This is a genomic window from Marinobacterium sp. xm-d-530 (assembly GCF_013283365.1).
Classification (GTDB): domain Bacteria; phylum Pseudomonadota; class Gammaproteobacteria; order Pseudomonadales; family Balneatricaceae; genus Marinobacterium_E.
Genome location: NZ_WBYM01000001.1, coordinates 1 through 113,330, shown reverse-complemented (window position 1 = coordinate 113,330; position 113,330 = coordinate 1). Strand labels below are relative to the sequence as shown.

Sequence of the window (113,330 nt, the reverse complement as noted above, 5' to 3'; positions counted from 1 at the left end):
TTATTTTGCGTTGCAATTATTTTTGCGTTGCAGCTAGTGCACTGCACAAACTAAGCCTTCTGCAGTGCAAAATCCATAGCTTTTATGGAGTTTTTTTAAAATTGAAAAGAATTGTTAGTAGAGTGGAGGTTTAAGCCCGTTTTTGTGCATTTAAGTCATTGAATTTATTGTTTATTCAAGTTGGTTATACCCGCCATCTAAGGTATTAGACATAGGTAAAAGATCACTGCACAAAAGTGATATTGCGCTGCGAAATCTCGGTTGTAGCCCATATGTAAATAATTGCCTGAATGTAAATTTAAGTTAAACCACCTGTTGTTCTCTTTAGATTTCTTTTAAGCCTTGATAGCCTTGGTTAAAACAGAGCGAGAACAGCATGCCAATACTCTTTATTATCTTTATCGTAATCCCCGTTATTGAAATCACTATCCTTATAAAGGTCGGTCAAGCGATTGGTGGCTGGTATACCGTTGGCCTGGTTCTTCTGTCAGCGTTTATCGGGGTTAATATGCTGCGTTATCAGGGTGTGACGACTCTGCTAAAAGCTCGCAGTCGTATTGAGAGTGGTGAGATTCCGCTATCAGAAATGCGAGATGGGATATTGATAGCGATAGGCGGAGCCCTTTTGGTTACTCCTGGGTTTGTGACTGACGTGATTGGTTTCTCCTGCCTGTTGCCATTCACTCGTGGCTTGTTTTTTAATCTTTTCGGACAACGCATAAGTGATGCGTTTACCAAGAGTGGTGGGCAAGCACACTTTTACTCATCGACCCAGAGCTCCCAGGATACCTTCTATGAAAATAGAAGTGACATCATTGATGGTGATTTTGTTGAGGTGAATGACCCATCAAGCAATAACGACGACAAACGATTGCACTAATTTACACTGGGTTGTCTATTTATAAGTCCTGCACTTTTGTCATGTGGCTTGCTTAGACCTAAGTTGAAAATTTAAATTTTTTTCAACTTGGGTGTTGAAATCTTTTCCCCCCTCCCCAATTAAATATTTCACCTAAGAATTGTCGGTGAATTATTGGTTCACTGGCTTTAAACAAAAAACCAACATCGTATTGGATCCTAGATTCAGGAGAAGAACCAGATGAAAATTCGTCCACTTCATGACCGTGTAGTAGTTCGTCGTAGCGAAGAAGAAGCTACTTCGGCTGGCGGTATCGTATTGCCAGGTGCAGCTGCAGAGAAACCAAACCAAGGTGAGGTTGTCGCAGTAGGCGCTGGTCGTGTCACTAATGATGGCCAGGTTGTTGAGCTATCTGTCAAAGTCGGTGACAAAGTGATCTTTGGTCAGTACGCGGGCACTAACACTATCAAAGTAGATGGTGAAGAGCTGCTGATCATGCAAGAGAGCGAAATTTACGGCGTATTAGAAGCCTAATTCGTTTTACTGGTAAAGAATTGAATAAATTAAAAGGATTCTAAGAAATGTCTGCTAAAGAAGTACTCTTTGGAAATGATGCTCGTCAGGGCATGCTTGCTGGCGTAAACGTTCTAGCAAATGCGGTTAAAACAACTCTAGGCCCTAAAGGTCGTAACGTTGTACTAGAAAAATCATTTGGTGCACCAACAGTGACTAAAGATGGTGTCTCAGTCGCTAAAGAGATCGAACTTAAAGATAAGTTCGAAAACATGGGCGCACAGATGGTTAAAGAAGTAGCCTCAAAAGCTAACGACGTTGCTGGTGACGGTACTACAACTGCAACTGTTCTAGCTCAAGCGATTGTTAATGAAGGTCTTAAGTCTGTTGCAGCGGGTATGAACCCAATGGATCTTAAGCGCGGTATCGATAAAGCGGCTGCTGCTGTAGTTGCTCAGCTTGCTGAGATGGCTGTGCCATGTGCTGACTCTAAAGCGATTGCTCAGGTTGGTACTATCTCTGCAAACTCTGACGCTGAAGTGGGTAACATCATTGCAGAAGCGATGGAGCGTGTAAGCCAAGACGGCGTTATCACCGTTGAAGAAGGTTCTGGTTTCGAAAACGAACTAGACGTCGTTGAAGGTATGCAGTTCGATCGCGGTTACCTATCTCCTTACTTCGTAACTAACCAAGACTCTATGGTTGCTGAACTAGAAGATCCATTCATTCTTCTAGTTGATAAGAAGATCTCTAACATTCGTGAGCTGCTTCCAGCACTTGAAGGTGTTGCTAAATCATCACGTCCACTTCTTATCGTAGCGGAAGACGTTGAAGGTGAAGCGCTAGCGACTCTAGTAGTTAATACCATGCGTGGCATCGTTAAAGTCTGTGCTGTTAAAGCACCAGGTTTTGGTGATCGTCGTAAAGCTATGCTTGAAGACATCGCTATCCTAACAGGTGGTCAGGTGATCTCTGAAGAGGTTGGTCTGAGCCTAGATGCGGTTGAACTTGAGCAGCTTGGTCAAGCTAAGCGCGTAGAGATCAGCAAAGAGAATACAACGATTGTTGATGGTGCTGGCGCTAAAGCTAACATCGACGCTCGTGTTCAAGCGATTCGCGTACAGATGGAAGATACTACGTCTGAGTACGACAAAGAGAAGATGCAAGAGCGCGTTGCTAAGCTAGCAGGCGGTGTTGCAGTTATCAAAGTCGGTGCAGCAACTGAAGTTGAGATGAAAGAGAAGAAAGCTCGTGTAGACGATGCACTTCACGCAACTCGTGCGGCTGTAGAAGAGGGTATCGTTCCTGGCGGTGGCGTTGCTCTGATTCGTTCGCTTCAGGCTGTCGAGAGCCTTGAAGGTGATAACCATGATCAGACAATCGGTATCCAGCTCGCACTTCGTGCAATGGAAGCACCACTTCGTCAAATCGTATCAAACGCGGGTGGCGAGCCATCAGTGGTTGTTAACGAAGTACGTAATGGTAAGGGTAACTTCGGTTATAACGCAGGCACTGAAGTCTACGGCGATATGCTTGAGATGGGTATCATCGACCCTGTTAAAGTAACTCGTTCGTCGCTTCAAGCAGCCGCATCAATTGCCGGTCTAATGATCACAACTGAAGCGATGGTTGCTGAGATTCTAGAAGATAAGCCAGCTATGGGCGCTCCTGATATGGGTGGCATGGGTGGTATGGGCGGCATGATGTAAGCATCCCCCAACAATTTAAAGCCCCGATCGGTTAGCCGCTCGGGGTTTTTTATGTCTACAATTCAGTAGTTGAAGAGGTTCTTTATACCGCTAAGTTTTTGTATTTACTTTAATATTTTTATTTTGGTTATAGGTTGGTTTGAGATTTCATATCTTGAAAGAGTTTTCCTAGTACATTGGTCTAAATCAACCTTTAGTAGGGTAGTCACTCAGTGTTGACTCTAGTACTTTGCAGTTTCCGATTGTAATAAAAATAAACCCAACAACGGAGTTACAAAGTAATGACTGATAAGACTCAAGGCGTTTCACGCCGTACGGTACTTAAAGGCACTGCAGCTTCTGCAGCGGCTATCGCAGTACCAAGCTTCTACATCCCAACTGCATCTGCTGCTGGTTCGTTCCGTAACGACCCTAAAGCTTCAGGTAAGTGTGTCCTAGGTTTTAACGTACCTCAATCAGGCGCATACGCAGATGAGGGTGCAGACGAACTACGCGCATTCAAACTTGCTGTTAAACACCTTAACGGCGAAGGCGATGGCGGCATGATGAACACCATGAAACCAATGAACCTTAAAGGTAACGGTATTCTTGGTATGAAAGTTGAGTACGTAACTGGTGATACTCAGACTAAGTCTGACGCAGCACGTGCATCGGCTAAACGTATGATCGAGAAAGATGGCGTTATCATGTTCTCTGGTGGTTCATCATCAGGTGTAGCTATCGCAGTTCAGGCCCTAGCTGAAGAGATGGGTACCATCTTCATGGCAGGTCTAACGCACTCTAACGATACAACTGGTAAAGACCGTCGTCGTCACGGTTTCCGCCACATGTTCAACTGTCACCAGTCTGCACTGGCGTTGCGTCCTGTACTGGACAATGCATACGGTAAAGACCGTCAAGTTTATCACCTGACAGCTGACTATTCATGGGGCTGGTCACAGCAGGACTCTATCGAGAAGGGTATGGCTGCTGAGTCAAATTGGCAGACAGTTGCCAACGTCAAGACACCAGTAGGTGCAGGTGACTTCTCTCAGTACATCACACCAATCCTAAACTCTGGTGCAGATACTCTTGTATTGAACCACTACGGCGGTGACATGGTTAACTCTTTGACTCAGGCGATTCAGTTCGGTCTGAAAGATAAGCAAGTTAACGGTAAGGACTTCCAGATCATCGTTCCTCTATTCTCTCGTCTAATGGCGAAAGGTGCGGGCGACAACATGAAGGGCATCCTAGGTTCTACTAACTGGAACTGGAAGCTAACTGACGAAGGTTCTAAAGCATTCGTTAAGTCGTTCGGTCAGGAATACGGTTTCCCACCATCACAGGCAGCTCACACTTGTTACGTACAGACTATGCTTTACGCAGATGCTGTTGAGCGTGCAGGTACTTTCGATCCACAAGCAGTTATTGCTGCTCTTGAAGATCACGAGTTCGATGGCATGGGTAACGGTGCTTCTCTATACCGTAAAGCGGACCACCAGGTAATGAAGAATGGCCTAGTTGTACGCGGTAACATGAACCCAACATCTGACTTCGACCGTCTTGAAGTATTGGATGTGGTTTCACGTGAGAAGCTTACTTACGATCCAAACGAAGGCCCATTCGCCGGCGGCGCTCAGTGGTCTTAATCCAAGTGTAATTTTAATTACACCTTGGCACGCGAAGGGGTCCAAGGGACCCCTTCGTTTTTTATTAGCTTTTTTGGAGATTCATAGCTGTGGATGCAATAATCCTCCAGATCTTGAACGGTCTAGATAAGGGTGGTGCTTATGCACTGATTGCCCTAGGTCTAACGTTGATTTTCGGTACCTTAGGTGTCGTGAACTTTGCTCACGGTGCTCTTTTCATGTTGGGTGCTTTCGTCGCAGTTTCAGTTCGCGAAGTACTTACTATTTCAACAAAAGTTAAAGATGAGTCGGTTACCTTCTTTGAAGCATTCAAAGAGATCCCATACTTAGAGCTCTGGCTCGGTGATACGGGTAGAGCCATTATCGACTGGTCTGTTCCAATATCGATTTTAATCGCTATACCTATCATGCTTGTGATTGGCTTGGTGATGGAGCGTGGTCTAATTCGCCACTTCTACCGTCGCGCACACGCTGATCAGATCCTTGTAACTTTCGGTCTTGCGATCGTTATTCAAGAGATCATCAAAGCTATTTACGGTGCAAACCCGATTCCACAGCCAGCACCAGAAATGTTTGAGGGTACAGCGAACATCGGCGCACTCCTCGGCTTAGGTGACAATATTGTCTACCCGAAATGGCGTCTTGTTTATTTAGGCTTTGCTGCGATTATTATTGCTGCAGTCTTTGCCTTCTTGCAGTTTACTACCTTTGGTATGGTGGTTCGTGCCGGTATGGCGGATCGTCAAACGGTTCAGCTGTTGGGTATCAACATCACCAAACGTTTCAGTATTGTCTTCGGTCTAGCTGCGGTCGTCGCAGGTTTGGCAGGTTTGATGTACACACCAATACTCTCTCCTAACTACCACATGGGTATGGACTTCCTAGTTCTATCGTTCGTGGTTGTAGTAGTGGGTGGTATGGGTTCACTACCGGGTGCGGTAGCGGCAGGTTTCCTACTCGGTATCCTCCAATCGTTCGCATCGATGAACGAAATCAAACAAATCATCCCAGGTATCGACCAGGTAATTATTTACCTAGTTGCAATGATCGTACTGCTCGTTCGTCCACGTGGTCTAATGGGTCGCAAGGGTGTAATGGAGGACTAAGATGCATATTGATAAATTTACACCTAAATCAGACATGATGATGCTGCTTGGCTTTGCAGCAGCCGTCTTGCTAATGCCACTTTGGCTTCAGCCATTTGGCGCAGCCTACCCAGACTTGATGCAGCGTTTCGCTATTTTCGGTCTGTTCGCAATTGGCTTTAACATTCTATTCGGTCAGACAGGTTACCTGTCGTTTGGTCACGCAGCGTTCATCGGTGTGGGGTCTTACACAACGGTTTGGATCTTCAAACTGTTTACACTGAACATCCTACCAGCGATGGTTGCCGGTGTTGTGGTGTCAGGTATCTTCGCCCTGATCATTGGTTTCATCTGTCTTCGTCGTACAGGTATCTACTTCTCGATCCTGACACTGGCTTTAGCTCAGATGAGTTACAATCTTGCTTACTCTGTACTAACACCTATTACGATGGGTGAGACAGGTCTGCAGGTTGAAGCGGCTGACCCACGTGCTTGGGATGCGCCTCTAGCTGAAGGTGCTGTACCTCGTACCAACCTATTCGGCATTGAGATGACAGACTTTGGTGGCCTAGCAGGCTTCTATATCTGTGCAGCATTCTTGATTGTTGGTTTTTACGTTGCTCTACGTATCACTCGTTCACCTTTCGGTTCGATGCTACGTGGCCTTAAAACTAACCAAAACCGTATGTCATACACAGGTTTGAACACTCGCCCATATGCACTGGCAGCGTTTGTAATCTCAGGTATGTATGCGGGTCTTGCTGGTAGCTTAATGGCAGCGATGGACCCTCTTGCGGGTGCGGAACGTATGCAGTGGACTGCATCAGGTGAGGTTGTTCTTATGACAATTCTCGGTGGTGTCGGCACATTGGTTGGCCCGTTCCTTGGTGCGGTAGCTATCAAGTACTTCGAGAACATCTTCTCTGCTATCGATGGTGCAGTTCTGACTAGTGCTCTAGATTTCCTACCAGACTTCTTGGTTTCTGGCCTTGTTCCAGTACTGTCTCTGTTCGTAGGTAAAGGTTGGCACCTAACGCTAGGTCTAATCTTCATGCTGGTCGTTATCTTCCTGCCTGGTGGCATCATGGAAGGTTACCGTCGAATCAAAGCTCGCTTCTCGAAGCAGGGCGAAGAGTAACTCAAGCTAACAGGATATTTATATGTCAGTACTAGAAATCTCTGGCGTAAACAAAACATTCGGTGGCTTGAGAGCACTGGATGACGTCAACTTAAAAATTGAAGAGAAAACCGTTCATGCGGTCATCGGTCCGAACGGTGCCGGTAAATCAACACTGCTGAACGCAGTCATTGGTAAGTTGATCCCAGATAACGGCACGATTTCGTTCTCTGGTAACAGCATGATTGGCCTTAAGCCACATAAGATTAACCAGTTGGGTATTTCGCGCGTATTCCAGACTCCTGAGATCTTTGCTGATCTTACGATCATGGAAAACATGATGATCCCACTGTTGGCTCACCGTGATGGCGAATTCAAACTAAATGCTTGGAAACGTTCTGATCAGGATGCAGACTTACAAGAGAAGGCTGCTAAATACCTAGAGTATGTCAACATGCTAGGTAAATCTGATACTCACGCGGGCAGCATGAGCCGTGGTGATAAGCGTCGTCTTGAGTTGGCAATGTGTCTCTCTCAAGAGCCAAAACTACTACTTCTTGATGAACCAACCGCGGGTATGGCGCGTGCCGATACCAACAACACCATCGATCTATTGAAGAAGATCAAAGCGGATGGAATGACCATGGTCATCATCGAGCACGATATGCATGTAGTCTTCTCACTCGCTGATAAAGTGAGTGTTATGGCGGCAGGTCACGTGATCGTTGAAGGTTCTCCAGATGAAATTAAAGTGAACCCTAAAGTTCGTGAAGCATACTTGGGAGGAGCGGAAGTATGACCAATACAGTCGCAACTGAAGCCGTTAGAACTCAAAACTTGGGTACACCGGTTACCTACTGTTCTATCCACGATATTCATGGTTACTACGGTGAGTCGTACATCGTTCAGGGTGTGAGTTTCAATATCCATGAGGGTGAGATTCTTGCTCTACTTGGCCGTAACGGTGCCGGTAAAACATCGACGTTGCGTACCATCGCACGTTGTGATGACCCAGTATTGAAAAGCGGTGAGATCTGGTTGGATCACCAAAATATTCACGAAATGACAGCGTATGAAGCGTCACAAGCGGGTATTGCGCTGGTTCCTGAAGATCGCTGCATCATTCCTGGTTTGACGGTTGAAGAGAACCTACAGCTGGCTCAAATTGCGCCTCCTAAAGGTTGGAATATCGAACGCATCTACGAGCTATTCCCTCGTTTGGGCGAGCGTCGTAACCAAGAGGGCGTCACGCTTTCAGGTGGTGAGCAGCAGATGCTTGCAATCGGTCGAGCGCTCTGTCGAGACATCAAAGTTCTTCTTCTTGATGAACCTTATGAAGGTCTGGCTCCGGTTATCGTTCAAGAGATTGAGCGTACCCTGCGTGAGATCAAAGAGCTGGGTATTACTACCGTGATTGTCGAGCAGAACGCAATTGCTGCACTGAAGCTTGCAGATCGCGCAGTGATCCTTGATACCGGTAACGTTGTATTCGACGGAACCGCTCAAGAAGTTCTTGATAACGAAGCACTTCGTAACGAGTACCTAGCGATTTAATCGCGCTCTTATCAGTACTCCACCTGTGCCCAGCTTTGCTGGGCACTCTTTTTTGGGGGGGATAAAACTGGTACTGTATCCCTTTCTAATTGAGTAAGAACCATCTTCAATGTCTGAACGTCGCGAACCAGGATTCAATTTAGATCAACTGGCCGAGCCAGTGCCCACTCTTGAACCTGAAAAGCAAAAACCTCAAGTGCCTAACAACCCCACTAATGCCGCTGTTAAGTCCTCCCCTAAAAGTAGTGCCTTAGCAACGGGTGTCGCTGTTATTGCGCTGCTAGTGGCTGTAGCTATGGCTGTATGGAATTTCCAACTGACTCAAAAGATGGATCAACAATCCGTTCTTTTGGAACAGATGAACTTATGGCTTGAGAGTACCGATGCAACGCTGACGAAGACAACCACTTCGGCTTCCCAGTCAGGTGAAACCCTCTCTTCTCGATTAGAACAGCTTAATGGTCGTGTTGAAGATCGTATTAAACATTTTGACTCTGAGATCGCTAAGCTTTGGACCGTTTCGTATCAGCGCAATAAGCCTCAGCTAGAGAAGCAGGGCAAGACGATTGAAGCACAAGCTAAACTGATTAAATCTCAGGCTGAATCGATTAAAAGCATTCAGTCAGGTGTGGATCAAGTTCAAGCACAAGCTAAAAAGAGCGAAGGGTCAGTTAATAAACTGTCCCAATCAGTATCAGAATTTGATAGCAGTTTGCAAAAACGTGACCAGCAGCTATCCAAACTTAATGACCTAGTAGCCAGTAAAGATAAGCAGATCGCTCAATTGAGTGAACGGGTAGCTCAACTCAACAGTGATCTCGAGTTTCAGCTCTCTATTGAGCGGGACGAGAGAGCAAGGCTTTCAGAGCAGCTTGAACAAGTTAAGGCAGGTTCCAATTCCAGTGATCTTGATGGCCGTTTAGCGACCATTGAAGATCGCCTCCGCTCCATTGATTCAAGCCGCCAGTCGGTCAATGCAGAACTACTGAACATCAAACAACAGCTCAATACGCTGCTGCTTGAGGGAGCTATTCGTTAGTTGAATTATTCGCAACTGATCAATACTTGTCCAAATCCTTGCCAATGGGCACAATACGCGCCACATGAAATGGGGCTGAGTTAAGACGTGAAGCTAAGATCCTTTTTTGCTTTACGCATTCCTGATAGAACGGCTCGAGAGCTAGCTAATCTTTCTGATGAGCTGTGTCAGTTTGATCTAGGGCTGGACGCAACCTGGTTTGATTCTTCTGGCTATCACCTGACGCTCTGCTTTTTGGGAGATGTCAGTCTGGAACAGATAGAACAGCTTGAGAAACGCGCTACTGAAATAGATTTTGGCAGTCGTTTTAAGGTTCAGCTTGATCAGGTCAGTTACTATGCTGTCAACCCAAGACTCTCCCTGATCGCGGCGATGACCGCGCAGAATAGTCAGCTAACGAAGCTCCATGAGCAGTTAGTGGCGTTAGCCGAAGAGGTTGGCATTGCTCGTAAAGATCAGAACTTTATGCCTCATGTCACCTTGGCACGCTTGCCAGCGGACAATCGATTTGCTGTCGACAGAGAGTTACCACCTATCGATCATAGCCTGCCGGCTGACTCGATTGTGCTGCTTCAGAGCATTGAGGGTGATCATGGCAGTGTCTATAAGCCGCTTTTCGAAGTGCCACTTACACGCTAAACCGTTTAACCAATTTTGAGAACATGATGCGAAAACCCGAGCTTTTGTCCCCTGCAGGGACCTTGCGAAATATGAAGTATGCCTTTGCCTATGGTGCTGATGCGGTCTATGCCGGTCAACCGCGCTACAGCCTTCGCGTACGTAATAACGACTTTACTCTTCAGAACCTTGAAGAGGGGATCAATATTGCGCATCAACTGGGTAAAAAGTTCTTTGTCGCCAGTAACATTCTGCCGCATAACTCAAAGTTGGGTACCTACATGAAGGATATCGATCCTGTTGTAGCGATGAATCCTGATGCTATGATCATGTCCGATCCTGGCTTGATTATGATGGTCAAAGATAAGTATCCAGATCTTCCGATTCACCTCTCTGTTCAGTCGAATACGATGAACTGGGCTGCAGTGAAGTTCTGGGAGCGAGCGGGTATTGAGCGAATCATTCTGTCTCGTGAACTCTCGCTAGATGAAGTGGCTGAAATACGTCAACAGTGTCCGGATATTGAGCTTGAGGTCTTTGTTCATGGCTCACTCTGTATCGCCTACTCAGGTCGCTGTCTGCTATCGGGTTACATCAACCACCGAGATCCAAACCAGGGTACTTGCACAAATGCTTGTCGCTGGAAATACGATGCTCATGAAGCTCAGGAAGATGAGTCTGGTGATGTGGTTCCCGTTCAGAGCTTTGATCCAAGCGAAGAGAAGCAGCCTGCCCTAGGTGAAGGTAAGCCATCAGATCAGATCTACCTGCTCCAAGAGGAGACTCGCCCTGGCGAGTATATGCCGGCCTTTGAAGATGAGCACGGTACCTACATCATGAACTCAAAAGATCTGCGCGCCATTCAGCACGTGCATCGTTTAACGGAAATGGGAGTCGACTCTCTGAAAATTGAGGGACGCACTAAGTCGCACTACTACGTTGCCAGAACCGCGCAAGCTTACCGTCAAACCATTGACGATGCAGCGGCTGGTCGCCCATTCGACAAGGGCCTAATGGATGTCCTTGAGAATCTTGCGAACCGCGGATACACCGAAGGTTTCTACCGTCGTCATGTTCACGATGAATACCAGAACTATGAAACGGGTAACTCTGTGGGTGTGCATCAGCAATTTGTCGGTGAAGTGGTTGAGCGTGACGCGGACTCTGGCAAGCTTGTTATCGATGTGAAGAACAAATTTGAGGTGGGTGACACACTTGAGTTGATGACCCCTCAGGGTAATCGTCGCTTCAAGCTCGATGAGCTGTATGACAAGAAAGGTGCTCGAGTCCACGTTGCCCCAGGTTCTGGACACCGTGTAACGCTGCCACTCGACTTTGATACCGATATGGAATACGCGCTACTGATGCGTGATCTTCCAAACGCTCCAGAGAGGGCGTAAATGTTAGCCGGCTAGCAAGCCGGCTTTTTTGTCTCTACAGGTTCTGCTTAGCCGTTAGACAAAGTGTGGTCATCCTAACTCGATTGGATGATGTATAATCTGGTAGCACTGCAGGGGTGGAGCCCCCTGGTTATCACTATAAATGGAGTTTTCCAATGAGCGTTATTCGTCAAGACGACCTTATTGATAGCGTTGCTGATGCGCTACAGTTCATCTCTTACTACCACCCAATCGACTTTATTGAAGGTGTGCACGAAGCCTACCTGAAAGAGGAGAACCCAGCCGCTAAAGATGCGATGGCGCAGATCCTAATCAACTCACGTATGTGTGCCGAAGGGAAGCGTCCTATCTGTCAGGACACCGGTATCGTTACGGTATTCCTTAAAGTGGGTATGAACGTTCAGTGGGATGCTTCAATGAGCGTCACTGATATGGTCAATGAAGGTGTTCGTCGTGCCTACATGCACCCAGACAACGTTCTACGCGCCTCGATTCTTGCTGACCCTGCCGGCAAACGTCAGAACACCAAAGACAATACTCCTGCTGTTATCCATTACGAAATTGTAGAGGGCGATGAGGTAGAAGTTCATGTGGCTGCTAAAGGTGGTGGTTCAGAGAATAAATCGAAAATGGTGATGTTGAACCCATCTGACAGCATCGTGGATTGGGTGGTTAAAACAGTACCGACTATGGGTGCTGGTTGGTGTCCACCAGGTATGTTGGGTATTGGTATTGGTGGTACTGCCGAGAAGGCAGCAGTCATGGCTAAAGAGTCTTTGATGGACCCAATCGATATTCATGAGCTACGTGAGCGTGGTCCACAGAACCGAGTCGAAGAGCTACGTCTAGAGATCATGGATGCGGTCAATGAGCTGGGTATTGGTGCACAGGGTCTTGGTGGTCTGACAACGATTCTAGACGTTAAGATCATGGACTACCCAACGCACGCGGCATCTCTGCCAATCTGTATGATCCCAAACTGTGCTGCGACTCGCCATACACACTTTACTCTGAAAGGTGATGGGCCGGCTGTGCTAACGCCGCCAAGCTTGGATCAGTGGCCAGAAGTGACCTTTGAAGTCGGTGCTAATACACGCCGCGTCAATCTAGATGAGATCACACCTGAGTCGGTAAAAGAGTGGAAGGTTGGTGAAACTATTCTGCTTAACGGTAAGATGTTAACCGGTCGTGATGCTGCCCATAAGCGCATGGTTGAGATGCTCAATAACGGTGAAGAGTTACCAGTTGATCTGAAAGGGCGATTCATCTACTACGTGGGTCCTGTCGACCCTGTCCGTGATGAGGTTGTAGGCCCTGCTGGCCCAACAACGTCAACACGTATGGATAAGTTCACACGTCAGATTCTAGAGTCAACGGGCCTATTGGGGATGATTGGTAAATCAGAACGTGGTCCAATCGCTATTGATGCGATCAAAGATAACCAAGCTGTTTACTTAATGGCTGTAGGTGGTGCAGCGTACCTTGTATCTAAAGCGATCACTGACTCAAAAGTGCTAGCCTTCCCAGAGATGGGCATGGAAGCGATCTATGAGTTTGAAGTCAAAGATATGCCGGTGACTGTGGCTGTAGATGTGAATGGTGAGTCTGTTCATACATCTGGTCCAGCTAAATGGCACGACATAATCGTTAAAGCGAAAGGCTAAACGAAAACTCACATTAAGGGCCGCGTTTATCGCGGCTTTTTTGTTTGTGGAATATAGAAGGCTTGCCGTGTGTCACTATTCTCGCTAAAGTCCCTTGATTACATGACTGTTTGGTTAAGTTTTAATGTCTCAAGATTCACAACCCGCTACTGCGCTTCGCATGATCGATATTCATAAATCCTACGGATCCCTGAACGTTATCAAAGGGGTCTCACTGGAGGCGAAAGATGGCGATGTGATTTCTATTCTCGGTTCGAGTGGCTCGGGTAAGAGTACGCTACTGCGCTGTATTAACCTGCTTGAAAATCCAAGCAAGGGTGAGATCTATCTTGGGGATGAGAAACTTGAGTTGGTGCCATCTAAGAGTGGCGAGTTGCAGGCTAAAAGTCGAAAGCAGCTTGAAAATATGCGTTCGCGTATCGGTTTTGTATTCCAGAACTTTAATCTCTGGCCGCACCGTACTGTGTTAGAGAATATTACAGAAGCTCCCATTCAAGTTTTAAAACAGTCTAAAGATGAGGCGGTGGGGCAGGCAAAACTGATCCTAGAGCAGGTCGGTCTCGTAGATAAGATCGATGCCTATCCTAGTCATCTTTCAGGTGGCCAGCAGCAGCGTATTGCGATAGCACGTGCTTTAGCGATGGATCCACAGCTGTTATTGTTCGATGAGCCAACTTCAGCGCTTGATCCTGAGTTGGTCAATGAAGTGCTGGCGGTCATGCGGGATCTGGCCTCACAGGGACGCACTATGCTGATAGTAACCCATGAAATGCGCTTCGCACGTGATGTTTCGAGCCAGGTTGTCTTTCTTCATGAAGGACATATCGAAGAGCAGGGAACACCAGAGAAACTATTCGAAAATCCTTCATCTGCAAGGGTGAAGGCCTTTATGTCGAGTCATCAATAGGACAGTAGATCCTAATAGGAGAAAATAATGAAATTAAAAAACCTCGTCGTTGGTCTTACTTTGAGTGCTGTTGCAGCCTCTTCAGCTTTCGCAGGCGATAAAATCCGTATCGCTACTGAAGGTGCATACGCGCCTTTCAATATGGTCGATGACAAAGGTCAGCTTCAGGGCTTTGACGTAGATATCGCTAATGCACTTTGTGCTGAAATGAAAGCAGACTGTACGCTAGTGGCACAGGATTGGGACGGTATTATTCCTGGTCTTATGAGCCGTAAGTACGATGCAATCATCGCATCAATGTCGATCACAGAAGAGCGTCTAAAAGTTGTCGACTTCACTAACCCATACTACTCAAACGTTCTCGCTTACGTGGGTCCTAAAGGTCAGTCTATGGGTGACATGAAGGGTAAAACGCTTGGTGCGCAGCGTGCGACTATCGCTGGCCAGTACCTTGAAGACAACATGTCAGGAAGCGCGAGCGTAAAACTGTACGATACTCAAGATAACGCATACTTAGACCTTGCTGCCGGCCGTCTTGATGGCATGCTGTCAGATAAGTTCCCAGCATACGACTGGCTACGAACTGATGACGGCAAAGGCTTTGAGTTCAAAGGCCAGGATATCGACATCGACGATAAGATCGGTATCGCAATTCGTAAAAACGATGCTCTAAAAGAGAAGTTCAACAAAGCACTTCAAGCGATTGTTGATAACGGTACTTACGCGAAAATCAACGCTAAGTACTTCCCATTCTCGATCTACTAATCGGGACAGGCTGTGCCTAAATGGCGCAGCCAATATCTTACTCTATGTTTGATCTTCACGGCTTCGGTCACCTTCTTTGGGAGGGTGCCTGGATAACTATTCAGCTTGCGCTCGCTAGCCTATTTTTTGGCCTTATTATTGGGCTTGCTGGTGCCTCTGCGAAACTATCCTCGATTGCGCCACTTCGCTGGTTAGCAACCGGATACACAACGCTGATTCGTGGAATACCGGAACTGCTTTTAGTGCTCACCATCTACTTTGGTGGCTCGATGCTGTTGATGGCTATCGCAGAGCGTTTTGGTTATACAGATTACATAGAGGTGAGTGCTTTTGCAGCGGGTGTCACGGCGCTCTCTATTGCATTTGGTGCCTACGCTACTGAAGTTTTTCGAGCGGCTATTCAAGCGCTCCCGAAGGGCCAGTGGGAGTCAGCCTATGCTTTGGGCTTGCCTCGCCTGACGACCTTCTATCGAATTATTCTGCCCCAGGTTTGGCGTCTTGCGCTGCCAGGTCTTGGCAACCTTTTCCAAGTACTTCTAAAAGATACCGCACTCGTCTCTGTTGTTGGTTTGAACGACATTATGCGACAGGCCTACGTTGCGACGGGGTCTACAAAAGAGCCGTTCACTTTCTACATGGCAGCCGCACTGATCTATCTTGGTCTCACGGCAATATCTACTTTGATAACTACTTATCTTGAGCGCGCATCAAATCCTGCTGAGAAGAGGGTTGCAGCATGAACTGGTCATGGGATGTGATCTGGGAATATTTTCCACGCCTCTTTGATGGCGTTTGGTTAACACTAGAATTGGTTCTCTATTCAGCCTTAACGGGGCTAGCGATTGCAGTGCCTCTTGCGCTGATGCGTGCCTCTAAAAATCGCTTAGTTTCTGCGCTTCCTTGGGCATACATCTATTTCTTCCGTGGCACGCCGTTATTGGTCCAAATATTTTTGATCTACTATGGCTCAGCTCAGTTTGATCTCATTCGAAATACATCCCTTTGGGAAATTTTCAGTGAACCCTTCTGGTGTGCACTGATAGCGTTAACGCTGAACACTGCAGCGTACAGTGCTGAGCTTGTTCGTGGTGCAATCCAGTCTATTCCAAAGGGGGAGATTGAAGCTGCAGAGGCTTTTGGTATGTCGAAACTGGTTCAGATACGACGTATCGTCCTGCCTCGTGCTTTCGGTATTGTGCTTCCTGCTTACGGGAATGAGTTAATTCTGATGTTGAAGGGTAGTGCGCTCGCCTCAACCATTACTCTGTTGGATCTTACGGGTATGGCGAGAACCATTATTGCTCGTACTTATACCCCGCTGGAGATCTTTTTTGCGGCAGGTATGTTGTATCTTGCTATCGCTGCGCTATTTATTTTGGCGTTCCGGTTTATTGAGCGCTGGCTAAATCGCTATCAATACCCGCGATAACTTTTATCGATTCTGAGCAGATCTTCTAACTGCTCTCACGTATAATTTCACCATACTCATTAGATCTCTGGATTGATCATGCAAGCCACTCCAACAATCACCTCGATTGCTCAGCGTAACGATGCTCCGCACGCACCGTTTTTGCCGCTGTCTAAAGCTGAGATGAAGAAGTTGGGTTGGGACCAGTGTGACATCATTATAGTGACCGGTGATGCCTATGTTGATCATCCATCGTTTGGTATGGCCATCATTGGCCGTCTGCTGGAGTCGCAGGGTTTCAAGGTAGGTATTATTGCTCAGCCAGATTGGCAGAGTGCTGAGGCCTTTAAAGTATTGGGTAAGCCTCGCTTATTCTTTGGTGTTGCGGCGGGTAACATGGATTCTATGATCAACCGTTATACGGCCGATCGTAAAATTCGTTCTGATGATGCCTATACGCCGGGTGGTAAAGCCGGTAGCCGACCTGATCGTGCCAGCATTGTCTACAGCCAGCGCTGTCGAGAAGCTTATAAAGAGGTTCCCATTGTATTGGGAGGTATCGAAGCGTCACTGCGTCGTATTGCTCATTATGACTACTGGCAAGACAAAGTTCGTCGCTCAATACTGCTCGACTCCAGGGCGGATATATTGCTCTACGGTAATGCTGAACGTGCCATTGTTGAAGTGGCTCAGCGAATGTCAGCCGGCGAATCGGTTGGCGACTTGACCGATGTCCGAGGCACCGCTTTTATTCGCACGGATACGCCCGAGGGCTGGATGGAGATAGACTCCACTCGTATCGATAGACCGGGCAAAATTGATCGAATGATCAACCCCTATGTTAACACCCGAGACCTTGAACAGTGTGCGTTGGAAAAGGGTTCCAAAGAGGAGCCTGAGGCTGATGAAGTTCAGGTTCTGCATATTGAACCTAAGGTGCACCTTGATCGCAGTAAAACAGTCATTCGCATTCCCCCATTTGAAAAAGTCTCTAAAGATCCTGTTCTCTACGCTCATGCGAGCAGAGTACTCCACTTAGAGACAAATCCCGGTAATGCTCGCGCGTTAGTCCAACAGCATGGTGATCAAGAGGTGTGGTTGAATCCACCTCCGATTCCATTGACCACTGAAGAGATGGATTTCGTTTTCGGGCTTAACTACGCACGTGTTCCACACCCGATCTATAAAGGGCAAGAGATCCCTGCCTACAAGATGATTCGGTTTTCGGTGAACATCATGCGCGGCTGTTTTGGCGGTTGTACTTTCTGCTCCATTACAGAACACGAAGGGCGCATTATTCAGAATCGCTCTCACGAATCGATTTTAAATGAGATTGAAGAGATCAGAGATAAAGTCCCAGGCTTTACAGGGGTTATCTCAGATTTAGGCGGGCCAACGGCCAATATGTATCGAATTGCCTGTAAGTCACCGGAGATCGAAAAGTCCTGTCGTAAGCTCTCTTGTGTCTACCCGGAGATATGCCACAACTTAAATACTGATCACTCCTCATTGACGGAGCTTTATCGCAAAGCACGCAAAACAAAAGGGGTGAAGAAGGTGATGATTGCGTCAGGTCTTCGCTACGATTTGGCTGTGGAAGACCCTGAATACGTGAAAGAGCTGGTGACCCATCATGTTGGTGGTTATCTAAAGATCGCGCCTGAACATACTGAACGAGGTCCGCTCGATCATATGATGAAGCCGGGCATTGGTACTTACGATGCGTTTAAGAAGATGTTTGAACGCTTCTCTAAAGAGGCAGGGAAGGATCAGTATCTGATTCCTTACTTCATCGCTGCGCACCCCGGTACCACTGACGAAGATATGATGAATCTCGCTGTCTGGTTAAAGCGCAATGACTTTAAAGCGGATCAGGTGCAGGCGTTTTACCCTTCACCGATGGCGACCGCTACCGCCATGTACCATACCGGTCGTAACCCTCTGAAACGTCAAAGCTACAAAAAGTCTTCAGAGCGGGTTGAGACGGTCAAAGGTGAAAAACAGCGTCGTTTACACAAAGCATTCCTACGCTACCACGACCCTGAAAATTGGCCGCTGTTGCGTGAGGCTCTGAAGTCGATGGGACGTGCTGACTTGATAGGCGATGGCCCTAATCATTTGATTCCTTCAAACAATTCAGAGGGTGATCAATATAAGAGTCCGCGCCGTAAGAACGTTAATAAGCAAAGTAAGAGTGTTAAAAAAGGTAGATTATTGACTCAGCATACAGGCTTGCCACCTCGTGGTAAGGCTAAAAAAGGGTCATCTAGCGTTAAAAAGCGGCAAAAAGCGTAACATTGATAAAAAATAGTTGTATTCGGCACTAACTGGATTAAACTTAACTCAGTTGTTTACGTTGTGGCGTTTGAAACGTCCAGAGAAACAAGTTGCACTAGAGCTTAACCCTAGGGTTGGCTGGAACACCGAAAGTAAAACTTCGCATCTGATCTTCTGCTCCTTTTCCACTCTGAACTAAGCACTAATTTTGTTAGTTTTGAGTGTTGTGTCATCGTTTTGTCACTTCATCCTGCTAATAAATAACTGGGTTACAAGATAGGCTTGTAATTTAGTTCGCGGCACAGGTCGCACTCAGGCCAAGTCATTGACTTGGTAGATAACTCCCCTCGGGGATGCACTAAAGTTCCTAAATGGGACAGGATTAAGAGGCAAGAAATGTCAGAGCAGCTAACTGGTACAGTTAAATGGTTTAACGACGAGAAAGGTTTTGGTTTCATTCAGCAGGAGAACGGTCCAGACGTATTCGTTCACTTCCGTGCTATCAACGGTACTGGTCGTCGTACACTAGCTGAAAACCAGCAGGTAACTTTCGAGGTTACTCAGGGCCAGAAAGGTCCTCAAGCTGACAACGTAACTGTTGTAGCATAAGAGTAAGATTCTTAGAAAAAAGCGCCATATGGCGCTTTTTTTGTGCCTGTCAGATTAATTACAGACTTTAACCCGACTATAATCTAACGGTCTTTTTCTGGAGCCTGATATGGATCTCGATCCTCAAGTCGATCAACTGATTGAGTGTTTTAATACTCTCTTTTTGGAATCCCTTAATACCGAACTGGTTCGCGGTGATGGGGAGCCTATCTACTTGCCTGCCGATTCCGATTATCCTCATCATCGAATTATCTTTGCACATGGCTTCTTTGCAAGCGCATTGCACGAGATTGCTCACTGGTGTGTGGCGGGTCCAAAAAGACGACTGCTTGAAGATTTCGGTTACTGGTACAAGCCAGATGGCCGTACAGAAGAAGAGCAAGCCGAGTTTGAGCGAGTGGAGGTATCCCCTCAAGCTTATGAGTGGATTCTAACGGTATCGGCGGGTCGAAAATTTCATTTCAGTGCCGATAACCTCTCTCAAGGGTTAGGAGCTTCAGATAGCTTTAAAGAGGCTGTTCTTAACAGGGTGCATCAACTGCTCGACAATGGAATGAACCCACGCTTGAAAGCGCTCAGCGAAGCTCTGAGAACACTCTATGCTGTGGAGCCTCTGAGTGTCGATCAGTTCCAATTAGAGAGTTATTCGTGCGCCAGTTAAGCATCACTGCAACCGATTGGCTTTTACAGGCCAAAGGCGATGACTGGTCTCTCTTTGCTAGCGTTACTAATCGCTTTAACTATCTAAGATTGACGCTGCCGACAAAAGAGTATCTTTACGCTGAAGGTGAGCAGGAACTGGGTCAATCAGATCGAGGTGTGTGGGTGCTCGGTGTATTTGATCATGTCGAGCAGTTACAGTACTTTCTTGCGTTGCATAACGACAACCCATTAAAAGTGCCGGCGCTGAAAATTGAGCAGAGTTGGCCAGTGGTGGCATACCAAGAGCAATCTCTAATGGATTATCCACACTACTCAGGGGTCTATCGTGTCGGTTTCAAATCCTATCGGGTGACTCAAGAGATAGACGGATATCGGGTGGAGTATATTGACGGTTATAAAGCGGCACTGCTGGGAGTGTTGGAGTCAGAGGTTGATGCCTGTCTAGCACTCTACAGCCACTTCGACAGTCGTACCCGTGGCTGTAAGATGTGCTGATCGATCAATGCTGCATATCCTGCTTCATCTCTTTTTTCATACCAGGCTTTTGAATCATTTTGACGGGCACTTCTAATGCTTGGCTAGTTCCATCACTGAAATTTAATTTCAGATCGATTGTCTGATCGATGGAGAGTGGCTCCTTTAGTCCGATAAACATCACATGTAGGCCGCCTGGTTTCAAATGAGTGGTGCTGTTTGCTGGCAGATCAATGGCAGGAATTTTTCGCATACGCATCACTTCACCATCTTTGATATGAGTATGCAGCTCGACCACTTTAGAGATAGAGGACTCAGCTGAAACCACTTGAAGATCGGCACCACTGTTTTTGATATCCATGAATGCGCCGGTCATTTTCTGGCCCGGTGGAACAGCACGCACACGCGCATCTGAAATCTCGACCTCGGCCTGGGCAAGGGTGCTTGTTAAAAGTGACGCGATTAACAGTTTTTTCATCTTAGTTTCCTACTGCAAGATGGAACGGATTTTCTCAACAAGTTGGTTGGGATTGTTGTGTGAGACGCTTCCTAGAAACTCACCTTGTTGATCGATTAGATAGATTTTAGAAGAGTGGTCGACGGTGTAGCCCATCGCTGAATCAGGCTGCTCGACCATTCGATAGTAAGCCCCGTACAGTTTAATCGCGCTGTCGATCTGCTGACGGCTGCCGGTCATACCAAGAATGAGAGGCGAGAAAAACTGAGAGTAGACCTGTAGCTGTTCCAGTGAATCCCGATCAGGGTCGACGCTGTAAAAAATGGGTTGAATTTGGTTTAGTTGCTCATCATCGAGTTCATTGAAAGCAAACTTCATACTGGTTAAAGAGGTGGGGCATATATCGGGGCAAGAGGTGTAGCCAAAATAGAGCAGTACCAACTTGCCTCTGAAGTCACTCAGTGACAGATCGCCATCAATACTTTTACCCTGAAACTCACCACCCAGCTGAATCGGTTGGTAACTGTTATTGGGCTTTAGGTAAACCAAGCTAACAATGACGGCTGCCAATATCAGCATCACAATAACGAGTAGATTTTTATTGCGAGTCTTCATCGTGCGTCAAACCTCAATTCAACAATCTCTTGTTTCGAATCCGTTTCAAAAATCACCTTTGCTAGCCAGGTCATCGTCCCTGTGGTGCAGACGGCTAACTGAGTCCGTCCCTGCCAAAGGTGTTCACTCTTTTCCATTTCAAACTGGTTAACGCCCATGTACATATCGGCGCCTTGCAGATCGACCCAAACTCGATTGATCCCAGGTAGATCAGTTTCAGCCGTCAGAGTCATATTGTTCAGAGATCGAGCTGGCATCGGTCCCAGTGTAAAGCGGTACCGAATATCATCGTTAACGACTTCGCATCTGCCGCTGTTGATATCACAATGTGACACCGGTTTCGGTCCCAAAAAGAGTTGAGAAGCCCAAGTTAAAAGTACTATGGAACTGATCAGGAACAGACTGATAACGATTCGCTTAGGTGGATTAGTCACTTAAATTCCTAACTCTATTTTGCGTATGTTTTCATGCTCGAGCCTAACAGTGAACCAACTTTACGTTTATTTACACGGCTTTTTACACCGGATCAGTGGTATCAGTTCAGATCGCACTTTTATCGATAGGCCGTATAATACAGCTCTTCAAAAGGGGTGTTCATGATAAAGCTCAAAAAAGTCATTGTTGCAGATGAGAATATGCCGGCCGTTGAGACATTGTTCTCCTCCTTCGGTGAAGTTCGCCGTGTGGCGGGTCGCTCAATAGAACCCAGTCAGTTGGCTGAAGCTGATACGCTTCTCGTACGTTCTATTACCCAAGTTAATGCACAGTTATTGAGTGAGACTAAGCAGTTAGAATTTGTCGGTTCGGCGACCATAGGTATGGATCATATGGATTCTCACTACTTGACTGAGCGCGCAATTCCCTTTTCTAACGCAGCAGGCTGTAACGCCGATTCAGTTGTGGATTATGCGCTAGCAGCTATTTATGAATATGCCGAACAGAGAGCCTTAGATCCACGGAATCTCTCATACGGGGTGGTCGGTGCTGGTAATGTTGGCTCTCGGTTAGTTAGCCGTTTAACTGCGCTGGGGGTTAATGTCCTTGTATCAGATCCCCCTCGTGCTCTTCGGGACCCAACCTTTATAGATACCCCTCTCGCGCAGTTAATGGCCCAGTCGGATGTTGTCTGTTGTCATCTGCCGTTAACCAACAGCGGTGAGCATGCAACCCATCACTTGATTGGCGAGTCGCTTTTGCAGCAGCTGATTCCAGGAGCACTGCTTTTAAATGCAGGACGGGGGCCCACCATCGATGGTGAAGCGCTCTTAAGCTTTGCCAAGCAGAGAACCGACGTCACCTTGGTGATGGATGTGTGGGAAGAGGAGCCGACAGTCGACCGTGAATTGGCCTGTCGTGTGTTGATCGGTACGCCCCATATAGCGGGTTACAGTTTAGAAGGTAAGTTACGCGGAACTTACATGCTTTATGAGCGTTACTGTGAGATTTTGGATCTTGAGGTTTCTGTCTCTTTCGACAGCCTATTTGTTGATTATCCAACCCCAATGCTTGAATTAACTCGACAAACAACCGTTCAGCAAGTGATTCAATCTGTCTACTCCATAAAAGAGGATCATCAGCGTTTTATGGACTCTTTGACCCCTGCGGAAAATCAACCTAAAGCCTTTGATCAATTGAGAAAGAGTTACCCGGTGCGTCGAGAGTTTTCATCACTGAAGCTGACCGGTCAGACGACAGGCGCAATGAAAATTCAGCTTGCAGCTCTAGGGTTTAAGGTGGATGAGGTGCAGGCATGAAGTTTCGATTAGGCGTTTTAGTTAATCCTTATGCCGGTATTGGTGGTAGTGTTGCATTGAAAGGGAGTGATGGTGAAGCGATCAGAGATGAGGCTTTAAGCCGAGGTGCTCAGCAGCTTGCTCCGGTCAAAATGCGTCACGCCCTTGAGGCCATAAAGAGTGATCAAATTGAGCTGTTTACCTGGGGCGGTGCCATGGGTGAAGAGTCAATTAAAGAGTTAAAGTTAGAGTGCCTTGTCTTAGGTTCACCGCAGCACTGGCCGACCAGTGCAGAGGATACGTTGATCGCTGCTAGAGCAATGGTTGACGAGGGTGTCGATCTCATTCTGTTTGCGGGTGGTGACGGTACGGCACGCAATATTTATGAAGCCATTGGGCAACAGGTGCCTGTCCTTGGCGTTCCGGCGGGTGTGAAGATTCATTCAGGCGTCTATACCCTGACCCCTTCGCTAGCAGGGTCATTAATTACTGATCTTATCGAAGGGCGTCTGGTTCGCATGGAGCAGGCTGAGGTTCGCGATATTGATGAGTCTGAGTTTAGGCAGGGCCGAGTTCGTGCAAAATATTATGGCGAACTGCTTGTGCCTGCAGAGCATCAGTATGTGCAGTCTGTGAAAGAGGGCGGCAAAGAGGTTGAAGAGCTTGTAGTCGCTGATATCGCGGCCGATTTTGTTGAGCAGATGGATCCCGAACTTCTCTATGTGATGGGATCCGGCACAACCGTCGCGGCGATCATGGATGAGTTGGGACTCGAAAATACGCTGTTGGGTACCGATCTTATTAAAGATGGAGAGGTTGTCGCTAGTGATTGTTCAGCACAGCAGTTACTTGAGCTAGTGGGGGATGCGCCTTTCAAGATTGTCATCACACCGATTGGCGGGCAGGGGCATCTTCTTGGTCGCGGTAATCAACAGTTGAGTCCTGAGTTGATTCAAAAGCTGGGACTGCAAGGTCTCTATGTCGTTGCGACACGCTCTAAAATCGTCGGACTTAATGGGCGCCCGCTTATTATTGACAGTGGTGACCCAGAGCTGGATCGAAAACTAACCGGTGTGGTGACGGTGCACACCGGTTATCGAGACGCCGTTATCTACCGAGTCGGTATTTAACGACGGTTTTGAAGAGCTTCAATACGAGCCGCTAAAGGAGGGTGGCTCGCAAACATCTCCATAAAGCCCTGCTTCTTGATGCTGCTGATGCCAAAGGCCGTTAGCTGTCCGGATAGCTCTTGCGCTTGACCCGATTCAGCCTGCAGTCTCTGCAGAGCATTAATCATGCCCTGCTTGCTTGCTAGGTCTGCACCTGCTTCATCAGCTCGGAACTCACGGCGACGCGAGAACCAAGCCACAATCATATGAGCAAATACGGCAAAGACCATCTCGGCGATAAAGGTCGCGATGTAAAAGCCTATACCAACACCGCCTGAGTTGTCGCCACGGCGCAAGAAGCTATCAACGGCGTAACCGACGATACGAGCTAAGAACATAACAAAGGTATTGATAATTCCTTGAATCAACGACAGCGTAACCATGTCGCCATTCGCAACGTGACCTACCTCGTGTGCCAGTACCGCTTTCACTTCATCGGCTTTGAATCGCGATAAAAGACCGCTACTGACCGCAACCAGTGCGTTGTTCTTATTCCATCCAGTCGCAAAGGCATTCGCTGCATTGGATGGGAATACCCCCACTTCTGGCATGCCAATACCGGCTTTTTGAGCCAGTTCTGCCACCGTTTCAACCAGCCATTTCTCCTCGGCATTGCGAGGTTGCTCAATAATTTGAGTGCCCGTTGTTCTCTTCGCCATCCACTTAGAGATAAACAGAGAGATGAATGAACCGGCAAAACCAAACACTGCACAAAAGGCTAGTAGAGCGCCAAGGTCTAGGCCGTTCGATGTTAGGTATGGACCAACGCCAAGGATGTTAAGCGTCAAGCTGGCCACCAGAATGATGGCAAGGTTGGTCGCTAAGAAAAGGATTATTCTGAGCATTTAGGTTGCTTCCTCAAACAATTTATCTATTAACACAAATTGTGGCGAAGCAACCTAAATTCAACCTTAAAGGTGAACTCTTAAAGGTTAACGACGCGAGCTTCGATAGCGTTACGCAACTCTTGGTAAGAGTCGATGTTCTCTGGTGCGAAATAGAGTTTGTAGTAGACCTTTTCACGCACGCGGTTGATCCCTTCACGACTATCACCGGTCATCGATGCGTAGGTGTGAGCCATTTGCAAGTGAATGACCAGAGTGCCTGCCGGTTGAGTAAATGAGTGTCCCGCTAGGTCAACGCGCTGGCGCGGTTCATGTTGTGAGTAGAAAGAGATCTCACCAATGTGCGCCATGTTGATTAGAAAGTTTGATGTGATGTCCACAACCAGCTTCTTATCCATGCCGTTGTGGTTCATCTTAATACCGCGATCTTTTTTGATCTTTAAAAACATAACTACTCCTGTTAGTTAGTCGCACTATAGTCGCTAATTGTGACAGTGATACGACATGGCTCCATTCCGTAGAGCTCGGGTTACTGTTTATAGGTTTTCAGGAAGGTGCCAATTCTAGAGATGGCATCTTCCAAGAGTCTTGGTTCCGGTAAAAATACAATCCTAAAGTGCTGAGTATCCGGAAGGTTGAAACCGCTACCATGCACAATGAGCACCTTTTGCTGCTGAAGTAGATCCAGTGCGAATTTCTCATCGTTGCTGATGGGATGGACCTCGGGATCTAACTTCACAAAGCAGTACATTGCCCCTTTGGGTTTAACGCAGCTGACACCGGGGATCTCATTTAGCATCTTGTAGGCGATATCTCGCTGATCGCATAGGCGACCACCAGGAACAATCAGTTCATTGATCGATTGGTAACCGCCTAGCGCGGTTTGAATGGCATTCTGCGCCGGAACGTTGGCACACAGGCGCATGTTCGCCAGCATCTCTAAGCCTTCGATGTAGTCGGTTGCCGTGTGCTTAGGTCCACTCATAAACATCCAGCCTGAACGGAAGCCCGCTGCACGGTAGGTTTTGGATAAACCGTTAAACGTACAGACCAGCACATCATCAATCAGTGATGCGATCGAAGTGTGTTTCGCTTCGTCGTAAAGAATTTTATCGTAGATCTCGTCAGCAAAGATGATCAGATTGTGTTCACGCGCTAGTTCGATAATCTCTTTAAGGACCGATTCTGGGTACAGCGCACCAGTTGGGTTGTTGGGGTTGATCACTACTATCCCACGGGTGTGCTCAGAAATTTTGCTGCGAATATCCTCTATATTTGGGAACCACTCGCGCTCCTCGTCACACTGATAGTGAACCGGTATACCCCCTGCTAGGCTGACGGCTGCGGTCCATAGCGGATAGTCTGGTGCAGGGATTAACATCTCGTCGTTATCGTTGAGAAGACCCTGCATTGCCATCACGATCAGCTCTGAGACACCGTTCCCAATGTAGATATCTTCAATGGTGACATCTTTGATGCCTTTGCGTTGTGACTCCTGCATGACCGCTTTACGAGCTGCAAACAGCCCTTTTGAATCACAATAACCCTGCGCGCTTGGCAAGTTGTAGATTACGTCTTGAACAATCTCGTCAGGGGCATCGAAGCCCCATGGGGCCGGGTTACCGATATTCAGTTTTAAAATTTTGTGGCCATCCTCTTCCAAGCGTTTTGCTTCTTGAAGGACAGGTCCACGAATGTCGTAACATACATTGTTGAGTTTGTTGGACTTTCTAATCTGAGACATCGGTAGAGCTCTTCTCACGGGGAGATTAATTTAAAGGGGATCGATTTGAGTAGAATACGTCGTACTACCAACGTGTTGATAAGCAAACCGTGTTAGTTGTAACTATACGACTTTGCTCGGTTTGGGTATAGAGTTTACCGAGCTCTTAGAGAGGTTTTTCACAATGCAATATGATGATTTAAAAGACGATGAGTACTGGCGAGATAAATTGTCACCTGAAGAGTTCTACATATGTCGCCAGAAAGGGACAGAGCGCGCTTTCACTGGGGCCTATTTTGATGAGAAGCGATCAGGTCTTTATCGCTGTAAATGCTGTGATGCTGAACTCTTTGATAGCTCTCTGAAATATGATTCTGGATGTGGTTGGCCTAGCTTCTTTGATGAGTTGGGTGAGGGTAGGGTGGATCAGCATCCCGACCATTCACATGGTATGGTGCGTACAGAAATCACCTGCAGTCAGTGTGGATCTCATTTGGGGCATATATTCCCCGATGGTCCACAGCCAACCGGTGTTCGCTACTGTGTTAACTCTGCATCTCTTAACTTTGAACCGGATCACTGATGAAACCTTTTTCACACCTTCTGCAACAGGCTAAGCATTTTTACCCCGATTGGAGCGATGCCGAGCTGCTGGGTCCACGGGCGGCTAATCAGACAGAACTTATGGCAACACCGGACGATCGTATATTGTCGGCGATGACCTGGCGTATCTTCTGTGCAGGGCTCAAGCGCTCGTTAGTGGACGGTAAGTGGCCCGCTTTTGAGAAAGCATTCTTTGGTTTCGATCCTGAAAAGGTCTCGTTGATGAGTGATGATCACCTTGATGCCTTAATGCAGAACAGGGATCTCATTCGCCACTTTGGAAAAATTAAAGCAACTCGTATCAACGCTTTGATGATTCATGAGGTCAGTCAAAAACAGGGTAGCTTTGGTCAGTTTTTGGCTGATTGGCCGGTCGAGGACACCGTCGTTGGCTTATGGGCCTATCTGAAAAAAGAGGGATCACAGTTGGGTGGTAACTCAGGAGCCTATGCACTTCGAATTGTCGGTCGCGACAGTCCAGTCCTGACAGATGATGTAGTGGTCGCGTTAAAGGCGCAGGGCGTTGTTGATAAGCGTCCCTCGGCTAAACGTGATCTACTTCTGGTTCAAGAAGCATTTAACCAGTGGCGTAGCGAATCTGGCGTTGATCTGTGCCAAATCAGTCGTCTTTTGGCTAGGTCGATTGGTTAATCGATCTCCTAATCAGTTGGGTCACTGGTGATGGATACAATTCACCTGGCTGAGAAAGCTCTCTAGATCTTCAGCAATGACACTGAACTTTTTCTGTCCTGGCTTCTCTAGAAGCACACGACCTGTGTCGCTCTCCACCGAAAGAATCTGATCGCCATCCGGTTCAGTAGTAGCAAAGAAGAAGCTGATGTTTTGTCGCAAGCGTCTTTTGTTCAGAGCATGGCCAATGAGGTTCTCTCTTAAGCGCTCCAGATCCTCAGGGTTCCAGACAAAGATGAGACTTAATTCGCCCTCGGTATGGGTTGCTAAGATGGGTTGTGACCAATAACTGGTGTAGTAATCAATGATCGATTGGGGAATCTCTATCTCTAGAGCTTCTGAAAGTCGCTCAAACATGTCCAGAGTCGAGTTATTGATAGGGCTGGGTAACCACTCAGACTCTTGGTCAACCTCATAGCCTGGCAGCAGTGCAGGGCTCAACCAATCCTCTTCAACCAGAAGTGTTGGATTACCCTGTTGTTTGCATTCGGTTTTGAATTCGTCGAAGAGGCGAGTCAATTGAGCGGTAACGGCGGACATGTCATTTCTCTCTAATTTATCCAGCGCGTAGGTTAACAAATAATCAACCTTCAGTTTGGTTTAAAAAAATCGCTATTTTTTAGAAAAATATCGGATAAAGGTTTGACTCTGATCGAAAAGCCATTAAAATTCGCACCCTGTTCTTGAGCAGCAATGCTCAATTACTGCTGGAGCGGTAGTTCAGTTGGTTAGAATACCTGCCTGTCACGCAGGGGGTCGCGGGTTCGAGTCCCGTCCGTTCCGCCATTTAAGAACTTACAGGTTAGAATATCTGCCTGTCAGATCTTAAGAACTCAAGGGTCGCTAAGTTCCGTGAGTTTAGTTTTTTATGAGATTGCAGTCCTCTAATTCTGCACATCTTGTAGGAGCGATCTTGCAAAGGTCGCGATTTTCGCATCGTCTTCGACAATGCTCCTACAGATACGGCGCAAGCCACCGTTATGGGCGAATAGCTCAGTTGGGAGAGCATCTGCCTTACAAGCAGAGGGTCGGGGGTTCGAACCCCTCTTCGCCCACCATAACGGAGCGGTAGTTCAGTTGGTTAGAATACCTGCCTGTCACGCAGGGGGTCGCGGGTTCGAGTCCCGTCCGTTCCGCCATCTTTCATGAATTGGTTTGAAAGATTACGTCGCAAGACAAACCACCGTTATGGGCGAATAGCTCAGTTGGGAGAGCATCTGCCTTACAAGCAGAGGGTCGGGGGTTCGAACCCCTCTTCGCCCACCATAACGGAGCGGTAGTTCAGTTGGTTAGAATACCTGCCTGTCACGCAGGGGGTCGCGGGTTCGAGTCCCGTCCGTTCCGCCATTTACGAGTTCGCAGTTCTCTGATTCTGCAGCTTTTGTTGGAGCGATCTTGAAAAGGTCGCGATTCATCGCATCGTTGATGACAATGCTCCAACGAATTAGCACACGCCTACGATATGGGCGAATAGCTCAGTTGGGAGAGCATCTGCCTTACAAGCAGAGGGTCGGGGGTTCGAACCCCTCTTCGCCCACCATATCGAGTTCTGATTCATGCAGACACCTTCAATCTCTATCGAAACTATAAATCTACCTAACGGCTTTAGTTTTGATTTATTGCGTCTAGATCAAACTGATCGTCTGATTTCGGGCAATAAGTGGTTCAAACTGCTCCCTAATCTCTCTAAACTCAACCTTGGTGATCTAGTGGCCAGCTTTGGAGGTCCTCACTCCAACCATATTCACGCACTGGCCTACGCGGCACAGAATCTAGGGCTTAAGTCGGTTGGTTTTATTCGCGGTGAACCTCAATCCACACCAACACTTGAGGATGCTAAAGCCTGCGGCATGCAGTTGATATTCATCGATCGTGACACCTATCGTGAAAAGCCTACTCAGTCGCTGGCGGATCAATATCAGTTAATCAATCCCTACTGGATACCGGAAGGGGGAAGTAATCATAGCGCCGTCGAAGGCTGTGCCTCTATCTGGCATCAAGCCTGTTTGCAGAATCGCGTCTACGATCAGGTCTATGTGGCGGTGGGATCTGGGGGAACTTTGGCGGGTTTAGTCGCTGGAGCGCCTGATGGAGTCGAGCTGATTGGGTTGTCTGCTCTAGGAAGCCTCGCCGACCTAAATGAACGTGTCAGTGAGCTGCTGACACAAGCAGGTCATCTTCAAACGGAGCAATCCGTGCAGTGGTCTATTGAGGTGGCTCTGCAGCAACGCTATGGCAAGGTGACTGCTGAACTAGCGGCCACTCAGGTTCGAGCTCAGATTCTAGGTCTACTGCTAGACCCAATCTATACCTTGCGAGTATTCCACTATCTGAATCGTCAGTATCTCAAGCATCGTTTAACAGGGAAGCGTCTACTGATGGTTCATACCGGAGGTTTGCAAGGTCTTAGGGCTCAGCAAGAACGTATCAACCGTCTGGCAAATGAGTTTGTCGGCCCTCTCCCTTTTTAACGGCTTTTAACACCTAGGTCGGCTAACGTTCTCCCTCTACAAGCTTTATACTGCTGTCTAATCATTCATTGATATCCGCAGGGAAACGCACAGGGTATGTATCAATTTCGCAATATTGGTCTTATAGGCCGCTTAGGAAGTAAAAAAGTCATCGATACCATGAAGCAGCTCATTCGCTTTCTTGAGCAGCGTCATTTGAACATTGTCATTGACGATAAGATTTCAGAGCTAATGCCTGGCCATGGTCTGCAGGTCTCGCCGCAAAAGCTGATGGGCGAAGTGGCTGATCTTGTGATCGTAGTGGGTGGTGACGGAAGTCTGCTTGGGGCTGCACGCTCATTGGCGTCGTCAAATGTGCCTGTGTTGGGTGTTAACCGCGGTAATCTTGGCTTCCTAACGGATATTAAACCTGAAGAGATCGAAGAGATGGTCGATCAGGTTCTAGAAGGCCACTACGTAGTTGATAAGCGTTTCTTGCTGGATGTCACCGTGAAGCGCAATGGCGAACCCATCGCCGAGACAACGGCCCTTAACGACTGTGTGTTGCACCCAGGTAAAGCGACTCGAATGATTGAGTTTGAACTCTGGATTGAAGGTCAGTATGTCTACACCCAGCGTTCAGATGGTTTGATCGTCGCAACACCAACAGGATCTACCGCCTACTCACTGTCAGCCGGTGGTCCTCTGATGCACCCTAAACTGGACGCGTTGGTCTTAGTTCCAATGTTCCCGCATACACTATCAAGCCGCCCAATTGTGGTAGACGGTAACTCTGAGCTGAAACTGGTGATCAGTGAAAATAATGAAACATACCCGTCCGTAGCCTGTGATGGCCAAAGTAACATCGCTTTGGCGCCTGGTGATACCGTGACGATCAGTAAGAAGCCACAAAAGCTGCGCCTGCTCCACCCAGAAAACTACGATTTTTACAGCACCTGCCGGACCAAGCTCGGTTGGAGCTCAAAGCTCTGGGATAAGTAGTTTTGCAGAGACAGGGTATAGATTTAATTGGCGATATCCACGGCTGCGGCGAGAGTTTAAAGCTTCTGCTCAACCGCATGGGATACAGGGAAATTGATGGTGCATACCGTCACCCTAACCGCCGCGTTATTTTCCTCGGTGATGTAATCGATCGTGGTCCACGCATTGTTGAGACCTATGAGATCGTTCGGGCCATGGTGGAAAAGTCGGGCGCCGAAATTGTCATGGGTAACCACGAATACAACTACTATTGTTATAAAACGCCTAAGGGTGATGGTAGTGGTGACTTTCTTCGTGAGCACACGCCCAGACACCAACGCATTGTTCAAGAGACTTTAGATCAATTTGCTCATCGTCAATCGGATGAACAAGAGCTGTTGGATTGGATTGAGTCGATTCCACTGTTCATCGAGCATGATGATCTGCGAGTGGTGCATGCCTGTTGGCACTCAACCTTGATCAACCGTTTAAAAGAGCGAGTAGGTTCTGCTCCAGTCGTGGATAAGCAATTTCTTTTGAACTCTGTCAAACCGCACAGTTTTGAGTTCTTGGTCATGGATCGATTGACCCGTGGCACCCATTTGCGACTGCCCAACAATGAAGTGATGATCAGCAAAGATGGATTTAGACGCCACTTCTTCAGAACTCGTTTCTGGGCGCAAGAGCCTAAACGAATGGGGGATGTGGTGTTTCAACCTGATCCTTTGCCGGAGCATATAGCTCGTACCGAGCTAACACCCGCTGATTACGTGGATCTGCAGTTCTATTCGCGCGATGAACGGCCACTGTTTATCGGCCACTACTGGTGTGAAGGTGAACCTAAACCGGTTGCCGATAACATCGCCTGCCTAGATTACAGTGCGGTTAAATACGGTAAGTTGGTGGCCTACCGATTCGATGGTGAAAAGACGCTCGATAGCAGCAAGTTCATCTGGGTCGATGTCGATGCGGAGTTCCCGCGCTAGTGGTTCCTGTGGTTAAAACCGATCTAACGGTCGATCTAACAGAGTTCACCCAATTTTTATGGGCTAACGCCATTCCTCATCGGGTGGTGGAAGAGGGTGACAGCCAAACACTCTTTGTTGCGGCCCACATTAACCGCGAAAAAGTCCTCGAACTCTTTCAATATTGGCGAGAGGGTGGGGATCTCGCTAGCATCAATGTGCAAGTTCACAACCCTAAAAGCCGATCCCCCTTTAAAATTTCAGAGCTAAAACAACTGCCTGCGACGGCTTTACTGATTTTCCTATCGGCCATCATCACGCTGCTCATCGATTTCGGTGGCAATGCCAGCTGGATGGTGAGATTCAGTTTTGCCGACTTTACACTCAGCTCCAGCCAGATTGAGTATCACACACTGAGTACTATGCTCTCATCGGGAGAGTTGTGGCGGATTTGGACTCCGATGTTTATGCACTTCTCTCTGCTACATATCTTGTTTAACCTGCTTTGGGTCTGGATGATCGGTGGTTCGATAGAGCGCCTTCAGGGGACGACCCACTTCTTGCTGCTGGTGCTTTTCTCGGCAGCTCTCTCTAATCTGGCTCAGTTTTGGGTGACGGGCCCGCTCTTTGGTGGCCTCTCTGGTGTCGTCTTTGCTGTGTTGGGTTACACCTGGTTATGGGATCAATTGAGCAGTAGGCCATTGTTTAGGCTCCCTAAAGCGCTGTTTGGGTTCATGATTTTTTGGTTGGCTCTGGGATATACCGGAGCGCTGGAATTCATAGGTTTAGGGGCTATTGCTAATACCGCTCATTTGGCCGGTCTGCTGTCGGGTTTGGCCTTCGCACTGATTAGCCGAGTTTGGCTGCCCAAATCCTCTTAAAAGCCAGTATCAAAAGCCCTCTCAAACGATCCTCACTATGGTATTCTGAACGCTTGAAATTTGAATGAATGGGTAGCGGTTTGAATTACGAAAAAATGATCGAAACCATGACGCCTGATGTCTATCAGGCGCTCAAAGTGGCCGTTGAAATTGGTAAATGGCCCAATGGTGAAAAACTATCTCCTGAACAGCGTGAGACCAGTATGCGTGCGGTCATTGCCTATGAGGTGGCGCGTGATATTCCAGAGGATCAGCGTGTAGGTTTCATCGATCGTACTCGTCCTGATGGAAAACAGCATGGTTCGGATCCAATGCAGCCTGACGTGTTGAGAATCCTAACCGATGACTAATGACGCTTTATCGCTGCGAGCAGAGGGTATATTGGAGAAGATGCGAGTGCATCTCGACTCTCCTGTCCGTTATGAGCTATCCCTGAACGGCGAGGCTGGTCCGTTAGTGAATGATTTTATTGGCCAACCCATTCGCCTTGAATACATCGGACAAATCAACTGCCTCTCCTGTGGTCGTAAATCCAATAAAAGTTTCAATCAAGGTTTCTGTTACCCCTGTTTCAAAAAACTTCCGGGCTGTGACACCTGTATCGTTAAGCCTGAAACCTGTCACTTTGCCGAAGGAACCTGTCGTGATGAAAGCTGGGGTTTGAAGAACTGTTTTGCCCCGCATATCGTCTATCTTGCCAACTCTTCAGGGCTCAAGGTGGGCATTACTCGCCAAACCCAGATCCCGACTCGCTGGATTGATCAGGGTGCTGTGCAAGCACTTCCGATTATGGAGGTCGATAACCGCCTGCAGTCAGGTCTTGTTGAAACGATATTTGCTAAACAGGTGGCCGATAAAACCAATTGGCGTGCCATGTTGAAAGGCGATGTTCTGCCTCTTGATCTGAAACAGGAGCGCGATCGTCTGTTTGAACTCTGTGATGAGCCCTTGCAACAGCTCATCAGTGCTCAATCTGGCGATGCGATCCGTAAGCTGGATGCAGAGGTCGTTGAAATTAACTTCCCAGTGCGTAACCACCCCACCAAGGTAACCAGTTTTAACTTTGATAAAACGCCCATTGTAGAGGGCATCCTAGAAGGGGTTAAAGGCCAGTACCTCATGTTAGATACGGGCGTGATCAACCTGCGCAAGTTTGGCGCGTACAACATTAAATTTTTCGCGTGATTGGAGAGACAATCTTGAGTGAACAACCCAACACAATTTATCTAAAAGATTACCGTGTTCCTGAATTTTTGATCGACTCAGTAGCGCTTCGTTTTGAGTTGGATGAAGAGGAGACGTTAGTCTTTGCAACATTGCAGATGCGTCGTAACCCCGACTCTCATCTCCGCAATGCCCCTCTGATTTTAAACGGTGATAAAGACCTGCAGCTCAAACGACTCTGCATTAATGACCAACAGGTGCCTGAAGGCGAGTATAAGGTAACGGCTGAGTCACTGACGATTGAGGTTGTTCCTGATCAATTTACTCTGCAAACGCTCTGTCGCATCCAGCCACAACTGAACACTGCATTGGAAGGGCTCTACCGTTCGGATGGAGTCTTCTGTACCCAATGTGAGGCAGAGGGCTTTAGACGCATCACTTATTACCTTGATCGCCCTGATGTGATGTCCCTGTTTGAGACAACCATCATTGCTGATCCCGAACAGTATCCCGTGTTGCTATCCAACGGTAACGCCGTTGATAAAGGGGTCACTGATGACGGACGTCACTGGGTTACTTGGCAGGATCCACACCCCAAACCCGCCTACCTATTTGCTTTAGTGGCGGGTGATTTAAGCTGCATTGAAGATCAGTTCACAACAGCCTCTGGACGTGAAGTTCAGCTGCAAATTTTTGCTGAACCTAAAGATCACGACAAGCTTGCCTATGCGATGGACTCCCTAAAGAGATCGATGCGCTGGGATGAAGAGGTGTATGGCCGTGAGTACGATCTTGATATCTACATGATCGTGGCCGTCGACTTCTTCAACATGGGTGCGATGGAGAATAAAGGCCTCAATATCTTCAACACCAGTTGTGTATTAGCCAGTCAAAAGACCACTACAGACCTTGGGTTTCAGCGAGTAGAGGCGGTGGTTGCTCATGAGAACTTCCATAACTGGTCAGGCAACCGTGTCACCTGTCGTGACTGGTTCCAGTTAAGTCTTAAAGAGGGCTTTACCGTCTTTCGTGATGCGGAGTTCTCGGCCGATATGAACTCGCGAACCGTGAAGCGAATCGAAGATGTGACACTGCTGAGAACGGCACAATTTGCTGAAGACGCTGGCCCCATGGCGCATGCGGTGAGACCGGAATCGTTTATCGAGATCTCAAACTTTTACACGCTGACCGTCTATGAGAAAGGCGCAGAAGTGGTGCGCATGATCCATCAGCTTTTGGGTGAAGAGACCTTCAGAAAAGGGACGGATCTCTACTTTGATCGTCATGATGGCCAGGCCGTTACGACGGATGACTTTGTGGCCGCGATGGAAGAGGCTTCAGGGCGCGACTTAACACAGTTTAAACGCTGGTATTCACAAGCAGGTACTCCTGTGGTTGAGGTCTCTGATCAGTGGGATGCTGCATCAGGAACCTACCAGCTGACCTTTAAACAGAGCTGCCCAAGCACTCCAGGTCAAGATCATAAAGCACCCTTCCATATGCCCATCCGTTTTGGACTGCTCACACAGGAGGGGACGGAACTCTCTTCAGGTGTTTTGGAACTTACGGAAGAGGTACAGAGCATTAGTTTCGAAGGCCTTTCTGAACAGCCAACTCCGTCTCTGCTTCGCGGCTTCTCAGCACCGATTAAGTTGCGTTTTAACTACACGGATGAGCAACTGCTGCATCTGATGCGTTTTGATACTGACGGCTTTAACCGTTGGGAGTCGGGACAGCGCTACTTAGTGAACAAACTGCAAGCAGGCATTGCGGGTGCGGCGGTCGAATCCAACGCAGCGCTTTTAGATGCTTGGCGAGCGTTACTGGAAGATGAGTCCTTAGATGAGGCGATGCTCGCTAAGTTATGCACCTTGCCGAGCGAAGCCTATCTGAGTGAATTAGCTGAGGTCATTGACGTTGAAGCGATTCACGCGACTCGTAAAGCTTTTGTCAAAGCACTAGGCAAAGCCCTAGCACCAGAGTGGTTGGCAGTCTATCAGCGTTGCACCTCTAAAGAGGCTTACCAACCAACTGCAGATCAAGTGGCTAAGCGCAGTCTGAAAAATTTAGCCTTGAGTTACCTGATCGCGGCTAACTATGAAGGCGCCATTGAGTTAGCAATGGAGCAGTTCAACAGCGCTGATAATATGACCGATCAACAGTCTGCACTGGCGGCACTGGTTCACTCTGAAGATGCCCAAGCAGCTAAACAGGCGCTTGCGGCATTCAAGCAGCAGTGGTCAGGTGAAGCGCTGGTGATGAACAGTTGGTTCTCACTGCAGGCCTGTGACTCCAAAGAGGGCGCTCTGGATCGAGTTAAAGCACTTGAAAACGATGAGCTATTTGATGCAAAAAACCCCAATAAACTGCGCAGTCTGATTGGTGCTTTTGCCAGTGCAAACCCAGTTCAATTCCATGCGCCGGATGGCTCGGGTTACCAATACTTGGCTGATTGGATCATTCGCTTGAATGAACAGAACCCTCAAATTGCATCGCGAATGTTAACGCCTTTAACTCGCTGGAAGCGCTATACTAGTGATAAGCAAAAGTTAATGAGAGCTCAACTGGAACGCATCATGAAGCAGAAGGCGCTGTCGCCCGATGTTTATGAAGTCGTCAGTAAGAGCTTGGTGTAATAGGAGTCATCGGTATGGCTATCTCTATCGATTCTGCGATTAAGTTTGATCTGCAACAGAACTACCGTCGTTACCTGAACTTTCTAGATCAGTACGGGGCTGAAAACGATGCACTGAAAAATGCGCGAAGCTCTAAGGTCTGGATTGTTGCATTGGTGCTACTGATTTTCGCTCTAGCCTCTGATTTCTTCTTAGGCGCGAGTGCTGCTCTGTTTGGTATCTTCTTCTATCGAGTCGTGATGGCTTGGTTGGAGGTGAGAAAAGCGGAAGAGGGGCGTGAACAGGCAGAACGCTGGTTCTCGACTAAGGGGTTTAAGTTCGAAGGACGCGTACTCTTCTTCAAAGAGGACGAAATGCTGGAAGAGCCTGTAGATCCTTTTGATGAGCGAATCTACAAATAGTCTCAATCCCAAAGGGGCAGATCATTGATCTGCCCCTTTTAGTTTAAGCGTTATCCTCAAGGATCATGTCAGACGCTTTCTCTGCAATCATAGTGATCGGTGCATGAGTATTACCCGAGGTAAGGGTTGGCATCACTGAACCATCCACTACGCGCAGACCGTCAATGCCGTGCACTCTCAATCGCGCATCCACAACGGACATCTCATCACTGCCCATTTTTGCGGTGCCGACCGGGTGGAATATTGTTGTACCGACATCACCTGCGGCCTTCGCGAGCTCTTCATCCGATTGAAACTGTGCGCCCGGTTTTAACTCAATTGGATTAAATTCACGTAAACGCTGAGTCGCCATTAGCTTGCGAGCGTGGCGTAAGCTATCTGCTGCAACCTTGCGATCGCCGTCCGTCGAAAGGTAGTTCGGTTTAATTGCTGGCGGAACATTAGGATCGGTCGATTGAATATGACAGGTACCGCGGCTCTCTGGACGCAGGTTACAGACCGAGACGGTGATAGCCGGAAACTCGTGCAGATCCTCACCGAATTTCTCAAGCGATAGAGGTTGAACGTGATACTCAATGTTCGCCGTAGCATGCTCATCCGAGGATTTAGTAAAGATACCGAGCTGACTGGGGGCCATTGACATTGGGCCTGAACGTTTTAAGAAGTATTCAGCCGCAATTTGCGCTTTACCCAACAGGGTTGACTGCCACTCATTCAGAGTTTTTGTGTTTTCAACGGTGTAGATGGTTCGCAACTGTAGGTGGTCCTGTAGGTTTTCACCGACACCAGGGAGCTCGTGCACCATCTCGATTTTGTGCTCCGCTAAAACCTTGGCAGGGCCAATGCCAGAAAGCTGTAGAATTTGTGGCGAATTGATCGCACCGGCACTGAGCAGTAGCTCTTTATCGGTCGTTACGCTCGCAACTTGCCCGTTAACGATGAGATCAGCACCCACAACGCGTCGGTTTTCAATGCGCAGCTTGGTGACTTGAGCGTGAGTCATAATGGTGAGATTAGGACGTGCTTTAACGGGGTTGATAAAGGCTTTGCGTGCATTCCAGCGAATGCCATTTTTTTGGTTAACTGGGAAATAACCTGAACCCTCATTATCACCACGGTTGAAGTCTGAGGTTTTCGGTACATCAACCTCTTCAGCCGCCTCTCGAACGGCTTCTAGAATCGGCCAGCTCAAGCGCTGCTCTTGAACGAACAGTTCCCCTTTATCATTGTGGAACTCATCAGCGGGTTGGTAGTGTCGTTCAGAGCGTTTGAAATAAGGAAGAACCTCTTGCCAGCTCCAGCCTTCATTGCCTAATGATGCCCACTCATCATAGTCACGCTCTTGCCCACGCATGTAGATCATGCCGTTAATCGAAGAGCAGCCGCCGAGTACTTTACCGCGAGGGTAGATGAGTGAACGCCCATTAAGACCCTCTTCTGCATCGGTCGAGAAACACCAGTCAGTTTTCGGATTGCCTATACAGTAGAGGTAACCCACTGGAACATGGACCCAAAACTGGTTGTCACTGCCACCCGCTTCCAGCAGAAGCACGCGGGTGTTTGAATCTTGGCTCAAACGGTTGGCTAATACACAGCCGGCCGACCCAGCCCCAACGATGACGTAATCGTAAGTTCCAAGATCTTTGACAGCATACATGGCGTTATCCTTTCTATACTTATTGGTGTGTTCACTATCTTATGATTATTTGTGCAGTAGTTTTTGATTATTTTGCTAGTTTGCTGTGCTAAATTGCACAAATGATGGATGATAAATTGAATTGGAACGATCTGCGTTACTTTCTCGAGGTCGCTCGCGCGGGTCGTTATTTGACTGCAGCAAAACGAATGGGCGTGAACCATACAACGGTGTCGCGTCGAATATCCGCTCTTGAAGATGCGTTGCAAACCCCACTGTTTGAGGCGGATGATAAAGGCTTGCACCTCACTCCGGCCGGTGAAGCTGTTTTGCCTCTGGCTCAACAGTGTGAAGACATTACTGTCTTGACCAAAGAGAGAGCGGCTTCAGATCAGCGATCCCTATCCGGGAACCTAAGAATTGGGGCGCCAGATGGTTTGGGAAACCTCTTTATAGCAAATCAATTAACCCATTTTGTCCATCGTAACCCTGATCTAAACCTACGCTTGGTACCCGTTCCACAGAGCCTTAACTTGATGAAGCGTGAGGTGGACATAGCGATCACATTGGAGCCCTCTGAGAGGCGGGATATTCATTGTAAGAAACTGACGGACTACCAGCTTTTTCTCTATGTAGGTCGTGAGTATCTGCAGAATAATTCCGTAGATTTAGAGGATATTGAATCGGTTAAACAGCACCCGTTTGCCGGTTATATTCCCGATATACTCTACACTGAGCAGTTAGGGTTTAACCGATTGATCGATGACCAACTGATTGAGCGCTTTCAGGGGGCAACGGTGATGTCCCAATTCCAGTTTATTGCTAATGGTGGAGGGTTTGGGGTGTTACCCCATTATATGGTGCAAGATGACCCGCGTTTTGTTCAGGTTCTGCCAAAGGAGATTAGCTTTATACGAAGCTACTGGCTGCTGACGCCACTAGAGCTGAGGCGTCGCGCCAATGTGCGTTCTATCTCAACTGAGTTAGAGCAGTTAATCGCGCAGCACAGAGATCAGTTTTTGCCACGCTCCTGAAGGTAACGCTCGACGGTATCGACAATCGCTTGGGTTTGAGGGTCGATCTCTAGGTTGATCAGATCACCTACCTTAGCTTTGCCAAACAGTGTGCGCTCCAAGGTTTCTGGGATTAGCCAAACAGAGAAACGGTCATCCGTTACTTGCGTCATCGTCAAACTACAGCCATTCAGTCCGACAAACCCTTTATCCAATAGATAGGGTGCCCATTGGCTCGGACGATCAAACTCAACTCGGCAATTGGTCTCTGTCTTTTCGATCGCTGTTATCGCTACTCGGTCGCAAATATGGCCCGACATTAGGTGCCCACCAATCTCATCGCCAATCTTAGCGGCACGTTCAAAATTGACCAGTGACCCGACCTGCAAATCGCCAAGGTTGGTCAGTTCTAGTGTCGATTGGATCGCATCAAACTTGGCTCTGTTACCTTCAAATGAGGTAATCGTTAAACAAGTACCATTAAGTCCGACGCTGGCTCCGATCTGGAAGTTATCACAACAGTTTTCCGGGAACTCAAGCTGCAGTGTCATAAAATTATCGGCTGGGGTTAGAGCAGTGACAGTCGCCACACCTTGAACAATACCAGTAAACATTATCGATTCTTCCTTTAGCTTTAGCAGTCCGAACGCTAGCATGGGACGTAGATAAAGCAAACAGTTAAGGGTTTAACAGCATGCACATTCTTTTGACAGGCGGTACAGGGTTTATTGGTGATGCAGTCGCTAGGGCGCTCGTCGCTCGAGGTGACAGAGTCACTCTATTGATTCACAAACGACCCTCGACTGTGCCCGGTGTTCAAACAATCTCAAATTTGTCTGACCTGAACACCGCTGTCGATGCCATTGTCAATTTAGCAGGCTTACCGATCGCCGATAAACCTTGGACTCACTCGCGAAAAGTGGCCCTGCGTGCCAGTCGTGAAGGAGTTACGGGGCAGTTAGTGCGTTGGATTGCTCAACAAGAGGTTAAACCCAAAGTGCTAGTCAGTGGCTCTGCGATCGGTTTTTACGGGGCGACTCGCAGTCATCAGGCGCTTTCTGAGGCGGATCAACCTCTGGTTCAAGACTTCTCCAGTGAGCTTTGCAAAAGCTGGGAGAACATTGCCTTAAGTGCTGAACAAGAGGGTGTCAGAGTGGCGCTACTGAGAACAGGCATCGTGCTTGGTAAGGGTGGCGCCCTGAAGAAGATGCTACCTGCCTTTAAACTGGGCTTAGGTGGTCGCATTGTCGACGGCCAGCAGATGATGTCCTGGATTCATCTAGACGATCAGGTCAACGCCATTCTATTTTTGATTGATAACCCAGATGCGAGTGGGCCTTTCAACTTGACCGCACCTAACCCAGTTTCCAACCAAGTCTTTACAGAGGAGCTTGGCAGAGTCTTGAAGCGTCCAACCTTTTTCCCAATGCCAGCTTTTATGCCCAAGTTGATGCTTGGCAAAGAGGGGGCTGCACTGCTGACTGAAGGGGTGGCTGTGATTCCTGCGAAGTTGACTCAGCACGGATTTGATTTCAAATACCCTTCACTGGATCAAGCATTAACCGCTGTTATCTAATCCTTTAATCTTTGGGTGAGCGCTTTTCAGACTCGAGCGTTTGAATCTGCTCCAACGAAGTCACCGCTTTATTGAGGTTTTGTTCTATTCGCTCTAAACGAGCTTCAAGCATCTGAAGGCGTCGCACCATAGCGTCTTCCCGGTCATTTTTCTCCTCTTCATCTTTTTCGATAAAAAAGACAGAGAAACTAGCGGTCAGCATTGAAAAGATCGCGATGCCAACCAAAATCAGAAGCATGCCAACGATACGACCCTCAAGGGTGGTTGGAACAAGGTCGCCGTAGCCGACGGTTGTCATCGTGACCCAAGCCCACCAGAAGCCATCGATCGGGTTTTTAAACGCCGGATCCAGTCCAGAGATGAGGAAGGCGGCTAGGATCAGAAATCCCAGTGCGATCGCCAGAGTTACTCCAAGGTTATGCCGGCCCAACACCGAGCGAAGGTCGCTAGATAGGCGTGTGAATATACTGGCAAAAATCAGCAATCTCAGCGATCTTAAGACGCCACTTTGTAAGCCTAAAGCGTTCAATAAAATCGGTATTCCGGTTAGCACGATGACCAGACTCATCCAGTTGCCTTTTAGGTATCGTAGTCTGTTGTCTACCAACGCCAACATAACTACCAGATCTAAGGTAAAAAAGCCCCAGATCACCCAGTCGTTGAGACCGATAATGGCGAGCTGTTCGTGATGGTTTGTGGTTTGAAAATACCAGTCGATCAGTATCCAAAACGCCAGAAATAGGAGTGGCCACTCAAAGAGTCGTCCCCACTGTTTGGCTCTGTGGTTCTCACGGACATCAACGCCTTGGACCCCTAAAATGCCCATTAAACGGTTGTGCTTATTGTGCTGAGTCACCGGTTGATCTCCTAAATAGATAGATGAATATTATTTATGACACCGGTGACTTAAGCAAACTGTCATTCAGAATGACCACTCTGTATAATTCGCCCAACTAAAATTTCGATTGGATAATCATGTTATACGACCTAGCCCGCTCTTTGATGTTTCGCTTAGATGCCGAGAAGTCTCACGACCTTGCACTGAGCAGTATGAACTTGGCCGCCGATCTGGGTATGCCGAAGCTTCTTGGTGCGAAAATGGTGGAAGCACCAACAGAAGTCATGGGCATTCGTTTTCCAAACCCCGTTGGATTAGCGGCTGGTCTGGACAAGAATGCGGGTGCTATTAACGGTTTGGCGGCTATGGGTTTTGGTTTTGTTGAAGTCGGTACCGTGACTCCTCGTCCTCAACCGGGCAACCCTAAACCCCGTCTATTCCGCATACCTGAGCACAGCGCGATCATCAATCGCATGGGGTTTAATAACCTGGGTGTAGATCGACTGATCGAGAATGTTGAGGCGTCGAACTTTAAAGGCGTACTGGGTATCAACATTGGTAAGAACAAAGATACCCCTAATGAAAATGCGGCCGATGATTACCTAATCTGTCTGCGTAAGGTCTACCCCTACGCTACTTATATTACGGTTAACATCTCCTCCCCGAACACGCCGGGTCTTCGTGATCTTCAGCAGGGTGATAGTCTCAACCTTCTTTTGGACATGCTGAAGAATGAACAGGCCCGCTTGGCAGGTATTCACGGCAAATACGTCCCGATCGCGATCAAAATTGCGCCCGACATGGATGAAGAGGGTTTCGTAACGACCGCTAATCTTCTCAAAACTTACGAGATGGATGGTGTGATTGCGACCAATACCACCATTGAACGAGGTGGTGTAGAGAGCTCTGAATTTGCAAAAGAGGCGGGTGGTTTAAGTGGTGCTCCAGTACGCAACCTATCGACTCGTGCTATCCAAATCTTGGCACGTGAGTTGGATGGTGCTTTGCCTATCATTGGTGCTGGTGGTATCACTGAAGGTTTTGACGCTGTCGAGAAGATCGAGGCGGGTGCTAGCTTGGTTCAGGTCTACACAGGCTTCATCTACCGTGGTCCTAAACTGATCACTGAAGCGGCTGAGGCGATTCGTGATCGTCGTTTGTTGGGACACCGTTAAGCTCAACGCTTTGACACTGAATAGCCGCTATCGATTAGCGGCTTTTTTGTATTTATAGAGCAGTGTTAGCGGGATGTGGCATAAACTATGATCCTCGGGATGACGTGTCAGTCGGTCCTGGTGCTCGTCATCACTTTTGACATAGTTGGATAGGGGGAGTACCTCAATAGTCAGCTGTTTATAATCCTCGCGGCTTTTGAGTATTCGGTGTGCCTCGTCCAAGTGTTCGCGCTCTCGACTGTAGATCCCCGTTCTGTATTTGGGACCAATATCTTGGCCTTGTTGGTTGATGCTGTAGGGATCGATTATTTCAAACAAGCACTCGATCAGCTCGCCTAGCGCTATCTGTTCAGGATCGAAGTCGATATGTACACACTCCGCATAGCCATCGTACTCAGCGTCTGTCCTATTAGACGTGCCATTGGCTCGGCCTGCTTGCGTGCTAATGACGCCAGGAATATGCCTCATGAACTCTTGGACACCCCATAGGCAGCCTCCAGCGAAGTAAATCTGTTCCATTCGTTCTGCTTAACATTGGTGTTTAACTGTGAAGTGAGGATCTTAAAACGAAAAAGGCTCCTATGGGTATCATTAGGAGCCTTACTTGATTAAATGTTGTTAGTGATAACTTGGATTGACCTGTATCGCTGAAACACCTGATTGGCCATTCCAGTGGGCTTCTCGCCCTTCGCGCCATCCTGTCATCCAGTGGCTGCGTAAGTCTGTCGTAGATACCGGACAATCTGACTGTGATTTACCCTCCAGTCCGGCAGTAAAACCGCGTTTGTATAGTGAATTGCTACGTTCTCGTTTTTGTCTTTTCATATATACGCCTCGTATTGAGTGAGTATCTGCTTTCGCAGTGATGTTTTGGCGACAACAATTGGTAGTCACAGTTTAGTAATAGACCAGATTGGCAATTTAAAGTAATTGTATTGCTCAATTTAAATTCCCCTTCTAATAGATTTAACCTTTTCGCTTCAGCAGCAAAGTCGGCTGAATCAGTAACTTACAGATGAAGCGTAATGCTTTAAAATAGGGACAATATAGCGGATGAAAATTTTTCATTTCATTCGGCGTTAACCAAATTGAGTGTTGAAATGAAACTATTCGTTACCTGCCCTAAGGGCGTTGAGTCTCTACTGCTAGCCGAGTTGAAGTCGATCGGTATAGAGGGGTTAAAAGAGACTCAAGCAGGGGTTCAGGTAGAGGGTGATCTCGCCACAGCCTACACGATCTGTTTGTGGTCACGTCTTGCAAACCGAGTACTGCTGCTCTTGAAAGAGGCTGATGCGACCTCGACAGAAGCTCTCTATAACGACATTAAGTCGATTAATTGGCTGGAGCACATCCGGGCTGAGGGGACTCTAGCCGTTGATTTTAACGGCCGTAATGAGTCGATTAATAACACCCACTTTGGCGCTCTTAAAGTGAAAGATGCGATTGTTGACTCCGTTCGTGAAGAGACCGGCAGTCGTCCCTCTGTTGCCAAACAGTACCCTGATCTGCGCATCAACGTTCATCTGCGCAGAACGACAGCTCAGGTAGCAATTGATCTATCGGGTGAGAGTCTGCACCGCCGTGGATACCGACTTCAAACCGGCGCTGCGCCGCTTAAAGAGAACCTTGCAGTAGCGTTATTGATGCGTGCGGGTTGGCCCAATCAAGGTGACTTTAAACAGCTATTTGATCCTATGTGTGGTTCTGGAACCTTAATCACTGAAGCGGCATTGATGATGGCTGATATTGCGCCGGGTCTGTTACGTCGTCGCTGGGGCTTTGATCGTTGGTGCCAACACCAGCCGTCTATCTGGCAAGAGATCTACCAAGATGCAAAACAGCGCCGTGAAGCAGGGCTAAACAGAGAGGGTTACCCTCGATTAAGTGGTTTTGATGCTGATTCGAGCGTTCTGCAGCGTGCAAACAACAACGCTCAAGCCTTAGGTGTCGAGTCACTCGTCCATTTTGAACGTTGTGATCTGGCCAGCTTGTCACTTCCAACGCCAGAAGATAAAGGGTTGTTAATTACTAACCCTCCATATGGCGAACGATTGGGTGATCGTTCAAGCCTAAGATTTTTGTATAGCCAGCTGGGTGATTTCTTAAAAGCCCAAGCGCATCACTGGCGTGTGGGTGTGTTCACTTCAAACCCTGAGCTTGGCAAGGTGATGGGGCTGCGTGCAGACAAGCTCTACAAGCTCTTTAATGGCGCACTGCCCAGTCAATTACTGCTTTTTACTGTCTACCCACAAGAGGGTGTGCCGCAAAACAGTGCAGATTCCAATTTGGATGTTGTGCACCAAGATAGTGCATCTCTATCTGAAGGGGCGCTGATGTTAGAGAACCGACTTAAGAAAAATCTTAAACAGCTCTCTAAGTGGGTGAAACGTGAGTCAGTTGAGGCATACCGAGTCTATGACGCTGATTTGCCAGAGTACGCGGTCGCTATCGATCAATACGCTGATCAGATTGTGGTTCAGGAGTATGCGCCGCCTGCGAAAGTCGATCCTGTAAAGGCCTTTAAGCGACTTCAAGATGTGATGGCCGTTGTAGGAAGAGTGTTTGCTTTGGGCACAGACTCGATTGTATTGAAACAACGCAAGCGTCAGCAGGGCAGCGATCAGTATCAACGACAAACTGAACAGGGTGAGACGCTGACGGTACAAGAGTATGGCTGTCTGTTCGAGGTCAACCTAAGAGATTACCTAGATACAGGTCTTTTCCTAGACCATCGTCCTGTTAGGCAACAGATTCAGTCTCTCGCTAAGGGTAAACGTTTCCTAAATCTTTTCTGTTACACCGCTACCGCCAGTGTCCATGCGGCTGCCGGTGGTGCGATCAGCACGACCAGTGTCGATATGTCGGCAACCTACCTCGATTGGGCCCGACGCAATTTTGAACTGAACAAACTGGATGCTAAACGTGCTGATTTCGTTCAAGCGGACTGTATCCAGTGGCTTGATCGCCCTCGTTCAGAGACCTTCGATCTCATCTTTATGGATCCACCGACCTTCTCTAACTCTAAGAGAATGACTGACATCCTAGATGTGCAGCGTGATCACGTCATGCTGATTAAAGGGGCAATGGCGTTGCTTGAACCCGGTGGTCTTCTGATCTTTTCAAATAACTATCGTCGTTTTAAGTTGGACTACGAGCAGCTCGACGCTTTTGAGATTGTGGATACATCTCATCGTACGATTGATCCTGATTTCAAACGTAACTCGAAGATTCACTTCAGCTTTGAGATCCGCCATAAGGCATAAAATTCGTTTAATGCCCAAAGTTGGTACGCTACTTGCTAACTAATGCACAGTCTTGCAGCACGGAGTTTGCTGAAAGTGAGTGATTAGTTTTTAAGTTATTGAAAGTAGATAGAAAAAACATTTTATCTTTTTTTATTAAGCCGTCTAAAACTCATCGCATAGTCATTAAATGCACCAAAAGTGTGCATGAAATATAGAGCTGCACCCTATATGTGCATTTCTAAGCAATTTGAGGAGATTAAGGGTGGAAACGATCAACAGTGCCGTTGAAACACTGGTACAAAGTTCCAATACACTATTCATTTTGATGGGTGCCATCATGGTATTCGCGATGCATGCTGGCTTCGCATTCCTTGAGGTAGGTACTGTCCGTCATAAAAACCAGGTCAACGCACTGGTTAAGATCATGACCGACTTCGGTTTCTCTGCAGTGGTCTACTTCTTTGTTGGCTACTGGATTGCCTACGACGTCACCTTCTTTGCCGATGCAGCCACTTTAGCGGAAGGTAACGGCTATGAGTTGGTGAAATTCTTCTTCCTAATGACCTTTGCGGCAGCGATTCCTGCAATTATCTCGGGTGGTGTGGCTGAGCGTGCTCGCTTCTACCCAATGCTTATCGCAGCTGCACTCTGTGTGGGTCTAGTCTACCCGTTCTTCGAGGGCATCATCTGGAACGGTAACTTCGGTTTCCAGGGCTGGCTTGAAGAGACCTTTGGTGCAGGCTTCCACGACTTCGCTGGTTCTGTCGTAGTCCACGGTGTCGGTGGTTGGATCGGCCTAGCGGCTGTTTTGGTTCTAGGTTCACGTAAAGGTCGTTACCGTAACGATCGTGTTGTGGCGTTCCCACCATCAAACATTCCATTCCTCGCTCTAGGTGCATGGATCCTATGTATCGGTTGGTTCGGCTTCAACGTGATGTCGGCTCAAACACTGGACGGTATCTCTGGTCTGGTTGCAGTCAACAGCTTGATGGCAATGGTCGGCGGCATCATCGTTGCGACCCTTCTTGGTAAGAACGACCCAGGCTTCATTCACAACGGTCCGCTTGCGGGTCTTGTTGCGATCTGTGCTGGTTCTGACGTTCTACACCCAATTGGCTCGCTGTTTGTAGGTGGTATTGCCGGTGCACTATTTGTTTGGCTGTTCACACTGGCTCAGAATAAGTGGAAGATCGATGACGTACTGGGTGTATGGCCTCTACACGGTCTATGTGGCGCCTGGGGTGGTATTGCAGCAGGTATCTTCGGTAGCCAAGCACTAGGCGGTCTTGGTGGCGTAAGCCTAGGTGCTCAGGTTGTGGGTACTCTTGCAGGTATCGCAGTGGCCTTGATCGGTGGCTTCCTGGTTTACGGTATTGTGAATGCAGTAGCGGGCATCCGTCTGGATGAAGAGGACGAGTTCCGTGGTGCGGATCTAAGTATTCACCGTATCGAAGCCACTTCGGATGATCGCAAATAAGCGATTGATCCCGTTGCTCTAGGGAACCTGCGAATAAGTCCATGGCATCTCAGGCTTACAGTCGAATTCATCATCAAGGCGTGGTTTCGAAGGCCTAGCGGGCTAAGTCAAGAAAGCGCAACACAGAGGGTGGATTTGACTGTAAGCCCCCAAGGGCGTGGCCTGCAATATGCATCTACGGCGTTGCTCCTCTTGCTAAGGGCTACGGCCATTAGCGGCGAGAAGCGCCTTGTATCTGCACATTTCAGGTCTCGCTGAGATACTATGGACTTGTTCGCAGGTTCCCTTGCAACAATCACAAAAAAGCCGAGTTACTTAACTCGGCTTTTTTAATGTTAGATCGATGGTGGATTAGTGGTGGTGACCGCCAGCTCCATGAACATGACCGTGCTCAACTTCTTCAGCGGTTGCTTCACGTACTTCAACCACTTCAACATCAAAGTTGAGCGTTTCACCAGCAAGCTGGTGGTTGCCATCAAGAGTGATCTGGTCGCCTTCAACTTTAACAACGGTTACAGGCTGCTCCCCCCAAGGTGTTTGAGCCATAAACTGCATGCCAACATCGATATCATCAACGCCTTGGAACGCGCTGCGATCAACTTCTTGGATCAATTCATCACGAATCTCGCCATAGCCTTCAGCCGGTTCAACGGTAACCTGAAGTGCATCACCAACCGCTTTACCAGTTAGGGCGTTTTCTAGACCGGGAATGATGTTTTGAGCACCTTGTAGGTAGACAAGAGGATCCTGTCCTACAGAGCTATCAATCGTCTCGCCCAGAGCATTGGTAAGAGTGTAGTGAATAGAGACAACAGTTTTGTCAGCGATTTGCATCTTTCTCTCCTTATATTGGAGATGCAGACCATTAGTGAATCGCAGTGCTCCGTGAATGTAGGCGACTATGCTAACAAACTACAAGGGCAGGTTGTAGGGTAAATCACCGATGACTAAGAGCCGATGACAGGCTGAAGCCAGTCACGGTTACTCCGTAGATAGTTCAAAGCACCGGTGACAGTAATTTGCTCCTGCAATTACCGCATACAGCACATCCGTGTACTTAACAGGTTTCAACCTGTCATCCTCTGTATCGGTCATCCGAAACCTCTATCTGAGCGTAAATATTGAAGTAAAAATCAACACCGAGGCGCACAATGAAGCTTATGAAAATATTAACCCTACTGGCAGCCGTTTTTGGCTTTAAAACAGCCTCAGCTGATACTTGCACTAACGTGCTGAATCATACCGTTCGTGAGCTAGCCGGTGAAAAAGAGGTCAACCTCTGCGAAGAGTACAAAGACAAAGTGGTCTTGATCGTCAATACAGCCAGTAAGTGTGGTTTTACCGGGCAGTATGAAGGTCTTGAAGCGATGCATGCTAAGTACAAAGACCAAGGCTTTGCAGTGTTAGGTTTCCCTAGCGGTGATTTCGCCAATCAGGAGTATCGTGAGGAGGGGCAGATCAGAGAGTTTTGTCGTTTAACTTACGGTGTTAAGTTCCCGATGTTTGAGAAGTCAGTGGTTCGTGGGGATCAAGCGAGCCCTCTATGGGCGGATTTGATTGCTGCGACAGGAACCGCCCCGAAATGGAATTTCTACAAGTACCTGATTGGCCGTGATGGTAAAGTCATTGATGTCTACTCAAGTGTCACATCGCCCGAAAACAGAGGCTTCATTAATACCGTTGAAAAGGCCATTGCGGTAGAGCCCAATTCATAGGATCAATATGCCAAGGATAGCTATTATCGGCGCTGGTTTAGCCGGTGCTACACTCGCCAATAGACTGACCACTTCAGGTTTTACTGTTGATCTGTTTGAGAAATCACGAGGAACGGGTGGGCGTTTAGCCTCTTCTCGCGTGGGTCAACTCTCTGCTGATCTAGGTGCTCCCTATCTAGATGGCTGTTCCAGCGAGTTTGAGCGTTTCTTAAATGCCTATGTCGACACCGGTGTGATTGAGACCTGGAGTACCACGCGCTCGGATTTTAGCCTCACACAACATGAGTCCGTTGAGTACAAGATCGGCGCGGGTCGTAACAGTCTGTTTACTCGTGAACTTCTCAAAGGTACTACTCTACACACTGAAACCCGTATAGGTGTCGTGTGGAGCGATAAGCAGGGTGTACTGATTCGAGATGATCAAGGTGAACTGATCGACTATTTTGATGCGGTAGTTGTTGCCGCGCCCGCGCCACAGGCGGTGCCACTTCTTGAAACCTCACCACGCTTTGCTCATCGCGCTGAGCAAGCAGCAACCTCAGCCAATTGGATTGCACTGTTTCAGTTAGAGACGCGACCATCGCGCTTAGACGGAGTCTCTGTGATTGAGGGAGAGCATCCAGAGTTCTACCGTATCGTGGTCGAGAGTGACAAACCTGGCCGAGAGGGGCTGTTGGTTCGAGTTGAAATGCGTGAATCTTGGAGCGAATCACACATTGATGATGATCGGGGGGCTCTGCTGAAAAAAATAGAGGGCTTATTGTCTGATTGGCTGGGTGAATCGATAGAGCCTAGCGCCTCAAAAATTCACCGTTGGCTCTACAGTCGAACTCTGCAGAGTGCTCAATTAACGGAACCTTTGTGGGATGCTGAACTTTCGATTGGCGCCTGTGGAGACTGGATTAATGAGCCCGGTTTGGCAGGAGCTTGGAAGAGTGCCAATGAATTGGCCGATGTCATTATTGACTCTTATAGTACAAGCGGTAGTCTGTCCTAACACCCGCATAGTTAAGATGGCACAGATTGATTGAGTTCGAATATACCCTAGAGCGATCCAGTAGACGTCGAACTCTGTCGATTCAAATCGATAGGGGTAGAGTCGTTGTCAAAGCACCACTATTCATTAGTGAGGCTGATATTCACCAATGGGTTCTGAGCAAACAGGCCTGGGTCACGCCTAGGCTAGTACAACAGCAGAAAGCATTGAGTAAGCACTCCATTGATCTGCATTCAGATACTCTGGTCGTTAATGGCATCAACTACCAACTTGAGAAGGTCTCTCAATTAACACCCGAAGAGCAAAGGGTTTGTCACACTGGCCGTTGCGTCAGGGTTAAAGTCAATGCGCGCTCAACAGACCAGTCGATCAGACGCCAGCTTCAAGCTTCGCTAAAGGGTGCTGCCCAACAACAGTTGATTGCACGTACAGAGCAGTTAGTGGGCTTTACTGGTTTAAAGCCCTCATCCGTCAATATCGGTAGCTATACGAGTAAATGGGGGCAGTGTTCGAGTCGCGGTGAGATCTCGCTTAACTGGCGATTGATACACCTTTCACACACTCTGCAGGACTATGTAATCATTCACGAACTCTGTCATTTGAAAGAGATGAACCACAGTCCACGCTTTTGGGCCCTGGTCAGCCGCTTCTTTCCAGAGTATCAATTGGCCAAACAAGAGATAAAAGATCGCTTCGCCTACTTAAAGTGGTAGAAGTAAGTTGTTAGACTGGCGTGACTGTTTATTAGAGGTGTACGGTGCAATCGTTTCTATTTTCGACTGAAGATGATCGTGGTGGTGTGATTTTGTGTGATATCGACACCCTTGAAGAGGTCGTACCTTACCTTCAAGCACGATTCAAAGGTGTTATTCGTGTCGAGCAGGGGCGTCGTGCATGGACCATTGAAAATGGGATCGCAGACTTTACGCCACGTCCCATTACCGATGAAGACTTAGCTTAGCGGCGACGCTTTTTCTGGCTGCGCTCTTCGATACGAATCGGCTGCAGAACAGGCTTTTTAGACTGAATATTTGTGCTGATGATGTACAGTGCTGCAGCAATACACAGAGCGCCTAGAATAACCATTTCCATAATCACTTCTCTCTGTTTTTGTTAATTAAAACCACTCATCCTGTCTCTTCTTACGACGAGGAAGGTGGGGAAGGATCAATCCAACGACCAAACCTGCTAAGGCGATCAGTCCGCCATGGGTTAACCAGCGCATTAGGTTTGATTGATCCATATTAGCGACTTGAAACTCAAGTTCGCGAATCCGTTTATCTTTGATGACAAGCTCTGTGGTCGAGTCAGTCGCTTCATCGCGGTAGCTTGCCAACTCTGTTTCGAGTTGGGTAATTTGATCGTTTCTCTTTGCCAAATCTTCACTAAGCGACGCGACCTGCTGCTTTAGATCCGGTAGCTCAGTTTGTAGAGCTGTCAATTTACTTTGCCCCTCAGCTAGGTAGCGAGTGAGAACATAACCCTCTTTGCCATCGGCCAGTTTAATCTTGGTGTAATCTTTGCCGCGCTCTAACAGAGTAACGGGATCGCCACTGCGAACTCTAGAGACGATGCGGTATTCGTAAGAGGGACCGCTGTGCATGAAGAGTTGAACATCATCGGCGATATGGTAATCAGCCGCATAGAGTGGGCTTGACATAAGAAGAGCAAATAGAGAAAAAAATGAACGCATAGATGGGAAACTGCTTTACCTAGGTTATAGTGTAGATATGGGGGTGAATTTATCACTATCAACCTTACCCGCAGCTTAAATTTAGCCTTTTGGACGATTAACTATGCCTGATTTGCAATCTCTTATGGATACCTACTTAGTCCCTTGGTCTATCAATATCGCCACGGCTTTGGCCATCTTTGTGGTGGGTCGTTGGTTGGTCAAATTTGCAACCCGACTGCTTGAGAGAGGGCTGCACCGTTCATCAATGGACAATATGCTGGTCAACTTTGTCCGCTCCGTCATCAGCATTCTGTTGACGCTGCTGGTTATCGTTGCCGCGCTGGGTCAATTGGGTGTTGATACCACCTCATTGATCGCTCTGGTCGGTGCCGCAGGTTTGGCAATCGGTCTGGCACTGCAGGACTCGTTGAAAAACTTTGCTGCGGGTGTCTTGCTGATCTTCTTCCGCCCATTCAAAGAGGGTGACTTTGTCGAAGTGGCTGGCATATCCGGCGTAGCTGAAGAGATCACGATTTTTAATACGGTGATGCGTACCGGAGATAACCGCGAAGTGATTGTGCCAAATGGTTCGATCTATTCAGGGATCATCACGAACTACAACCGTAGACCGACACGTCGTATCGATATGATCTTTGGTATCAGTTATGACGATGATCTGCGTAAAGCAAAACAGATCTTAACAGAGGTTGTGACGGCCGATAGTCGAGTCTTGGAGGATCCTGCCCCTAAAATTGCGGTATCAGAATTGGCCGATAGCAGCGTTAATTTCATTGTGCGCCCATGGGTTAAAACCGAAGACTATTGGGAGGTCCGTTGGGCACTGACTGAAGAGATTAAAGTGCGTTTTGATGCTGAGGGAATCTCCATTCCTTACCCGCAAATGGATGTTCATCTTAAAAAAGAGGAGGCCTAAAGCCTCCTCTGATTCTTTACCCTGCGGGTACTAACTCTCATCAGTTGAGAGCCCCAATCGTGCTTTCAGTGTCTGGTTTTCATGGGTTAGCTTCTGTATCTCCAAGCGATGTCCATGAATCACTTCGTACTGACGATCAACCTTCTCCTCTAATACCTTGTTCGCATTTTTTAGCTTAGCGAGCTCGTTGTTAAGCTGTTCGTTATTGTCTTGCAGCGACTCAAACAGAGGGCTGTTTTCGGTTTCTGAGCTGCTCAGCTTTAATTCGCTAGCAATGTGAGAGAAGAGCGCTTTCAGATCGGCGGATTCTCGGTCAGAGTAGCGAATAGACTCTTCAATTGCTGAATGTGCACCTGCTGCACCGATAGATCCGGCTAATCGTTGCTCGAGTAGTCGATGAAACTCCATCAATTCGACAATGGTGAAATGAGTGCGAGCACCTAGCTGGAGGTCCGTCAAAATGCTGCCAAGTACCTGATCCGCCGCATCACTGCTTAGAAAACGGTTGAGAAGAAGCTCAGCCTCTTGGGTTTTCGGCTCACGCTCAATATAGGCTTCAAGCCCAGTGGGGCGGGCATTGCGATATCGGTCCGTTAACATCTCGTTAGTGGCGTTAAACAGCTCTTCTGTCTGAGCTCTCTCAACCTTACGAGGCTTGTAGAGTTTACTGCCAACCACATACAGCGTGATGTTAAACAAGAGTGACCAGAATACGCCGTGGGCGAGTGGGGGTAAAAATTCCAGTCCAAACAGTGCATTAGGACGCAGCCATGAGTGGCCAAACAGTCCATTCGTCATAACACTGGCATCGATCCAGCCCTCACCAACCATAGGCGGTAGCACTAAGGTGAAGCCCCAGAGAATAAAGCCAGACAATAAGCCCAGTGCTGCGCCTAAACTATTCCCTTTACGCCAAAATAGACCGATTAACCCAGCGGGTGCTAACTGCAGAACTGCCGCGAACGAGATTAAACCCAATGCAACTAACAAGTAAGGTGCATCGAGTTGGTTGGCAAACAGATGGGCAATTAACGCAATGCCTAGAATGAGTATCCAGCGCAGATGGAGCAGTGAGGCGCCTAAATTGAGATCCGGTTTAAAACGACGCCAGATGGGAATCACCAAGTGGTTTGATGTCATCGTCGCTAGGGTAATTAGGGTAACGATGACCATACCCGTGGCGGCGGCGAATCCGCCTAGGTAACCCACCAGGGCCATCACCTCACTATTAGCGAGCTTAGGTATCAATAGAACGAACTGATCACCAGAGCTTTTTGGAAGCCCGAGCAACAGCCCGGCCAGTGCGATAGGAATAACAAATAGGTTGATGCCAAGCGTGTAGATAGGAAAGAGCGTCAGGGCGCTCTTGATGTGTGTCGTACCCGGATTTTCAACGACCGTGACATGAAACTGTCTTGGCAGCATCAGGATGGCGGCTGCGCCTAGTATGATTAGGGCAACCCAGGTTAAGAAACTGTCCGATCCACCAAAGCTGTAAACCGACTGTAAGTTGGCCTGCTCCGCTTGCTTGAGGAGATCGTCAAACCCATCAAACAGACCAAAGGTGACAAACAGACCCAGGGCAATGAAGGCAAACAACTTTACCAGACACTCGGCGGCTAACACGGCAATAATGCCCTGGTGACGTTCAGTCGGATCAATTTTTCGGGCACCGAAAAGAATCGTAATAAACGCGAGCGTCAGTGTGATGATGGCAGCCGACCAGCTACCTTGGGTTGCTGAGTCGTTGGTCAGTACATCAAACGCACTATTGATCGCACGCAACTGAAGAACGATGTAAGGCAGCAGCCCTAGAATCGCAATGATGGTCACCAGAGCGGCAATGCGCTGAGAGCGTCTGTAACGCGTTGATATGAAATCGGCAATGGACGTTAAACGAAAACTCTCTTTGGCCAGAACCATTTTTTTGATCGCTTTGGCACCAAAGAGTAGACCTAAAATGGCACCGATATAGATGGCAAAGAACTGGAGTCCGTTCTCGAGCGCGAATCCAACGCTGCCATAGAAGGTCCAAGAGGTAAAAAAGACCGCTAATGAGAGGGCGTAGATGGGTCCCTGGAAGCTAAGACCAGACTGTTTCCTTACCTTACGCTCAACAAAAATCGCTAATGCAAACAGAAGAGCCATGTAGAGCAGAGCAATGCCTGTAAGGCTGGCAGTAGAAAACACGATCAGTGCTCCTTGTTCTCAGGGTGTGAACAGCCGCAGCTTTGTTCGGCAAGTTCTTGTTGATAACTGCTCTCAAGCTCACTGCCTGGAACCGGATCTATCCCACCATCAGACCCTGGATGGCAGCGTCCAATGCGTTTTAAACCGAGCAGTGTGCCTTTGAGGGGGCCGTACAGTTGAATCGCTTCGATCATATAGCTAGAGCAGGTTGGGTAGAATCGACAGCGCGGACCCAGTACAGGACTGATGAACAGTTGATAGAACCGAACCGTCAGTACGAGAAGATGTTCAAAAAAATGTTTAACCACACCGGACTCCTTATTGACGCAATGGTAGTCCTTTAACGCCAATAAACCAATCCGGTGGGGTCCCAGAAATAGAAAGAGTTAGGCCGCTTGAGAGGCCTTTTTCTCATCCAGTTGTAGTGTCTCAAGCGTTTTAGCCCGCACCGTACGAAGAAGATCGCTATTGGTCGCCAATGATTCACCGTAGGATGGAATCATCTGTTTTAGCTTCTCGGACCAGTTCGACTTCTGCATGCGCTCAGCAAAGCACTCTTCGATGATCGAGATCATCGTGCTGGTTGCCGTTGATGCACCCGGTGATGCGCCCAATAGTGCCGCTATCGAACCATCAGCTGCAGAGATCACCTCTGTACCGAACTCTAGCTTACCCTTGGTTTCATTGCCCGGTTTGATGATTTGGACACGCTGACCGGCGTAAGAGAGTTCCCAATCGTTCTCTTCAGCATCTGGGAAGAAGTTGCGAAGTGACTCTACACGTGAACCGTGCGTCTGCATTACTTCACTGATTAGATATTTGGTCAGATCCATGTTGTTGCGGGCAACTGACATCATTGGCATCAAGTTGTCTGGGCTCAATGACATCGGCAGATCCATCAACGAGCCATTTTTTAGGAACTTAGTAGTGAACCCTGCAAAAGGACCGAACAGCAGTGCTTTTTCACCATTGATAACACGGGTATCCAAGTGGGGTACTGACATGGGTGGCGCACCAATGGGGGCCATGCCGTATACCTTGGCTTGGTGACGCTCGATGACCTCTTTGTTCTTACAGATCAACCACTGACCACTAACTGGGAAGCCGCCGTACCCTTCACCTTCAGGGATGCCAGATTTTTGCAACAGAGGTAGAGCTCCACCACCGGCACCGAGGAAGACAAACTTCGCACGGACTTTGTAGGTGTCTGGCTTAGCAGAGTGTTTCAGTTTGACGCACCAACGGCCATCCTCTTCCTGTTTAAGATCTTGGACTGTTGACGACAGTTTGAGTTCGAAGTTGCCACTAACTTCAAGGAAATTGACCATGAAGCGCGCAAGTTCACCAAAGTTAACGTCCGATCCATATCGCACGCGAGTAGCAGCAATCGGCTGGTTATCTTCGCGGTTTTGCATCACTAGAGGCATCCACTCGCGAATTTGCTCAGGATCTTCGCTGTACTCCATCGCCTCAAAAAGAGGGTGCTGTGAAAGTGCTTGGTGGCGCTTACGAAGGAAATCGACGTTATCTTCACCCCAGACAAAACTGCAGTGGGGCGTTGTGTTGATGAACTTCTTAGGATGAGGAAGCGCACCTTTATTCACAAGGTATGACCAAAACTGCAAGCTGATCTCAAAACATTCGTTAATTGAGAAAGCTTTGCTGCAGTTAATTGAGCCGTCAGCCTGGCGAGGGGTGTAATTCAACTCACAATAGGCTGCGTGCCCAGTACCCGCGTTATTAAGACCATCGGTGCTTTCGCTAGCCACGTGGTTGAGACGTTCGACCATCATCATTTTCAGATTAGGGTCCAGCTCCTGGAGCATAACGGCAAGCGTCGTACTCATCGCTCCTGCGCCAACTAACAATACATCTACTTCTGAATCCATAACTCGACTACCATCTGTGTGTTGAACAAATGTGCCTTACGACTCAATCTCCTATAAGCTTTTGGCAAATAGGCCTTGGAAGTGAGGCGGTGGGTAACAGATAAATGTGTCACCCATATTTCAGTGGTGCCAATTATATTGCGCCGCATCATGGTTTCTAGTCTCTATCGCCTAACTGTTTTGTTATACAGCTATGACAGATAACTATAAGCCACGTAGTTACTGGACTTCGGCGAAATGGACGGTTTTTCAAGATAGACCAATGTCTCAGATGGATGTATCCAATGATCGACTTAAAAAGTCTAAAACCCCTTGAATTGTGGGGATTTGTTGAAGATGCGCTGGTGGAAAAAGGGCACCCTTGGAGGGTGTTTACTCTCTCTACAGTGGATGATGCTGGTCGACCGCAATCACGCTCTGTTGTCTTAAGAGAGATCGAATCGAATAACTGGCTTTTGCGTTTCTATAGTGACTCCCGATCACCAAAAATTTTGCAGCTGCAACATAATCCAAATGTCTCACTCTGCTTCTGGAATCCACAGTTAAAACAGCAGTTACGAGCTGAAGGGTTAGCGACGTTAATGAGTGACAAGGAAGCCATTGATGAACGTTGGGATAGGGTCAAAGAGGGGCCGACGGTTGCGGACTACACGACCAAGTTACCACCGGGTTCAGAAATTGATCCACTGGTGGAATTTGTCGAACAGAACTGGTTCTGTGTGGTGGAGATTAAGATCAGCTCGTTTGATCTTCTGCAGCTAAATCGCGAGGGTCATCAAAGAGTGGCCGTGACCCCAGATGGAGTCACAGCACTGGTACCCTAAAACGGGATGTTTAGAGATGCTCTTCGGCGTATTCGGCCAGTTTAGAGCGGAAGATTCCCTCAAAGTGAACGCTGGCAGAGCCCTCATAGTCTCTAAAGCGTTCAACAATGTAAGTTAAGCCCGACGTGAGTGCTGTTAGGTAGTTTGAATCAATCTGGGCCAAGTTTCCTAGGCAGACCATCTTGGTGTTTTTACCACAGCGAGTCAGGATCGTTTTCATCTGTTGCGGCGTTAGGTTTTGGGCTTCATCAATCAAAACAATGGCGTTCTGAATGCTTCGCCCACGTATGAAGTTGAGAGACTTGAACTGAATGTTAGCCTTCTCAATCGCATACTTAACACTGCTTTGCGGGCGTTCGTCCTGTTCGTGCATCGCTTCTAAGTTATCGTTAATCGCACTCATCCATGGAGTCATCTTCTCCTCTTCGGTGCCTGGTAAAAAGCCGATATCTTCAGCGACCGGTGGCGTCGAGCGAGTGACAATAATTTTATTGTAGCGACGCTGTTCAATAACCAACTCCAGAGCACTGGCTAGGGCAACCAAGGTTTTACCCGAACCGGCGGACCCAAGCAGAACGGCTAGATCAATATTAGGATCCAGCATCGCTTCCATGGCAAAGGCTTGTTGAATATTGATGGGTGAAATGCCCCAGCAGTTTTGCTGCATCAGGTTTTGGTAGCCCAGATCCTGAAGGATGACCTTGTCACCTTCGACACGGCTGGTTTTAGCGGCAAAATCCTGCGAGTCGTCCCAAATATATTCATTAGGGTAGGTCTCTGGCAGCACCTCGCGGTCTACTCTGTGACAGGTGTGCTCGTTTTCGTGATAGCTTTCAACGGAATCAACCCCCTCCCAAAAAGGGGTCTCTAAATGAAGATGGCCCGCAGGGAGTAGATCGATGTCCGAGACGAGCTGGTCGGTACGGTAATCCTCAACGCGTTTTAAGCCAGCTCCCATCGCCTTAAGACGCATATTCAAATCTTTAGTGACCAGAATCACCTGGCGCTTAGGAAGCACTCGCTGTAAGTGAAGGGCGCAGTTAATGATTCGGTTGTCTTTATTGTGGTCTGCTGGCAAGAACCCTTTGTCATGAGCCAGTTCATGATCAGGGTAGATGGAGAGCTTACCAAATACGATCTCGCGCTCTTTACCATCCAATAAAATCTGCACACCGTCTAGAATCTCTGAAGGGTCTTTGGCGTTGCTCAGAATTTTATCAATTTCGCGAATCGCAGCACGCGCTTCTGCCGCTACGTTCTTCTTCCGATCTTTGATGTCGTCGAGCTCTTCAAGCACGGTCATCGGAATGGCAATATCTTGCTCTTTAAATTCGACAAGACACTTGGGGTCGTGCAACAGCACGTTGGTATCAAGGATATAAAGCTTGGATGCGCTCATTGGCGGTTCCTTCTGCAGCAGAGAGGGATCGATGAAAAACTCACCGATAACTTTAAACTAATCGATGCATTCGCCTTTGGCAAATATGTTCTGCCGATTAGCTGAATGTCATCTATCCTTCATGTATAAACGTAAATAATGACATCGTGATTACGCGAAGGAGAGTGTTATGAGCGATCTATTTGTCAGTGCCAGTGTCAAACCTCTTGAGAGTTTGGATATGCTCTCACCCTATGAAGTAGAGCGTATTCGGGATCGAAGCGATTCTGGGCTATACCCTCTATTTCGCCAATGCGCTTTGGCGGTACTCAACTGCGGTAGTGAGATGGACTGTACGGCCGAAGTGCTTGAGAAATACCAAGATTTTGATGTGCACATCGTCAATAAACACCGTGGTGTGCAGCTGGATCTGATCAATGCACCAGCGTCGGCTTTTGTGGATGGTGAGTTGGTCGATGGTATTCGTGAGCACCTTTTCTCGGTGTTACGAGACCTTGCCTATGTAGTAGACGAGCTTAATGATGTCTGTGAGGGCTTAACGCCAGGTGAGAAACTGACCAATACAGTATTTCACATTTTAAGACACGCTAAATCGCTAAGACCCAACATTAAACCCAACATTGTGGTCTGTTGGGGCGGTCACTCTATTGCTCGCCATGAGTACGCCTACACCAAAAAAGTGGGTTACGAACTGGGCTTAAGAGGCCTCAATATCTGTACCGGCTGTGGCCCGGGTGCTATGAAAGGTCCAATGAAAGGGGCCACCATTGCACACGCTAAACAGCGCATTAGCGACCCAAGATACATAGGCATTACTGAACCCGGCATCATTGCGGCTGAATCGCCCAATCCGATTGTCTCTGAACTGATTACCATGCCGGACATTGAGAAACGCCTAGAAGCTTTTGTGCGACTCGGTCATGGCGTCATTGTATTCCCAGGCGGAGCGGGCACAGCAGAAGAGATTCTCTACATGCTTGGCATCTTGCTTCAAGAACAGAATCGCAATGTAGAGATGCCCTTTATCTTTACAGGCCCTGCAGGTAGCGAGGCCTACTTCGAGCAGATCGATCAGTTTGTTAAAGCGACGCTCGGTGAAGAGGCCAGCAAGCTGTATCAGGTTGTGATTGATCATCCGTCGAAAGTGGCTGCATTGATGAAAGAGGGTCTCAACCGAGTCACCGAACAGCGTAAAGAGTCCGGTGAGGCTTACCACTTCAACTGGCAACTGCAGATACCTTACGAGTTGCAACTGCCTTTTGAACCGACACACGACAATATGGCCGCGCTGAATCTTCACAAAGGTCAGCCGATCTCTGAACTGGCGTCAGAACTTCGTAAAGCACTATCGGGTATTGTCTCAGGCAACGTTAAAGAGCCTGCTGTTAAAGCGGTTGCGGAAAAGGGGCCTTTCATCCTAGATGGCGATCCCGAGGTGATCACTGCACTCGATAAATTGTTGAATGGATTCATTGAGCAGCGTCGAATGAAGATTGATTTTGCGGGTTACGTTCCCTGCTTTAAGCTTGCTAGTTAACTTAGAAGGATGACTGGCTTTAGCCTGTCATCCGCAATCCAGTTAAGCTCCATGTTTTGGAAAGCTCCAAAATAGAGGTCAGACCCCGGTCGTTTAATCAGTTATACTTCCACTAGCTTAAAGACAGGGAGTCGCTATGTGTGAGTTAATGGGTATGAGTGCTAATGTACCCACCGATATCTGTTTCAGTTTCGCCGGCTTGATGCAGCGTGGCGGTGGTACTGGACCGCACAAGGATGGATGGGGTATCGGTTTCTACGAAGGAAAGGCTCAGCGAGCCTTTCATGATCCGATACCCAGTGTCGACTCACCCATTGCTCAGTTGGTCTGTCACTACCCGATCAAAAGCAAGAACGTCATCAGCCACATTCGCCAAGCCAATGTAGGTTCAGTTAATCTAGAAAATACCCACCCATTCAGTCGCGAACTCTGGGGTTTCACCTGGACCTTTGCTCACAACGGACAGTTGAATCCGGTGATTTTTGATTGGCCTCTGTGCTTTTATAAACCAGTGGGTACCACCGATTCGGAGTATGCCTTCTGTTGGTTGTTGGATCAGGTGCGACTAGCCTTTCCAGAACCTCCCCAAAAAACGGAACCTCTGTTTGAATTGATTACCCAGTGCTGTCATAAGCTTCGTGCGCTAGGGGTTTTCAATATGTTGCTGTGTGACTCCGACTGGCTCTTCACCTACTGCACTACTAAATTGCACTGGATTACCCGGCGCGCGCCTTTTGGAGTGGCTCAGCTAAAAGATTGTGATTTGACGGTCGACTTCAGGGGCGAGACTCAGGAGAACGATATCGTCACAGTGATCGCGACAGAGCCACTGACCGATAACGAGGTGTGGCAGCCTATTCAGACAGGTGAAGCCCGGGTATTCAAAGAGGGAGAGACCTGCTTCTATCGCAGTGAATAAGATGTCTCAATTGCCCCTCTCAATAAGCAGCCTTTCGCAACTGCCTCAATGGCTATCAAATCAATACGCCAATGTACCTGCCGTTCGGGAGGGTAACACACAGATCTCCTTCTCTGAGCTGAATGGTCACTGCCGCGCCGTATCACAATGGTTTGTCGAAATTCTAAACCTCTCAGCAGGGGATAGGGTCATTGTTCAGATGCCCAATGGTGCTCACTACCCGCTGCTGTTAATGTCGCTTTGGCGTGCCGGTTTGGTACCGGTCTGTTTGACAACCTCCGCTGATATCACCGAGTTAGAACGGGTCGCGAAACTGACGCAAGCCAAGGCACTGATTGCCTGTCACTCACACTCTAACTTAGCCGAATTAGCAGTCCGTCGAGGCCATGGCCTAACCACTGTAAGCTGCTCCCCTGAAGACTTTTCAAATTGGTTTCTGTTTCCACTTAAGCGACTTTGGCGCCATATACGCAAACGCTCACCCAATTTGGCGGATTTTCAATTTCGTGAAGCGATTGTCTATCACTCAGACTCCTTGATGCTCAGTGCACGATCAGAGGTGGATGAGGTGGCAATGATACAGCTGACCAGCGCTACCACGGGGCAGGCAAAAGCGGTGCAATTGAGTCACAGAAACCTGCTCAGTAATGTTGGGCAGTTAAATCATCGGCTTGTAGATATCGGTATCTCTGGCCCGCAAAGATTACTGATGCCCTTGCCGATCTATCATAGCTACCCCTCAATGATCTGTTTAATGACCTGGTGTCAGGGTGGGGTGGTTGAGATGGCATCGGATGTCAAAGAGATCAATCACATTGCAGAGCTGTTTGATCGTTTTCGCCCGACCCTGTTTGCCGGTGTGGCTCCACTCTTTATGGGCTTAGTACAGCATCCGCTCTTTCCTCAACTCGACTTCTCAATGCTCAAATGCACTCTGTCAGGTGGTGCACCACTCAATCAAGCCATTGGTGATCAATGGCAAGCGATCACTCACTGCGTTATCTCGCAGGGCTATGGCCTAACCGAGTGTTCACCCGTTGTGACGCTGGACTCGAGTGGCAGGTTCGTGACCGGCGCAGTCGGTCGACCGCTGCAAGAGACTGAGGTACGTATTCAAGATGAGTCTGGCAGTGAACTGCCTCAAGGCAGTGCAGGAGAGATCTGCATTAGAGGCCCCCAAGTGATGTTGGGGTATGCCGGTCAAGTTGACACCCAGTTTGAGCAAGGTTGGTTTAGGACAGGTGATATAGGACGTGTGGACCCAGATGGTTCACTGCATATGATTGAGCGCCAGTCTGATGTCATCTCACTGGTTGGAAACTTTAAGATTTACCCCTCTGAAGTCGAAGCGCTCATCTCCCAGCACCCTGACATCACCGATTGTGCCTTCGGCAGTTATCAGGAGGATGGCGAAATCAAGCTCCGTCTATTCGTAGTGACCAACAACCGTCGTTTGACGCAGAAAATGATCCGTAACTACTGTCGTCAACGTTTAACGGCCTATAAAGTCCCACATCTTATTGAGCTGAGACGGGCTCTGCCCCATAGCTCTGTCGGTCGAGTATTACGATCGGGACTGGTTGATTAACCCTAACCCTTGGGCCAAACCAACTATTTAATCGCTTCTCTGGCAGCCTTTTTACCAGTTGGGTAAAATTCGCGGCTATCAAAAATTATGAGTCCCATTGTGCATCCGACATTAAAACCGTTTATTGACCGCCTCGAGCGTTGCCAAATACGCGACCAATACCCTATTCGTCGTGCATTGGAACGACTCTCCGAGGCAGCAGAAATCGATGAAACGGCACTGCAAAAGGCGGTTGAACGCATAGAGCGATCGGAAGCGATAGTGGCGCAGAAGACCGAAAAAGCTCTGCTACCGATCGACTACCCAGACCTGCCGGTGACGGGTGCACGCCAAGAGATACTCGATGCAATCCAGCATAACCAAGTGGTGGTGGTCGCAGGTGAAACCGGGTCCGGTAAAACGACCCAGTTGCCAAAACTCTGCCTAGAGTTGGGGTTAGGCTGTAAAGGGTTGATTGGACATACACAGCCACGACGATTGGCCGCGCGCACGGTTGCCAGTCGTATTGCGGATGAGTTGAAAACTGAATTGGGCTCTAGAGTCGGCTATCAAGTTCGATTTCACGATCAGGTTGGCGAAGAGACTCAGATTAAACTGATGACGGACGGTATCCTTCTGGCCGAAACTCAGCATGATCGATACCTGAACAAATACGAAGTCATCATCATCGATGAGGCGCATGAGCGCAGCCTCAATATCGACTTCTTATTGGGCTACTTCAAACGAATTCTGCCTAAACGCCCCGATCTTAAGTTGATCATTACCTCTGCAACCATCGATGTGCAGCGTTTCTCGAAACACTTTGGTGATGCCCCTGTGATAGAGGTCTCCGGAAGAACCTTCCCGGTAGAGACACTCTACCGCCCATTGAACGAATCCACGTATGAGGATGATGAGGCGAGTGGTGATATTCAGCAGGGCATTCTCAACGCTGTCGATGAACTCATTGCCATCGACAGAGCTAAACCGGGTGGTATGCCTGGCGACATTCTGATCTTCTTACCGGGTGAGCGAGAGATTCGAGAGAGTGCAGAGAAATTGCGCAGGGCTGATCTTAAAGATGTTGAGATCATGCCGCTCTATGCAAGGCTGTCGTTAGCGGAACAGAACAAGGTCTTTACCTCGGGTCGCTCAGCAGGGCGTCGTATCGTGTTAGCCACCAACGTGGCAGAGACCTCCGTGACAGTGCCGGGCATTCGTTATGTCATTGACCCCGGTCTGGTTCGCATGTCGCGCTACAGTTATCGATCTAAGGTACAGCGCTTACCGATTGAGCCAGTGTCACAAGCGAGCGCCAACCAGCGTGCAGGTCGCTGTGGGCGAGTAGCTCCCGGCACCTGCATTCGACTCTACTCGGAAGAGGATTTTCTCTCTCGTCCTGAGTTCACCGATGCGGAAATTCGTAGAACCAATCTCGCCTCCGTTATTCTGCAGATGCTGCAACTTCGATTGGGTGATATTGATCGTTTTCCCTTTATCGATCCACCCGATAAACGCTTCATCAATGATGGTTATAAACTGCTTGAAGAACTGCAAGCGGTCGATGCAAAGCGTTCAATCACCAATTTGGGTAAACAGCTGGCGCGCTTGCCTGTCGACCCAAGGATTGCACGTATTATTGTTGAAGCGGGTCGTCAGCACTCACTGCGTGAGATATTGATCGTTACCAGTGCACTGAGTGTCCAAGACCCTCGCGAGCGTCCGCAGAATAAGCGCCAAGCAGCCGATGAAAAACACAAGTTGTTCCATGACGAGAAGTCCGATTTCATCACTCTGATTAATTTGTGGAATGCCTTTGAGGAGCAACGCCTTGAGCTGAGCCAGAATCAACTGCGCAAGTGGTGTACTAAACACTACCTTAGCTACCTAAGAATGCGAGAGTGGCGAGATCTGCATCGACAGCTGCATCTGAGCATCAAGTCGCTTGATCTGAAAGAGAACAGTGAACCGGCCAGTTACGATCAGGTTCATCGAGCAATTATCTCGGGTTTCTTGGGACACCTCGGTTTCAAGCAGGAGCGTGGTGAGTATCTTGGTGCGCGTAACCGCCGCTTTAAAATATTCCCTGGCTCAGGCGTATTTAAGCAGGCACCGAAGTGGGTGGTCGCTGCAGAGATGATTGAGACCAGTCAGCTGTTTGCTCATACCCTTGCCGAGATTAACCCAGAGTGGGTTGAGCCCTTGGCTAAGCACCTCATCAAACGTAGCTACTTAGAGCCGCATTGGGAGAAAAAACGTGCTCAGGTAGTGGCCAGTGAGCAGGTCAGACTTTACGGCCTAGTTATTGTGCCTAAACGTAAGGTGCACTATGGTCCGATCGATCGCGAAGTCTCCCATGAAATTTTCATTCGAAGTGCACTGGTCGAGGGTGAATATCAGACTAAGGCGCCGTTTTTCCAACACAATCGAGATCTTTTAGAGTCCGTTGCCGCGCTTGAGGATAAGTCGCGCCGACGCGATCTGTTGGTCGATGAAGAGACACTGTTTCAGTTCTACTTAGAGCGTCTGGATCAACACGCGGGATCAGATATCGTCAACGGAGCTGGGTTTGAATCTTGGCGCAAAAAAGCAGAACAGGCCTCCCCTAAGCTGCTCTTTTTGACCGAGCAGGATGTGCTGCAACGCTCGGCAGATCATGTTCGAGATGAACAGTACCCAGAAGTATTGTTGATCGAGGGTGCGCCTTTAAAACTGAGCTACAAATTTGAGTTAGGTGCGGTCGATGATGGCTTGAGTATTGATTGCCCTCTGCCACTGCTGCCCAGACTCAGTACCGAACGTCTAGCCTGGCTGGTACCGGGTATGTTGGCCGCCAAGCTTGAGGCGTTGCTACGTGGCCTGCCTAAGGCTGAGCGTAAACAGTTTGTGCCGATCCCCAACTATGTCACTGAGTTAATGGAGAAACTGGCGTTTGGTGATGGTGACCTGTTTGAGGCTGTGTCACTGCAGCTGCTGCGTCTGACTGGGCACCGTGTTCAGGTGGATCAGCTGAAAAGTGTGCAGCTTGAACCGATTCATCAAGCCAATATTCGCGTAATCGATGAACAGGGAAACCTATTAGGGCAGGGGCGTGATTGGTCCGAGCTACAACGTAAACTGGGTGATGCGGCACAGACAGCGATTCAGCAAGCACCTAAACAGAGTTGGGGTGAGACAGAACTAACGGAGTGGAGTTTTGGCAAACTCGATAAACAGAAAACCGTTAAACATGCTGGCGGTATCGAAGTGGAAGCCTACCCTGCACTGATCGATAAGGGTGAGAATGTCGAGCTGACCTTATTGAGCCAGCCCTTGGATGCACAACGCCAGTCACATCGAGGTGTGGCACGTTTGGTGCTGATATCTCTGCAAACTCAGGTTAAAGATATTCGTAAAAGCCTGCCTAATTTGGCGCAAGCGATTCTGCAGGCGGGTAAGAAATATAATGAACGCTTCCTGCAAGAGCAGATCATCATGGCCGCGGCATTGAGCCTGATCGATCAGGATAATCTGCCTACCAGTGAGTCGGAGTTTAGCCAAACTCGAGATCGGGTGAGAGCCGATCTGCATGAGCAGGCCAAAACCATTGCAGCCTTTGTCATAGAACTTCATCAACGCGTGCATCGCATATCGAAGACGTTGAACGGTGAGGTCTCATTAGAGACGGTACCGGTACTGAATGACATTCGTGCGCAACTTGATCGATTGATTGATAAAACCTACCTCACCGAGACGCCACCGCAGTGGCTGGCACATCTACCGCGCTACCTCAAAGCGATTGAAGTGCGATTAGATAAGTACCAAAGAACCCTACGCCAGCAGGTTTTGTGGTCGGATGAGCTGGTTAAATGGCAACAACAGTATGAAGCAGCCGTTGCCAAAGCGCGTGATACTGGCGAAGTGGGTAGCGAGTTGATCGACTTTAAGTGGTGGATCGAAGAGTACCGAGTCTCACTGTTTGCTCAAGAGCTTGGCACAGAATTTAAAATTTCTGAGAAGCGTCTTAAGCAGAGGTTCACAGAAGTTTCTGGATAATAGATCCATTAAAGAATTCTTGGCCTATACTTCATAAATCATTGGTTAGGCGCTAACGGATAATTAGGTAGTTTTTAATGAACGTTTTAAATAAGTTGTTGGCTCTTTTTGTACTGAGTCTGTCACTCAATTCGGTCACAGCAGTGGCTCAAGATTCGGAGTTAAATGACCCTTGGGAAGGCTTTAACCGTGGTGTCTTCAACTTTAATGAATCCCTAGATCGCGCCATTCTTAAGCCGGTTGCTCAAGGTTACCGTTTTATCATGCCAGATGTGGCCGAGCAGGGCGTCAGTAACTTCTTTGATAATCTGCGTGATGTGGTCACCTTCTTTAATAACGTTCTTCAGCTTAAACCCGTTGAAGCAACCCAGGATCTATCGCGCGTTCTCATCAACACCACCATCGGTATTGGTGGTCTGTTTGATGTGGCATCAGCCATGGATATTCCTAAAAACGATGAAGACTTTGGACAAACCTTAGGTGCATGGGGTGTTGAATCAGGCCCTTACCTTGTTCTGCCTCTGTTTGGACCTTCCACTGTTCGTGATGGGGTAGGTATTATTCCCGATATGTACCTAGACCCACTGAACCAGGTTGAGTCTGATGAGCTACGCTACGGCTTAAAAGCGCTGAAAGTGGTTGATAAGCGTGCGTCGTTGCTTGATCGTGAAGGGGTTGTTACGGGTGATCGTTACACGTTCATTCGAGATGCCTACCTGCAGAAGCGTGAATTCGAAGTCAATGATGGTCGTGTAGAGTACAACGCAGACGACTTCTAACAGCAGTTTACTTCACACCTTCGCAGGAGTAGTCTCGGTACTTAATATGTTGCTACTTGTTTGACGAAACCTGCGATGGATTCACAAGAGACTCGAATTTTAATCTACTCCTCGGATACCGAGACCATAGATGCTATTTTTGATCTTTGTGAATTGAGCCAGGTGGATGGTCTTAGATTGGCCACCTGCGCGACACTCGATGCCGTCGAAGATTATCTAGAACACCACTCTACCTCGCTTCTCTTTTTCGATTTCCACTCCTTTCCTGAAACTCAGCAACTCAGTGAATTAGCGCAACGAGTCAGTCCAAAACCGACCATCGCATTTATCTCTCAGCTTGAACAAAACACGCTCGTGCGAGCCCTTCGTAATGGGGCCGATGGTGTGTTCAGTCTTGATGAAGTGCGCAATGACCCGTTAAGTCTGGTGCGCTCATTAGATCGCCAACTAGACCGTGCCATCGCGATTGAATCGGCGCGCTACTTAAGAGATTCACTGAGCCAGAGTTTAGAAGAGCTAAAAGCCGATCAGGATGCGGCTGCGCAAATTCAGCAGCGACTGCTGCCGCCTACTCATCAATCGCTTGATGAATCGCTTAGCTGCGAATATCTGTTGCGACCCTCACTTCTGTTGAGCGGTGACTTTATCGATCTGATTCCGCTGAAAAACGATCAGTATCTATTCTATTTGGCTGATGTGTCAGGACACGGAGCCTCGTCCGCACTGGTGACAGTACTACTGAAAAACATGACCAATCGCCTACAACGAGCCTACTTTAAAGGCGAAAGTGATCGGTTGGAGAATCCACAACAGCTGTTAGAGCACTTCAATAAAGAGATTCTACTGACCAGTTTTGGTAAGCACATGACGATGTTGATTGGTGTGGTTGATACCAAAGCCGCAAAACTGACCTATAGTATAGGTGGGCATCACCCCTCTATGGTGTTAGTGCAGGGCGATAAAGCGCACTACTTAGAAGGGCGGGGAATGCCAGTGGGGCTGTTTGAAGAGCCGCTCTATGAAGAGCACAGCTGCGAATTGGCTTCTGACTTCTCAATCTACCTCTTTTCGGACGGTATTTTAGAGATCATAAAGGGTGACAAACTCGAAGAGAAAGAGCAGAATCTGCTCCGGTTGTGTCAGGCTGAACAGCCCTCTCCAGAGACTTTGTTAAAACGGGTCGTAGATGAAGAGGCGGAGTTGCCTGATGATGTTGCAATAATGATGGTTTCACGTCGATGTTAACGACAGATGGCGGCTTGTTGTTCGCCTTTCAAGATGGCCACTATGTGGTTAAATTTATTGGTGATGTGCGTCTGACGCTCTGCTCAACAATAGATCAACACCTGCGCTCAATGCTCAGTCGAGATGATGTCACTCATACATTGATCGATCTGACCGAGACCACCAATATCGACAGCACCTCTCTTGGACTGATCGCAAAGCTGGCCGTTAAAAGCGCCAAATGTGATATGCCCCGTCCAACCATCGTATCAACCAACCCAGACATCACCAAAATCCTATACGCCATGGGATTCGATCACATCTTCCTGCTTCTAGAAGAGCTGCCCACCAGTAAGAAAGATCTAACCGAAGTGCCATTCGTTCAAGAGTCCGACGAAGCCGTGCGCGCTAAAATCATCGAAGCCCACCGCATTCTCATCGACCTAAACGACAAAAACCGAGACGAATTCAAAGGCCTAGTCGAAGTCCTAGAGTGCCAAAAATAACCCCTGCTCCACCGTAGGAGCGGTCTTACAAAGGCCGCGAGAGCGCTAGATTCAAGCCTCATGGCCTCATCTACGATAAGGCTCCAACGTTTCCTCCCGTTCCCTAGTTGGAGCGGTCTAGAATAGGCCGCGATAAAAATAATCAAGCAAACCCAGAAATTTCATCTAAGCTAAACGTTTCATAGCAGTCAAGGATGAATGTATGAAACCGGGTACCAAAGCCCTTCGCAAAGGGCGAACCTCAATCCCTAATCAGATCTACCATCTAATCGCGACAACAAAAGACCGACGTCCAGTGTTTAACGATTTTCGGTTAGCCCGATCAGCGGTCTATGCTATCAATAGCCAACCAATATCCACGTTAGCCTACGTCGTGATGCCAGATCACATACATTGGTTACTACAGATGGGGCATGACGCTATTGATTTGGGAAAACTGATGCAATCAGTTAAAACATCCGTATCACGCAAGCATTATCTTCGTTTCAGCCACGGAAATATTTGGCAGCAAGGTTTCTATGATCATGCTATCCGCAGTGAAGAAATCATCGAAGATATTGCTAGATATATAATCTACAACCCTGTCAGAGCAGGGCTGGTGAAAACGGTTCGAGAGTATAGCCATTGGGATGCTAAGTGGGTTTGAAGATGAATCGCCTCGTTGGAGCACTTAGCCTTTCTCGTTGGAGCGGTCTTGCAAAGGCCGCGAAGCACTAGGTTTAAGTCCAATCGCCTCATCTGCGATAAGGCTCCAACAGCTCGAGCCGTTTTCTTGTTGGAGCGGTCTAGAATAGGCCGCGAAGTTTTCGGTTTAAGTGCAATTGCCTCATCTGCGATAAGGCTCCAACAGTTAAACCAGCTTAGGAACGCGTTTTAGCTGATGTCTAAGGCGATGCTGTGCATGCTCTACAGAGATCGGGTAGAAGAAAACTTCGGTCCCAGGTGTGGCTTGGGCTAGAAGTGCTAGATCGGCTCGGCAGATCGAGCCGATCTTCATATATCCCCCGATCGTTTGGTGATCATTGAGCATAATGATGGGGTGGCCATCGGCCGGTATTTGAACGGCGCCTAGATTGATACCCTCAGATCGAATACCCCCTACAGGTGGCTTGATAGGGTTATCGGCTATCAATCGGTAACCCATTCGATCTGCCAGTGGAGAGACTTCAAAACGCGTTTGGAAAAAACGATCAAAAGCCTGCCAGTCATAAAGGTGGCTCTGTAACCCTTTCACTAAGCCCAATCGAATCGAGCGTTTAAACTGTGGAATCTGATCAACTGAGAGAGCCACCGAATCAGTGATGGTGGGTTTTGAAAGTGTGAGCTCATCACCAACCGATAATTCACTGCCCAAGCCCTCTCGGGTGCAGGTCGAGGCACTGCCAAAGAGTCTCTCTGTATCAAACCCACCCGATGCCGCTAAATAGAGGCGAGCACCCTCTGACGCGGGTTTGATTTCAAACCGATCACCTTTGTGCAGTTCAATGGTCTGATACTGGTCTACTGGAATGTCGTTAAGAAAGAGGGGTGCTTTTGCGCCGGTGACGGCCAGACTGACCTCACAACCACTGGTAAACGCAAAACCACCCAGCGTGATCTCTAACAGAGGTTCAGATTCCGCATTACCCACCAAAGCATTGGCGCAGCGCATCGCCCACTTATCGGCCGCGCCTGATTCGGTTATCCCTAAATGAGCAAATCCGGTTCGTCCGTTATCTTGAATGGTAACCTGACCGAGTACCTTAGTGATCGTCCAGCTAGACACAGCTGCCCTCCGACAGAGACCAGTGTTCTGGGCACTGTTTGATCCGCTCAAATGTATCCTGATTGACGGAGACAAATCGAACCCGATCGGCAGGCTGAATCAGAGAGTAGGGTGCTTGAGTTGGATTAAACAGCTCAACCGGACATTGACCAATAATATTCCAGCCACCCGGTGACGCAGCAGGGTAGACAGCCGTCTGTTGATCGGCGATGGCAACAGACCCAGCAGGTACATAGACTCTTGGCGTTTCCAGTCTTGGAGTTGCGATGCGTTGGTCTACTTCGCCTAGATAAGCAAAACCAGGAGCAAACCCTAGTGCAAAGGCTCGGTAGTCAGTACCGCTGTGGATCTTAATCACCTGATCAACTTCCAGGCGGGACTGTTGTGCCACACGCTCTAGATCCTGACCGACCTCTTCAGAGTACCAGACCGGTAGGTGGACTAATGTTGAGTTGATCGATTGACCGGCTTCTAAAGGCTCCTGTTGCAGAAGGATTAGAGCCTGTTTGAGCTCGGATTCACTAATTTTACAGACATCATAGCTCAGCAAAATAGAGCTATAGGATGGAACCAAATCGATAAGAATAGGCGCTAGTCGCTCTATAAGTAGTGAGTTGAGCTGCCCAACAGACTCATTTAATGAAACACTCAGCTCACCATCAAAGTAGATCATGATGGCGCACTCTGAGGCGGTCTCGAATCGCCACTGTGCCATTAGATTAGCGCTCGAATCTGTTGCACAACCTTGAGCGCCTCTGGATTATCACCATGCACACAGATTGATTCGACCGGAAAGATCAACGGGTGGCTGTTTTCTGACAGGATAACCCCATCATCAATTAATCGACGCACTTGGTTAATCGCTTCAGAGGCTGCATGGACCGCATGGGCTAGATCTCTGGAGACCAACTGCCCTTGGTCGGTGTAAGCGCGATCGGCAAAGGCTTCAAAGATCAGTTCAATCTTTTTACGATCGGCCAAAGCCGTAAACTTTGGGTGTCTGTCGTTAGCTAATAGCATCAGTTTGAGTGGTTTTGAGCAGCGATTGATAGCATCCAAAACAGTATCAAACAGCTCACTATCCGCCATCATGTCGTTGTAGAGTGCACCGTGTGGCTTCACGTAGTGAATCGGGTATTGCTCCTCTTCAGCTATCTGACTGAGGGTGTCGACCTGATGGGTGATCACCTCAATCAACGCTTCCCTGGGCAGAGTCATAGAGGTGCGGCCAAAGTTTTCAGGGTCCGGGTAGGAGGGGTGTGCGCCTACTTCGACGCCGTACTCTTTTGCGAGTCGCAGGGTGTCGCGCATGGTCTTCAGATCGCCAGCATGCACGCCGCAAGCGATATTAGCCTGATCAAGCAGCGGCATAAGCTCAGCATCCATGCCAAGCAGTTTACCGTTAACGCGTTCGCCTAAATCTGCATTTAATTTCATGCACTCAGTTTAATCGCCCCCAACTTTTGAGTCTATCTACGACTACGTTGGAGCCTTATCGAAGATGAGGCGATAGAAAATCTAATAAAATAAATCGCGGCCTTTATAAGACCGCTCCAACAGGTGGTTTTAGTTTTATCGCAGATGCAGCGATTAGATCTAGAGTGATCCCAGCTTTAGCGAGCTTCCTCTAACGAATTGCAGAATCAAAAACTAATGTCTAGTATAAAGGTTCTATTAACAGGTCCAGCTAAAAGGTTTCTTAATGCGTTTCTCAGAAGATATCGTCCCGCTGAAGGATTTAAAGGTTAATCCAGGAAAAGTGGTCACACATACACAAACAGCCAAACGTCCTGTTCTGTTAACCAGTCGCGGTCGTGGTGTTGCTGTTATTCAAAGCTTAGCTGAGTTTGAAGAGCAGAGTGATCAGTTAGAGTTTGTTAAAGCCGTCGCTAAAGGTTTGTTGGAAGAAAAGCAGGAGAAAACTCTAACCCTCGATGAGCTTAAAGCGGATCTCGGGATCTAAATCGTGCAGATCAAATTCACTTACTCAGCTCGAACGGATCTAAAAGAGATATTGGAACACTTCAAATCTGAAGGTTTAGAGGTGAGAGGCGAAGAGATAGTGGGTGATCTTATTCACGCAATGGAGTTGGTGTTAGAAAACCCTAAAATGGGGCGAGTTGTTCCTGAGTTCCAAGTCGATACACTGAGGGAGCTCATCCGTCCTCCATATCGAGTCGTTTATCGAATCACAGAAAATTGGATTACAGTCGTCAGAGTTTGGCGCTCAGAGAGGTTGATGAAGCCAATTTCAGAGTAGCCTAAAATATCATCGCGGCCTTTGAAAGACCGCTCCAACATTGGAGAGCTGTTGGAGCCTTATCGAAGATGAGGCGATTAGGACTAAAGGTAATCGCGGCCTTTGAAAGACCGCTTCAACAGGTTGTTGGAGCCTTATCGAAGATGAGGCGATTGGATTTGGAATGAATCGCGGCCTTTTTAAGACCGCTCCAACAGTTAGGCCTTTGAAGCTAACAGCTTCTCTAACTTAACCTGATCGATCGCGAAGTTACGAATACCCTCTGACAGCTTTTCAGTCGCCATAGCGTCTTCGTTCATGCCCCAACGGAACGCTGATTCGGTTGGGCCCACTTTGGCATCCTGGCTGCTAGCATTCGCTGCAACGAGACGCTGTTCGATAGAACCTGTCGCAGCAGCTAGCTCTTCAAGTAGGCTTGGACCAATGGTGAGACGATCACAACCCGCTAAAGAGATGATCTCGCCGGTATTACGGAAGCTGGCGCCCATGACAACGGTGTCGTAGCCATTCGCTTTGTAGTAGTTGTAGATACGCGTCACTGACTGCACGCCAGGGTCATTATCACCAGTGAAATCAGCGTCAGGAGTCTGCTTTTTGTACCAGTCCAAAATACGACCGACAAAAGGTGAAATCAGGTAAGCACCAGCATCGGCACAAGCCTGTGCCTGAGCAAATCCGAATAACAGCGTCAGGTTACAACGGATGCCGTTCTTCTCGAGTTCACGAGCGGCTTGGATGCCTTCCCAAGTTGAAGCAATCTTAATTAGCACACGGTCTTTGCTAATGCCCTGCGCTTCATAAAGCTCAATCAGACGGTAGGCCTTTTTAAGTGTCGCTTGAGTATCGAAAGAGAAGCGTGCATCAACCTCGGTAGAGATGTAGCCCGGTACAATTTTAGTGATCTCACTACCAATCAAAACTGCGAGGTGGTCGGTCATGTTAGCCAGCTGCTCACTGTCACTTCCGCCCTGTACTTTAGCCCAGTTGATCGACTGTTCTAGCAGGTGAGCGTACTTAGGATCTTCACTCGCTTTTAGAAGCAGTGAGGGGTTGGTGGTCGCATCCTGTGGCGTGAACTGTCGAATAGCATCAATGTCACCAGTGTCGGCAACGACGGTGGTCATGGATTTAAGTTGGTCTAGTTGATTCATCTATCTCGTCCTTGTAGCTGATCGACTTAGAGTATCGTTACTCTGTTACAAATTTAAGAGCTTCGCGGAAGGTTTCAACACCCGCTTCGCGTTTATGTCCGTTTTCACTGAGATGGCGTCTAAACTGCTTACCACCGCGCTCGCCATGAAATAGTCCTAGCAAATGTTTCACCACACCATAGAGCGAATGGCCATTGGCCATGGCCCGTTCAATGTAAGGGATGAACTGCTCTGCCACTTCGGTTCTAGCAAGCGGTGTGCCAGTTTCACCAAAGAGTCTTGAGTCTACTTGGCTAAGAAGCGGGTAGGGGTTTTGGTAAGCTTCACGCCCAATCATCACACCATCTACATGCTGCAGGTGCTCTTCGCACTCATCCAGTGTTTTGATGCCACCGTTGATCACAACCTCTAACTCTGGAAACCGCTGTTTGATCTTATAGACATTGTCGTAGATAAGCGGTGGTACTTCGCGGTTCTGTTTAGGGCTTAAGCCATCCAGAATGGCTTTACGAGCGTGGATGGTGAAGCTGTTGATACCGCTTTCAGCAACCGTCTCAACAAACTGCTCTAGCAGCTCGTAGCTGTCGAGATCATCTATGCCTAAACGGTGTTTAACGGTCACTGGGATTGATACCGCTGCCTGCATCTCGCCCAAACACTCTTTAACTAATTGAGGGTGTGCCATTAAGCAGGCACCGATCATATTGTTCTGGACACGATCCGACGGGCAGCCCACATTAAGGTTCACCTCATCGTAACCCCACTCTTCGGCAAACTTTGTGCACTTAGCGAGATCCTCAGGATTACTACCTCCAAGCTGCAGTGCAAGCGGGTGTTCCTCGGCGTTATAGTCCAACCAGCGAGCAGGGTCGTTATGAATCAGTGCACCCGTCGTCACCATTTCGGTATACAGCAAAGTATGGCGAGACATCAGGCGATGAAAGAAACGACAATCACGCGTCGTCCAATCCATCATGGGAGCGACTGAAAATTTGCGGGAGAAGCTTGTTGTAGTCATTAAACACACCAAGGTCTGACCTTCGGTCTGACCCTACTCTCTAATTACACTGTATCTGTTGGAGCCTTATCGAAGATGAGGCGATCAGACTTGCAAGAATCGCGGCCTTTTCAAGACCGCTCCAACATCGGTTAACTCAAATCACCAAAACGCGCTGAAATATCGGCAAGCATTGGCAAATCACCACCATTTCGCTCACAGGTTACTGCCGCAGCATGGGCTGCAAATTTTATCAGTTTTGCCGCATCAAGGTTATCCAGATTATCAGGGCCACCTTGTTGGAATATTTCGTGAATTAATCCAGCCTGGAAGGTATCACCTGCCCCAACGGTATCTTTAACGGTAATCTTTGGTGCCGGTGAGTGGAAGTACTCTCCTTTGGCTCCAAAAGCATGCGCTCCGTCACCACCCTGAGTAACAAACACCCAGCGTGGGCCTAAAGCCAAACACGCTTTAGCGTAATCTTCGATGGAACTGCCAGGTGATAAGAACTCGATATCCTCATCGGACATCTTCATTACGTGAGCGATTTTGCCTAAACGATCAATCTTTGCCTGCCATACAGCGGGGTCTGGTTGAATGCTTGGGCGTACATTCGGGTCATAAGCAATTAACGCACCCGCGTTACGTGCCTCACTGGCAAACCACTCCAGTGTGCTTGCACCCGGTTCAACAACCGTGCTGTAGGAGCCTAACGAGATGGCTGTAAACAGAGAGGGATCTGGGCACTGCTCTTGAGTTAAAGAGACATCTGCACAACCATCGATGTAAAAAGAGTAGGCAGGGTGGCCATTTTCGTTGAGAGCGATCATCGCCAGTGACGTGTTGAGATCGCTACTGGCTAAGAACTTAGTCTCTACGCCGTTAGCAGCAAGGTGCCCCGCCAATTTTTGACCCAATGGATCGTTGGAGTTTGCGGTTAAATAACCGGTAGGGTTGCCCATGCGTGCTAGGCCGATAGCGACATTCAGGGGGGATCCACCCACCGTCGCATTTAATGTCACCTGACCAGTAGAGGCAGAATCGCCAGGGAAAACGTCATACAAGGCATCGCCGCAACACAAAAACATCAAAACTCCTTAAGTAGAGCGTTATAACGCTCTATAATGTCAAACTTTAGTTTTATAAGTGGATTTTAACCTCATGGAATGGTTGCTTGATAGTGCTGACGTAAAAGATTGGAAGAGAGTATCACCAACTGGCCTATTTTCGGCCGTTACGACCAATCCACTTCTTATTCAGAGAGCCGGTCTGCACTGCTCAATCGACACCTATAAAGCGCTGCTTGATCAAGCGATGGATCTAGGGTTTAACCACCTTCAGCTACAGGTGTTTGGTGATGATTGGGAAGCAATGGCGGAGAAGATTCTTTCGATCAGTGATAACACCCTCGTCAAAATCCCAGCCAATGAAAAAGGCTTCGCTCTGGCAACCCAATTAGCCGTGCCTGAGCGTACGACCATTACCGGTGTCTACTCAGTCCATTTAGGAGCTGCAGCAGAACGCCTAGGCGCTGCTTATGCTGCGCCTTATTATGCCCGATTGGCTGAGTCGAATCGTGATGTGGAAGTTATCTTAGCTGGCTTGCGCGCTGCCTGCCAGAATACAAAGATCCTAGTCGCAAGCCTGCGCTCGATCGATCAGTTCGAGCATTTGGTCACGCTCGGTCATCGTTGCTTTACGATTCCGGGTGCCTTGCTGAATGATCTATTGAGTGATGAGATGACGGAAGCAGCCATCGCGCAGTTTGAAGAGGCCGCGAAGAGCTGAAATGTCGGTTTAAGATCAGACAACAGTTCTTTATAATTCACGCCATTATTAATTTTCGGATCTATTAAGTTTATGACCGTTCGTACACGTGTTGCTCCATCTCCAACAGGCGATCCACACGTAGGTACTGCCTACATCGCACTGTTTAACCTTGCCTTTGCTCGCCAGCATGGCGGCCAATTTATTCTGCGAATCGAAGATACCGATCAGACTCGTTCAACGCCTGAGTCTGAGCAGGCAATCCTCGACTCTATGCGCTGGTTAGGTTTGGAATGGGATGAGGGTCCAGATGTGGGTGGTCCGCACGGTCCTTACCGTCAGTCTGAGCGAAAAGATGCCTACAAAGACTTTGCGATGCGTCTTGTTGAAGAGGGTAATGCCTTCATCTGTTACCGTACCGGAGAGGAGCTTGATCAGCTACGTGCATCTCTAAAAGAGCAGGGCATAAATCGTGCGCTTAAAGAGTGTGATTTGGCTCTACCTGCAGATGAGGTTGAGAAACGTCAGGCTGCGGGTGCGCCATTCGTTGTTCGTATGAAGGTGCCTGTTGACGGTGTGTGTGAAGTTGATGACATGCTTCGCGGTACCATTGAGCTTGACTGGGCTTTAGTAGACGCGCAGATTCTTCTGAAATCTGATGGCATGCCAACCTATCATTTAGCGAACGTAGTTGATGATCACTTAATGGAGATCACGCACGTGATTCGTGGTGAGGAGTGGATTAACTCGGCGCCTAAGCACAAGTTGCTATACCAGTACTTTGGCTGGGATATGCCTCAGCTTTGCCACATGCCGTTGTTGCGTAACCCTGATAAGTCAAAGCTCTCCAAGCGCAAGAACCCAACTTCGATCCTGTTCTACAAACGCATGGGTTACCTACCAGAAGCGTTGTTGAACTACCTTGGCCGTATGGGTTGGTCGATGCCAGACGAGTCTGAGAAGTTCACTCGTGATCAGATGTTCGAAAACTTCGATATCCAGCGTGTATCACTCGGTGGTCCTGTTTTCGATCAGGAGAAGCTGAGCTGGTTGAACGGCCTATGGATTCGTGAAGAGTTGGATCCTGCTGCATTTGCCGCTGAGTTCCAGAAGTGGGCACTTAATCCAGAGTATCTGATGCAGATTATTCCACTGATCCAACCACGTGTTGAGAAGTTCTCTGATGTGGCACCTTTAGCGAGTTTCTTCCTGTCGGGCATGATGCCAATCACCTTAGAGAGCTTTGCTCATAAGTCGCTTCAAGAGGAAGATGTTCGTCGTATTCTGCAATTTGCAGTATGGCATCTTGATCAGCAGCGCGAATGGGATCGTGACTCACTCTTTAATAGCCTAAAAGGCTTGAGTGATGCGATGGAGTTCAAGATCCGTGACTTCCTATTCCCGCTGTTTGTCGCGATTGCAGGTACGTCACAGTCTGTCTCTGTCGTAGATTCAATGTCGATTCTGGGTCCGGATATGAGCCGTGCTCGCTTGCGTCATGCGTTGGACATCGTCGGTGGCCCGTCCAAGAAGCAGACGAAGGCTTGGGAGAAAGAGTTTCGCTCGATCGTTTAATGAGAAAACCAGACAGGTTTAAATGCCTGTCTGGTGCTCAACTAAGATCTAAACCCCAACTGCTCAGAAATTCGCTCTCCCGTTGCCTTTAGGTCAGCTATCCACTCCTCTTTACGTCGTTCAATGGGGGCTGACACAGAGAGTCCTGCAGCCACCTTTCCGTTACGATCGTAAATCAGCACGCCAATACAACCCACGCCAATTTCGGCCTCTTCATCGTCTAGTGAATAGCCTCGTTCAACCGATTCGTGACAGACTTTTTTAAGGGCGTCGATGTCGCTAAGCGTGTTTCGAGTGTAAGCAGGAAGATTAGTTCGTTTTGCATAACCATCGATACTGGAATCGCCACCCAGGCCTAGCATCAGCTTTCCGACTGCTGTGACATGCAGGGGTGCGCGGCTTCCGATCAGTTGGTTAACGTGCATCATCCGGTTGGGCGTCGCTTTCTCGAAATAGATGACGACATCGCCTTCGCGCAATGTCAGGTTTACCGTTTCGCCTGTCCTATCACGCAGTGCTTCCATGTGGGGCAGGGCAACGGCACGAATATCGACTTCTGAGTGCAAGCCGCTAGTCAGCTGTATCAGCTTTTGGCCAAGGCGATATTCACCATTACCGCTTGCTTCAACGAATTTATTGTCGCTGAGAGAGTGCAAAATGCGGTGAACAGTTGAAGGGTGAAGTCCCGTTTCGGCACTGAGGATCTTTAACTTAACCGGTTTCGAGTAGCGGGCCAGTGCTTCTAAGATTTGAACGGCACGATCGATTACCTGTATTTTTGATCCGGAAGTTTCACTCATTTTGGGCTTCTCAATAATATTGTCATCTAGTTAGTGTATTTTTCATGATGCAGTAAGTTTTTCAAATAGTGAATATTTCATATTGTGAATTTATTTCAGAATGAAAATTATTATCTCTCTCGCACTCTTGAGAGATTAGCAGTTGCAAGGGCTGTTCGGTTTGATTAATATCCTGCTTGCTCTGATGGGGCCTTAGCTCAGCTGGGAGAGCGCTTCGCTGGCAGCGAAGAGGTCAGGAGTTCGATCCTCCTAGGCTCCACCAAATAAAAATGGCTACCGTAAGGTGGCCTTTTTTGTTTGAACTTCACTGAACTCGAACGTATGAATCTTTTATGATCTTTCTAAATCGTTCAGAGGTTGTAGACCAGTCTACAATGTCTACCGGCCAAACTAGGTCACACCGATCAAATGCATCTTTGATCGCAGCAATCTTGCTTAAGCCAAGAGGGGTCTCAGTCATAATAGCTAAATCTAGGTCTGAGTAGGGACGAGCATTTCCAGTTACTCTGGAACCAAAAGCGATGACTGAGATACCAGGGACTTCCGATTCAAGGATGCCTCTTACTGTCTCTAATTCGTGCTCATTGATCCGTAAATGATCTAGATTGAGTTCTGGCATTTGTTCGTTAAGATCTTTTGCAGGTGAACAGCTTCATCAATAAAAGCTGGAATTCCTTCCACTACTTGGATGGCAACGCTTTCGTCATAAGTATGGCTAGTTTTACCCCTCATCTCTCGATAAGTGCTCCAATCTGACCAGTTGCCTTTAATTAATTTCTTATCAGAAGCCGTGCGAATTAAACCCTGAAAACTGAGTTCATTAATACTGTCACTGTTGGCGGAACTCTCAACAAGGTACCGGCGAATCATCTTATGTGCGAGTTCGTACGTGAATTCAAAGCGTTGAATTAAACCGTCACGGACTTGATCGTCTGAGGTATCAAGCTGATAACGCTCCAATCCTTCTATTAGCTTCTTAAGAGCGTTGTTAAATGGTGTTAGATCTAATTCCATAATCATCACATTGTTTGAACTAAGTCTTATTTAAACACACTTTCCACTCAAATTGATGCCCAGACAACTTCAAATAGTTGCCCATAAAAAAGCCCCGGCAACTCAGTTACCAGGGCTCTTTCAAAGCAATTTCAGCTTATTGTGGGATAGAACCTTTTAGGCCTTCTACGTAGAAGTTCATGCCTGCAAGAGTACCATCATCCGCTGTTTCGCCTTCAGCCAACCAAGCAGAACCGTCTTGCTTGTTGATTGGGCCAGTGAATGCGTGGTATTCACCAGAAGCTAGTGCATCACGTAGTGCGATTGCTTCAGCTTTCACGTCTGCAGGTACTGCAGACGAGATCTCGCCGATGCCAACCATGCCAGCGCCGATACCGTCCCAAGTGTTTACTGATTCCCAAGTACCGTCTAGAACTGCTTGAGTACGTGCGATGTAGTATGGTGCCCAGTTATCGATGATCGATGAAACGCGTGGCATTGGACCGTATTCAGCCATGTCAGATGCCTGACCGAAAGTGATTACGTTGCCCGCTTCCTGTGCAGCAGCCTGTGGTGCAGTTGAGTCAGTGTGCTGAAGGATAACGTCAGCGCCTTGCTCGATTAGAGCTTTAGCTGCATCTGCTTCTTTAGCTGGATCGAACCAAGTGTAAGCCCAAACAACGTTGAACTCGACATTTGGATTCGCTTTCTTAGCGTGGATGTAAGCCGAGTTAATGCCACGGATTACCTCTGGGATTGGGAATGAACCGATGTAACCAATTTTGTTGGTTTTAGTCATTTTACCCGCGATGTGACCCTGTACTGCACGGCCTTCATAGAAACGAGCAGAGTAGACAGATACGTTGTCTGCTTGCTTGTAGCCAGTCGCGTGCTCGAACTTCACTTTAGGGAACTTCTTAGCAACATTGATGGTTGGATCCATGTAACCGAACGAGGTTGTGAAGATCAGATCAGCGCCTTGAGCAGCCATCTGGGTCATAACACGTTCAGAGTCAGCACCTTCTGGAACGCTCTCTTGGTAGATCGTTTCAACGCGATCACCGAAGTGCTTCTCAACCGCTAGGCGGCCTTGGTTGTGCTCGTAAGTCCAGCCACCGTCACCCACAGGGCCAACAAATACAAAGCCAACTTTGACTTTATCATCTGACTTCTCAGCAACGGTTTCTTCTTTGTCGGCTTTGTTGAGCGCAAAGAATGCAGCAACAGCAACCGCTACTATTACTACTAGAATTAGTAGTTTATTAAGTTTCATAGGTTTCTCCCTAGTGAGTTTTTTAACCTCAGTTTGAGGCGTGGAACAGGCGGCCAAGGGAGGCGGGTGCCCCGTGATTCCCTTTTGCCGAAATAATGACCAGTACAAGAATTGTTATCAAAAACGGTGACATAGACAAGTACTCAACTGGAATTGCGACACCAGCTGCTTGCAGATTAAGCTGCAGCACGGTGATGCCACCAAATAGATAAGCGCCCAATAGTGCTCGCCAAGGCTTCCAGCTGGCGAATACAACAATTGCCAGTGCGATCCAACCCGCACCCGCTGTCATACCCTCGGTCCACTGTGGGACACGAACCAGACTGATGTATGCACCGCCCAAGCCAGCACAAGCACCACCGAACATGATCGCCATGAAACGGATGCGGATAACCTTATAGCCCAGGGCGTGAGCAGCATCGTGATTTTCACCTACTGCGCGAAGTACCAAACCGATGCGCGTGTACTTAAGAACAAACCAAACGGCTGCCACGATCAGAATAGAGATATAGACCATTGGATCGTGTGAGAACAGCATAGGCCCCAATACAGGGATGTCTGATAGAACGGGAATCTCGAAGGCTTGAAGGGTGGGTGACTTGATCCCTTCATAAGGTTTACCCAACAGCGCAGAGATACCTAAGCCGACTAAGGTTAACCCCAAGCCAGTCGCCACTTGGTTCGATTTAAAGAAGAGCACCAAGGTTGCGAAGATAGTCGATAGCAACGCACCTGCAATAGCCGCCGTTACGAACCCCAGGGCAGGGCTAGTTGTATTGACAGCGGTTATAAAACCTACCACCGCACCGACAATCATCATGCCTTCAACACCTAGGTTAAGCACGCCGGACTTTTCTACGACGGTCTCACCAATGGCAGCCAGCAAGATCGGAGTGGCTGAAACCATTAAAGAGGCGATCAAAAGGACGGGGCTGATTCCTGGAAGATCCATTATTGAGCCGCTCCCAATCGAATTCGGTAGTTGGTAAACATATCCGTCGCCAGCAAGAATAGAAGCAACATACCTTGGAATAGCTGGATGGAGGCGCCGGGAAGTCCCAACATCAACTGTGCTAATTCACCGCCGATGTAAGTCAGTGCCATTAATAGACCAGCTAACAGAATACCCACTGGGTGAAGTCGTCCTAAGAAGGCAACGATGATGGCTGTAAAGCCGTATCCAGAGTTGAAGTCGATGGTGATTTGGCCTGCTGGGCCTGCCACTTCAAACATTCCTGCTAGACCCGCCAAGGCTCCAGAGAAACCAAGACAGAAGACAATTAGACGTGTCGTAGAAACACCGGCAAATTGGGCTGCTTTAGGTGCTTCACCCATTAGACGAACTTCAAACCCACGAATGTGGCGAGTCATCATGACGTAGGTAAAGATCACCGCAATAAATGCACTGATGACGCCCCAGTGCATGCCGGAATTGGCAATCACTTCACCATTGAACGCACTTGGGTACTGTTGCAGGTTGCGTGAACCCGGGAATCCGTATCCGTCAGGGTTCTTTAATAGGCCTTGCGCTACGGAAGCTAGAATCGATTCAGCAACGTAGACCAGCATTAACGAGACGAGAATCTCATTTGTTTTAAACTTGGTTCTAAGAACTGCAGGGATCATAGCCCAGAGCCAGCCGCCGAAAGCGCCAGCAATGATCATTGCTGGGAAAATAAAGGGTGATTCAGCAGGGTAGACGGCCAGTGCAGCAGCGGCACCAAAGATAGCCCCCATAATGTACTGGCCCTCAGCGCCAATATTCCATATGCCCGCTTTAAAACCGACCGACAGTCCAATAGCAATAAGAATGAGTGGGCCTGCTTTAACCAGTAGTTGTGGTCGTGAGTAGGAGGCGAAGTTCTCATCAAACAGTGGATCCCAAAAGATGATGCGGATAGCTTCAAACGGATCTTTACCCAGGGCTGCAAACATAATGCCGCCGGCAATCATGGTAAGGATGACAGCGATAATCGGAGTCAGGATGGTGGTTGTTCGTGACGGCGCTAACCGTTTTTCAAAACGTATCACTGTGCACTCTCCTCAAAAGAGGCAGTTGATCCGCCCATCATCAAACCTATTTGATCCATACCTAACCCTGCAGTGGGAACGATTTCAGAGAGTGAGCCCTCATTTAGCGCACAGAAGTGATCACTGATCTCTAACAGTTCATCCAAATCTTGGCTGATCACTACGACACCCGCACCATTATCAGCAAGGTCCAATAGTTTTTGCCGAATAGAAGCCGCTGCAGCCGCATCGACTCCCCAAGTAGGTTGGTTAATGACCAGCACTTCTGGCTTTTGCAAAACCTCACTGCCCACCACAAATTTTTGTAAGTTACCGCCTGATAAAGAGCCGGCTGGAGTGTGAGTGCCAGGGGTGCGCACGTCAAAGTCTTCAATAACCTCTTCGGCATAGTCATTGGCGCTAGACCAGTTCACAAAACCACTTTTCAAAAGCCCCATACGGCGAGCTGCAGTAATCACAGTATTCTCTTTCAGTGACATGGCAGGAGCGGCTGCATGGCCTAGTCGCTCTTCGGGTGCACTCAGAAGACCTAGCTGACGACGTTTGATAGGGCCTAGCTCACCGATGGGTTCGCCATTAAATTGAATGGCGTTGGCGTTCGTTTTAAGTTCGCCAGAGAGTGCCGAAAGGAGTTCATCCTGACCATTACCAGCAACTCCGCCAATACCCAGTATCTCACCGGCTTTAAGGTCGATATTGATCGATTTAAGTGAAGTGCCAAATTGATCTTGTGAGGACGAAGAGAGGGCTTTAACAGAGAGTATGGTTTCACCAATATTTCGGCTGGATTTAACCGGGTTTGCAAAACTGGCACCCACCATCATCTCCGCCATCTCGCGAGCCGTGGTTTTTGACGGCACACAGGTTGCGACCTTCTCACCATGCCGAAGTACGGTCGCTTCATCACACAGAGCACGAATCTCTTCAAGCTTGTGTGAAATGTAAAGAATGGAGGTACCTTCCTCTTTAAGCTGGCGCAAAGTTTTGAATAGGATCTCGACCTCTTGGGGAGTCAGAACCGACGTGGGTTCATCCATAATCAAAAGCTCAGGGTTTTGTAACAAGCAGCGAATAATCTCAACGCGTTGACGTTCACCCGCCGACAGGGTCCCTACAATACGGTTTGGCTCAAGCGGTAATCCATAGGCATGTGAGACGAGCTCAATACTTTTGGATAGCTCACGTGGCTTGGGTGCGTCATCCATGCCCAGTGCAATGTTTTCAGCAACGGTTAATGCATCGAAAAGGGAGAAGTGCTGAAACACCATCGCAACACCTGATGAGCGAGCCGCGTTGGGCGACACTGGCGAGTAGTCGGAGTTGTTGAGTGTCATTTGGCCAGAGTCAGGTTTAACCAGGCCGTAGATCATCTTAACCAGTGTGCTTTTACCGGCACCGTTCTCACCTAAAAGGGCATGAACTTCGCCCTTTTTGATTTCGAAAGAGACATTGTTATTGGCGACAACACCCGGGTATGCCTTCGTCAGGCCATTAATCTTTAAGAGCGCATCTGCCATTAAATCGCTTTCTCTTGGTGGCTGAAAGAACAGTCGCTGTCTGACTGTCTGGTTAACAATTGAGTAAGAATACCTAGGGAAGGATCATATGTCATCACTCTGTCACTGAGTGATTCTATATTTAGGGGTTAGATAAAGTATTTGGTAACTGGGAAGGTTTTCTTAGTAATTTTAGGCATAAAAAAACACGACGCGTGGTCGTGTTTTCTCTAGATGCTCTCTTTGTACCTAATGAATGGTACCGATGGTCGGACTCGCAAATTTTATTTAAGTTATTGTTTTAAATGGATTTGTATGTCTTAGGGTTAGTGTATTTTGCGGAAAATCTTGCGGAAGTGCTTGATTCATACTCTAATGAGGATTGATAAAGTGCGAACCATCCGAATGAAATACGTTATTACAAGAACAAACAAACTTTACTACCAGCGAGCATATCCCACTAAACTCAGAGAGTTAGCCGGTAAGAAGAACTTCACCTATTCCTTGGGGCTATCAACTGAAGCGACTGATCGTGATTTAAAGAAGGCTGTGCTTCAAGCAGATGAGTTGTTTGATATTGAGTGCAGGGTTATTCAAAACTCAAATGTTTCAGCTTACACATCAGATGATGTTGATAAATTAGCTAAATTGATTTTAAAAAAAGCTGGAGTTGAGCCTGATATTACAGAAACTCACCAGCAGTATGTTTACGATCCTGAATCAAGCACTCCTTATTTTGCAGCCGAATTAATATTGGGTGAGCAGGAGTTAGATAGGATTGGCAGAAAAATTGATGCTGATCAGGCTCTTACTGTTGAGGAACTGGCGCGTAAAAGAGCATTTACACTCCTCGTTACTAAAAAAGGTAAGCGTCCTGTTACCCTTTCCAAACTTTGGGATGAGTACCTGATACATAGGGGGCTTGATCTCAATTCAAGAAATGGAAGCAAAGCAAATAGATATTGGCTTAATTGGCTATCAATTATAGGTGAGCAATACGCAACGAGGGATTTGAACGATTCTATAGCTATTTCTCTCCAAGACTATGCTGATAAGCGAGCGACGGAAGTGAATGAATCTTCTTCAGTAGAGAGAGAGCTAAATGACATTATAGCTGCTCTAAGATTCGGCTCTAAAAAACACCGATTACTCTGGGCTATTGAAAGGCCGTATGTAAGGCCAACTCCAAAAAAACCAAGAAAGCCTTTAACTGTAACAGAGCAAAAATCTCTAGTAACTTCTCTGTTTTTACATAAAAACATGAGTTTGTATGAAGGCAGGATTGCAACTCTGATTCTGCTTTATCTACAGTCGGGAATGATGAGTAGTGAAGTTGCGAGGCTTAAAGAAGATGATATTTCGTTGGATAGTGAAGTGCCTTACATACTCATTCGTAATGCCACTAAATCCGAAGCTAGAAAGCGTCTAGTCCCTGTTGTTTTGGGGCGGAAGATAATTCATAAATATCTCATTGAGACAATTGAATGGCTGAACAGAGTTACAGAAACTACACCGTCTGCGGCCATGAAAAAAACTATAAGAACACTGTCCGGCAATTCCAATGCTACAGGGCACTGTTTGAGACACTCTTTCAAAATGAATGCACAAGCATCAGGAGCAGATGTATTGTCCATAGCATCTATTGCTGGTTGGAATGACTCAAAGCGTTCAGTTAGCTCTCATTTGCTTAACTACGGTCATGAGGGGATTGAGAGCAGTGAAGTCGTCATGAGTCTTTATGAAGCGAATAAGAACATTAACAAGCACCTTATCAGTATTGAGAATGAGATTGGTTTGAGTAGTTGCTAAGTGCGTTAATTTTCTGAACAGGTGAAGGGGGCTGGGGGCGAACCCCAGTCACTGTATTAAGTAATACGCCAAGAAGATTTTTTATTAATTTTTTGTTCTCATAAGTTTAGTGAACTTTGATTATGTTGTTTTCTAGTCAAAACATATCACTAAAATAGTTATCCTTTATTAGGAGATGAAATGTCAGAATTTTTTGAAACGTTAAAGCATTTCATTTCTGTAAAAATGCAAACTTCCCACATATACCAGCCTGCAATGTTAGTTAAGTTGCTCAAGTCATCTGGTGAAGCTAGTACCAAAGAAATTGCTAAACACCTCCTCACTTATGATGACTCCCAAGTTGAATACTATGAAGAGCGTGTAAAGGTAATGGTCGGTGAAGTATTGACCAAAACCCATGGTATTACTGAAAAGTTAAAAGATGGGCGTAATATTTCAGGCTACAAGTTAGCAGGCTTTGATCAGTTGTCCACTAGTGAGGTTAATGAGCTTATAAGCCTCTGTGAGGATCGTTTAAAGGCCGAGTTAAGCCGTAACCGTTTCAAGCATAGAAACGTTCGCAGAATGCCTGTTTCGGGGTCTGTTCGCTATAAAATACTTCAGCGAGCAAAGCATAGATGTGAGCTATGTGGAATCCCCGCCGATCAAAAGGCTTTAGATGTTGATCATATAGTTCCAAAGAATCTTGGTGGGTCAGATGATGAATCCAACCTTCAGGCTCTTTGCTATACCTGCAACCGTTCAAAAGGAGATCGGGATAAAACTGATTTTCGTGACATTGAATCAACATATGCCGAACGAGATAAATCCTGCCCGTTTTGTACTGAGGTGATTAATAGGGTGGTTGAAGAGAACGAGTTGGCATTGGCTTTTCTTGATGGTTACCCAGTGACTCAAGGTCATACTCTGATTATCCCTAAGCGTCACGTCGCTGATTACTTTGACCTAGTTCAACCAGAGCTTAATGCAATCCAACAGTTGATTAAATCTAGGCAATCTCAACTTAGGAAAGTTGATCCGAGCATTACAGGGTTTAATGTTGGAATTAACGCAGGGAAGTCAGCCGGACAGACTGTATTCCATTGCCATATACATTTAATTCCAAGAAGGGACGGTGATATGGATAATCCCAGAGGCGGTGTCAGAGGTGTGATCCCTGAAAAGCAAAAGTATTGAAACTTAAAGCAACTTCAATAGTTTATTTTCGTGACTCTTTACACTGTTGTTGCATGGGTGAATTATGACTCTTTTACAGATCATCCAAATCTATGATTACAGTTCCATCAGCAGAAGTTTGGACGATAATGGAGTTGTTATCTTCACTGAATGATACGGATTCAATGTAAGGGTTGCTTGCAACTTTGGGGCGCACAACTAGATTTCCGTGGACATCAAATACCGCAATATCCAGTGAGTTCTGGTCATAAACATAAAATAATGAACTATCTTGTGAAAAGCCCATGAGTGTGAAGCACTCTCTATGAGTACCCTCGCTCCCTTCAAGAATAATCGTAGATGTATCAAGTTTAGTTAGCTTGTAGTAACAGCCTGTATAGCCTTCCAAAGCAAACCTTTTGTCTGGACTTATTATTGTATTATTTCCAACTAGAGTGCCTTGAGATGGATTGATAGTTGGAGTCGCTCTGGCTTCTTCAAAAGCCAAAATAAATATTAACAACGTTGCGAATGCGCTCACTACACGAGCATCTATGTTTAACGCGACTCCTTTAAGCATATAACCAACCTATCACTACATTTTATTCGGAAATATTAAGACTAATATAACAGACTTATTTGCAATGCGGCTCGTATTAAAACAATATTCTTTTTATCTTCATTTCCTTGAGTACTAAAACGATGCTTACATATTTTTTGATTTTTCTGGCTGTCGGTGCGGTCATCGCTCTAATCCTACGAAGTAAGAAATCGGCCTATGTGCTAATGCTTGTCATTGGTCTGCTATGGGGTGTGCTAAGTGGTATCCAGTGGGGTGCATTAAGTTTTTTTGAGATGTTAATAGGGCACTCTATCTTAAATGCATTACTTAACATTCGAGAGGGTAATGAATCGTTGCCTAAAACAGAAATTGACTCTTTTTCTTTAGAAAATACTGCTTCAACCCTAGCGGATATGATGACAATGACTAAAGGGTTAGGTGGTTACCAGATATCAGATACTGAGGCATTGGCATTAGCTAAACGTTGTGTGGACTTTGCCCACAGAAAATCCCCCGAAATTATGGACGCGAACATAAGTCCTTTTGTAAAAGCACAGTTTTCATGTGTCCTGTATCTAGAATTAAACAAGCTGGATAGTGATCTTGAGGGTTGTTTAAACCGAAGTGCAACGTTTTTAAGTGTAAACATGATTGATCTACTTAATGATGGCGTAAGTCAGGCTGAAGCTAAACTACTGGCAAGAATAGGTGGTGCTATGTCTGGTGATGAAAAGTTATCAGACTACATTATTTAAAGAGGGTGCGAATGTTGAATAGTGCTTACAGGATTTTATCTACATGGTCCTCGGTATTCATTCTATTGATATTGTCTCTGGCTTCACTCAATTCACAGGCTCAAACTCAACCAACCCAAAGGTTGAGTGCAGATGATTATTCTCTTAATTATGATCAGTTGATGATTTGCACTTGGGTGGAGGAAACGTCTTCACTTGTAATGAGGATGCGCCAGAAAGGAAAATCACAGGATTATGTAACTGGTCAGCTAGATGCCCTTATCAAAACAGACAAGGCTTACGATGGTTGGAGGGATATAGCTTCTATTGTTTCGCACAACAATATTGTTTTAGCTTTTGAAGCTGATCAAATGCAAGAGTCAGAGATTGATTGGGCGGCCAAAGATTTTGGTGTGTTTATGTATAACTACTGTCTTATGGGTGAAGTTGTCGGTTGGGATTTTGGAACTGTAGAGTTAACTACTACCCTTACACAAAGGGCATTGCCCCAAAAATATAACCTCTCAACTCCTCAGTTAGAGATGTGCGAGTGGGTTGAAGAAAATGCTATTTCGGCCTTAAAAATGAGAAATCAGGGGCTTGTGGATACTAATGTAAATGATGCGCTCAAAAGAAAGTTCAAAAACAAATACAAACGCATTACGCCCCTCATAGAACAGTTAATTGGTTCGTTAGTACAGGGTGCATATACCAACCCCATTCAGCCTAAATATTTATCAACTATTAGCTCTCAAGATTATGGTGTTCAAAGATACAATCAGTGTGTTGAAGGAAACCTCATCATGTGGAAGTAAAAAAGCTGCAGAAACGATTTTTACTCAGGGCATTTCACTTAGAGATAGTTTTTCCCCCGTAACATAACCATCAATCGTATACGGTATAGATGGACAGCAAGCTGGATCGTTTTCTCTGTACTTAAACCCATCTATTTGTACACGGCCGTTATCAAAAGAGATGTTTATTGCCTCAAATAGCCATTTCCCACCTATGGTTATTGGTTCAATTTTATAGTTTTGAATAAATCCAGTTAAATGCTGACTGTAGGCATTACTACAGGAAAGAGTATCCATATTCTTGTTTTCGCAAGAATATTCCACCGTGAAAATTACTAGGTAGTGATGGTTTGAGGTGTCTGTAATTCTGCTGATTTTATTTTCAATGCCGTTTGCTTCTATTGCATAGTGTTGGATCATGCCCTCTATTTCTGATGTTTTGTGTCTATTTTCATCTGAAAAAGACGTTGATGGCATAGTTGACAAAATAGATATCAAAGATGTTGTAAGAAGATGGTGCTTTATCGTTTTTTTCATGTTCAATGAACTGGGAATTACGCCGTTATTCAAACTCATACCTTAGCTCATTCAGGTCCGCCATTCTGTAACCTTGGAACTCATCAATACTTAGAAATGTAGATAAGTCTAGGATTCTGGAAACCAATAATTCATTTTTACAATTTAGTAAATTGGCATACCAAGGATTTCCTCTTATTTCTTCTTGCACTGAGTCGTTCATGTCTCCCAATGTGTTGAAACAAGCTAGACTTCTATATGTTTCCCATACTGCTTTACTATCGTTAAGTAGTTGAATGGGGTTAATGTCACCAACAAATCTTTCTTTAATAATATTTTCTGTGTGTACAGTCAGCTTTTCGTGAAGAGCATTGAGCCTTTCATTCCTATACTTCTCTTGTTCAATCCAGAGCCAGTTAAGGTTGCTCCACTCTATAGAAATATTTAACTCATCTACTGGCGCTTCAGCAGGGTAATCAGTTAACAGTATCAACAATTGGTAAATTGAAAGGGTTTGAGGTGGGTGAGTTTTATGACAGGTAGCTACACTAGAGTGCCATTCTTGCAGAAACTCATCTGAATATTCGCTATTTGCTAGATGGGACTCTACAGGTGGGAATTGGCATCCATCAAGTTCATCTAGTTCCCCTGCAAAAAGGTTGTTAGTGGTGAAAATCAGAAGTGTCAGATAAAAAGAAATCTTCATGTAGTCGGCCCTATAGTTTAGGAATAAACTTTGCTTTGTTGACTATGTTCTCAGAGTCTTCTAGTTGCATATCAGATGCCTTTTTCTTTAAGCGTTTATGACCTCTTCTAAGTTCTCGCCAGATTTTTTTGGTTACAAGTAGATGCTCAAAGCCTTCCACCGACCTCAGGGTCATTATCCAAATTACATTTCCAGCCACTATTGATGAACATTCATAGTTGTCTTTGAGCTGTAGGTTTAGCATTTGTAATTCGGCTTTGATTTTATGGATTCTTTCCTTTGAGCTGTTGTTTAAGTTGTTAAGGAAGTTGTCTGTTAAGTGTGGGTTTTCATTTCTAGCTATAGCCGCAAAAATTAGATGTTCAGCAATTTCATCATCACTACTAACTTCTAAGAGTCTTAAAAAGTTTTCTAAATCCTTCTTCTGAGTTTTAAAAATGCTTTCTAAAGGAGAATGTTTTTTTTGAATAGCTTTGGTTGCTTCACTACTTTTTTCTACAAGACTATTAGCCCCACTTTTGAAGCCATTGACCATGAAGGCTATTACCAGTGATGTGATGCTTACAAACGTCAAAAATACGCCAAGCATGACAATTACTAATGCAAGAATTTCACTGATTGGTTGAGTGAACGCTCCAAAAAAAATACATATCACCCCAATACCGGATGTTTTTAATAAAATCTTTTCTTCTTGTTTATTCATAAGCTCTAGAGGTTGTTAATGTTGGGCTAATAACACCAAAACTCTTGATCATGCACTCTAATCATTCCTTTCGCATTTTCAGGTACGACTATGCTTGGATGATTGCATCCCATTGATTCAACACTGTAACTAGATTCATTGAACTCAAACGACCAGATGCTATAACGGCAATCCCCAGAGCCTTGGAAATCCATATATGTCTTTACAATTTCTATATCACTATATTTTTCAATTTTTACCTGTTTGTCTGAATAGTATCCACCTCCCTCTTCGGCATATATTCCAAGTTTAAGGGGCGGAAGGGAGCACTCAAACAATAGCTCTTCATTGCTTGCATTGGCACTTACCGAGAAGGCAATTGCGAATATAAAAGTTGGTATCTTAAAGTTCATTTCTGATTACCTATACTCATCTAGTTTTCTGAATTTGCTTGGCAGGATTTAACTGCTTCAAAGTAGCTTTCTTTAAACCCTATCAAGCTAAATGATTCCTCAGGTATATCAAACTTGCTTGCTTCTAATTCTGGTCCATTAATCACCATCTGAAGTCTCTCAGACTGATGTAGAAAGTTCACAAACTCAGGCAGTAACTCAATTCCATTAAAGAGAACTATCTGAATTGTCTTAGTCAGTCTTACAACATAAGTTACATCAAGTTCCACAGGAAAGGATTGATCATCAACAGTCCATGTGAAGTTTACTGTTCTTCCTTCAAGCATTTCTAAGTCGTCTTCATAAGATGAAATGCTCAGCCAAAGCCTATTGCTATTGCAATTATTAGGTCCAAGTATAAGACCGAACTGATTGCCCCAAACAACCTCACCATGGGTTAAAACTCTTACCACACCATCATTGTTAGTTATTTCAAAATTAGGCTCAGAAGGCTCTCCACGAGCTTCTAAGGTGATAAGGCAAAGCGTTAACAGAACACAGGTCAAGTGCTTCACGGAGCGGCTCCAATTTTTGTATATCACAATAGACTACTAGTTCATTATGAAATGTAAGCTGAATAGATTGAAATGAAACATCTTGAGTTAGAAAAAATATACTTAAGGGAGGGGCATATGAAAAAGGCGAATTGCTTCATTAAGACTCACTTCGTTCGTCATTATCACCATATCAGGAGAGGTTGAATCTTAGGCTTTATGTTGGGGGTCTTAAGATAATCGTTAATAACAATTATCTTTACAGTTACTATCAATTAGTTACTTATCAAGAAGGTTATTAGAAGGTTAATAACAAGGTTAATTAGAAGGTTCATGGTAAGCCAGTTGACCCCTTTAGCTTCAATAAATAACCCCTTTAGTTCGTGAGCTGCCCCCTTTATGCTTTCAGATGACCCCTTTATCAGGAATCCTTCTTGCATTACTAAATGTGATGCTGAGGGAGCTTAGCCTCCCTCATAATCTTGCCTAAAAATCATCTAAATCAGCTTCTTGAACGATTTCATTTAGCACATCACTTGAACCAGTTTGATCAACGTTGTTGTTTTCATTATCAGAGTGCGATGTTTCTGATAGCTGCTTAATAAAGTTGATTCTTCCTTCAAGAAGTTTTCTTCTCATATCTGGAGGTGCAGAGGCCAATCTAATCGCATAGTCTTCCCGTTCATCTTTAGGTAACTTTGCTAGATTGATTACTTGGCCATATTCGTCATACACCATTATGTGATTATCTGTTGATTGCTCATATTCTTGAGTATCTTGCTGAGCACTATCAGGGGTGTTGTGATCGTAATAAGGCTCGTAATCAAAATCTACTTGAGGAAAGTCTTCAGGATTCACTTCCATATCATATGAATAGTTTGGTTCAAGGTTTTGGGTATTTCCTTTGTGCTTATTCCTATTGTCCACATCTGACTCAATGATATTTAGTGTGTAACTATTGGAGTTACCTCTGCCATTACCAGTAATCTTTGAGATGAAGCCCGCTACCATTAAGGCATCAATGCAGTTTTTGACTGTTCCCTTGGACATACTGCCCTTGGCCATAAGTGTTTTAATGCTTGGGTTACAAAGGCCAGTAGAGTTGTTCATATGTGACTTCAGAATCAGAGCAATCAGTTTTTGCCTTGATGAAAGGTTAGATGTGAGGATTGATAATTCAAAGCCATTGCGGTGATTGCTGAACGTGTTTTTTTGTTTAACGGTTTGCTTTGTTTGCATTGTATTTCTCCATGACGTCATTGGCGTCAGAGTTGATTAGAAGGGTGTTGATGATTTGTGAAGGAGTCATTGATGCCTCTTCTGAAATTTCATCAAGTTTGTTTGCGGAATCACGGGTAAGTGAAACCTTGATTCTTTTGGTTCTGTTGTTCATTAGGTTTTGCCTGATCAGTAGATTTGTATCAGAGTGGAAATCACTCTAAGAACACATAAGCGAAGCCACTGCTCGCCTTGTCTGACAGCGTTTGTTCAGACTTCATATGTGTTTTTGCAGTGATTTAAGTGGCTGGCGCGCCAGCAAATGTAGTGAGTCGTTTGGTATATGTAAGGGGGAAGGTTTTGAGCAGATTGGCAGTCTAAAATCCGCTCATGGGGTTTTCTTAAAATGTCGGGTTATGAGAATTTACTCTAAAGGGGCGGAATCGGAACATTCACTCTTAAGGGGCTGTTTAAGGTCAGAGTCTTTGTGAATGCGATTTACGTGTGGCTTCATAACTGTCCGAGTCTTTCTAAGATTGAGTATTTTCTTAGTACTCAGCAGTCAGTCAAAATTAGCTTACTTAACTTTGTTGTTGAAAGTCTTACATTGGTTAACCAAAAACTCAGGATCAGCAGACAAGGCCGTACGATTAACTGGTGTATCCTCAATATTACTTTGAGTAGTGACTGGTATTATCTGAAATATCTTCTAGGCTTAAGTTTCCACAACAAACAGGAGCACATGGATATGCTTGCACTAACTATCAAGGACGGTGAAACGCTCTACATCGGCGATGACATCAAGATTGTTATTAACAAAGTTAAAGGTTCGGAGACGAAGCTAGCTGTTGAAGCCCCTAAAAGCGTTAAAGTTCTTCGGGGAAGTTTGAAGGATTGAACTTAGGCATGACGCTTCAAACTTTTGGGGCGCTCATGCATCTTCTAAAACAGTATGGATAAGTTTTCTTGCGGAAAACCTTGCGGAAACTAAATAAAAACTGGAAACTGGAGTTCTAGTGTACTTCCGAAAGCCCCGTAGATTCAGGGGTTGAGATTCTCTCTTAGCAATAACCATTAGGACAATGGTACCGATGGTCGGACTCGAACCGACACGCTTTATAGGCAACGGATTTTGAATTGCGAACCGTCTGATAAATTTCAATAATTTCAATTATTTATATGTATTAAGATTGGGTGTGCTAAATAGTGTGCGAAGAAATTCCGTCTTTTTAAACACTCTGTTTAACCTACACTTTGAACCGATTTTGATAGGGCTTTCTGTGGTGGCTGGCAAAATCCTGCATATCGACTATGCTATAAACTCTTAAATTAATTGTGATTTTGGACGTGGCGAGATTAAGTTTTTATCTAGGTTTGATTAGACAAATGGACTCAGCTGCCCAAGAATTGGGTTTAGGGAGTCTTACGGATTCAGACCGTATTGTACTAATTATTCTTTGGGATGTAGCTGATAAGAACGCTTCACAAGCAACATTAAGCTTTGAGCTGTTTTCTGAACTAACTAAAAAACAGGAGATTGTTGTTTCAAGGTCGCAGTTCTTCAAATCTCTTAAGAAACTGGAGGAAGTAGGTTTGATAACGCGAATCGATGGTCCTCGAAGTGGTACATATCGACTAAAGGCCGAGTAGGTTTTTAAGGTTTACCCGTTTACGTCTAGTTTTCAAATCAGATTTTGCATTTCCGCTAAGGTTTACTGGTGCCCGATAAGCGGAGTACAAAAAAATCCAGTAAAAGTCTGAACTGATTCCATTCCTTAGCATTGTGAAAGACTGGGATTATGCAAATAAGGATTGTTTATGATGAACTTCTTTATGGCTCGTTCAGCAGGCGCATCATTACTTTTGGATGGTTTTGGTAATGTTTTCTCAGCACTTGCTGGGGCATTCCCTCCAGAAACCGCTTATGTTTTAGCTATGCTATGCACATTAGCGGCTATGGTTTTGCCAAAATATCTGAATTAATACGTGCCTAGGTGCGTATTCAGTTAGGCTGGCGCATCGTTTTATATTCAAATTAGTTCTGCAGCATTACGTTTGAGCTCATCATTTACTGTTACATACCTCTGTGTTGTCTGAATGCTTTGGTGTCCAGCCATTTCAGCGAGCACAAATACACTTACTCCTTTTTGGCTCAACTGTGTCAGCCAAGTCCTGCGACCCGAGTGACTCGTGGCGCCGTGTATTCCTGCACGCTCGTACAAGCGCTGTAAGTGCTGTGTGGCTGTATTTGCGCTAAAGCGTGAAGACTTCTGTGTTGAGAATAGAAAACCGTGTGCTGGGCGTCGTGTGAGTCCTGATAGGTATTCACGTAATTGGCGCATCATTTTTTTCGGTAGGAATATTTTTCTAGCTCGCTTACTTTTAGTTCGTTCTTTGTTGAGCGTTATTTCTGAAAGTAGGGTGCCGTCATTTGTGATGATGTCATTGAATCTCAATGCTGCAACTTCACCAATTCGAAGGCCGCAGTAGTGTGTGAGCATAAGCATGGTTATGTCACGCGCTGGGTAGCGACTGCATGCTTGGGTAACGTCGAAAACTTGCTTTAGTTCGGACTTAGAAAGTGTTTTTGCTTGTGCCATATACTTCACCAAAAATGTAACTTTTTCGTGTGTATAGCTTATTTTCTGAGGTTTGTTTTGGGCAACCGAAAAGGGAGTTAGCCAGACCTTTTGCGATTCAATGACTTAGTGAGAAATGTAAGAAATTCCGAGTTTTCTTACATTTCTAGAAACAGTGCAAGAAGAGTGTACTTAAAAATTTAGTGCTTCTTTTATTTCATTTATAGCGCGGTCATATGTGTTGCTTGGAATCTTTCTATTGAAATAGATAGCATTAAGTAATTCCTGATCTTCTATCTCCTGTAGAACCTTATCTACGTGAATACTAGCTGGATTCCCTTTAACCATATCCTCTAAAAAATATCCTAGCCCATGTGAGCAAGAGTACTTGTCTTTAAAATCTATAGTTACACTTCTAATCGGCTCGGGCTGACCTTTCCCCTTAGCTTGGGCTGATTTTCGTGCTCGAATTTCGATATCAATAATGCGTCGTGCAAGTTTGATAATGCGCTGTTGCCATGCGTAGTTGCCATCAACACGTTGCTTGTTGCTAAGCACGCTAGATAACCAGAGTGTGTCCATTGAGATCATCAACGCATCGAGTTTGCGAACTAAGCCAACAAACTGGCCAACCTGGGGCGAGCTTATTTTTGCGTTGAAGGTTATCGGATCGGTGTAGTCAGGTACTTCATCGATGCCGTTGGACTCCATCAGTTTGTCCAAACGAGCTTGTTCGTTGTCTACCGCCTTAGCGCAATCCTCGATCAGATGGCTAATGATCTGTTCCACTTCATCAATTTCGTTCTCATCGCCAATGATGCGTAGGATGACATCGATTCCGTAGAGCGCACTGACCGTCCGTCTAAAAACACGGTCAACGACACGTTGTGCCTGTAAGCTGTTAATTGTGAATGATTGTTCAAAGATGGGTTTTGAGTAATTGGGTTTTGCTTGGGCCATAAGTTTGCTCCTGATATGACAATAATCAGTCCCTAGCCTAATCCTCTGTGAGGTAATGGCCTTTCAGCTAGGTGGAAGAATTGAGCATCTTTCTAACTATCCTGTCTGGATAAGACGGTTACACTGACTATCAAATATTGCTGATCTGTTTCAGTGATATCTGCGCCTAAGAGCATGAGCTCAAAGGAAGCCCGCCGCTGAGTATTCTCAGTGGTACTAAGAGGTAGCTAGCCTCCTTAAACAAATAGCCTGCATGTTTTTACATGCTCAACCATGCGTTCCTTACGGTTCGCCTTTTCACCACCCAACTGGGGGAGTTTTCCCCAGTTGGGGTTGACTCCTTCAAAACCAAATTAAGGAGTCACCCATGGAATATATCTTCGGATTTATCATCCAAATCGCAGGCATTATGTTGCTTGCAAAACTAAGCTGGTCGCTTTTGCGATTGCTTGCTCGTCAAAGCGTGCGCCCGTTTCGATTTGTACTTACTCAAATCAAGCGATTGCTCACACCAACACCAAAACGTCGTCCAATGGCAGTGCCTAAAGCTCCTGGTATGCCCCGTTTGACATCTGCGTTTTACAAAGAGCCACATCAGTACGACATGGCTTTACTCGAAATACCAACCTATCTGCGTCGTCAGTCTTCTTTGCCCAGCCGGGTAGAAGCGACTGTGTGCACAGAGTTCAACTAAGACGAGGAGAACATCATGAAAAACCAAGTAACACTCATAGGCTACGTTGGCTCTGAGCCAGAGACGCGAGCCTATCCATCAGGTGATTTAGTGACCAGCATTTCACTGGCCACTTCTGAGAAATGGCGCGACCGTCAATCCAATGAGCTCAAAGAGCATACGGAATGGCATCGGGTCGTTTTTCGAGATCGTGGTGGATTTAAGTTAGGGCTAAGGGCAAAAGATTTGATCCAAAAAGGAGCGAAGCTTTTTGTTCAAGGGCCTCAGCGCACGCGCTCATGGGAGAAAGATGGCATTAAGCATCGATTGACCGAAGTGGCAACGGCCTTCAAATCCGGGTCAGTAAAGGAGCCATCAAAAAGTTACAGAAACAACGCTCAACTCAGCATTCACTTTACAGCCTGACTAGGTTTTTGCTCACTCGATACCATGAAGCACAGATCTCGGTAGAGAAGCGGGACGATTGGCTCTCACATTCCTTCGAAGAATACAGCGTCGATAATCTTACAGTGAGAGGCATCGATGAGGTCATCAACGTTCCGAACATTGGACCTGTCGTGGTGACTCGTCATGCACTGGAACGGTTTGTGGAACGGCTTTCTGACGGTGTACCTAAGCATCCTTGGAAGGCTTTGTGCACTAAGCTGCTATGCTCGGGGCTAACTAAAGCCCAGTTACCAGAAAGTGTCGCTATCCAAAAAGCCAAAAAATATGCACAAGAGGCCGAGTTATGGCAGCATGTGGGGAGCAAAATGTACTTTGTTATGATTACGGGTGACTCAATGAAGACATTGGTTACGGTTTTTGCAGTAAAGTAAGCTAATGTAGTATTCGCACTTTATGAATATTACTTATGTGCCAATTGCAGACATTCCAACTTTAAGGCTGTAAAGTCCGCTTTTAGGTGTTAGCAGAACGCTTTGCTAATTGGCTGCCGCAGCGCAGCGTAGGCAGTCCAGTGGAGGCCACGCCTTTTGTGGCCGGAACGAAATTAAGCAACTTGTTAAGTGGCTTTGATTTTAGCTTTAATACCATCATAGCTCTGTGCGCGCACATTGATTTTACTGCCAGTATGGATCAGAACTTCCCTTGCTCCCATACCACTTGCAAGTTCACGTAAGACACGCTCCTCTATATCGCTTAGCCCACCATCAGTTTTTTCTAGTTGATGCATGATTACTCTCGGCGCGGCTCTTAACTTTGAGCTATTCAAAGTAAAAATACCATGCTGCAATATCTTTTCAGCCAGCATGAAATTTCCGATAAAACTTCTAGTGTGTGAAAAAGGGTTCGTTGTCTGAATAGTTGGCCCCGATAACGATTTAGCTTCTCGACCAATAGCCTTAATCTTTTCTTTTCCCTTTGCGCCTTCTAAATAACTGTGCCAAATAGTAGATCACTCAGGTAAGGGAACTCAATGCGGTTTGCGCGATCAGATCAGTCGCCAAACAAACCAAACCCACAAACGCATTGAGTATGAACAGGATAGCATTTTTATATGGCGCGGAAACCCGCCGATTGAAGAAGATTATTCATAAAACACGAGATAGAGACCTTTGCCGCCGTGCGAATGCCGTCTTGCTGGTGTTGAAAGGTAAAACCAAGTCAGAGGTTGCGAGCCTACTGCAAGCGGGGCGGTCATCGCTTAACCGCTGGTTGAAATGGTATGACGTTGCCGGTGTTGATGGTCTAAAAACTAAAGGCGTTGGTCGCCCCGTTAGGCTGAATCGGGATTTTATCTGTGGCGTGCTGAAAATTTTGCTGAAGTACACGCCAAGGACGCTTGGATATCAGCGTTCACGCTGGAGTACTGAGTTGTTTGCGCTGTTACTGAACAAGTTATGCAACATTCAGATCCACAGTTCAACAATCAGACGCTGGTTGCCCAAAGCAGGAATTGTCTGGCGGCGAGCTGCGCCAACGCTTTATATCCAAGACCCGGATAAAAAGGAGAAACTGGCGGTTATCCGGGAGGCGTTGGCAGATAACAGTATTGACCACCCGGTGTTTTACCAGGATGAAGTGGACATCCATCTGAATCCTAAAATCGGTGCAGATTGGGGGCACCGTGGCGCGCAGCGTAAAGTGGCAACACCAGGACAGAACAAGAAACATTATCTGGCGGGAGCATTACACGGCCAGACAGGGCAAATCGTTTATGTAGGTGGCGAGCGCAAGACCAGTGACTTATTTATTGAATTGCTGGAAAAGCTTAAAGGTCAGTATCGTCGGGCTAAAAGCATTCGGTTAATCGTGGATAATTACATCATCCACAAGAGCAAGAAAACCCAGAAGTGGCTGAGCGACAACCCAAAGTTCAAATTACTGTTCTTGCCGGTTTATAGCCCATGGCATAACAAAATTGAAAAACTGTGGCATGCACTGCACGAGACGATAACCCGGAATCATCAGTGCAAAACATGGATGATTTACTGGAGCAGGTTTACTACTTTATGGACACTGCCGCACCGTTTCCGGGCGGCAAGCATGGATTGAAGCAGGTGTATCACAATTAGGATCAGCTATTTAGCTAATTTTGATGAGTATGTGGTAGAAAACTCAATTGTTTTTCGCGAGCATAACAAGTATTCAAGAATGCTGTTAAATGCGTATCTGTTAGTTGATTCTTTTAAGTTGGCATTGGTAAACCAGTTCATTTCCATTTTTTCACCTGATACTAATAAAGTTGATCAATTTTATCCGATCTATTTCTTAACTTTTATTTTCAGTCTATTAAAGTTGCTCCCGTTGAGTGTTGGATTTGTTTTCATTGCTAAAGGATTAAGTATCAGAGCCGAAAGTGTTCAGAAAATATCTGGTCGTGTAATTAGTGATCTTAGGTCGAGATTTAACCAAAGCAAAAGAACGCATGATGATTCAAGTGTATAGCTTTTAGAATAAGGAGCATTATTGTGAAAATTTTTAGATTGATACTGCTAATTTTTATGGCGTCAAACCTTCTTGGCTGCGAATACATAGGCAAGCAACTCGCAAAACAGAAGTTCGACGAATTACAGCAAACTATCAAAAGTCAGGATCTTGAGATCAAGCAGTTAAAAAAGCGGATGGAGCAGCTTCAGGCTGAAGCGTTAATGTATAAAGAGAAAAGCGAAGAAAACGAAAGACGCAAGAAAAACCTGCAATCTATCTTCACCAGCAATTAACCAGTATTGGGATACCTAAAGGTATTAAATGAAAATCTATCAAGTTTATGACGTTTGGATGGCGCTACGAAAATCAGTAACTAACTTGCTGATTTTAAGTATTATCGCGAGTTTTATTTGCTATTTATTCGATTTTTTGCAAATTTTGCCTGTGTTCCTGCTTGCGATCTTAGGCCAAAGTATAATTATCTACCGGGCGAACCATCTCTATAAAATTGACCAAGTAACTCAAACCTTTACTTTTCCAGCTAGTGACCTTGAAAACAGTATTCTGGCTATTGTGCTAATGCAGCCATACTGGAATTTGATGCGACGAAAATCGGTACAACTTTCTACAATTGAAAATCTCTACCTGGATACTCAGCGTTGGAGCACTAAGCAGCAAGTGGTCACTGGAACAACTGTCAAAGGCAAGACAAAATTCAAACAAACTACTCCTATAATTCTATTCAGCTATTGTATATACTGCACAATCCGCGCTTTTTGTGTTCAGCGTTAATGTTACAGCCGCATTATCTAAGGAAAGTCACGCATGAATCTATCCAAAACGACAGTAAAACCTTTGCTGATCGCTGCCGGTGTTATTGTTGCTCTGTTTGTTATCGCTCAGAGATATTTATTATCTGATGAGTTGCCCGCGGATGTTGCTTCGGGTAATGGCCGGATTGAAGCAACCGAAATTGCTATTTCTGCGAAAACCGCTGGGCGGATCCGCGATATTTTGGTTAACGAAGGTGACTTTGTGACAGCGGATCAAGTGGTAGCACATATTGATTCAGAATCACTTACTGCTCAGCTGCAACAAGCTGAAGCGCAAGAGCGCCAAGCGCTAAATGCGGTTAGTGCGGCGTATAGCCAACTGGCACAACGACAAAGTGAAAAAGCGGCACTGGAAGCGGTATTAGCACAGCGCGAAGCCGAATTATCTGCTGCCCAAAACCGCTCGCGGCGTACTAGCACTTTAGCCAAAACTGGCGCGGCCTCGCAACAAACGGCCGATGATGATCAAGCACAATTGCGCAGTGCACAAGCCGTCGTTGCTGCGGCTAAAGCGCAGATAGATGCAGCAGCATCGGGTATTGCCGCGGCCAATGCGCAAATTCAATCGGCAGAGTCGGCCTCGGTTGCGGCGGCTGCCACCGTTAATCGCGTAAAAGTAGAGCTGCAAGATAATGTATTAAAGGCGCCGCGTGCTGGTCGTATTCAGTATCGAGTAGCGCAAGCTGGGGAGATTGTTGGGAGTGGCGGCCGGGTGTTAAATATGATCGATCTGACCGATGTGTATATGACATTCTTTTTACCCGCCGCGCAAGCTGGGCGTATTGCCATTGGTAGTGATGTAAGCATAGTGCTTGATGCGGCACCGCATGTGGCCATTCCAGCTAAAATTTCTTATGTTGCTGATGTGGCGCAATTTACACCTAAAACCGTAGAAACAGCCAGCGAACGTGAAAAACTGATGTTTAGGGTCAAAGCCAAAATTGATCCCGCATTGCTGCAAAAACATATTACGCAGGTGAAAACCGGTTTGCCGGGTGTTGCTTGGGTTAAGTTAAGTGACGACGCCAGCTGGCCTGCACATTTACCTGAGCGGGTTGCTTTATGACGGTAGCCCGCATTCGGCAAGTTAGCTTACGATACGGGAAAACACTGGCGCTAGATAACATCACCTTAGATATTCCCGCGGGTAAAATGGTGGGGTTGTTAGGGCCTGATGGTGTGGGTAAATCTAGCTTATTGTCGTTGTTATCCGGTGCTAAAGCGATTCAAAGCGGTCAAATTGATGTGCTAGATGGCGATATGGCCAGCAAAGCGCATCGTGAATATATTTGTCCACATGTTGCTTATATGCCACAAGGGTTGGGTAAAAACCTCTATCCCACCTTATCTGTTGAAGAAAACCTGCAATTTTTTGCCCGCTTATTTGGTCATTCTGCGCCAGAGCGGCGTCGGCGTATTGACGATTTAACGCAAGCAACGGGGCTGCAAAAATTTTTAAGTCGCGCAGCTGGCAAGCTTTCCGGCGGTATGAAACAAAAGCTGGGGCTGTGCTGTGCGCTAATTCATGATCCGCAATTTTTAATTTTAGATGAACCCACTACTGGCGTGGATCCGCTGGCGCGTAGCCAATTTTGGCAACTGATTAGCCGCATTCGTCAAAGTCGCCCACAAATGAGTGTGATTGTAGCAACCGCCTATATGGACGAAGCACAAGGCTTTGACTGGCTGGTAGCGATGGACGGCGGTAAGGTACTTTCAACTGGCACACCGGCAGAGATTTTACAGCGAACAGCATCGGCATCGTTAGAAGAAGCCTTTATTAAATTATTGCCAGAAGAAAAAAAACGCGGACATCAACCTGTTGAGATTACGCCATTAAGCCAGTTTGGTGCTGATGATATTGCCATTGAGGCGCAACATTTAACCATGCGTTTTGGTGATTTTACCGCGGTTAACGATGTTAGCTTTAAAATTGCTCGTGGTGAAATTTTTGGCTTTTTGGGTTCCAATGGTTGCGGTAAATCCACCACCATGAAAATGCTTACGGGTTTATTACCCGCGACAGAAGGCAAAGCCTGGCTATTTGGTAAAGAAGTTAACCCTGATGATATTAATACCCGTAAGCGTGTGGGGTATATGTCGCAAGCGTTTTCGTTGTACGGTGAGCTTACTGTAGAACAAAACTTAGTACTGCATGCACGGCTATTTCATGTGCCAGAACAGGATATTCCAGCGCGGGTAGCGGAAATGGTTAGCCGCTTTGATTTAGCAGGCGTGTTAGCCTATTTACCTGAAAGTTTGCCACTTGGTATTCGCCAACGTTTATCGCTGGCGGTGGCCATGGTGCATAAACCTGAGTTACTGATTTTAGACGAACCCACCTCGGGCGTGGATCCTGTTGCGCGTGATAACTTCTGGCGCTTACTGATTAGCTTATCGCGCCAAGATAAAGTGACTATTTTTATTTCAACGCACTTTATGAACGAAGCCGAGCGCTGTGATCGAATGTCGATGATGCACGCTGGTAGAGTACTGGATAGCGATAAACCGGCTTTATTAAGGCAAAAGCGTGGCAAGGATACACTGGAAGACGCGTTTATCGATTACTTGATTGAAGCCAGTGGCTCTGAGTCGCAAGCAGCACCCATTGAAGCTGCATTGGTTACTGCCGAGGCTGTGGATACGGTGGCAAACGAGCAAGTGCCATCTAAAAAATCGTTGTTTAGTATGCAGCGTATGTTTAGCTATATGTGGCGCGAATCATTGGAGTTACAACGGGATCCGGTGCGCAGCACTTTGGCATTACTCGGCTCCTTAATTTTGATGTTTGTGATGGGGTTTGGTATCAGCATGGATGTTGAGGATTTACGTTATGCGGTGCTAGACCGAGATCAAACCGCACTTAGCCAAAGCTATACATTAAGCTTATCTGGCTCGCGCTATTTTGTTGAGCAAGCGCCCATTAAAGATTATGCCGATTTGGATAAACGGATGCGAGATGGCGAGTTATCGCTGGTACTGGAAATTCCAGCCGGTTTTGCCCGAGATATTGAACGCGGAACGCCCGTAGCGGTAGGTGCTTGGGTGGATGGCGCTATGCCGCAACGGGCAGAAACAGTAAAAGGTTATGTGCAAGGTATTCATCAGCATTGGTTGGCCGAGCAAGCTAGAATGCGCACTAATACCAGCACCAGTAGTGCTGCCGGTATAGAAACCCGTTATCGTTATAACCCAGATGTGCGCAGTTTACCTGCTATGGTGCCGGCTATTATCCCGCTGCTGTTATTAATGATGCCCGCCATGTTAACGGCACTGGCCGTAGTACGTGAAAAAGAGCTGGGTTCTATTCTTAATTTGTATGTGACACCAGTAACCAAAACCGAGTTTATGTTAGGTAAACAGTTGCCGTATGTGGCACTGGCGATGCTTAATTTTCTACTGATGTGTTTATTGGCGGTAACACTGTTTGATGTCCCTATTACTGGTAGTTTTATCACCTTGTTATTGGCGGCGTTTTTATACTGCATTATCGCAACGGGTATGGGCTTGCTGGCTTCTACTGTGACCAAAAGCCAAATTGCGGCAATGTTTTTTGCGATGTTGGCAACCTTGATCCCTGCAGTACAATTTGCCGGTTTACTTGATCCTGTGTCATCCATGGAAGGTGGTGGTAGGGTGATTGGTGAGATTTATCCGGCTACTTATATGATTAATATTACCCGTGGCGTTTTTAGTAAAGCACTGGGTTTTAGTGATTTATATGATTCTTTTAAACCCTTGCTGTTAGCGGTACCGGTTATTTTGGGCGTAGCAATTGCACTATTGAAAAAGCAGGAGCGTTAAGTATGCAAGCCTTTGCCAATATTTATCGCTTAGGGGTAAAAGAGTTATGGAGCTTACGGCGTGATAAAATCATGCTGTTTTTGATTGTCTATACCTTTACGTTGTCGGTGTATACCGCTGCAACTGCGATGCCAGATACCTTAAATAAAGCGCCAATCGCTATTGTTGATGAAGATGCGTCACCGTTATCGGCCCGAATTGTTGGGGCTTTTTATCCTCCTCAATTTAATTTACCCGAGCTTATTTCATTGCCAGAAATGGATGCCGGAATGGATTCTGGCCGTTATACCTTTGTGGTAAATATTCCGCCAAATTTTCAAAGCGATATCCTTGCGGGCAATATTACCAATATCCAGCTAAGCACCGATGCCACGCGGATGAGCCAAGCATTTAGTGGTAGTGGCTATATTCAGCAAATTATTATGGCCGAGATCAGTGAGTTTTTGCAGCATCAGCGTGGGGTAAGTACTACGCCGGTAGATTTAGCGCTAAGAGTACGCTTTAACCCAACGCTGGAAAAAGCCTGGTTTGGTTCGGTGATGCAAATTATTAATAACGTTACCATGCTGTCTATTATTTTAACTGGCGCGGCACTTATTCGTGAGCGCGAGCATGGCACTATCGAACATTTGTTGGTGATGCCAGTAACGCCTACCGAAATTATGTTGGCAAAGGTGTGGTCGATGGGCTTGGTGGTATTGTGCGCGGCAGCGTTTTCCTTGGTTTTTGTGGTGCAAGGTGCGCTACAAGTGCCGATTGAAGGCTCGGTATTGTTATTTTTAGTGGGTGTGGCGCTGCATTTATTTGCCACAACGTCTATGGGCATATTTTTGGCTACGCTGGCGCGTAATATGCCGCAGTTTGGCATGTTAATGGTATTGATTTTACTGCCGCTGCAAATGCTCTCAGGTGGTTCCACACCAAGGGAAAGTATGCCTGAATTAGTACAAAATATTATGCTGGTTGCCCCCACCACTCATTTTGTCAGCCAGGCACAGGCCATTCTTTATCGCGGTGCTGGCTTGGATGTTGTTTGGCCGCAATTCCTGTGGCTGGTGATTATTGGCAGTGTTTTATTTGCCTTTTCGTTATCACGTTTTCGTAAAGCTATCACGCAAATGGCGTGACCAGCTATCTGCTAAGGCCAGCATCCGTTTATTTCTTAGTCTTAATTTATTTAATGGCTGCAGTGTCTTCTAAATCGTCGAGCAGGATACGCTTAATCTCTAAAATAGCCGCAGCGGTTTCCTGAACACTGTGGCCAGAGACAATAACTGTTTCAGATACCGCTTCAGGCAGGTGAGCGCTTTGGTAGGGAACTAAGCCATCATCACTGTCTTCTAGCTTTCCATCAGAGTGCGTTCTGGCAATGATAGAGTGATAGTTCACTGTCGAAGATATAGGGAGCGTCGCAGCAGCCAAAATGAAGTCATCATCCGCGTTTAAGTTATCAACACTATTGGGGAGGTAAAGCGGTTTTTTTTGACTTAAGGCGGGATCATCAGCGCTGCCTTGAAGCACATCAGCAAAATCTTCGAGAATAGTTAACGGCAGTTTGATCATGCTTGCGACAAAACGCCCTATTCTTTGTCCTGCGAAGGGGGTGCCTTGGTGAGGCGCGGCAATAAAGATTGCCCGAGACACTTCTGGCATTGGATAGAATTGTAATATTGGCTTAATGTGCGCTTCAATGCGTTGCCGACGTTTGGGTTCGAACTCAACATCCCGGATTACTTCGCTCATCAGGTTTTCACTGGACGATACCATTAACCGGGCGATGACACCGCCCATACTGTGGCCCATAACGACCATGTTTTTTGATGCTGTCGCCGAACCTTGTGGATCATAATGATGAAGCACTGCATTGATAGTATTGCGGATCTCGAAGTGATTAATCGGGATAGGAATATTAGTGGGGTAATATACCTGCCACACCTGAAATTTTTTGCGCAGTATTTCATCACCCATTATTTCATTTGCCACGTTTACCCAAGCTTCAGGGCTACTGGCCAGCCCATGGATCATTAAGATAACCCTTCGGTCCGGATCATATGGCTGCATCAAGTATACATGTGGTTTGTCGAAGTTTTGCTCACGGCCCAGTAAGGTACGTATCGACTGCCGGGCAAAACCCGCCTGAGCCAGCCACAGCCCATAGCCTGCGGTAAAGTGTCCGGCTAAAGGGATATGTTGCTCGTATAGCTCGGTAGCAAAGTGCCGGTAAGGATCATACACAGCGAAAGTCACTTCAGTAGTGGCTAAAATGTCTGCAAGGGAATCACTTTCAAAGCGCAATAAAGCGGTAACAACCGGGTACGGCATCTCGCTCCAGGTTGGTCTGGCTGGTGCGTGATCTTTGCTATCGCTATTTCTGGCCAGAACGCCAGCATTAGTTTTCACGCTTCGATCAGCAACCAACTCTGCGCCAAAACCATCGCGTCGATACTGACTGCGAAGCCCTGTAAAAGCCAGAGAGGGCGCGGCAAATAAGTTATGGATAGGTTGCTCACTTTGCGCAATATTGGTGCCTGAAAAATCTGTTTTGATTACCCAGCCACTCATGGAAAATGGGGCGATGTCAGGACTGACATTATTACTCCGCTCATGCGCTTCAAACAGAATGGTAGCCGTCTCTTGCACGGCTAAATTGTAATAGTCACGTACCTGAGTTTGCCTGTCTTCAAATGCCCGCTCTCCGGCAGAGCGGTTAGTAAAAAACAGATAAGCATAGGCATAGCGGGCGGCCTGTAGCCAGGCATGCAGGCGTGCTTCGGCTGCTTTTGTTTGCGATATTGACAGCGCCTGTTGCACCCAGAGTTCCGACAAAGTAGATAAACGTCTTTCATCATTAATGCCGCTTGTTTGCAGCAGTGCGGCAATGCATTCATGGCCGGGGTTATCTAAATCGAGACAGGCGCTAACATCTAACCCGGCTACTTTTATCGTCTCTATTGACGCTGCGCTCGGTGTGTTGCCGGTAAGCACATCACCCCGTTTAATTCTGATGTACTCGTCAGTATTCATTGAGCGAACTGCAACTGGGCTATCGAACTGCTTTAGGGTACTGCAGGCATTAAGTAAGGCTGAACACAGCAGGATAAAAAATAGCCAGGCAAGTTTGTTAAAGCTTAAGGTCATTACTAATCCTCTTTGGAAATTGCGGCTATATCATTTCTGATCGCACGGGAAAAATTGGGATCTTCGTTTGCTTGTTGCGCGCGAACATTAATATAACCCGATGTTTGTAACTGACTATAGCTATAACCTGGTATTAAAGCGCCCTGATCATAAGCATACTCGGCAAAATGGCCTGACAACAAAAGCCGGTAATCTAGGGGTATACCTGGTGCAATCTGGCGGGCTAGATCAAACACAATGGTTGTACAATTGCTTGTTAGGGTATTGTAAAACTGCGGTGTGGTGCGCAGTGACTCTGCCATTGTCAGGTAACCCAAAAACAGGGTACGAAGTTGCTGCGGGTTTAACGCCAAAGGATATAGATAAACGTCTTCATTTCGGGCGTTACTTCTGGTCAAAATAATGTCCCGTTCGTCTGCGGCAATAACAACTTGCTCAAACTGTCGGAATAAACCACCTATGGCGGAGAAGGATTCATGCCGCTCTTTACGGATCTCTAAAGAAAAAACCAGCTGTTGACCGTTATTAAAACCAAAAGACACCAGGGTGTGCGCAATATGCGGCCCCATCCAATAAGAGAGAATTAAGTCGGCCGAAACCAACTGCTCTAAATTGTAGTGGCGGGTTTGCCAGTTTGCTGTGTAGTCGCTTTCACTACGCCATTTGAAATTACGTACATTATACAGCGTAACCTGGTTACCCTGCATCTCCGATTTAAGCAAATAAGCAACATCATCAGCCCAGTCACGTTGATGAGAGGGGGTAACAGTTTGCCACCAAATGAGTAATATTGCGCCTAAGAGCAGGTAAGCAATCAGCAAGTTGCGCATTCTTCGCCGATATCTATACCCTAGCGTTATTACACAAGCGATACCTAAGACACTCCAGCATGTCAGGACAAACAAGCTTACAGCAAAAGGGAAATCATATAATTGATACCATAGCGCCAGGCTTCCACACGCCGTTGAGATTAAGAGTATCAAGCCAACTAGCAATCGCAACATAGAGATATACATAGAGTTTCCAAAGTTATAGCCAACACCATAGCAACGCAGCTATGTCTAAACCAGTATCTTCGAGACCAACCAGGGGGGCTCGCAACCTAAATAGTTAATCTGCATATTTAAGCCAACAACGGCTTTGGCTTGACATGCTAATTAAACTACGATTAAATTTCGGACTGACTAGAGGCTGTTGATCTTTGCTTAAATTTTATTCAGCAATGCATTGGTAGCCAGACCATGACAAAGGCTAACGCGACATTACTGGCGTAGTTTCTTGCCAGTTTGTCATAGCGAGTAGCAATAGCACGATATTTTTTAATCTTTAAAAAAGCGTTTTCAACCAGGTGCCGGTACTTATAAAGGCACCAGTCCATATGACCATTCCCAGTTTTACTGTTCTCTTTCCTCGGAATATTGGCCACGCTACCTTGAGCTTCAATAAATGCTCGTAAACTATCACTATCGTAGCCCTTATCGGCAGTGACACTTGCTTGATTTTGGGGCTTCTGCTATCAAACTCTGAGCATGGGCGATGTCATGTACTTGCCCACCAGAGATTTCGAAATAAACAGGTAGCCCAGCACTATCAACAGCAAGATGAATTTTTGTAGAATTGCCACCCCGGCTTTTTCCTATCGCTTCGTCTGCACCGCTTGATGCCCCGCAGCTATCCTGATGCGCCTTCACGATGCTTCCATCAATAAATAGCCACTCAGGGTCATTCTCAGACGATATGCTTTGAAACAGTTTTTGAAGTACCCCCTTTTTTGACCAGAGGTTAAAACGTCTAAAAACGGTATTCCAACGGCCGAATTTTTCAGGCAGATCTCGCCATTGGACTCCAGTACGCATCCGATACAGAATGCCTTCAAGCGTATTTCTGTGCTCATACTTATTGTAAACACGCCCCGTGTCTTTAAGTATTTGCTTTAGGGCTTCCCAGGCTTTATCTGTTAACATTGTTCTAGGCATAGCAACGTCCGTTCTCGGTGGTATTTTTGATTTTTGGCGAAACCATTATACCTTGTTGCTATGCCGTCTAATTTTCACTCAAAGATCAACAGCCTCTAGTAATCATGTGTTGAAAAATTATCTCCACATTTTTCAACACACAACTGATTTTTCTCAAAAGCCGAAGATGATAAAAACTCTAATCGTAAGTTAGTTGTAGCCGCTAACGAGCAGCAGTAAGTTTCTCAGGCTATCAAGTGTTGTTGTACAATTTTGCTCGAACACTAAGCCAAACTGGTTAGCTTATTAAGCTTAAACCAACCAAGCAACATGTCCGGTTTTAAGGTAAAGCGGGCATTCGTATGGTGATTGTGTTGAGTTTGACCTCTCCCCCAAAAACTAGACCATGACCTCGATGAGATTTCCATTTAACCTAAAGGGATGGAGATCTCGATATGAAGAAGCGTTACACCGAAGAACAGATCATTAAGGCGATCAAAGAGCATGA

Annotated in this window: 113 protein-coding genes, 7 tRNA genes and 3 pseudogenes; 77 read left to right on the top strand and 46 right to left on the bottom strand. The window is 46.9% G+C overall.

What is annotated here, in order from left to right:
- Positions 1–376 precede the first annotated feature (376 nt).
- From XMD530_RS00610 to XMD530_RS00515, 20 genes are all read left to right on the top strand, one after another.
- Positions 377–880 carry an FxsA family protein gene (locus tag XMD530_RS00610; RefSeq protein ID WP_173506541.1) on the top strand — a complete coding sequence of 168 codons (504 nt, stop codon included), beginning with the start codon at positions 377–379 and terminating at the stop codon, positions 878–880.
- A 219-nt stretch (positions 881–1,099) separates the two neighbouring features.
- Positions 1,100–1,393: a co-chaperone GroES gene (locus XMD530_RS00605; RefSeq protein ID WP_173480542.1), complete on the top strand. Its 294-nt coding sequence runs from the start codon at positions 1,100–1,102 to the stop codon at positions 1,391–1,393.
- A gap of 47 nt (positions 1,394–1,440) precedes the next feature.
- Positions 1,441–3,081, top strand: coding sequence for a chaperonin GroEL (groL, locus tag XMD530_RS00600; protein ID WP_173506540.1), 1,641 nt, complete (start codon positions 1,441–1,443; stop codon positions 3,079–3,081).
- Between the two features lie 281 nt (positions 3,082–3,362).
- Positions 3,363–4,712 (top strand): substrate-binding protein, encoded by a 1,350-nt coding sequence (locus XMD530_RS00595; protein ID WP_173506539.1) that lies wholly within the window; start codon positions 3,363–3,365, stop codon positions 4,710–4,712.
- 89 nt (positions 4,713–4,801) lie between these two features.
- Positions 4,802–5,818, top strand: a complete 1,017-nt coding sequence (locus XMD530_RS00590; protein ID WP_173506538.1) for a branched-chain amino acid ABC transporter permease — start codon at positions 4,802–4,804, stop codon at positions 5,816–5,818.
- A 1-nt stretch (position 5,819) separates the two neighbouring features.
- On the top strand, positions 5,820–6,935 hold the full coding sequence (locus XMD530_RS00585; RefSeq protein WP_173506537.1) for a branched-chain amino acid ABC transporter permease: 1,116 nt from the start codon (positions 5,820–5,822) through the stop codon (positions 6,933–6,935).
- Between the two features lie 22 nt (positions 6,936–6,957).
- Entirely contained in the window at positions 6,958–7,713 is a 756-nt protein-coding gene (locus XMD530_RS00580) for an ABC transporter ATP-binding protein (RefSeq protein WP_173483300.1), read from the top strand.
- Positions 7,710–8,468 carry an ABC transporter ATP-binding protein gene (locus tag XMD530_RS00575; protein WP_173498904.1) on the top strand — a complete coding sequence of 253 codons (759 nt, stop codon included), beginning with the start codon at positions 7,710–7,712 and terminating at the stop codon, positions 8,466–8,468. Before XMD530_RS00580 ends, XMD530_RS00575 begins: the two co-directional genes overlap by 4 nt.
- Before the next feature lie 109 nt (positions 8,469–8,577).
- Positions 8,578–9,507 (top strand): hypothetical protein, encoded by a 930-nt coding sequence (locus tag XMD530_RS00570; RefSeq protein WP_173506536.1) that lies wholly within the window; start codon positions 8,578–8,580, stop codon positions 9,505–9,507.
- 87 nt (positions 9,508–9,594) lie between these two features.
- The gene (gene thpR / locus XMD530_RS00565; protein WP_173506535.1) at positions 9,595–10,146 is read left to right on the top strand and encodes an RNA 2',3'-cyclic phosphodiesterase; all 552 of its coding nucleotides are present in this window, start codon (positions 9,595–9,597) and stop codon (positions 10,144–10,146) included.
- A 26-nt stretch (positions 10,147–10,172) separates the two neighbouring features.
- On the top strand, positions 10,173–11,525 hold the full coding sequence (gene yegQ / locus XMD530_RS00560) for a tRNA 5-hydroxyuridine modification protein YegQ (protein ID WP_173483372.1): 1,353 nt from the start codon (positions 10,173–10,175) through the stop codon (positions 11,523–11,525).
- 155 nt (positions 11,526–11,680) lie between these two features.
- The gene (locus XMD530_RS00555; RefSeq protein WP_173480551.1) at positions 11,681–13,189 is read left to right on the top strand and encodes a fumarate hydratase; all 1,509 of its coding nucleotides are present in this window, start codon (positions 11,681–11,683) and stop codon (positions 13,187–13,189) included.
- 124 nt (positions 13,190–13,313) lie between these two features.
- A complete protein-coding gene (locus XMD530_RS00550) occupies positions 13,314–14,096 on the top strand; it encodes an ABC transporter ATP-binding protein (protein ID WP_173480552.1) in 783 nt (260 codons plus the stop codon).
- Between the two features lie 27 nt (positions 14,097–14,123).
- A complete protein-coding gene (locus XMD530_RS00545; RefSeq protein ID WP_169450310.1) occupies positions 14,124–14,861 on the top strand; it encodes an ABC transporter substrate-binding protein in 738 nt (245 codons plus the stop codon).
- Between the two features lie 20 nt (positions 14,862–14,881).
- Positions 14,882–15,601: an ABC transporter permease gene (locus XMD530_RS00540; RefSeq protein ID WP_254442789.1), complete on the top strand. Its 720-nt coding sequence runs from the start codon at positions 14,882–14,884 to the stop codon at positions 15,599–15,601.
- Positions 15,598–16,290 (top strand): ABC transporter permease, encoded by a 693-nt coding sequence (locus XMD530_RS00535; protein ID WP_173480553.1) that lies wholly within the window; start codon positions 15,598–15,600, stop codon positions 16,288–16,290. Before XMD530_RS00540 ends, XMD530_RS00535 begins: the two co-directional genes overlap by 4 nt.
- A 78-nt stretch (positions 16,291–16,368) precedes the next feature.
- Positions 16,369–18,564: a YgiQ family radical SAM protein gene (locus XMD530_RS00530; RefSeq protein WP_173480554.1), complete on the top strand. Its 2,196-nt coding sequence runs from the start codon at positions 16,369–16,371 to the stop codon at positions 18,562–18,564.
- 378 nt (positions 18,565–18,942) lie between these two features.
- Positions 18,943–19,155, top strand: coding sequence for a cold-shock protein (locus XMD530_RS00525; protein ID WP_173480555.1), 213 nt, complete (start codon positions 18,943–18,945; stop codon positions 19,153–19,155).
- 109 nt (positions 19,156–19,264) lie between these two features.
- Positions 19,265–19,816 (top strand): elongation factor P hydroxylase, encoded by a 552-nt coding sequence (locus tag XMD530_RS00520; RefSeq protein WP_173480556.1) that lies wholly within the window; start codon positions 19,265–19,267, stop codon positions 19,814–19,816.
- Entirely contained in the window at positions 19,804–20,313 is a 510-nt protein-coding gene (locus XMD530_RS00515; protein WP_173480557.1) for a hypothetical protein, read from the top strand. The genes XMD530_RS00520 and XMD530_RS00515 overlap by 13 nt, the downstream gene beginning before the upstream one ends.
- Positions 20,314–20,317: 4 nt before the next feature.
- Here the strand turns inward: XMD530_RS00515 and XMD530_RS00510 are convergent, their stop codons facing one another.
- From XMD530_RS00510 to XMD530_RS00500, 3 genes are read right to left on the bottom strand one after another with little or no spacing between them, the layout of a single operon-like run.
- A complete protein-coding gene (locus XMD530_RS00510; RefSeq protein ID WP_173494672.1) occupies positions 20,318–20,770 on the bottom strand; it encodes a copper chaperone PCu(A)C in 453 nt (150 codons plus the stop codon).
- Between the two features lie 9 nt (positions 20,771–20,779).
- Complete coding sequence (locus XMD530_RS00505) at positions 20,780–21,364, bottom strand: SCO family protein (protein ID WP_173480559.1); 585 nt, start codon at positions 21,362–21,364, stop codon at positions 20,780–20,782.
- Positions 21,361–21,798, bottom strand: a complete 438-nt coding sequence (locus XMD530_RS00500) for a hypothetical protein (protein ID WP_173480560.1) — start codon at positions 21,796–21,798, stop codon at positions 21,361–21,363. The genes XMD530_RS00505 and XMD530_RS00500 overlap by 4 nt, the downstream gene beginning before the upstream one ends.
- A 162-nt stretch (positions 21,799–21,960) precedes the next feature.
- Here XMD530_RS00500 and XMD530_RS00495 point away from each other — a divergent pair, with 162 nt between their 5' ends.
- Together XMD530_RS00495 and XMD530_RS00490 are read left to right on the top strand one after the other, a co-directional pair.
- A complete protein-coding gene (locus tag XMD530_RS00495) occupies positions 21,961–23,118 on the top strand; it encodes a 4-phosphoerythronate dehydrogenase (RefSeq protein WP_173506534.1) in 1,158 nt (385 codons plus the stop codon).
- Positions 23,115–24,227: an ATP-NAD kinase family protein gene (locus XMD530_RS00490; RefSeq protein WP_173506533.1), complete on the top strand. Its 1,113-nt coding sequence runs from the start codon at positions 23,115–23,117 to the stop codon at positions 24,225–24,227. The genes XMD530_RS00495 and XMD530_RS00490 overlap by 4 nt, the downstream gene beginning before the upstream one ends.
- On the opposite strand, the gene htpX is transcribed toward XMD530_RS00490, so the two are convergent.
- From htpX to XMD530_RS00475, 3 genes are all read right to left on the bottom strand, one after another.
- On the bottom strand, positions 24,224–25,111 hold the full coding sequence (gene htpX, locus XMD530_RS00485) for a protease HtpX (protein ID WP_173480563.1): 888 nt from the start codon (positions 25,109–25,111) through the stop codon (positions 24,224–24,226). The two genes, XMD530_RS00490 and htpX, sit on opposite strands and share 4 nt — an antisense overlap.
- 80 nt (positions 25,112–25,191) lie before the next feature.
- On the bottom strand, positions 25,192–25,560 hold the full coding sequence (locus XMD530_RS00480) for a hypothetical protein (protein ID WP_173480564.1): 369 nt from the start codon (positions 25,558–25,560) through the stop codon (positions 25,192–25,194).
- Positions 25,561–25,640: 80 nt separating this feature from the next.
- A complete protein-coding gene (locus XMD530_RS00475; protein WP_173506532.1) occupies positions 25,641–26,855 on the bottom strand; it encodes a pyridoxal phosphate-dependent aminotransferase in 1,215 nt (404 codons plus the stop codon).
- Between the two features lie 163 nt (positions 26,856–27,018).
- Here XMD530_RS00475 and msrB point away from each other — a divergent pair, with 163 nt between their 5' ends.
- Together msrB and XMD530_RS00465 are read left to right on the top strand one after the other, a co-directional pair.
- Positions 27,019–27,417, top strand: a complete 399-nt coding sequence (msrB, locus tag XMD530_RS00470; protein ID WP_173480566.1) for a peptide-methionine (R)-S-oxide reductase MsrB — start codon at positions 27,019–27,021, stop codon at positions 27,415–27,417.
- Positions 27,417–28,088 (top strand): DNA-3-methyladenine glycosylase I, encoded by a 672-nt coding sequence (locus XMD530_RS00465; protein WP_173506531.1) that lies wholly within the window; start codon positions 27,417–27,419, stop codon positions 28,086–28,088. Before msrB ends, XMD530_RS00465 begins: the two co-directional genes overlap by 1 nt.
- 21 nt (positions 28,089–28,109) lie before the next feature.
- Here XMD530_RS00465 and XMD530_RS00460 read toward each other — a convergent pair whose 3' ends face one another.
- The gene (locus XMD530_RS00460; protein WP_173506530.1) at positions 28,110–28,706 is read right to left on the bottom strand and encodes a SecY-interacting protein Syd; all 597 of its coding nucleotides are present in this window, start codon (positions 28,704–28,706) and stop codon (positions 28,110–28,112) included.
- A 130-nt stretch (positions 28,707–28,836) separates the two neighbouring features.
- Here XMD530_RS00460 and XMD530_RS00455 point away from each other — a divergent pair.
- The 14 genes from XMD530_RS00455 to XMD530_RS00390 all read left to right on the top strand — a co-directional run bounded on the left by XMD530_RS00455 (position 28,837) and on the right by XMD530_RS00390 (position 37,605).
- Positions 28,837–28,913: transfer RNA gene (locus tag XMD530_RS00455), tRNA-Asp, on the top strand.
- Between the two features lie 196 nt (positions 28,914–29,109).
- A tRNA-Val gene (locus tag XMD530_RS00450) sits at positions 29,110–29,185 on the top strand.
- A gap of 4 nt (positions 29,186–29,189) precedes the next feature.
- A tRNA-Asp gene (locus XMD530_RS00445) sits at positions 29,190–29,266 on the top strand.
- A 51-nt stretch (positions 29,267–29,317) separates the two neighbouring features.
- A tRNA-Val gene (locus XMD530_RS00440) sits at positions 29,318–29,393 on the top strand.
- Between the two features lie 4 nt (positions 29,394–29,397).
- Positions 29,398–29,474 (top strand) — tRNA-Asp (locus XMD530_RS00435).
- Positions 29,475–29,591: 117 nt separating this feature from the next.
- Positions 29,592–29,667: transfer RNA gene (locus XMD530_RS00430), tRNA-Val, on the top strand.
- Positions 29,668–29,683: 16 nt separating this feature from the next.
- Positions 29,684–30,598 (top strand): 1-aminocyclopropane-1-carboxylate deaminase/D-cysteine desulfhydrase, encoded by a 915-nt coding sequence (locus XMD530_RS00425; RefSeq protein ID WP_173480569.1) that lies wholly within the window; start codon positions 29,684–29,686, stop codon positions 30,596–30,598.
- A gap of 96 nt (positions 30,599–30,694) precedes the next feature.
- Entirely contained in the window at positions 30,695–31,579 is an 885-nt protein-coding gene (locus XMD530_RS00420) for an NAD(+) kinase (RefSeq protein ID WP_173480570.1), read from the top strand.
- A 2-nt stretch (positions 31,580–31,581) separates the two neighbouring features.
- Positions 31,582–32,544, top strand: coding sequence for a metallophosphoesterase (locus XMD530_RS00415; protein ID WP_173483293.1), 963 nt, complete (start codon positions 31,582–31,584; stop codon positions 32,542–32,544).
- Complete coding sequence (locus tag XMD530_RS00410; protein ID WP_173480572.1) at positions 32,544–33,404, top strand: rhomboid family intramembrane serine protease; 861 nt, start codon at positions 32,544–32,546, stop codon at positions 33,402–33,404. The genes XMD530_RS00415 and XMD530_RS00410 overlap by 1 nt, the downstream gene beginning before the upstream one ends.
- 80 nt (positions 33,405–33,484) lie before the next feature.
- On the top strand, positions 33,485–33,754 hold the full coding sequence (locus tag XMD530_RS00405; RefSeq protein WP_173480573.1) for a YeaC family protein: 270 nt from the start codon (positions 33,485–33,487) through the stop codon (positions 33,752–33,754).
- Positions 33,747–34,589, top strand: coding sequence for a DUF2797 domain-containing protein (locus XMD530_RS00400; RefSeq protein ID WP_173484650.1), 843 nt, complete (start codon positions 33,747–33,749; stop codon positions 34,587–34,589). Before XMD530_RS00405 ends, XMD530_RS00400 begins: the two co-directional genes overlap by 8 nt.
- Before the next feature lie 11 nt (positions 34,590–34,600).
- Positions 34,601–37,204, top strand: a complete 2,604-nt coding sequence (pepN, locus tag XMD530_RS00395) for an aminopeptidase N (RefSeq protein ID WP_173506716.1) — start codon at positions 34,601–34,603, stop codon at positions 37,202–37,204.
- A 14-nt stretch (positions 37,205–37,218) separates the two neighbouring features.
- On the top strand, positions 37,219–37,605 hold the full coding sequence (locus XMD530_RS00390; RefSeq protein ID WP_173483291.1) for a hypothetical protein: 387 nt from the start codon (positions 37,219–37,221) through the stop codon (positions 37,603–37,605).
- Between the two features lie 43 nt (positions 37,606–37,648).
- Here XMD530_RS00390 and XMD530_RS00385 read toward each other — a convergent pair whose 3' ends face one another.
- Positions 37,649–39,262 carry a GMC family oxidoreductase gene (locus XMD530_RS00385; protein ID WP_173506529.1) on the bottom strand — a complete coding sequence of 538 codons (1,614 nt, stop codon included), beginning with the start codon at positions 39,260–39,262 and terminating at the stop codon, positions 37,649–37,651.
- 116 nt (positions 39,263–39,378) lie between these two features.
- On the opposite strand from XMD530_RS00385, the gene XMD530_RS00380 reads away from it, so the two are divergent.
- Positions 39,379–40,275: a LysR family transcriptional regulator gene (locus XMD530_RS00380; RefSeq protein ID WP_173506528.1), complete on the top strand. Its 897-nt coding sequence runs from the start codon at positions 39,379–39,381 to the stop codon at positions 40,273–40,275.
- On the opposite strand, the gene XMD530_RS00375 is transcribed toward XMD530_RS00380, so the two are convergent.
- On the bottom strand, positions 40,254–40,868 hold the full coding sequence (locus tag XMD530_RS00375; protein ID WP_173480578.1) for a riboflavin synthase subunit alpha: 615 nt from the start codon (positions 40,866–40,868) through the stop codon (positions 40,254–40,256). The two genes, XMD530_RS00380 and XMD530_RS00375, sit on opposite strands and share 22 nt — an antisense overlap.
- Before the next feature lie 80 nt (positions 40,869–40,948).
- Between XMD530_RS00375 and XMD530_RS00370 the strand changes: the two genes are divergently transcribed.
- A complete protein-coding gene (locus tag XMD530_RS00370) occupies positions 40,949–41,830 on the top strand; it encodes a TIGR01777 family oxidoreductase (protein WP_173506527.1) in 882 nt (293 codons plus the stop codon).
- A 4-nt stretch (positions 41,831–41,834) separates the two neighbouring features.
- On the opposite strand, the gene XMD530_RS00365 is transcribed toward XMD530_RS00370, so the two are convergent.
- The gene (locus XMD530_RS00365) at positions 41,835–42,686 is read right to left on the bottom strand and encodes an ion channel (protein WP_173506526.1); all 852 of its coding nucleotides are present in this window, start codon (positions 42,684–42,686) and stop codon (positions 41,835–41,837) included.
- A 119-nt stretch (positions 42,687–42,805) separates the two neighbouring features.
- Here XMD530_RS00365 and XMD530_RS00360 point away from each other — a divergent pair, with 119 nt between their 5' ends.
- A complete protein-coding gene (locus tag XMD530_RS00360; protein ID WP_173483286.1) occupies positions 42,806–43,843 on the top strand; it encodes a quinone-dependent dihydroorotate dehydrogenase in 1,038 nt (345 codons plus the stop codon).
- Positions 43,844–43,870: 27 nt separating this feature from the next.
- Here the strand turns inward: XMD530_RS00360 and XMD530_RS00355 are convergent, their stop codons facing one another.
- Both XMD530_RS00355 and rmf read right to left on the bottom strand, forming a co-directional pair.
- Positions 43,871–44,362: a peptide-methionine (S)-S-oxide reductase gene (locus tag XMD530_RS00355; protein WP_173506525.1), complete on the bottom strand. Its 492-nt coding sequence runs from the start codon at positions 44,360–44,362 to the stop codon at positions 43,871–43,873.
- A 99-nt stretch (positions 44,363–44,461) separates the two neighbouring features.
- Positions 44,462–44,668: a ribosome modulation factor gene (gene rmf / locus XMD530_RS00350; RefSeq protein WP_173480583.1), complete on the bottom strand. Its 207-nt coding sequence runs from the start codon at positions 44,666–44,668 to the stop codon at positions 44,462–44,464.
- A 275-nt stretch (positions 44,669–44,943) separates the two neighbouring features.
- On the opposite strand from rmf, the gene rlmKL reads away from it, so the two are divergent.
- Both rlmKL and XMD530_RS00340 read left to right on the top strand, forming a co-directional pair.
- Positions 44,944–47,106: a bifunctional 23S rRNA (guanine(2069)-N(7))-methyltransferase RlmK/23S rRNA (guanine(2445)-N(2))-methyltransferase RlmL gene (rlmKL, locus tag XMD530_RS00345; RefSeq protein WP_173506524.1), complete on the top strand. Its 2,163-nt coding sequence runs from the start codon at positions 44,944–44,946 to the stop codon at positions 47,104–47,106.
- A gap of 244 nt (positions 47,107–47,350) precedes the next feature.
- Positions 47,351–48,565, top strand: coding sequence for an ammonium transporter (locus XMD530_RS00340; RefSeq protein WP_173505656.1), 1,215 nt, complete (start codon positions 47,351–47,353; stop codon positions 48,563–48,565).
- A 351-nt stretch (positions 48,566–48,916) separates the two neighbouring features.
- Here the strand turns inward: XMD530_RS00340 and XMD530_RS00335 are convergent, their stop codons facing one another.
- Positions 48,917–49,399, bottom strand: coding sequence for a peptidylprolyl isomerase (locus XMD530_RS00335; protein ID WP_173480586.1), 483 nt, complete (start codon positions 49,397–49,399; stop codon positions 48,917–48,919).
- 317 nt (positions 49,400–49,716) lie between these two features.
- Between XMD530_RS00335 and XMD530_RS00330 the strand changes: the two genes are divergently transcribed.
- Genes XMD530_RS00330 through XMD530_RS00315 form a run of 4 tightly spaced genes read left to right on the top strand, consistent with a single transcriptional unit; the run spans position 49,717 to position 52,238 of the window.
- Positions 49,717–50,280 carry a glutathione peroxidase gene (locus XMD530_RS00330; protein ID WP_173480587.1) on the top strand — a complete coding sequence of 188 codons (564 nt, stop codon included), beginning with the start codon at positions 49,717–49,719 and terminating at the stop codon, positions 50,278–50,280.
- A 7-nt stretch (positions 50,281–50,287) separates the two neighbouring features.
- On the top strand, positions 50,288–51,277 hold the full coding sequence (locus XMD530_RS00325; RefSeq protein ID WP_173480588.1) for an NAD(P)/FAD-dependent oxidoreductase: 990 nt from the start codon (positions 50,288–50,290) through the stop codon (positions 51,275–51,277).
- A 26-nt stretch (positions 51,278–51,303) separates the two neighbouring features.
- Complete coding sequence (locus XMD530_RS00320; RefSeq protein ID WP_173506523.1) at positions 51,304–51,990, top strand: M48 family metallopeptidase; 687 nt, start codon at positions 51,304–51,306, stop codon at positions 51,988–51,990.
- Between the two features lie 44 nt (positions 51,991–52,034).
- A complete protein-coding gene (locus XMD530_RS00315) occupies positions 52,035–52,238 on the top strand; it encodes a hypothetical protein (RefSeq protein ID WP_173480590.1) in 204 nt (67 codons plus the stop codon).
- Here the strand turns inward: XMD530_RS00315 and XMD530_RS11390 are convergent.
- Positions 52,235–52,369 (bottom strand): hypothetical protein, encoded by a 135-nt coding sequence (locus tag XMD530_RS11390; RefSeq protein ID WP_256368146.1) that lies wholly within the window; start codon positions 52,367–52,369, stop codon positions 52,235–52,237. The genes XMD530_RS00315 and XMD530_RS11390 overlap by 4 nt on opposite strands.
- A gap of 25 nt (positions 52,370–52,394) precedes the next feature.
- Positions 52,395–52,970, bottom strand: a complete 576-nt coding sequence (locus XMD530_RS00310) for a TIGR04211 family SH3 domain-containing protein (protein WP_173498170.1) — start codon at positions 52,968–52,970, stop codon at positions 52,395–52,397.
- 103 nt (positions 52,971–53,073) lie between these two features.
- Between XMD530_RS00310 and XMD530_RS00305 the strand changes: the two genes are divergently transcribed.
- On the top strand, positions 53,074–53,886 hold the full coding sequence (locus XMD530_RS00305) for a mechanosensitive ion channel family protein (RefSeq protein WP_173506522.1): 813 nt from the start codon (positions 53,074–53,076) through the stop codon (positions 53,884–53,886).
- Between the two features lie 30 nt (positions 53,887–53,916).
- Here XMD530_RS00305 and XMD530_RS00300 read toward each other — a convergent pair whose 3' ends face one another.
- The 3 genes from XMD530_RS00300 to mqo all read right to left on the bottom strand — a co-directional run bounded on the left by XMD530_RS00300 (position 53,917) and on the right by mqo (position 57,965).
- Positions 53,917–56,076 (bottom strand): hypothetical protein, encoded by a 2,160-nt coding sequence (locus XMD530_RS00300; protein ID WP_371731497.1) that lies wholly within the window; start codon positions 56,074–56,076, stop codon positions 53,917–53,919.
- 2 nt (positions 56,077–56,078) lie between these two features.
- The gene (gene yidD, locus XMD530_RS00295) at positions 56,079–56,384 is read right to left on the bottom strand and encodes a membrane protein insertion efficiency factor YidD (RefSeq protein WP_371731412.1); all 306 of its coding nucleotides are present in this window, start codon (positions 56,382–56,384) and stop codon (positions 56,079–56,081) included.
- Between the two features lie 78 nt (positions 56,385–56,462).
- Positions 56,463–57,965, bottom strand: a complete 1,503-nt coding sequence (mqo, locus tag XMD530_RS00290) for a malate dehydrogenase (quinone) (protein ID WP_173480594.1) — start codon at positions 57,963–57,965, stop codon at positions 56,463–56,465.
- A gap of 284 nt (positions 57,966–58,249) precedes the next feature.
- Between mqo and XMD530_RS00285 the strand changes: the two genes are divergently transcribed.
- A complete protein-coding gene (locus XMD530_RS00285) occupies positions 58,250–58,789 on the top strand; it encodes a pyridoxamine 5'-phosphate oxidase family protein (protein ID WP_173480595.1) in 540 nt (179 codons plus the stop codon).
- Positions 58,790–58,799: 10 nt separating this feature from the next.
- Here XMD530_RS00285 and XMD530_RS00280 read toward each other — a convergent pair whose 3' ends face one another.
- Complete coding sequence (locus XMD530_RS00280) at positions 58,800–60,188, bottom strand: PhoH family protein (protein WP_173480596.1); 1,389 nt, start codon at positions 60,186–60,188, stop codon at positions 58,800–58,802.
- Between the two features lie 169 nt (positions 60,189–60,357).
- Here XMD530_RS00280 and ppnN point away from each other — a divergent pair, with 169 nt between their 5' ends.
- The 8 genes from ppnN to XMD530_RS00240 all read left to right on the top strand — a co-directional run bounded on the left by ppnN (position 60,358) and on the right by XMD530_RS00240 (position 71,401).
- Positions 60,358–61,725: a nucleotide 5'-monophosphate nucleosidase PpnN gene (gene ppnN, locus XMD530_RS00275; RefSeq protein ID WP_173506521.1), complete on the top strand. Its 1,368-nt coding sequence runs from the start codon at positions 60,358–60,360 to the stop codon at positions 61,723–61,725.
- Between the two features lie 136 nt (positions 61,726–61,861).
- Positions 61,862–62,644 carry a class II glutamine amidotransferase gene (locus tag XMD530_RS00270; protein ID WP_173488605.1) on the top strand — a complete coding sequence of 261 codons (783 nt, stop codon included), beginning with the start codon at positions 61,862–61,864 and terminating at the stop codon, positions 62,642–62,644.
- A gap of 1 nt (position 62,645) precedes the next feature.
- Entirely contained in the window at positions 62,646–64,232 is a 1,587-nt protein-coding gene (locus XMD530_RS00265) for an AMP-binding protein (protein ID WP_173488606.1), read from the top strand.
- A 99-nt stretch (positions 64,233–64,331) separates the two neighbouring features.
- Complete coding sequence (hrpA, locus tag XMD530_RS00260) at positions 64,332–68,246, top strand: ATP-dependent RNA helicase HrpA (RefSeq protein ID WP_371731647.1); 3,915 nt, start codon at positions 64,332–64,334, stop codon at positions 68,244–68,246.
- 77 nt (positions 68,247–68,323) lie between these two features.
- Entirely contained in the window at positions 68,324–69,025 is a 702-nt protein-coding gene (locus XMD530_RS00255) for a VacJ family lipoprotein (RefSeq protein WP_173480601.1), read from the top strand.
- 75 nt (positions 69,026–69,100) lie between these two features.
- Entirely contained in the window at positions 69,101–70,270 is a 1,170-nt protein-coding gene (locus XMD530_RS00250; RefSeq protein WP_173480602.1) for a PP2C family protein-serine/threonine phosphatase, read from the top strand.
- The gene (locus tag XMD530_RS00245) at positions 70,264–70,755 is read left to right on the top strand and encodes an STAS domain-containing protein (protein ID WP_173480603.1); all 492 of its coding nucleotides are present in this window, start codon (positions 70,264–70,266) and stop codon (positions 70,753–70,755) included. The genes XMD530_RS00250 and XMD530_RS00245 overlap by 7 nt, the downstream gene beginning before the upstream one ends.
- Before the next feature lie 202 nt (positions 70,756–70,957).
- On the top strand, positions 70,958–71,401 hold the full coding sequence (locus XMD530_RS00240) for a transposase (RefSeq protein WP_173480604.1): 444 nt from the start codon (positions 70,958–70,960) through the stop codon (positions 71,399–71,401).
- Positions 71,402–71,605: 204 nt separating this feature from the next.
- On the opposite strand, the gene XMD530_RS00235 is transcribed toward XMD530_RS00240, so the two are convergent.
- Genes XMD530_RS00235 through XMD530_RS00225 form a run of 3 tightly spaced genes read right to left on the bottom strand, consistent with a single transcriptional unit; the run spans position 71,606 to position 73,957 of the window.
- Complete coding sequence (locus tag XMD530_RS00235; protein ID WP_173506519.1) at positions 71,606–72,520, bottom strand: biotin-dependent carboxyltransferase family protein; 915 nt, start codon at positions 72,518–72,520, stop codon at positions 71,606–71,608.
- Positions 72,513–73,235: a 5-oxoprolinase subunit PxpB gene (pxpB, locus tag XMD530_RS00230; protein ID WP_173505647.1), complete on the bottom strand. Its 723-nt coding sequence runs from the start codon at positions 73,233–73,235 to the stop codon at positions 72,513–72,515. Before pxpB ends, XMD530_RS00235 begins: the two co-directional genes overlap by 8 nt.
- Positions 73,235–73,957 carry a 5-oxoprolinase subunit PxpA gene (locus tag XMD530_RS00225; protein ID WP_173505646.1) on the bottom strand — a complete coding sequence of 241 codons (723 nt, stop codon included), beginning with the start codon at positions 73,955–73,957 and terminating at the stop codon, positions 73,235–73,237. The genes pxpB and XMD530_RS00225 overlap by 1 nt, the downstream gene beginning before the upstream one ends.
- Positions 73,958–74,222: 265 nt before the next feature.
- On the opposite strand from XMD530_RS00225, the gene XMD530_RS00220 reads away from it, so the two are divergent.
- On the top strand, positions 74,223–74,483 hold the full coding sequence (locus tag XMD530_RS00220) for a type II toxin-antitoxin system Phd/YefM family antitoxin (protein WP_173480608.1): 261 nt from the start codon (positions 74,223–74,225) through the stop codon (positions 74,481–74,483).
- Positions 74,484–74,486: 3 nt separating this feature from the next.
- Positions 74,487–74,780 carry a type II toxin-antitoxin system RelE/ParE family toxin gene (locus XMD530_RS00215; protein WP_173488610.1) on the top strand — a complete coding sequence of 98 codons (294 nt, stop codon included), beginning with the start codon at positions 74,487–74,489 and terminating at the stop codon, positions 74,778–74,780.
- Positions 74,781–74,977: 197 nt separating this feature from the next.
- Here the strand turns inward: XMD530_RS00215 and tal are convergent, their stop codons facing one another.
- The 3 genes from tal to XMD530_RS00200 all read right to left on the bottom strand — a co-directional run bounded on the left by tal (position 74,978) and on the right by XMD530_RS00200 (position 78,019).
- Positions 74,978–75,931, bottom strand: a complete 954-nt coding sequence (gene tal / locus XMD530_RS00210) for a transaldolase (RefSeq protein WP_173480610.1) — start codon at positions 75,929–75,931, stop codon at positions 74,978–74,980.
- Between the two features lie 37 nt (positions 75,932–75,968).
- Complete coding sequence (dusA, locus tag XMD530_RS00205) at positions 75,969–76,949, bottom strand: tRNA dihydrouridine(20/20a) synthase DusA (protein WP_173480611.1); 981 nt, start codon at positions 76,947–76,949, stop codon at positions 75,969–75,971.
- 131 nt (positions 76,950–77,080) lie between these two features.
- Positions 77,081–78,019 (bottom strand): carbohydrate kinase, encoded by a 939-nt coding sequence (locus tag XMD530_RS00200; protein WP_173488611.1) that lies wholly within the window; start codon positions 78,017–78,019, stop codon positions 77,081–77,083.
- Between the two features lie 73 nt (positions 78,020–78,092).
- Between XMD530_RS00200 and XMD530_RS00195 the strand changes: the two genes are divergently transcribed.
- Complete coding sequence (locus tag XMD530_RS00195) at positions 78,093–78,719, top strand: transaldolase family protein (protein WP_173488612.1); 627 nt, start codon at positions 78,093–78,095, stop codon at positions 78,717–78,719.
- A gap of 72 nt (positions 78,720–78,791) precedes the next feature.
- Positions 78,792–80,273, top strand: a complete 1,482-nt coding sequence (gene gltX, locus XMD530_RS00190) for a glutamate--tRNA ligase (protein WP_173480614.1) — start codon at positions 78,792–78,794, stop codon at positions 80,271–80,273.
- Between the two features lie 41 nt (positions 80,274–80,314).
- On the opposite strand, the gene XMD530_RS00185 is transcribed toward gltX, so the two are convergent.
- Entirely contained in the window at positions 80,315–81,073 is a 759-nt protein-coding gene (locus tag XMD530_RS00185; RefSeq protein ID WP_173506518.1) for an IclR family transcriptional regulator, read from the bottom strand.
- 186 nt (positions 81,074–81,259) lie between these two features.
- Here XMD530_RS00185 and XMD530_RS00180 point away from each other — a divergent pair.
- Positions 81,260–81,335 (top strand) — tRNA-Ala (locus tag XMD530_RS00180).
- Positions 81,336–81,377: 42 nt separating this feature from the next.
- On the opposite strand, the gene XMD530_RS00175 is transcribed toward XMD530_RS00180, so the two are convergent.
- The 6 genes from XMD530_RS00175 to XMD530_RS00150 form a co-directional block, all read right to left on the bottom strand.
- Positions 81,378–81,692: a nucleotidyltransferase family protein gene (locus tag XMD530_RS00175; RefSeq protein WP_173505641.1), complete on the bottom strand. Its 315-nt coding sequence runs from the start codon at positions 81,690–81,692 to the stop codon at positions 81,378–81,380.
- Complete coding sequence (locus XMD530_RS00170; RefSeq protein WP_217361984.1) at positions 81,674–82,087, bottom strand: nucleotidyltransferase substrate binding protein; 414 nt, start codon at positions 82,085–82,087, stop codon at positions 81,674–81,676. Before XMD530_RS00170 ends, XMD530_RS00175 begins: the two co-directional genes overlap by 19 nt.
- A 136-nt stretch (positions 82,088–82,223) precedes the next feature.
- A complete protein-coding gene (locus XMD530_RS00165; RefSeq protein WP_173506517.1) occupies positions 82,224–83,339 on the bottom strand; it encodes a BMP family ABC transporter substrate-binding protein in 1,116 nt (371 codons plus the stop codon).
- 28 nt (positions 83,340–83,367) lie between these two features.
- Positions 83,368–84,291 (bottom strand): ABC transporter permease, encoded by a 924-nt coding sequence (locus XMD530_RS00160; protein WP_173506516.1) that lies wholly within the window; start codon positions 84,289–84,291, stop codon positions 83,368–83,370.
- On the bottom strand, positions 84,291–85,370 hold the full coding sequence (locus tag XMD530_RS00155; RefSeq protein WP_173506515.1) for an ABC transporter permease: 1,080 nt from the start codon (positions 85,368–85,370) through the stop codon (positions 84,291–84,293). Before XMD530_RS00155 ends, XMD530_RS00160 begins: the two co-directional genes overlap by 1 nt.
- Positions 85,367–86,887: an ABC transporter ATP-binding protein gene (locus XMD530_RS00150; RefSeq protein ID WP_173506514.1), complete on the bottom strand. Its 1,521-nt coding sequence runs from the start codon at positions 86,885–86,887 to the stop codon at positions 85,367–85,369. The genes XMD530_RS00155 and XMD530_RS00150 overlap by 4 nt, the downstream gene beginning before the upstream one ends.
- Before the next feature lie 384 nt (positions 86,888–87,271).
- Here XMD530_RS00150 and XMD530_RS00145 point away from each other — a divergent pair, with 384 nt between their 5' ends.
- Together XMD530_RS00145 and XMD530_RS00140 are read left to right on the top strand one after the other, a co-directional pair.
- Positions 87,272–88,675: a tyrosine-type recombinase/integrase gene (locus XMD530_RS00145; protein WP_173506513.1), complete on the top strand. Its 1,404-nt coding sequence runs from the start codon at positions 87,272–87,274 to the stop codon at positions 88,673–88,675.
- Between the two features lie 180 nt (positions 88,676–88,855).
- Positions 88,856–89,851 carry an HIT family protein gene (locus tag XMD530_RS00140; protein ID WP_173506512.1) on the top strand — a complete coding sequence of 332 codons (996 nt, stop codon included), beginning with the start codon at positions 88,856–88,858 and terminating at the stop codon, positions 89,849–89,851.
- Positions 89,852–89,924: 73 nt separating this feature from the next.
- Here the strand turns inward: XMD530_RS00140 and XMD530_RS00135 are convergent, their stop codons facing one another.
- Positions 89,925–90,410, bottom strand: a complete 486-nt coding sequence (locus XMD530_RS00135) for a WD40 repeat domain-containing protein (protein ID WP_173506511.1) — start codon at positions 90,408–90,410, stop codon at positions 89,925–89,927.
- 122 nt (positions 90,411–90,532) lie between these two features.
- Here XMD530_RS00135 and XMD530_RS00130 point away from each other — a divergent pair, with 122 nt between their 5' ends.
- A complete protein-coding gene (locus tag XMD530_RS00130; RefSeq protein WP_173506510.1) occupies positions 90,533–91,147 on the top strand; it encodes a hypothetical protein in 615 nt (204 codons plus the stop codon).
- Between the two features lie 11 nt (positions 91,148–91,158).
- On the top strand, positions 91,159–91,941 hold the full coding sequence (locus XMD530_RS00125; RefSeq protein WP_173506509.1) for a hypothetical protein: 783 nt from the start codon (positions 91,159–91,161) through the stop codon (positions 91,939–91,941).
- Positions 91,942–91,965: 24 nt separating this feature from the next.
- Here the strand turns inward: XMD530_RS00125 and XMD530_RS00120 are convergent, their stop codons facing one another.
- The 7 genes from XMD530_RS00120 to XMD530_RS00090 all read right to left on the bottom strand — a co-directional run bounded on the left by XMD530_RS00120 (position 91,966) and on the right by XMD530_RS00090 (position 96,163).
- Positions 91,966–92,496, bottom strand: a complete 531-nt coding sequence (locus XMD530_RS00120; RefSeq protein ID WP_173506508.1) for a hypothetical protein — start codon at positions 92,494–92,496, stop codon at positions 91,966–91,968.
- On the bottom strand, positions 92,483–93,142 hold the full coding sequence (locus XMD530_RS00115) for a hypothetical protein (protein WP_173506507.1): 660 nt from the start codon (positions 93,140–93,142) through the stop codon (positions 92,483–92,485). The genes XMD530_RS00120 and XMD530_RS00115 overlap by 14 nt, the downstream gene beginning before the upstream one ends.
- 10 nt (positions 93,143–93,152) lie before the next feature.
- The gene (locus XMD530_RS00110; RefSeq protein WP_173506506.1) at positions 93,153–93,845 is read right to left on the bottom strand and encodes a hypothetical protein; all 693 of its coding nucleotides are present in this window, start codon (positions 93,843–93,845) and stop codon (positions 93,153–93,155) included.
- 26 nt (positions 93,846–93,871) lie between these two features.
- Positions 93,872–94,237, bottom strand: coding sequence for a hypothetical protein (locus tag XMD530_RS00105; RefSeq protein WP_173506505.1), 366 nt, complete (start codon positions 94,235–94,237; stop codon positions 93,872–93,874).
- 20 nt (positions 94,238–94,257) lie between these two features.
- Positions 94,258–94,791 carry a hypothetical protein gene (locus XMD530_RS00100; RefSeq protein ID WP_173506504.1) on the bottom strand — a complete coding sequence of 178 codons (534 nt, stop codon included), beginning with the start codon at positions 94,789–94,791 and terminating at the stop codon, positions 94,258–94,260.
- A gap of 465 nt (positions 94,792–95,256) precedes the next feature.
- Positions 95,257–96,009, bottom strand: a complete 753-nt coding sequence (locus XMD530_RS00095; RefSeq protein WP_173506463.1) for a helix-turn-helix domain-containing protein — start codon at positions 96,007–96,009, stop codon at positions 95,257–95,259.
- The gene (locus XMD530_RS00090) at positions 95,987–96,163 is read right to left on the bottom strand and encodes a hypothetical protein (protein ID WP_173506464.1); all 177 of its coding nucleotides are present in this window, start codon (positions 96,161–96,163) and stop codon (positions 95,987–95,989) included. The genes XMD530_RS00095 and XMD530_RS00090 overlap by 23 nt, the downstream gene beginning before the upstream one ends.
- Before the next feature lie 573 nt (positions 96,164–96,736).
- Between XMD530_RS00090 and XMD530_RS00085 the strand changes: the two genes are divergently transcribed.
- Together XMD530_RS00085 and XMD530_RS00080 are read left to right on the top strand one after the other, a co-directional pair.
- Complete coding sequence (locus tag XMD530_RS00085) at positions 96,737–96,886, top strand: carbon storage regulator (protein WP_173506503.1); 150 nt, start codon at positions 96,737–96,739, stop codon at positions 96,884–96,886.
- Between the two features lie 920 nt (positions 96,887–97,806).
- Positions 97,807–97,971: a hypothetical protein gene (locus XMD530_RS00080; protein ID WP_173498799.1), complete on the top strand. Its 165-nt coding sequence runs from the start codon at positions 97,807–97,809 to the stop codon at positions 97,969–97,971.
- 47 nt (positions 97,972–98,018) lie between these two features.
- Here XMD530_RS00080 and XMD530_RS00075 read toward each other — a convergent pair whose 3' ends face one another.
- Both XMD530_RS00075 and XMD530_RS00070 read right to left on the bottom strand, forming a co-directional pair.
- Positions 98,019–98,588 carry a site-specific integrase gene (locus XMD530_RS00075; protein WP_173498798.1) on the bottom strand — a complete coding sequence of 190 codons (570 nt, stop codon included), beginning with the start codon at positions 98,586–98,588 and terminating at the stop codon, positions 98,019–98,021.
- 414 nt (positions 98,589–99,002) lie between these two features.
- Positions 99,003–99,527, bottom strand: a pseudogene (locus XMD530_RS00070) (hypothetical protein); the annotation flags it as partial.
- Between the two features lie 367 nt (positions 99,528–99,894).
- On the opposite strand from XMD530_RS00070, the gene XMD530_RS00065 reads away from it, so the two are divergent.
- From XMD530_RS00065 to XMD530_RS11275, 3 genes and pseudogenes are all read left to right on the top strand, one after another.
- Positions 99,895–100,221, top strand: coding sequence for a hypothetical protein (locus XMD530_RS00065; protein ID WP_000455722.1), 327 nt, complete (start codon positions 99,895–99,897; stop codon positions 100,219–100,221).
- 15 nt (positions 100,222–100,236) lie between these two features.
- Positions 100,237–100,626: a single-stranded DNA-binding protein gene (ssb, locus tag XMD530_RS00060; protein ID WP_371731645.1), complete on the top strand. Its 390-nt coding sequence runs from the start codon at positions 100,237–100,239 to the stop codon at positions 100,624–100,626.
- Positions 100,530–101,039: pseudogene (locus XMD530_RS11275) on the top strand (hypothetical protein); the annotation flags it as partial. The gene ssb and the pseudogene XMD530_RS11275, both read left to right, overlap by 97 nt.
- Before the next feature lie 185 nt (positions 101,040–101,224).
- Here XMD530_RS11275 and XMD530_RS00050 read toward each other — a convergent pair.
- Positions 101,225–101,611 (bottom strand): rod shape-determining protein, encoded by a 387-nt coding sequence (locus XMD530_RS00050; RefSeq protein WP_173483637.1) that lies wholly within the window; start codon positions 101,609–101,611, stop codon positions 101,225–101,227.
- A gap of 86 nt (positions 101,612–101,697) precedes the next feature.
- On the opposite strand from XMD530_RS00050, the pseudogene XMD530_RS00045 reads away from it, so the two are divergent.
- The 6 genes and pseudogenes from XMD530_RS00045 (at position 101,698) to XMD530_RS00020 (ending at position 108,856) form a co-directional block, all read left to right on the top strand.
- Positions 101,698–102,737: pseudogene (locus XMD530_RS00045) on the top strand (IS630 family transposase).
- Positions 102,738–103,133: 396 nt separating this feature from the next.
- Complete coding sequence (locus tag XMD530_RS00040; protein WP_173483613.1) at positions 103,134–103,385, top strand: hypothetical protein; 252 nt, start codon at positions 103,134–103,136, stop codon at positions 103,383–103,385.
- Between the two features lie 28 nt (positions 103,386–103,413).
- Complete coding sequence (locus tag XMD530_RS00035; RefSeq protein ID WP_217363743.1) at positions 103,414–103,884, top strand: hypothetical protein; 471 nt, start codon at positions 103,414–103,416, stop codon at positions 103,882–103,884.
- Between the two features lie 33 nt (positions 103,885–103,917).
- Complete coding sequence (locus XMD530_RS00030) at positions 103,918–104,991, top strand: HlyD family secretion protein (RefSeq protein WP_173483612.1); 1,074 nt, start codon at positions 103,918–103,920, stop codon at positions 104,989–104,991.
- A complete protein-coding gene (gene rbbA / locus XMD530_RS00025; protein ID WP_173483611.1) occupies positions 104,988–107,729 on the top strand; it encodes a ribosome-associated ATPase/putative transporter RbbA in 2,742 nt (913 codons plus the stop codon). Before XMD530_RS00030 ends, rbbA begins: the two co-directional genes overlap by 4 nt.
- Before the next feature lie 2 nt (positions 107,730–107,731).
- Entirely contained in the window at positions 107,732–108,856 is a 1,125-nt protein-coding gene (locus tag XMD530_RS00020) for an ABC transporter permease (protein WP_173483610.1), read from the top strand.
- 46 nt (positions 108,857–108,902) lie between these two features.
- On the opposite strand, the gene XMD530_RS00015 is transcribed toward XMD530_RS00020, so the two are convergent.
- From XMD530_RS00015 to XMD530_RS00005, 3 genes are all read right to left on the bottom strand, one after another.
- Positions 108,903–110,867: a triacylglycerol lipase gene (locus XMD530_RS00015; protein WP_173483609.1), complete on the bottom strand. Its 1,965-nt coding sequence runs from the start codon at positions 110,865–110,867 to the stop codon at positions 108,903–108,905.
- Between the two features lie 2 nt (positions 110,868–110,869).
- A complete protein-coding gene (locus XMD530_RS00010; protein ID WP_254443151.1) occupies positions 110,870–111,697 on the bottom strand; it encodes a DUF4105 domain-containing protein in 828 nt (275 codons plus the stop codon).
- Positions 111,698–112,083: 386 nt separating this feature from the next.
- Positions 112,084–112,843 (bottom strand): IS5 family transposase gene (locus tag XMD530_RS00005; RefSeq protein WP_173483608.1). Its coding sequence is split into 2 segments (ribosomal slippage): positions 112,084–112,359 and positions 112,361–112,843, totalling 759 coding nucleotides; the frame shifts between segments, so codons are not numbered across the junction.
- Between the last annotated feature and the right edge of the window lie 487 nt (positions 112,844–113,330).

What these genes read in the sequence shown, in the direction of transcription:
- XMD530_RS00610 (WP_173506541.1), top strand. Translation starts at nt 377, where the DNA reads ATGCCAATACTCTTTATTATCTTTATCGTAATCCCCGTTATTGAAATC.
- XMD530_RS00605 (WP_173480542.1), top strand. Translation starts at nt 1,100, where the DNA reads ATGAAAATTCGTCCACTTCATGACCGTGTAGTAGTTCGTCGTAGCGAA.
- groL (WP_173506540.1), top strand. Translation starts at nt 1,441, where the DNA reads ATGTCTGCTAAAGAAGTACTCTTTGGAAATGATGCTCGTCAGGGCATG.
- XMD530_RS00595 (WP_173506539.1), top strand. Translation starts at nt 3,363, where the DNA reads ATGACTGATAAGACTCAAGGCGTTTCACGCCGTACGGTACTTAAAGGC.
- XMD530_RS00585 (WP_173506537.1), top strand. Translation starts at nt 5,820, where the DNA reads ATGCATATTGATAAATTTACACCTAAATCAGACATGATGATGCTGCTT.
- XMD530_RS00580 (WP_173483300.1), top strand. Translation starts at nt 6,958, where the DNA reads ATGTCAGTACTAGAAATCTCTGGCGTAAACAAAACATTCGGTGGCTTG.
- XMD530_RS00575 (WP_173498904.1), top strand. Translation starts at nt 7,710, where the DNA reads ATGACCAATACAGTCGCAACTGAAGCCGTTAGAACTCAAAACTTGGGT.
- XMD530_RS00570 (WP_173506536.1), top strand. Translation starts at nt 8,578, where the DNA reads ATGTCTGAACGTCGCGAACCAGGATTCAATTTAGATCAACTGGCCGAG.
- yegQ (WP_173483372.1), top strand. Translation starts at nt 10,173, where the DNA reads ATGCGAAAACCCGAGCTTTTGTCCCCTGCAGGGACCTTGCGAAATATG.
- XMD530_RS00555 (WP_173480551.1), top strand. Translation starts at nt 11,681, where the DNA reads ATGAGCGTTATTCGTCAAGACGACCTTATTGATAGCGTTGCTGATGCG.
- XMD530_RS00550 (WP_173480552.1), top strand. Translation starts at nt 13,314, where the DNA reads ATGTCTCAAGATTCACAACCCGCTACTGCGCTTCGCATGATCGATATT.
- XMD530_RS00545 (WP_169450310.1), top strand. Translation starts at nt 14,124, where the DNA reads ATGAAATTAAAAAACCTCGTCGTTGGTCTTACTTTGAGTGCTGTTGCA.
- XMD530_RS00540 (WP_254442789.1), top strand. Translation starts at nt 14,882, where the DNA reads ATGGCGCAGCCAATATCTTACTCTATGTTTGATCTTCACGGCTTCGGT.
- XMD530_RS00535 (WP_173480553.1), top strand. Translation starts at nt 15,598, where the DNA reads ATGAACTGGTCATGGGATGTGATCTGGGAATATTTTCCACGCCTCTTT.
- XMD530_RS00530 (WP_173480554.1), top strand. Translation starts at nt 16,369, where the DNA reads ATGCAAGCCACTCCAACAATCACCTCGATTGCTCAGCGTAACGATGCT.
- XMD530_RS00525 (WP_173480555.1), top strand. Translation starts at nt 18,943, where the DNA reads ATGTCAGAGCAGCTAACTGGTACAGTTAAATGGTTTAACGACGAGAAA.
- XMD530_RS00520 (WP_173480556.1), top strand. Translation starts at nt 19,265, where the DNA reads ATGGATCTCGATCCTCAAGTCGATCAACTGATTGAGTGTTTTAATACT.
- XMD530_RS00510 (WP_173494672.1), bottom strand. Translation starts at nt 20,770, where the DNA reads ATGAAAAAACTGTTAATCGCGTCACTTTTAACAAGCACCCTTGCCCAG.
- XMD530_RS00505 (WP_173480559.1), bottom strand. Translation starts at nt 21,364, where the DNA reads ATGAAGACTCGCAATAAAAATCTACTCGTTATTGTGATGCTGATATTG.
- XMD530_RS00495 (WP_173506534.1), top strand. Translation starts at nt 21,961, where the DNA reads ATGATAAAGCTCAAAAAAGTCATTGTTGCAGATGAGAATATGCCGGCC.
- XMD530_RS00490 (WP_173506533.1), top strand. Translation starts at nt 23,115, where the DNA reads ATGAAGTTTCGATTAGGCGTTTTAGTTAATCCTTATGCCGGTATTGGT.
- htpX (WP_173480563.1), bottom strand. Translation starts at nt 25,111, where the DNA reads ATGCTCAGAATAATCCTTTTCTTAGCGACCAACCTTGCCATCATTCTG.
- XMD530_RS00480 (WP_173480564.1), bottom strand. Translation starts at nt 25,560, where the DNA reads ATGTTTTTAAAGATCAAAAAAGATCGCGGTATTAAGATGAACCACAAC.
- XMD530_RS00475 (WP_173506532.1), bottom strand. Translation starts at nt 26,855, where the DNA reads ATGTCTCAGATTAGAAAGTCCAACAAACTCAACAATGTATGTTACGAC.
- msrB (WP_173480566.1), top strand. Translation starts at nt 27,019, where the DNA reads ATGCAATATGATGATTTAAAAGACGATGAGTACTGGCGAGATAAATTG.
- XMD530_RS00465 (WP_173506531.1), top strand. Translation starts at nt 27,417, where the DNA reads ATGAAACCTTTTTCACACCTTCTGCAACAGGCTAAGCATTTTTACCCC.
- XMD530_RS00425 (WP_173480569.1), top strand. Translation starts at nt 29,684, where the DNA reads ATGCAGACACCTTCAATCTCTATCGAAACTATAAATCTACCTAACGGC.
- XMD530_RS00420 (WP_173480570.1), top strand. Translation starts at nt 30,695, where the DNA reads ATGTATCAATTTCGCAATATTGGTCTTATAGGCCGCTTAGGAAGTAAA.
- XMD530_RS00400 (WP_173484650.1), top strand. Translation starts at nt 33,747, where the DNA reads ATGACTAATGACGCTTTATCGCTGCGAGCAGAGGGTATATTGGAGAAG.
- XMD530_RS00390 (WP_173483291.1), top strand. Translation starts at nt 37,219, where the DNA reads ATGGCTATCTCTATCGATTCTGCGATTAAGTTTGATCTGCAACAGAAC.
- XMD530_RS00385 (WP_173506529.1), bottom strand. Translation starts at nt 39,262, where the DNA reads ATGTATGCTGTCAAAGATCTTGGAACTTACGATTACGTCATCGTTGGG.
- XMD530_RS00375 (WP_173480578.1), bottom strand. Translation starts at nt 40,868, where the DNA reads ATGTTTACTGGTATTGTTCAAGGTGTGGCGACTGTCACTGCTCTAACC.
- XMD530_RS00370 (WP_173506527.1), top strand. Translation starts at nt 40,949, where the DNA reads ATGCACATTCTTTTGACAGGCGGTACAGGGTTTATTGGTGATGCAGTC.
- XMD530_RS00360 (WP_173483286.1), top strand. Translation starts at nt 42,806, where the DNA reads ATGTTATACGACCTAGCCCGCTCTTTGATGTTTCGCTTAGATGCCGAG.
- XMD530_RS00355 (WP_173506525.1), bottom strand. Translation starts at nt 44,362, where the DNA reads ATGGAACAGATTTACTTCGCTGGAGGCTGCCTATGGGGTGTCCAAGAG.
- rmf (WP_173480583.1), bottom strand. Translation starts at nt 44,668, where the DNA reads ATGAAAAGACAAAAACGAGAACGTAGCAATTCACTATACAAACGCGGT.
- rlmKL (WP_173506524.1), top strand. Translation starts at nt 44,944, where the DNA reads ATGAAACTATTCGTTACCTGCCCTAAGGGCGTTGAGTCTCTACTGCTA.
- XMD530_RS00335 (WP_173480586.1), bottom strand. Translation starts at nt 49,399, where the DNA reads ATGCAAATCGCTGACAAAACTGTTGTCTCTATTCACTACACTCTTACC.
- XMD530_RS00330 (WP_173480587.1), top strand. Translation starts at nt 49,717, where the DNA reads ATGAAGCTTATGAAAATATTAACCCTACTGGCAGCCGTTTTTGGCTTT.
- XMD530_RS00325 (WP_173480588.1), top strand. Translation starts at nt 50,288, where the DNA reads ATGCCAAGGATAGCTATTATCGGCGCTGGTTTAGCCGGTGCTACACTC.
- XMD530_RS11390 (WP_256368146.1), bottom strand. Translation starts at nt 52,369, where the DNA reads ATGGAAATGGTTATTCTAGGCGCTCTGTGTATTGCTGCAGCACTGTAC.
- XMD530_RS00310 (WP_173498170.1), bottom strand. Translation starts at nt 52,970, where the DNA reads ATGCGTTCATTTTTTTCTCTATTTGCTCTTCTTATGTCAAGCCCACTC.
- XMD530_RS00305 (WP_173506522.1), top strand. Translation starts at nt 53,074, where the DNA reads ATGCCTGATTTGCAATCTCTTATGGATACCTACTTAGTCCCTTGGTCT.
- mqo (WP_173480594.1), bottom strand. Translation starts at nt 57,965, where the DNA reads ATGGATTCAGAAGTAGATGTATTGTTAGTTGGCGCAGGAGCGATGAGT.
- XMD530_RS00285 (WP_173480595.1), top strand. Translation starts at nt 58,250, where the DNA reads ATGATCGACTTAAAAAGTCTAAAACCCCTTGAATTGTGGGGATTTGTT.
- XMD530_RS00280 (WP_173480596.1), bottom strand. Translation starts at nt 60,188, where the DNA reads ATGAGCGCATCCAAGCTTTATATCCTTGATACCAACGTGCTGTTGCAC.
- ppnN (WP_173506521.1), top strand. Translation starts at nt 60,358, where the DNA reads ATGAGCGATCTATTTGTCAGTGCCAGTGTCAAACCTCTTGAGAGTTTG.
- XMD530_RS00270 (WP_173488605.1), top strand. Translation starts at nt 61,862, where the DNA reads ATGTGTGAGTTAATGGGTATGAGTGCTAATGTACCCACCGATATCTGT.
- XMD530_RS00265 (WP_173488606.1), top strand. Translation starts at nt 62,646, where the DNA reads ATGTCTCAATTGCCCCTCTCAATAAGCAGCCTTTCGCAACTGCCTCAA.
- XMD530_RS00255 (WP_173480601.1), top strand. Translation starts at nt 68,324, where the DNA reads ATGAACGTTTTAAATAAGTTGTTGGCTCTTTTTGTACTGAGTCTGTCA.
- XMD530_RS00250 (WP_173480602.1), top strand. Translation starts at nt 69,101, where the DNA reads ATGGATTCACAAGAGACTCGAATTTTAATCTACTCCTCGGATACCGAG.
- XMD530_RS00245 (WP_173480603.1), top strand. Translation starts at nt 70,264, where the DNA reads ATGTTAACGACAGATGGCGGCTTGTTGTTCGCCTTTCAAGATGGCCAC.
- XMD530_RS00240 (WP_173480604.1), top strand. Translation starts at nt 70,958, where the DNA reads ATGAAACCGGGTACCAAAGCCCTTCGCAAAGGGCGAACCTCAATCCCT.
- pxpB (WP_173505647.1), bottom strand. Translation starts at nt 73,235, where the DNA reads ATGGCACAGTGGCGATTCGAGACCGCCTCAGAGTGCGCCATCATGATC.
- XMD530_RS00225 (WP_173505646.1), bottom strand. Translation starts at nt 73,957, where the DNA reads ATGAAATTAAATGCAGATTTAGGCGAACGCGTTAACGGTAAACTGCTT.
- XMD530_RS00220 (WP_173480608.1), top strand. Translation starts at nt 74,223, where the DNA reads ATGCGTTTCTCAGAAGATATCGTCCCGCTGAAGGATTTAAAGGTTAAT.
- tal (WP_173480610.1), bottom strand. Translation starts at nt 75,931, where the DNA reads ATGAATCAACTAGACCAACTTAAATCCATGACCACCGTCGTTGCCGAC.
- dusA (WP_173480611.1), bottom strand. Translation starts at nt 76,949, where the DNA reads ATGACTACAACAAGCTTCTCCCGCAAATTTTCAGTCGCTCCCATGATG.
- XMD530_RS00200 (WP_173488611.1), bottom strand. Translation starts at nt 78,019, where the DNA reads ATGTTTTTGTGTTGCGGCGATGCCTTGTATGACGTTTTCCCTGGCGAT.
- XMD530_RS00195 (WP_173488612.1), top strand. Translation starts at nt 78,093, where the DNA reads ATGGAATGGTTGCTTGATAGTGCTGACGTAAAAGATTGGAAGAGAGTA.
- gltX (WP_173480614.1), top strand. Translation starts at nt 78,792, where the DNA reads ATGACCGTTCGTACACGTGTTGCTCCATCTCCAACAGGCGATCCACAC.
- XMD530_RS00185 (WP_173506518.1), bottom strand. Translation starts at nt 81,073, where the DNA reads ATGAGTGAAACTTCCGGATCAAAAATACAGGTAATCGATCGTGCCGTT.
- XMD530_RS00175 (WP_173505641.1), bottom strand. Translation starts at nt 81,692, where the DNA reads ATGCCAGAACTCAATCTAGATCATTTACGGATCAATGAGCACGAATTA.
- XMD530_RS00170 (WP_217361984.1), bottom strand. Translation starts at nt 82,087, where the DNA reads ATGGAATTAGATCTAACACCATTTAACAACGCTCTTAAGAAGCTAATA.
- XMD530_RS00165 (WP_173506517.1), bottom strand. Translation starts at nt 83,339, where the DNA reads ATGAAACTTAATAAACTACTAATTCTAGTAGTAATAGTAGCGGTTGCT.
- XMD530_RS00160 (WP_173506516.1), bottom strand. Translation starts at nt 84,291, where the DNA reads ATGGATCTTCCAGGAATCAGCCCCGTCCTTTTGATCGCCTCTTTAATG.
- XMD530_RS00150 (WP_173506514.1), bottom strand. Translation starts at nt 86,887, where the DNA reads ATGGCAGATGCGCTCTTAAAGATTAATGGCCTGACGAAGGCATACCCG.
- XMD530_RS00145 (WP_173506513.1), top strand. Translation starts at nt 87,272, where the DNA reads ATGAAATACGTTATTACAAGAACAAACAAACTTTACTACCAGCGAGCA.
- XMD530_RS00140 (WP_173506512.1), top strand. Translation starts at nt 88,856, where the DNA reads ATGTCAGAATTTTTTGAAACGTTAAAGCATTTCATTTCTGTAAAAATG.
- XMD530_RS00135 (WP_173506511.1), bottom strand. Translation starts at nt 90,410, where the DNA reads ATGCTTAAAGGAGTCGCGTTAAACATAGATGCTCGTGTAGTGAGCGCA.
- XMD530_RS00130 (WP_173506510.1), top strand. Translation starts at nt 90,533, where the DNA reads ATGCTTACATATTTTTTGATTTTTCTGGCTGTCGGTGCGGTCATCGCT.
- XMD530_RS00125 (WP_173506509.1), top strand. Translation starts at nt 91,159, where the DNA reads ATGTTGAATAGTGCTTACAGGATTTTATCTACATGGTCCTCGGTATTC.
- XMD530_RS00120 (WP_173506508.1), bottom strand. Translation starts at nt 92,496, where the DNA reads ATGAGTTTGAATAACGGCGTAATTCCCAGTTCATTGAACATGAAAAAA.
- XMD530_RS00115 (WP_173506507.1), bottom strand. Translation starts at nt 93,142, where the DNA reads ATGAAGATTTCTTTTTATCTGACACTTCTGATTTTCACCACTAACAAC.
- XMD530_RS00110 (WP_173506506.1), bottom strand. Translation starts at nt 93,845, where the DNA reads ATGAATAAACAAGAAGAAAAGATTTTATTAAAAACATCCGGTATTGGG.
- XMD530_RS00105 (WP_173506505.1), bottom strand. Translation starts at nt 94,237, where the DNA reads ATGAACTTTAAGATACCAACTTTTATATTCGCAATTGCCTTCTCGGTA.
- XMD530_RS00095 (WP_173506463.1), bottom strand. Translation starts at nt 96,009, where the DNA reads ATGCAAACAAAGCAAACCGTTAAACAAAAAAACACGTTCAGCAATCAC.
- XMD530_RS00090 (WP_173506464.1), bottom strand. Translation starts at nt 96,163, where the DNA reads ATGAACAACAGAACCAAAAGAATCAAGGTTTCACTTACCCGTGATTCC.
- XMD530_RS00085 (WP_173506503.1), top strand. Translation starts at nt 96,737, where the DNA reads ATGCTTGCACTAACTATCAAGGACGGTGAAACGCTCTACATCGGCGAT.
- XMD530_RS00080 (WP_173498799.1), top strand. Translation starts at nt 97,807, where the DNA reads ATGATGAACTTCTTTATGGCTCGTTCAGCAGGCGCATCATTACTTTTG.
- XMD530_RS00075 (WP_173498798.1), bottom strand. Translation starts at nt 98,588, where the DNA reads ATGGCACAAGCAAAAACACTTTCTAAGTCCGAACTAAAGCAAGTTTTC.
- XMD530_RS00065 (WP_000455722.1), top strand. Translation starts at nt 99,895, where the DNA reads ATGGAATATATCTTCGGATTTATCATCCAAATCGCAGGCATTATGTTG.
- ssb (WP_371731645.1), top strand. Translation starts at nt 100,237, where the DNA reads ATGAAAAACCAAGTAACACTCATAGGCTACGTTGGCTCTGAGCCAGAG.
- XMD530_RS00035 (WP_217363743.1), top strand. Translation starts at nt 103,414, where the DNA reads ATGAAAATCTATCAAGTTTATGACGTTTGGATGGCGCTACGAAAATCA.
- XMD530_RS00030 (WP_173483612.1), top strand. Translation starts at nt 103,918, where the DNA reads ATGAATCTATCCAAAACGACAGTAAAACCTTTGCTGATCGCTGCCGGT.
- rbbA (WP_173483611.1), top strand. Translation starts at nt 104,988, where the DNA reads ATGACGGTAGCCCGCATTCGGCAAGTTAGCTTACGATACGGGAAAACA.
- XMD530_RS00020 (WP_173483610.1), top strand. Translation starts at nt 107,732, where the DNA reads ATGCAAGCCTTTGCCAATATTTATCGCTTAGGGGTAAAAGAGTTATGG.
- XMD530_RS00015 (WP_173483609.1), bottom strand. Translation starts at nt 110,867, where the DNA reads ATGACCTTAAGCTTTAACAAACTTGCCTGGCTATTTTTTATCCTGCTG.
- XMD530_RS00010 (WP_254443151.1), bottom strand. Translation starts at nt 111,697, where the DNA reads ATGCGCAACTTGCTGATTGCTTACCTGCTCTTAGGCGCAATATTACTC.